Origin of the sequence: Bradyrhizobium sp. LMG 9283 (assembly GCF_045571415.1) — a bacterium.
Taxonomy (GTDB): domain Bacteria; phylum Pseudomonadota; class Alphaproteobacteria; order Rhizobiales; family Xanthobacteraceae; genus Bradyrhizobium.
This window is the reverse complement of the sequence record NZ_CP120691.1, coordinates 5,259,877-5,370,363: the sequence shown is the minus strand read 5'-3', so window position 1 is coordinate 5,370,363 and position 110,487 is coordinate 5,259,877. Positions and strand designations below refer to the sequence as shown.

108 protein-coding genes, 1 tRNA gene and 1 pseudogene (2 of these 110 cut by a window edge) are annotated in these 110,487 nt (G+C 64.2%); 73 read left to right on the top strand and 37 right to left on the bottom strand.

What is annotated here, in order from left to right; all coding sequences use genetic code 11:
- A protein-coding gene (locus tag P6U29_RS25480) for an NAD+ synthase (RefSeq protein ID WP_407112845.1) crosses the window boundary here: on the top strand, positions 1-1,595 show its 3' portion. It extends 163 nt beyond the left edge of the window; only the last 1,595 of its 1,758 coding nucleotides appear in the window; its start codon lies beyond the left edge, outside the window; its stop codon occupies positions 1,593-1,595.
- Between the two features lie 25 nt (positions 1,596-1,620).
- Here P6U29_RS25480 and P6U29_RS25475 read toward each other — a convergent pair whose 3' ends face one another.
- The 5 genes from P6U29_RS25475 to P6U29_RS25455 all read right to left on the bottom strand — a co-directional run bounded on the left by P6U29_RS25475 (position 1,621) and on the right by P6U29_RS25455 (position 6,148).
- A complete protein-coding gene (locus P6U29_RS25475; protein ID WP_407112844.1) occupies positions 1,621-2,013 on the bottom strand; it encodes a cytochrome C oxidase subunit IV family protein in 393 nt (130 codons plus the stop codon).
- A gap of 6 nt (positions 2,014-2,019) precedes the next feature.
- On the bottom strand, positions 2,020-2,742 hold the full coding sequence (locus tag P6U29_RS25470) for a heme-copper oxidase subunit III family protein (RefSeq protein WP_027571656.1): 723 nt from the start codon (positions 2,740-2,742) through the stop codon (positions 2,020-2,022).
- Positions 2,743-2,756: 14 nt separating this feature from the next.
- Positions 2,757-3,461 carry a cytochrome c oxidase subunit 3 gene (locus P6U29_RS25465; protein ID WP_407112843.1) on the bottom strand — a complete coding sequence of 235 codons (705 nt, stop codon included), beginning with the start codon at positions 3,459-3,461 and terminating at the stop codon, positions 2,757-2,759.
- A complete protein-coding gene (locus P6U29_RS25460; protein ID WP_407112842.1) occupies positions 3,458-5,236 on the bottom strand; it encodes a cbb3-type cytochrome c oxidase subunit I in 1,779 nt (592 codons plus the stop codon). Before P6U29_RS25460 ends, P6U29_RS25465 begins: the two co-directional genes overlap by 4 nt.
- A 78-nt stretch (positions 5,237-5,314) precedes the next feature.
- Complete coding sequence (locus P6U29_RS25455) at positions 5,315-6,148, bottom strand: cytochrome c oxidase subunit II (protein ID WP_407112841.1); 834 nt, start codon at positions 6,146-6,148, stop codon at positions 5,315-5,317.
- 551 nt (positions 6,149-6,699) lie between these two features.
- On the opposite strand from P6U29_RS25455, the gene P6U29_RS25450 reads away from it, so the two are divergent.
- On the top strand, positions 6,700-7,602 hold the full coding sequence (locus P6U29_RS25450; protein WP_407112840.1) for a DUF2189 domain-containing protein: 903 nt from the start codon (positions 6,700-6,702) through the stop codon (positions 7,600-7,602).
- A 103-nt stretch (positions 7,603-7,705) separates the two neighbouring features.
- On the opposite strand, the gene P6U29_RS25445 is transcribed toward P6U29_RS25450, so the two are convergent.
- Positions 7,706-8,899 carry a DUF2865 domain-containing protein gene (locus P6U29_RS25445; RefSeq protein ID WP_407112839.1) on the bottom strand — a complete coding sequence of 398 codons (1,194 nt, stop codon included), beginning with the start codon at positions 8,897-8,899 and terminating at the stop codon, positions 7,706-7,708.
- A gap of 141 nt (positions 8,900-9,040) precedes the next feature.
- A complete protein-coding gene (locus P6U29_RS25440) occupies positions 9,041-9,346 on the bottom strand; it encodes a hypothetical protein (RefSeq protein WP_407112838.1) in 306 nt (101 codons plus the stop codon).
- Positions 9,347-9,636: 290 nt separating this feature from the next.
- On the opposite strand from P6U29_RS25440, the gene cysS reads away from it, so the two are divergent.
- From cysS to P6U29_RS25420, 4 genes are all read left to right on the top strand, one after another.
- Complete coding sequence (gene cysS / locus P6U29_RS25435; protein WP_407112837.1) at positions 9,637-11,019, top strand: cysteine--tRNA ligase; 1,383 nt, start codon at positions 9,637-9,639, stop codon at positions 11,017-11,019.
- 115 nt (positions 11,020-11,134) lie between these two features.
- A complete protein-coding gene (locus tag P6U29_RS25430) occupies positions 11,135-11,626 on the top strand; it encodes a GNAT family N-acetyltransferase (RefSeq protein ID WP_407112836.1) in 492 nt (163 codons plus the stop codon).
- Positions 11,623-13,221 (top strand): citramalate synthase, encoded by a 1,599-nt coding sequence (gene cimA, locus P6U29_RS25425; RefSeq protein WP_407112835.1) that lies wholly within the window; start codon positions 11,623-11,625, stop codon positions 13,219-13,221. The genes P6U29_RS25430 and cimA overlap by 4 nt, the downstream gene beginning before the upstream one ends.
- A 116-nt stretch (positions 13,222-13,337) precedes the next feature.
- The gene (locus P6U29_RS25420) at positions 13,338-13,715 is read left to right on the top strand and encodes a VOC family protein (protein WP_407112834.1); all 378 of its coding nucleotides are present in this window, start codon (positions 13,338-13,340) and stop codon (positions 13,713-13,715) included.
- A 4-nt stretch (positions 13,716-13,719) separates the two neighbouring features.
- Here P6U29_RS25420 and P6U29_RS25415 read toward each other — a convergent pair whose 3' ends face one another.
- Positions 13,720-14,325 carry a TIGR00730 family Rossman fold protein gene (locus tag P6U29_RS25415; protein ID WP_407112833.1) on the bottom strand — a complete coding sequence of 202 codons (606 nt, stop codon included), beginning with the start codon at positions 14,323-14,325 and terminating at the stop codon, positions 13,720-13,722.
- A gap of 201 nt (positions 14,326-14,526) precedes the next feature.
- On the opposite strand from P6U29_RS25415, the gene P6U29_RS25410 reads away from it, so the two are divergent.
- The 4 genes from P6U29_RS25410 to P6U29_RS25395 all read left to right on the top strand — a co-directional run bounded on the left by P6U29_RS25410 (position 14,527) and on the right by P6U29_RS25395 (position 19,071).
- Positions 14,527-16,485 (top strand): ABCB family ABC transporter ATP-binding protein/permease, encoded by a 1,959-nt coding sequence (locus P6U29_RS25410; RefSeq protein ID WP_407112832.1) that lies wholly within the window; start codon positions 14,527-14,529, stop codon positions 16,483-16,485.
- A gap of 78 nt (positions 16,486-16,563) precedes the next feature.
- The gene (locus P6U29_RS25405) at positions 16,564-17,262 is read left to right on the top strand and encodes a phosphatidylserine decarboxylase (RefSeq protein ID WP_407112831.1); all 699 of its coding nucleotides are present in this window, start codon (positions 16,564-16,566) and stop codon (positions 17,260-17,262) included.
- An 86-nt stretch (positions 17,263-17,348) separates the two neighbouring features.
- Entirely contained in the window at positions 17,349-18,230 is an 882-nt protein-coding gene (locus P6U29_RS25400; RefSeq protein ID WP_407112830.1) for a CDP-alcohol phosphatidyltransferase family protein, read from the top strand.
- Positions 18,231-18,351: 121 nt separating this feature from the next.
- Positions 18,352-19,071: an RraA family protein gene (locus P6U29_RS25395; protein WP_407112829.1), complete on the top strand. Its 720-nt coding sequence runs from the start codon at positions 18,352-18,354 to the stop codon at positions 19,069-19,071.
- Positions 19,072-19,086: 15 nt separating this feature from the next.
- On the opposite strand, the gene P6U29_RS25390 is transcribed toward P6U29_RS25395, so the two are convergent.
- A complete protein-coding gene (locus P6U29_RS25390) occupies positions 19,087-19,380 on the bottom strand; it encodes a hypothetical protein (RefSeq protein ID WP_407112828.1) in 294 nt (97 codons plus the stop codon).
- A gap of 303 nt (positions 19,381-19,683) precedes the next feature.
- Here P6U29_RS25390 and P6U29_RS25385 point away from each other — a divergent pair, with 303 nt between their 5' ends.
- The 7 genes from P6U29_RS25385 (at position 19,684) to P6U29_RS25355 (ending at position 28,245) form a co-directional block, all read left to right on the top strand.
- Positions 19,684-20,457, top strand: coding sequence for a motility protein A (locus tag P6U29_RS25385; protein ID WP_407112827.1), 774 nt, complete (start codon positions 19,684-19,686; stop codon positions 20,455-20,457).
- A 24-nt stretch (positions 20,458-20,481) separates the two neighbouring features.
- Positions 20,482-21,312, top strand: a complete 831-nt coding sequence (locus P6U29_RS25380; protein ID WP_027571674.1) for a flagellar motor protein MotB — start codon at positions 20,482-20,484, stop codon at positions 21,310-21,312.
- Positions 21,313-21,484: 172 nt separating this feature from the next.
- Positions 21,485-23,386, top strand: coding sequence for a potassium transporter Kup (locus tag P6U29_RS25375; protein ID WP_407112826.1), 1,902 nt, complete (start codon positions 21,485-21,487; stop codon positions 23,384-23,386).
- Positions 23,387-23,525: 139 nt separating this feature from the next.
- Positions 23,526-25,454: a potassium transporter Kup gene (locus P6U29_RS25370; RefSeq protein WP_407112825.1), complete on the top strand. Its 1,929-nt coding sequence runs from the start codon at positions 23,526-23,528 to the stop codon at positions 25,452-25,454.
- A gap of 158 nt (positions 25,455-25,612) precedes the next feature.
- Positions 25,613-25,939, top strand: coding sequence for a rhodanese-like domain-containing protein (locus P6U29_RS25365; RefSeq protein ID WP_027571677.1), 327 nt, complete (start codon positions 25,613-25,615; stop codon positions 25,937-25,939).
- Positions 25,940-25,947: 8 nt separating this feature from the next.
- Positions 25,948-27,126 carry an aminotransferase gene (locus P6U29_RS25360; RefSeq protein ID WP_407112824.1) on the top strand — a complete coding sequence of 393 codons (1,179 nt, stop codon included), beginning with the start codon at positions 25,948-25,950 and terminating at the stop codon, positions 27,124-27,126.
- A gap of 6 nt (positions 27,127-27,132) precedes the next feature.
- The gene (locus P6U29_RS25355; RefSeq protein WP_407112823.1) at positions 27,133-28,245 is read left to right on the top strand and encodes a polyamine ABC transporter substrate-binding protein; all 1,113 of its coding nucleotides are present in this window, start codon (positions 27,133-27,135) and stop codon (positions 28,243-28,245) included.
- Between the two features lie 97 nt (positions 28,246-28,342).
- On the opposite strand, the gene P6U29_RS25350 is transcribed toward P6U29_RS25355, so the two are convergent.
- From P6U29_RS25350 to P6U29_RS25325, 6 genes are all read right to left on the bottom strand, one after another.
- Complete coding sequence (locus tag P6U29_RS25350; RefSeq protein WP_407112822.1) at positions 28,343-29,287, bottom strand: lipid A biosynthesis lauroyl acyltransferase; 945 nt, start codon at positions 29,285-29,287, stop codon at positions 28,343-28,345.
- A gap of 8 nt (positions 29,288-29,295) precedes the next feature.
- Positions 29,296-30,573, bottom strand: a complete 1,278-nt coding sequence (locus P6U29_RS25345; protein ID WP_407112821.1) for a beta-ketoacyl-ACP synthase — start codon at positions 30,571-30,573, stop codon at positions 29,296-29,298.
- Between the two features lie 21 nt (positions 30,574-30,594).
- Entirely contained in the window at positions 30,595-31,800 is a 1,206-nt protein-coding gene (locus tag P6U29_RS25340; protein ID WP_407112820.1) for a beta-ketoacyl-ACP synthase, read from the bottom strand.
- Positions 31,797-32,267 carry a 3-hydroxyacyl-ACP dehydratase FabZ family protein gene (locus P6U29_RS25335; protein ID WP_027571684.1) on the bottom strand — a complete coding sequence of 157 codons (471 nt, stop codon included), beginning with the start codon at positions 32,265-32,267 and terminating at the stop codon, positions 31,797-31,799. Before P6U29_RS25335 ends, P6U29_RS25340 begins: the two co-directional genes overlap by 4 nt.
- A 10-nt stretch (positions 32,268-32,277) precedes the next feature.
- Positions 32,278-32,565, bottom strand: coding sequence for an acyl carrier protein (locus P6U29_RS25330; protein WP_063700473.1), 288 nt, complete (start codon positions 32,563-32,565; stop codon positions 32,278-32,280).
- 233 nt (positions 32,566-32,798) lie between these two features.
- Positions 32,799-33,140 (bottom strand): hypothetical protein, encoded by a 342-nt coding sequence (locus P6U29_RS25325; RefSeq protein WP_407112819.1) that lies wholly within the window; start codon positions 33,138-33,140, stop codon positions 32,799-32,801.
- Between the two features lie 274 nt (positions 33,141-33,414).
- Here P6U29_RS25325 and P6U29_RS25320 point away from each other — a divergent pair, with 274 nt between their 5' ends.
- Both P6U29_RS25320 and P6U29_RS25315 read left to right on the top strand, forming a co-directional pair.
- Positions 33,415-34,038, top strand: coding sequence for a ParB-like protein (locus P6U29_RS25320; protein ID WP_407112818.1), 624 nt, complete (start codon positions 33,415-33,417; stop codon positions 34,036-34,038).
- A 152-nt stretch (positions 34,039-34,190) separates the two neighbouring features.
- Positions 34,191-34,334, top strand: coding sequence for a hypothetical protein (locus P6U29_RS25315; protein ID WP_198028207.1), 144 nt, complete (start codon positions 34,191-34,193; stop codon positions 34,332-34,334).
- 99 nt (positions 34,335-34,433) lie between these two features.
- Here the strand turns inward: P6U29_RS25315 and P6U29_RS25310 are convergent, their stop codons facing one another.
- The 3 genes from P6U29_RS25310 to P6U29_RS25300 form a co-directional block, all read right to left on the bottom strand.
- Entirely contained in the window at positions 34,434-34,937 is a 504-nt protein-coding gene (locus tag P6U29_RS25310; protein WP_407112817.1) for an MgtC/SapB family protein, read from the bottom strand.
- Between the two features lie 10 nt (positions 34,938-34,947).
- The gene (locus P6U29_RS25305) at positions 34,948-35,529 is read right to left on the bottom strand and encodes a peroxidase-related enzyme (protein WP_122403815.1); all 582 of its coding nucleotides are present in this window, start codon (positions 35,527-35,529) and stop codon (positions 34,948-34,950) included.
- 222 nt (positions 35,530-35,751) lie between these two features.
- Positions 35,752-37,491, bottom strand: a complete 1,740-nt coding sequence (locus tag P6U29_RS25300) for an ATP-binding protein (RefSeq protein WP_407112816.1) — start codon at positions 37,489-37,491, stop codon at positions 35,752-35,754.
- A 423-nt stretch (positions 37,492-37,914) separates the two neighbouring features.
- Between P6U29_RS25300 and P6U29_RS25295 the strand changes: the two genes are divergently transcribed.
- Positions 37,915-38,883 (top strand): catechol 2,3-dioxygenase, encoded by a 969-nt coding sequence (locus P6U29_RS25295; protein ID WP_027571690.1) that lies wholly within the window; start codon positions 37,915-37,917, stop codon positions 38,881-38,883.
- 212 nt (positions 38,884-39,095) lie between these two features.
- Here P6U29_RS25295 and P6U29_RS25290 read toward each other — a convergent pair whose 3' ends face one another.
- Together P6U29_RS25290 and P6U29_RS25285 are read right to left on the bottom strand one after the other, a co-directional pair.
- On the bottom strand, positions 39,096-42,626 hold the full coding sequence (locus P6U29_RS25290) for a molybdopterin cofactor-binding domain-containing protein (protein WP_407112815.1): 3,531 nt from the start codon (positions 42,624-42,626) through the stop codon (positions 39,096-39,098).
- The gene (locus tag P6U29_RS25285; protein ID WP_407112814.1) at positions 42,626-43,108 is read right to left on the bottom strand and encodes a (2Fe-2S)-binding protein; all 483 of its coding nucleotides are present in this window, start codon (positions 43,106-43,108) and stop codon (positions 42,626-42,628) included. The genes P6U29_RS25290 and P6U29_RS25285 overlap by 1 nt, the downstream gene beginning before the upstream one ends.
- Before the next feature lie 264 nt (positions 43,109-43,372).
- On the opposite strand from P6U29_RS25285, the gene P6U29_RS25280 reads away from it, so the two are divergent.
- The 8 genes from P6U29_RS25280 to P6U29_RS25245 all read left to right on the top strand — a co-directional run bounded on the left by P6U29_RS25280 (position 43,373) and on the right by P6U29_RS25245 (position 51,606).
- A complete protein-coding gene (locus P6U29_RS25280; RefSeq protein WP_407119422.1) occupies positions 43,373-44,830 on the top strand; it encodes a 6-hydroxynicotinate reductase in 1,458 nt (485 codons plus the stop codon).
- Complete coding sequence (locus P6U29_RS25275; protein WP_407112813.1) at positions 44,827-45,723, top strand: UPF0280 family protein; 897 nt, start codon at positions 44,827-44,829, stop codon at positions 45,721-45,723. The genes P6U29_RS25280 and P6U29_RS25275 overlap by 4 nt, the downstream gene beginning before the upstream one ends.
- 15 nt (positions 45,724-45,738) lie before the next feature.
- The gene (locus tag P6U29_RS25270; protein ID WP_024338309.1) at positions 45,739-46,323 is read left to right on the top strand and encodes an amino acid synthesis family protein; all 585 of its coding nucleotides are present in this window, start codon (positions 45,739-45,741) and stop codon (positions 46,321-46,323) included.
- 31 nt (positions 46,324-46,354) lie between these two features.
- The gene (locus P6U29_RS25265; protein ID WP_407112812.1) at positions 46,355-47,557 is read left to right on the top strand and encodes an ABC transporter substrate-binding protein; all 1,203 of its coding nucleotides are present in this window, start codon (positions 46,355-46,357) and stop codon (positions 47,555-47,557) included.
- Between the two features lie 201 nt (positions 47,558-47,758).
- Positions 47,759-49,648: an ABC transporter permease gene (locus P6U29_RS25260; RefSeq protein WP_407112811.1), complete on the top strand. Its 1,890-nt coding sequence runs from the start codon at positions 47,759-47,761 to the stop codon at positions 49,646-49,648.
- Positions 49,645-50,436 (top strand): ABC transporter ATP-binding protein, encoded by a 792-nt coding sequence (locus P6U29_RS25255; protein WP_407112810.1) that lies wholly within the window; start codon positions 49,645-49,647, stop codon positions 50,434-50,436. The genes P6U29_RS25260 and P6U29_RS25255 overlap by 4 nt, the downstream gene beginning before the upstream one ends.
- Complete coding sequence (locus P6U29_RS25250; protein WP_092216451.1) at positions 50,433-51,137, top strand: ABC transporter ATP-binding protein; 705 nt, start codon at positions 50,433-50,435, stop codon at positions 51,135-51,137. The genes P6U29_RS25255 and P6U29_RS25250 overlap by 4 nt, the downstream gene beginning before the upstream one ends.
- A 13-nt stretch (positions 51,138-51,150) precedes the next feature.
- A complete protein-coding gene (locus P6U29_RS25245; RefSeq protein ID WP_407112809.1) occupies positions 51,151-51,606 on the top strand; it encodes a MarR family winged helix-turn-helix transcriptional regulator in 456 nt (151 codons plus the stop codon).
- Positions 51,607-51,807: 201 nt separating this feature from the next.
- Here the strand turns inward: P6U29_RS25245 and P6U29_RS25240 are convergent, their stop codons facing one another.
- Positions 51,808-53,004, bottom strand: coding sequence for an amidohydrolase family protein (locus P6U29_RS25240; protein WP_407112808.1), 1,197 nt, complete (start codon positions 53,002-53,004; stop codon positions 51,808-51,810).
- A 156-nt stretch (positions 53,005-53,160) separates the two neighbouring features.
- Here P6U29_RS25240 and P6U29_RS25235 point away from each other — a divergent pair, with 156 nt between their 5' ends.
- From P6U29_RS25235 to P6U29_RS25190, 10 genes are all read left to right on the top strand, one after another.
- Positions 53,161-53,934 (top strand): ferredoxin--NADP reductase, encoded by a 774-nt coding sequence (locus tag P6U29_RS25235; protein ID WP_407112807.1) that lies wholly within the window; start codon positions 53,161-53,163, stop codon positions 53,932-53,934.
- 94 nt (positions 53,935-54,028) lie between these two features.
- Entirely contained in the window at positions 54,029-54,352 is a 324-nt protein-coding gene (locus tag P6U29_RS25230; protein ID WP_407112806.1) for a hypothetical protein, read from the top strand.
- Between the two features lie 97 nt (positions 54,353-54,449).
- Positions 54,450-55,688 (top strand): cytochrome P450, encoded by a 1,239-nt coding sequence (locus P6U29_RS25225; RefSeq protein WP_407112805.1) that lies wholly within the window; start codon positions 54,450-54,452, stop codon positions 55,686-55,688.
- Positions 55,689-55,818: 130 nt separating this feature from the next.
- Entirely contained in the window at positions 55,819-56,280 is a 462-nt protein-coding gene (locus P6U29_RS25220) for a DUF2267 domain-containing protein (protein WP_407112804.1), read from the top strand.
- 71 nt (positions 56,281-56,351) lie between these two features.
- Entirely contained in the window at positions 56,352-56,780 is a 429-nt protein-coding gene (locus P6U29_RS25215) for a CBS domain-containing protein (protein WP_407112803.1), read from the top strand.
- Between the two features lie 35 nt (positions 56,781-56,815).
- On the top strand, positions 56,816-57,001 hold the full coding sequence (locus P6U29_RS25210; RefSeq protein ID WP_407112802.1) for a hypothetical protein: 186 nt from the start codon (positions 56,816-56,818) through the stop codon (positions 56,999-57,001).
- Between the two features lie 14 nt (positions 57,002-57,015).
- The gene (locus P6U29_RS25205; protein ID WP_407112801.1) at positions 57,016-57,216 is read left to right on the top strand and encodes a hypothetical protein; all 201 of its coding nucleotides are present in this window, start codon (positions 57,016-57,018) and stop codon (positions 57,214-57,216) included.
- Between the two features lies 1 nt (position 57,217).
- Positions 57,218-57,445 (top strand): hypothetical protein, encoded by a 228-nt coding sequence (locus P6U29_RS25200; RefSeq protein ID WP_407112800.1) that lies wholly within the window; start codon positions 57,218-57,220, stop codon positions 57,443-57,445.
- 23 nt (positions 57,446-57,468) lie between these two features.
- The gene (locus tag P6U29_RS25195) at positions 57,469-57,732 is read left to right on the top strand and encodes a hypothetical protein (RefSeq protein ID WP_407112799.1); all 264 of its coding nucleotides are present in this window, start codon (positions 57,469-57,471) and stop codon (positions 57,730-57,732) included.
- Between the two features lie 41 nt (positions 57,733-57,773).
- Positions 57,774-58,016 (top strand): hypothetical protein, encoded by a 243-nt coding sequence (locus tag P6U29_RS25190; RefSeq protein WP_407112798.1) that lies wholly within the window; start codon positions 57,774-57,776, stop codon positions 58,014-58,016.
- 36 nt (positions 58,017-58,052) lie between these two features.
- Here P6U29_RS25190 and P6U29_RS25185 read toward each other — a convergent pair whose 3' ends face one another.
- Entirely contained in the window at positions 58,053-59,303 is a 1,251-nt protein-coding gene (locus tag P6U29_RS25185; protein WP_407112797.1) for a DUF763 domain-containing protein, read from the bottom strand.
- A gap of 125 nt (positions 59,304-59,428) precedes the next feature.
- Between P6U29_RS25185 and P6U29_RS25180 the strand changes: the two genes are divergently transcribed.
- Positions 59,429-60,571 (top strand): mechanosensitive ion channel family protein, encoded by a 1,143-nt coding sequence (locus P6U29_RS25180; protein WP_407112796.1) that lies wholly within the window; start codon positions 59,429-59,431, stop codon positions 60,569-60,571.
- Between the two features lie 68 nt (positions 60,572-60,639).
- Here P6U29_RS25180 and P6U29_RS25175 read toward each other — a convergent pair whose 3' ends face one another.
- Positions 60,640-61,617, bottom strand: a complete 978-nt coding sequence (locus tag P6U29_RS25175; protein WP_407112795.1) for a tripartite tricarboxylate transporter substrate binding protein — start codon at positions 61,615-61,617, stop codon at positions 60,640-60,642.
- A 115-nt stretch (positions 61,618-61,732) separates the two neighbouring features.
- Between P6U29_RS25175 and P6U29_RS25170 the strand changes: the two genes are divergently transcribed.
- From P6U29_RS25170 to P6U29_RS25145, 6 genes are all read left to right on the top strand, one after another.
- Positions 61,733-62,443 (top strand): TetR/AcrR family transcriptional regulator, encoded by a 711-nt coding sequence (locus tag P6U29_RS25170; RefSeq protein WP_407112794.1) that lies wholly within the window; start codon positions 61,733-61,735, stop codon positions 62,441-62,443.
- Positions 62,444-62,474: 31 nt separating this feature from the next.
- Positions 62,475-63,359, top strand: a complete 885-nt coding sequence (locus P6U29_RS25165; protein WP_407112793.1) for an amidohydrolase family protein — start codon at positions 62,475-62,477, stop codon at positions 63,357-63,359.
- Between the two features lie 74 nt (positions 63,360-63,433).
- Entirely contained in the window at positions 63,434-64,147 is a 714-nt protein-coding gene (locus P6U29_RS25160) for a PIG-L deacetylase family protein (RefSeq protein ID WP_407112792.1), read from the top strand.
- The gene (locus tag P6U29_RS25155; protein WP_407112791.1) at positions 64,144-64,827 is read left to right on the top strand and encodes a 4-carboxy-4-hydroxy-2-oxoadipate aldolase/oxaloacetate decarboxylase; all 684 of its coding nucleotides are present in this window, start codon (positions 64,144-64,146) and stop codon (positions 64,825-64,827) included. Before P6U29_RS25160 ends, P6U29_RS25155 begins: the two co-directional genes overlap by 4 nt.
- A gap of 17 nt (positions 64,828-64,844) precedes the next feature.
- Positions 64,845-65,714 (top strand): hypothetical protein, encoded by an 870-nt coding sequence (locus P6U29_RS25150; protein WP_407112790.1) that lies wholly within the window; start codon positions 64,845-64,847, stop codon positions 65,712-65,714.
- The gene (locus P6U29_RS25145; protein ID WP_407112789.1) at positions 65,714-66,637 is read left to right on the top strand and encodes a DUF1932 domain-containing protein; all 924 of its coding nucleotides are present in this window, start codon (positions 65,714-65,716) and stop codon (positions 66,635-66,637) included. Before P6U29_RS25150 ends, P6U29_RS25145 begins: the two co-directional genes overlap by 1 nt.
- Positions 66,638-66,642: 5 nt before the next feature.
- On the opposite strand, the gene P6U29_RS25140 is transcribed toward P6U29_RS25145, so the two are convergent.
- Together P6U29_RS25140 and P6U29_RS25135 are read right to left on the bottom strand one after the other, a co-directional pair.
- The gene (locus P6U29_RS25140) at positions 66,643-66,957 is read right to left on the bottom strand and encodes a hypothetical protein (protein ID WP_407112788.1); all 315 of its coding nucleotides are present in this window, start codon (positions 66,955-66,957) and stop codon (positions 66,643-66,645) included.
- Between the two features lie 232 nt (positions 66,958-67,189).
- A complete protein-coding gene (locus P6U29_RS25135; RefSeq protein ID WP_407112787.1) occupies positions 67,190-68,431 on the bottom strand; it encodes an amidohydrolase family protein in 1,242 nt (413 codons plus the stop codon).
- Between the two features lie 148 nt (positions 68,432-68,579).
- Between P6U29_RS25135 and P6U29_RS25130 the strand changes: the two genes are divergently transcribed.
- Positions 68,580-68,996, top strand: a complete 417-nt coding sequence (locus P6U29_RS25130) for a nuclear transport factor 2 family protein (protein ID WP_407112786.1) — start codon at positions 68,580-68,582, stop codon at positions 68,994-68,996.
- Here the strand turns inward: P6U29_RS25130 and P6U29_RS25125 are convergent.
- A complete protein-coding gene (locus tag P6U29_RS25125) occupies positions 68,993-69,751 on the bottom strand; it encodes a GntR family transcriptional regulator (protein WP_407112785.1) in 759 nt (252 codons plus the stop codon). The genes P6U29_RS25130 and P6U29_RS25125 overlap by 4 nt on opposite strands.
- A gap of 194 nt (positions 69,752-69,945) precedes the next feature.
- Between P6U29_RS25125 and P6U29_RS25120 the strand changes: the two genes are divergently transcribed.
- From P6U29_RS25120 to P6U29_RS25100, 5 genes are all read left to right on the top strand, one after another.
- Entirely contained in the window at positions 69,946-70,803 is an 858-nt protein-coding gene (locus tag P6U29_RS25120) for an ABC transporter ATP-binding protein (protein ID WP_407112784.1), read from the top strand.
- Between the two features lie 2 nt (positions 70,804-70,805).
- Entirely contained in the window at positions 70,806-71,582 is a 777-nt protein-coding gene (locus P6U29_RS25115; protein WP_100231806.1) for an ABC transporter permease, read from the top strand.
- A gap of 40 nt (positions 71,583-71,622) precedes the next feature.
- Positions 71,623-72,648, top strand: coding sequence for an ABC transporter substrate-binding protein (locus P6U29_RS25110; protein ID WP_407112783.1), 1,026 nt, complete (start codon positions 71,623-71,625; stop codon positions 72,646-72,648).
- Positions 72,649-72,664: 16 nt separating this feature from the next.
- On the top strand, positions 72,665-74,098 hold the full coding sequence (locus P6U29_RS25105) for an amidohydrolase family protein (RefSeq protein WP_407112782.1): 1,434 nt from the start codon (positions 72,665-72,667) through the stop codon (positions 74,096-74,098).
- A gap of 143 nt (positions 74,099-74,241) precedes the next feature.
- Positions 74,242-75,150, top strand: coding sequence for an amino acid ABC transporter substrate-binding protein (locus P6U29_RS25100; RefSeq protein WP_407112781.1), 909 nt, complete (start codon positions 74,242-74,244; stop codon positions 75,148-75,150).
- Between the two features lie 139 nt (positions 75,151-75,289).
- On the opposite strand, the gene P6U29_RS25095 is transcribed toward P6U29_RS25100, so the two are convergent.
- The 3 genes from P6U29_RS25095 to P6U29_RS25085 all read right to left on the bottom strand — a co-directional run bounded on the left by P6U29_RS25095 (position 75,290) and on the right by P6U29_RS25085 (position 79,378).
- A complete protein-coding gene (locus P6U29_RS25095) occupies positions 75,290-76,501 on the bottom strand; it encodes an acyl-CoA dehydrogenase family protein (RefSeq protein ID WP_407112780.1) in 1,212 nt (403 codons plus the stop codon).
- A 30-nt stretch (positions 76,502-76,531) separates the two neighbouring features.
- Complete coding sequence (locus P6U29_RS25090; RefSeq protein ID WP_407112779.1) at positions 76,532-77,650, bottom strand: glycoside hydrolase family 172 protein; 1,119 nt, start codon at positions 77,648-77,650, stop codon at positions 76,532-76,534.
- 102 nt (positions 77,651-77,752) lie between these two features.
- Positions 77,753-79,378, bottom strand: coding sequence for a long-chain fatty acid--CoA ligase (locus P6U29_RS25085; RefSeq protein ID WP_407112778.1), 1,626 nt, complete (start codon positions 79,376-79,378; stop codon positions 77,753-77,755).
- Positions 79,379-79,555: 177 nt separating this feature from the next.
- On the opposite strand from P6U29_RS25085, the gene P6U29_RS25080 reads away from it, so the two are divergent.
- The 5 genes from P6U29_RS25080 (at position 79,556) to P6U29_RS25060 (ending at position 83,993) form a co-directional block, all read left to right on the top strand.
- On the top strand, positions 79,556-81,409 hold the full coding sequence (locus P6U29_RS25080) for a flavin-containing monooxygenase (RefSeq protein ID WP_407112777.1): 1,854 nt from the start codon (positions 79,556-79,558) through the stop codon (positions 81,407-81,409).
- A 38-nt stretch (positions 81,410-81,447) separates the two neighbouring features.
- Positions 81,448-82,266, top strand: a complete 819-nt coding sequence (locus P6U29_RS25075) for a lytic transglycosylase domain-containing protein (RefSeq protein WP_407112776.1) — start codon at positions 81,448-81,450, stop codon at positions 82,264-82,266.
- Between the two features lie 226 nt (positions 82,267-82,492).
- Positions 82,493-82,714 carry a hypothetical protein gene (locus P6U29_RS25070; protein ID WP_200454473.1) on the top strand — a complete coding sequence of 74 codons (222 nt, stop codon included), beginning with the start codon at positions 82,493-82,495 and terminating at the stop codon, positions 82,712-82,714.
- Between the two features lie 12 nt (positions 82,715-82,726).
- On the top strand, positions 82,727-83,149 hold the full coding sequence (locus P6U29_RS25065; protein ID WP_407112775.1) for a hypothetical protein: 423 nt from the start codon (positions 82,727-82,729) through the stop codon (positions 83,147-83,149).
- Positions 83,150-83,540: 391 nt separating this feature from the next.
- Positions 83,541-83,993, top strand: a complete 453-nt coding sequence (locus P6U29_RS25060) for a MaoC family dehydratase (protein WP_407112774.1) — start codon at positions 83,541-83,543, stop codon at positions 83,991-83,993.
- A gap of 1 nt (position 83,994) precedes the next feature.
- On the opposite strand, the gene P6U29_RS25055 is transcribed toward P6U29_RS25060, so the two are convergent.
- Both P6U29_RS25055 and P6U29_RS25050 read right to left on the bottom strand, forming a co-directional pair.
- On the bottom strand, positions 83,995-87,183 hold the full coding sequence (locus P6U29_RS25055; RefSeq protein WP_407112773.1) for an efflux RND transporter permease subunit: 3,189 nt from the start codon (positions 87,181-87,183) through the stop codon (positions 83,995-83,997).
- Between the two features lie 166 nt (positions 87,184-87,349).
- Positions 87,350-88,594 (bottom strand): efflux RND transporter periplasmic adaptor subunit, encoded by a 1,245-nt coding sequence (locus P6U29_RS25050; RefSeq protein WP_407112772.1) that lies wholly within the window; start codon positions 88,592-88,594, stop codon positions 87,350-87,352.
- Positions 88,595-88,794: 200 nt separating this feature from the next.
- Here P6U29_RS25050 and P6U29_RS25045 point away from each other — a divergent pair, with 200 nt between their 5' ends.
- A complete protein-coding gene (locus P6U29_RS25045) occupies positions 88,795-89,400 on the top strand; it encodes a TetR/AcrR family transcriptional regulator (protein ID WP_407112771.1) in 606 nt (201 codons plus the stop codon).
- Positions 89,401-89,417: 17 nt separating this feature from the next.
- The gene (locus P6U29_RS25040; protein ID WP_407112770.1) at positions 89,418-89,927 is read left to right on the top strand and encodes a TetR/AcrR family transcriptional regulator; all 510 of its coding nucleotides are present in this window, start codon (positions 89,418-89,420) and stop codon (positions 89,925-89,927) included.
- On the opposite strand, the gene P6U29_RS25035 is transcribed toward P6U29_RS25040, so the two are convergent.
- The gene (locus P6U29_RS25035) at positions 89,928-91,436 is read right to left on the bottom strand and encodes an amidase (protein ID WP_407112769.1); all 1,509 of its coding nucleotides are present in this window, start codon (positions 91,434-91,436) and stop codon (positions 89,928-89,930) included.
- Between the two features lie 399 nt (positions 91,437-91,835).
- Here P6U29_RS25035 and P6U29_RS25030 point away from each other — a divergent pair, with 399 nt between their 5' ends.
- From P6U29_RS25030 to rnz, 4 genes and pseudogenes are all read left to right on the top strand, one after another.
- Positions 91,836-93,053, top strand: coding sequence for a multidrug effflux MFS transporter (locus P6U29_RS25030; RefSeq protein WP_407112768.1), 1,218 nt, complete (start codon positions 91,836-91,838; stop codon positions 93,051-93,053).
- A 15-nt stretch (positions 93,054-93,068) separates the two neighbouring features.
- Positions 93,069-94,466: a guanine deaminase gene (guaD, locus tag P6U29_RS25025; protein ID WP_407112767.1), complete on the top strand. Its 1,398-nt coding sequence runs from the start codon at positions 93,069-93,071 to the stop codon at positions 94,464-94,466.
- A gap of 15 nt (positions 94,467-94,481) precedes the next feature.
- Positions 94,482-95,465 (top strand): antibiotic biosynthesis monooxygenase, encoded by a 984-nt coding sequence (locus tag P6U29_RS25020; protein WP_407112766.1) that lies wholly within the window; start codon positions 94,482-94,484, stop codon positions 95,463-95,465.
- A gap of 48 nt (positions 95,466-95,513) precedes the next feature.
- A pseudogene (rnz, locus tag P6U29_RS25015) lies at positions 95,514-96,416 on the top strand (ribonuclease Z).
- 15 nt (positions 96,417-96,431) lie between these two features.
- Here the strand turns inward: rnz and P6U29_RS25010 are convergent.
- A complete protein-coding gene (locus P6U29_RS25010; RefSeq protein ID WP_407112765.1) occupies positions 96,432-97,265 on the bottom strand; it encodes an IclR family transcriptional regulator in 834 nt (277 codons plus the stop codon).
- A 119-nt stretch (positions 97,266-97,384) separates the two neighbouring features.
- On the opposite strand from P6U29_RS25010, the gene P6U29_RS25005 reads away from it, so the two are divergent.
- From P6U29_RS25005 to P6U29_RS24970, 8 genes are all read left to right on the top strand, one after another.
- The gene (locus tag P6U29_RS25005) at positions 97,385-98,308 is read left to right on the top strand and encodes a dihydrodipicolinate synthase family protein (protein ID WP_407112764.1); all 924 of its coding nucleotides are present in this window, start codon (positions 97,385-97,387) and stop codon (positions 98,306-98,308) included.
- Between the two features lie 28 nt (positions 98,309-98,336).
- Complete coding sequence (locus tag P6U29_RS25000; RefSeq protein ID WP_407112763.1) at positions 98,337-99,776, top strand: FAD-binding oxidoreductase; 1,440 nt, start codon at positions 98,337-98,339, stop codon at positions 99,774-99,776.
- 2 nt (positions 99,777-99,778) lie between these two features.
- Positions 99,779-100,885 carry a four-carbon acid sugar kinase family protein gene (locus tag P6U29_RS24995; RefSeq protein WP_407112762.1) on the top strand — a complete coding sequence of 369 codons (1,107 nt, stop codon included), beginning with the start codon at positions 99,779-99,781 and terminating at the stop codon, positions 100,883-100,885.
- Positions 100,882-101,919 carry a 4-hydroxythreonine-4-phosphate dehydrogenase PdxA gene (gene pdxA / locus P6U29_RS24990; protein ID WP_407112761.1) on the top strand — a complete coding sequence of 346 codons (1,038 nt, stop codon included), beginning with the start codon at positions 100,882-100,884 and terminating at the stop codon, positions 101,917-101,919. The genes P6U29_RS24995 and pdxA overlap by 4 nt, the downstream gene beginning before the upstream one ends.
- Positions 101,920-101,932: 13 nt before the next feature.
- Positions 101,933-103,063 carry an iron-containing alcohol dehydrogenase gene (locus P6U29_RS24985; protein WP_407112760.1) on the top strand — a complete coding sequence of 377 codons (1,131 nt, stop codon included), beginning with the start codon at positions 101,933-101,935 and terminating at the stop codon, positions 103,061-103,063.
- A gap of 57 nt (positions 103,064-103,120) precedes the next feature.
- Positions 103,121-104,092 carry a Bug family tripartite tricarboxylate transporter substrate binding protein gene (locus P6U29_RS24980; protein WP_407112759.1) on the top strand — a complete coding sequence of 324 codons (972 nt, stop codon included), beginning with the start codon at positions 103,121-103,123 and terminating at the stop codon, positions 104,090-104,092.
- Positions 104,093-104,292: 200 nt separating this feature from the next.
- Entirely contained in the window at positions 104,293-104,448 is a 156-nt protein-coding gene (locus tag P6U29_RS24975) for a hypothetical protein (RefSeq protein WP_407112758.1), read from the top strand.
- An 83-nt stretch (positions 104,449-104,531) separates the two neighbouring features.
- Positions 104,532-105,341 (top strand): hypothetical protein, encoded by an 810-nt coding sequence (locus tag P6U29_RS24970; RefSeq protein ID WP_407112757.1) that lies wholly within the window; start codon positions 104,532-104,534, stop codon positions 105,339-105,341.
- Between the two features lie 216 nt (positions 105,342-105,557).
- On the opposite strand, the gene P6U29_RS24965 is transcribed toward P6U29_RS24970, so the two are convergent.
- The 3 genes from P6U29_RS24965 to istA all read right to left on the bottom strand — a co-directional run bounded on the left by P6U29_RS24965 (position 105,558) and on the right by istA (position 108,396).
- Entirely contained in the window at positions 105,558-105,821 is a 264-nt protein-coding gene (locus P6U29_RS24965) for a hypothetical protein (protein WP_407112756.1), read from the bottom strand.
- A gap of 281 nt (positions 105,822-106,102) precedes the next feature.
- Entirely contained in the window at positions 106,103-106,846 is a 744-nt protein-coding gene (gene istB, locus P6U29_RS24960) for an IS21-like element helper ATPase IstB (RefSeq protein WP_407112755.1), read from the bottom strand.
- Between the two features lie 11 nt (positions 106,847-106,857).
- A complete protein-coding gene (istA, locus tag P6U29_RS24955) occupies positions 106,858-108,396 on the bottom strand; it encodes an IS21 family transposase (protein WP_407119246.1) in 1,539 nt (512 codons plus the stop codon).
- 845 nt (positions 108,397-109,241) lie between these two features.
- On the opposite strand from istA, the gene P6U29_RS24950 reads away from it, so the two are divergent.
- From P6U29_RS24950 to P6U29_RS24940, 3 genes are all read left to right on the top strand, one after another.
- The gene (locus tag P6U29_RS24950) at positions 109,242-109,394 is read left to right on the top strand and encodes a hypothetical protein (protein WP_407112754.1); all 153 of its coding nucleotides are present in this window, start codon (positions 109,242-109,244) and stop codon (positions 109,392-109,394) included.
- Positions 109,395-109,687: 293 nt separating this feature from the next.
- Positions 109,688-109,761, top strand: a tRNA-Gln gene (locus P6U29_RS24945).
- Positions 109,762-109,927: 166 nt separating this feature from the next.
- A complete protein-coding gene (locus P6U29_RS24940) occupies positions 109,928-110,290 on the top strand; it encodes a DUF1428 domain-containing protein (RefSeq protein WP_407112753.1) in 363 nt (120 codons plus the stop codon).
- 9 nt (positions 110,291-110,299) lie between these two features.
- Here P6U29_RS24940 and P6U29_RS24935 read toward each other — a convergent pair whose 3' ends face one another.
- On the bottom strand, positions 110,300-110,487 hold the final stretch of the coding sequence (locus tag P6U29_RS24935) for an invasion associated locus B family protein (protein WP_407112752.1). It continues 382 nt past the right edge of the window; the window shows 188 of its 570 coding nt (coding positions 383-570); its start codon lies off the right edge, out of view; its stop codon occupies positions 110,300-110,302.

Here is a 110,487-nt window from a genome sequence, read left to right as displayed (position 1 = left end):
CACCGGAGGACCTGGTGCAGAAGCCGGCGTTCCAGGCGGCCTGCCGCGCCGCGATTGAAAGTCTCGCGCGCGAGACCGCGGACGGCGGGCCCGCGATGCTGGTCGGCACGCCCTGGGTCGAGGAGGGCAGGCTCTACAATGCCTGCGCGCTGCTTAATGACGGCCGTATCTCCGCACTGCGGTTCAAGTGCAACCTGCCGAATTATGGCGTGTTCGACGAGAAGCGGCTGTTTTCGCGCGGCCCTGCTGCCGGTCCCGTCACCGTGCGCGGCGTTCGCATTGGCGTGCCGATCTGCGAGGACATCTGGCTGGAGGAATCCGAGGACTACGAGAACGTGGTCGAGACGCTGGCGGAGACCGGCGCCGAGATCATTCTGGTGCCGAACGGCTCGCCTTACGCCCGGGACAAGAACGACGTGCGCTTGTCGGTCGCGGTGGCGCGCGTGACCGAGAGCGGGCTGCCGCTGGTCTATCTCAACCAGGTTTGCGGCCAGGACGAGCTTGTGTTCGACGGCGCATCCTTCGCGCTCAACGGCGATCTCTCGCTTGCGGCGCAACTGCCGGCCTTCGAAGAGAGCATCGTCACGCTGCGCTTCAGCAGAAACGGCGACGACTGGCGCTGCACCGGGCCGATCGCCGAACTGCCCGAGGGCGACAAGGCCGACTACGCGGCCTGCGTGCTGGGCCTGCGCGACTATGTCGGCAAGAACGGCTTTCCCGGCGTGCTGCTCGGTATTTCCGGCGGCATCGATTCCGCACTCTGCGCGGCGATCGCGGTCGACGCGCTCGGCGCCGACCAGGTGCATGGCGTGATGCTGCCTTATCGCTATACCGCAGCACACTCGATTGCGGATGCCGGCGAGCTCGCCGGTCATCTCGGCATTCGCTACGAAGTCTTGCCGATCGCGGAAGCCGTGAACGGGTTCGAGACCATCCTGTCCGGCATCTTCAAGAACCTGCCGCCTGATATCACCGAGGAAAACCTCCAGGCCCGCACCCGCGGCACGCTGCTGATGGCGATCTCCAACAAGACCGGCCTGATGGTGGTGACGACGGGCAACAAGTCGGAGATGTCGGTCGGCTACGCCACGCTCTATGGCGACATGAATGGCGGCTTCAACCCCATCAAGGATATCTACAAGACGCAGGTGTTTCGGCTGGCGAGCTTGCGTAATCTCTGGAAGCCGGATGGCGCGCTCGGGCCCGCCGGGGAGGTCATTCCCCCCGACATCATCGCGCGCCCGCCGACCGCGGAGCTGCGCGAGAACCAGACCGATCAGGATTCATTGCCGCCTTACGACGTCCTCGATGCGATCCTCGAGCGCCTGGTCGAACGCGAGGAGCCGCTCGACCAGATCATCGCCGCCGGTTTCGACCGCGAGATCGTCGCCCGCATCGACCATCTCCTCAACGTCGCCGAATACAAGCGCCGCCAGGCCGCGCCCGGCGTAAAGGTGACAGCGAGGAACTTTGGTCGCGACCGTCGCTATCCCATCACTAACCGCTTCCGCGACAAGGGCGAGCCGCTGCCGGCGCCGGACGAGACGCTGGTCTCGAGCGGCAGCAAGGCGTCAATCGACGCGTTCGAGGGCTGAACTCCAGCTTGAGCGACGGTGGGCTCTATGACGGGGCTGCGAAAAACAGCAGTCGCAGGAAGTGCGTGTATTCGGATTCGAGCACCATGATCGCCACAAATACCAATACCGCGATCGGCGGCAGCAGGATGGCATAGGTCAAGGCCAGCCGCTCCCAGGCCATGTGCATGAAGACGGCGACGATCAGGCCGGCCTTCAACACCATGAACAACAGGATCAGCGACCACCTCAGATAGCCGTGCAGGCCAAAGTAGTCGACGAGGTAGGAGCACGTGCTGAGGACGAACAGCCAGCCCCAGACCACCAGGTAGAGCTTGATCGGGTGCTGTTGGCCCTTGGCGTGAACGGCTGCCGTTGCGACTGCGCCATGCGCCGGAGCGTGGAGCTGTCCTTCCATGTGTACCGCCGCGTTTGTCATGCACCCTCACCAAAGATAGAAGAATGCAAAGATGAACACCCACACGAGATCGACGAAGTGCCAGTACAGGCCCGTGATCTCGACGATCTCGTAGTACCCCTTGCGGCTCGTGAAGAAGCCGCGCCTCTCGACGTCGAAGTCGCCGCGAAAGACCTTCCGCGCAATGGCGATCAGGAAGATCACACCGATCGTCACATGGGTACCGTGGAAGCCGGTGATCATGAAGAAGCTCGCACCAAACTGCGGGGCGCCCCATGGATTGCCCCAGGGCCGAACTCCCTCCATGATCAGCTTGGTCCATTCGAAGGCCTGCATTCCGACGAAGGTTGCGCCGAAGGCTGCAGTGACCAACATCAGGATTGCGGTCCTCACGCGATCGCGGCGATAGCCGAAATTGACGGCCATCGCCATTGTTCCGCTGCTGCTGATCAGTACGAAGGTCATGATGGCGATCAGGATCAGGGGGATGTGGTTGCCCCCGATATTGAGGGCGAAGACTTCGCTGGGATTCGGCCACGGCACGGTCGTCGACATGCGCGCCGTCATGTAGGAGAGCAGGAAGCAACTGAAGATGAAGGTGTCGCTGAGGAGGAAGATCCACATCATGGCCTTGCCCCAGGACACGTTCTTGAAGGCACGCTGATCGGACGCCCAGTCGGCGGCGATGCCGCGCCAGCCTTCAAGCCTCGCAGGCGATTGGCCCGGATTTGTCAGCACGGTCTCAGCCATCTGGTCTCGCCTCCCTAGCTCAGCAATTGGCGGCAGATGTTGACGAAATCGTCGGTCCAGCCCGTGAGAAGACCGAGCAGGACGAGCCAGACCAGCAGCAGGAAGTGCCAGTAGATGGCGCACAGCTCCACGCTCAAGCGCATCTCGGCGATCTCGGCGCCGCGCCACATCTTGGCTGAGGTTCGGCCCAAGGCCACCAGACCGCCCGCCAGATGCAGCCCGTGCACTGCGGTCAACAGGTAGAAGAAGGAATTGGCCGGATTGGACGCCACGAGATATCCGGCAGCCCCGAGCCGTTGCCAGGCGAGCAGCTGTCCGGCGAGGAAGATCACAGCGGATGCTCCGCCCGCGAGCAGGCCGATCATGACGGCTTCGCTATCGTGTCGTCGCGCGGCCACGTACGACCATTGCAGTGCGACACTGCTTATGACCAGAACGCCGGTGTTGACCCACAGCAGCCGCGGTACCGGCAGCGGCCGCCAGTCCACCACGCTCATGCGCATCGAGTAGGCGCTGATGAAGAGGACGAACAATGCGCTCGCGACGGCGAGAAACACGCCAAGTCCGATCTTCGCTGCCGGCCAGACCATGGCATCGCCGCCGGGGAAGTCACCGACCGGACCTTCCTCCAGCCAGGGCTTGGCGGTCAGCCGCTGCTGCGACAGCCACCATCCGGCGATCACCGCAAGCACTGCCAGGAACAGGATAACGGCGCTCACGAAGCAGCTCCCTGAACGAGCTGCCTCGCGTGCGGCGGCTGGTTCTGCGGAATGAAGTCTTCCGCGGCGCCGGGCACACTGTAGTCATAGGCCCATCGGTACACGACCGGGAGCTCCTTGCCCCAGTTGCCGTGCCCAGGAGGCGTCTCGGGCGTCTGCCACTCCAGCGTCGTCGCCCGCCACGGATTGCCGCCTGAAGCCTCACCTTTGAACAAGCTCCAGACGAGGTTGAACAGGAACACCATCTGGCTGAAGCCGACGGTCAAGGCCACCACGGAGATGAACGCGTTCAGTGAATGGGCCGAAGACGGGATGAACGTCGCATCCCCGAGTTCGAAATACCGGCGCGGAACTCCGAGCAGTCCAAGGTAGTGCATGGGGAAGAAGATCAGGTAGGCACCCAAGAAGGTGACCCAGAAGTGAAACTTGCCCATGGCCTCGTTCAGCATCCGTCCCGTGACCTTGGGATACCAATGATAGATCGCGCCGAGCACGACCATGATCGGCGCCACCCCCATCACCATGTGGAAATGCGCGACCACGAACATGGTATCCGAGAGGGGCACATCCACGACGACGTTGCCGAGGAAGAGGCCGGTGAGCCCGCCGTTCACAAAGGTGATGATGAAGCCGAGGGCGAACAGCATCGGCACGGTCAGATGAATGTCGCCGCGCCACAAGGTCAGCACCCAATTGTAGACCTTGATCGCAGTGGGGATCGCGATGATGAGTGTCGTGGTGGCGAAGAAGTACCCGAATTGCGGGAACATGCCGCTCACATACATGTGGTGCGCCCATACGATGAAGCTGAGCGCGCCGATGGCCACGATCGCCCAGACCATCATGCGGTAACCAAAGATATTCTTGCGCGCATGCGTGCTGATGAGATCGGAGACGATGCCGAAGGCGGGCAGGGCCACGATGTAGACTTCGGGATGGCCAAAGAACCAGAACAGGTGCTGGAAGAGCAGCGGGCTGCCGCCGCCATATTTCGACAGCGTGCCCATCTCGACGAGCGAAGGCATGAAGAAGCTGGTTCCCAGGAGACGGTCGAGCAGCAGCATGACCGAGGCAACGAACAGTGCAGGGAATGCCAAGAGCGCCATGACGGTCGCCGTGAAAATGCCCCACACCGTCAGGGGCAGGCGCATCAACGTCATGCCGCGGGTACGCGCCTGCAGCACCGTGACCACATAATTCAACCCGCCCATGGTGAAGCCGATGATGAACAGGATCAGCGACGACATCATGAGAATGATGCCCCAATCCTGCCCTGGCGTTCCGGAGAGGATTGCTTGCGGCGGGTATAGCGTCCAGCCGGCGCCGGTGGGGCCGCCGGGCACGAAGAATGTCGAGGCCAGCACCAGGACTGCGAGCAGGTAGACCCAATAGCTCAGCATGTTCACATAGGGAAAGACCATGTCCCGGGCGCCGACCATCAGCGGGATCAGGTAGTTGCCAAAGCCGCCCAGGAACAACGCGGTGAGCAGATAGATCACCATGATCATGCCGTGCATGGTGATGAACTGGAGGTACTGGTTGGCATCGATGAAAGAGAAGGTGCCGGGGAATCCCAGTTGCAGCCGCATAAGCCACGACAGCACCAGCGCCACCAGCCCGATGGCGGTGGCCGTCAGCGAATACTGAATGGCGATCACCTTGGCGTCCTGCGAGAAGACATACCGCGTCCACCAGCTCCTCGGATGGTAGAGCTCGACATCGGGTACTTCGGCAGGCGGGATGCCGCGGATCCCTTCATATGGAATATCGACCATAGAAACCTCCTCGGTCGTTTCCATCGGGGATGAGGCGTTGCCTCATTGGACCCGATCTATCTTCGCGGCGGCAGCTTGCTACTTGCCGCCGGATTGATACCTCGCCTTCACGATGGCTTTTGCCGGCGATAGTTCTGCGAACGTTTTTTGTTGCTCCAGCCAAGCGTGATATTCACGCTCTTCGTCGACGATGACCTTGGCCCGCATCTGATAATGAGCGGCGCCACAGAGCTCCGCACAGAGAACATCGAATGTTCCGGTTCGGATCGGCGTCATCCAGAAATAGGTCACCATGCCTGGAACCATGTCCATCTTGGCTCGGAATTCGGGCACGTAGAAATCGTGCAGGACATCAACCGAGCGGAGGAGAACCTTGACCGGCTTTCCCACCTGGAGGTGCAGGTCGCCGTTCTCGATCACGACGTCGTCCTGCGCGTGTTGGTCGTCACGATTGAGTCCCATCGGATTGTCGGAAGCGATGTTGCGGACATCGGATGTGCCCAATCGCCCATCCTTGCCGGGAAGGCGGAAGCTCCATTGCCATTGCTGGCCCATGACCTCGACCTCGGTGGCATCCGCGGGCACCGTCACGAACTGGTGCCAGACCACGAGGCCAGGCGCCAGCATGGCTGCGACGCCGACGCCGGTTCCGACGCTCAGCCACCATTCGAGCCTTTTGTTTTCCGGATTGTAGTCAGCCTGTCTTCCCTCTTTGTGGTGAAAGCGGAAGACGCAGTACGCCATGAAGGCGATCACCGCGACGAAAACAAAGCCCGTGATCCAGAACGTGATGTTGATGGTGTGGTCGATATAGGCCCAGTTAGTTGCGATCGGCGTCCACCACCACGGGCTGTAGATATGAAACAGCACCGAGCCGATCGCGACCAGAAGCAGTATCAGTGCGACAGCCATCCTGATCCATCCTTGCCATCGAAGGCTACGGATACGAATCCAGGGCGGAGCTCATGTCTGTCGCGATGGCTGGCCTTTCTTGATTGGCATCTATGCCATCGCCGGCCTCTTGCTTCGCCCATTCCACTGGTCGCGAAATCAAGAGAACTTCGCGACCATCAGTCTCATCGGAACCAAGGCGTCGACATCTAAAATGATACCAGCCTAATCCGGCGTCAATAGAGCATATCGGCGTGCCGACCTGGCTTCGGCGTTGGCTTGGGCGTTGCCGTCGCCCGGCAGGTGGACAAAGCATTAGGTGCGCTTTTCAGCGTCTTGGTGATGCAATGCACAAAATCAGGCGCGCAATTCACCCAACCGTGAGTGCAGCAGTGCCCCGCGCGCGCTAATCTCGCAAGGCAGGTCGCGACGGGTTCCGTCCGGCCAGGCTCGATCGCTGAACCTGGGTTGCCGTACTCGACCCGTCGCGTTTCCTGCTCATCCGGCGGACACGCGTGGCTGGAAAGCGCGTGTTATCGAAACCGCGATTTTCAGCACGGGAGAGTCCGTTCATGGCCACTCTGTACTCCCACGACATCAGGCGGCACGCATTCGGCGAAGCAGCCTCCTATCCCATTCGCAAGATCAGCTTGTCCGACCTGACCGAGGCCCTGCGCCTGGGCTGGGGGGATTTCCAGGCGATGCCAAGTCACGCGATCGTCGTGTGCCTGATTTATCCCGTTCTCGGTCTCGTCCTGTTCAGGATGGTGCTCGGCTATTCGGTGCTGCCGCTACTGTTTCCGCTGGCCGCCGGCTTTGCCTTGATCGGTCCTTTTGCCGCGATCGGTCTCTACGAACTCAGCCGCCGTCGCGAGCGCGGCGAGGAGGTCGAAGCCTGGGATGCGATCAAGGTGCTGCGCGCACCGTCCTTCGGTGCCATGATCGAGCTCGGCGTGCTCCTGCTGGTCCTGTTCGGGGCCTGGATCGGTGTCGCCAACGCAATTTATGTCTCAATCTTCGGTCATGCGGCGGCCGCAAGCATTCCCGACTTCGCAACGCGCGTGCTGACGACCCCGGAGGGATGGTCGCTCATCATCGTCGGTTGCGGTGTCGGCTTCCTGTTTGCGCTTGTGGCATTGTGCGTCAGCGTCGTGTCATTTCCGTTGATGCTCGACCGCCATGCGACTGCGATCGACGCGATCCGCACGTCTCTCCGAGCGGTAGCGGCGAATCCGGTTGCGATGGCCGGATGGGGCCTCATCGTGGCGGCGCTGCTCGTGATCGGCTCGCTGCCGCTCTTCGTCGGTCTCGCCGTCGTTCTGCCGGTGCTCGGTCATGCCACCTGGCACCTCTATCGGCGGGTGGTCGAGCCCAATCCGAACCCACCGGACGCACCGCCGCCGCCCCCGAAGGGCAGGCGCTACGCTGCAGACTTTCCGGCCAATCTTTTCCCGTGGAGCCGCGAGGGCGAGTAGTAGCGCCCGTTTGAGGGACCCTGCGGCGCTGCTTATGTGCACGACTGGCGTCACGGTACTGGATGCCCCGCCTTCGCGGGGCGACCAGTAAAAGGAGCGCTGCCTACTTCTGCTGCTGCGGCAAGAAGGTTGGACCGACCGAGCGGATCGGCTTGTTCTCGGAGTTGGCAGCGGGGGCCGTCTCCGCCGGCGGCGTTGCAGCCGGTGCAGTCGCCGTCGCTGGCGCGGGAGCCGCGCCCTTCTTGGCATTGGCAGGCGTGCCCTTGTTGAGCCGCTGCTGCTGCATCTTCTTGGCGCTCTCCTCGGTGACGATGATATCGCCCTGCTGCTCGGCTGCTGTCTTGTCGTCGGCTGATTTCAGAGCATCCGCCCAGGTCTGGCCCGCCGCCTTGCACGAGCAGGACGGGTTGAACTCGCTGCGGAATTTGAACGCGGTGGGCAGCGCCGTGTAGGGCTGGCCGCCGATCGAGACCGCCGAGTTCATGTCCTCGCCGGGATTGCGATGGGTGTAGAGCACGGCTTCGGCCGCCGGGCACAGCGCCTTACAGGTCTTCTCATCGTCGGCGAAGCGCGCCGGCACGGTTGCGAACGAGATCGGGAAATAGGCGCCGTCGCAGGTGCGCACGCACACGGTGCGGAAGGTGCCGGATTGCGGACCGAGATCGGAGGGCGGCAGGGCTTGCGGATTGTTCGGGTTGTTGCCGCCGCCGAACAAATTGCTCAGGAAGTTGCCGCCGCCTTGCGACTGCGCGGCATTGGCATATTGCGGGCCGCAATTGTTCTGCGCCAGCGCCATCAGGACCGAACGGCGCTGGTTGTCGCGCTCCGGGCTGAAGCCGCCGGGGCCGCCGCCGCGCAGCCGTTCGAGGTTGCCGGTGATCTGGTCCAGATTGGCGCGCATCTGTTGGATCTGGGTGTTCACCGGGCCACACTGCGCCGACTGGCCGTTGAACAGCGAAAAGAAGCCGGAGGAATCGCAGCCCATGCGCTTGGCCTGCATGGTGACGCGGTCCAGCTCGGCCTGCTGCCTGGCCTGGGAATCCTGATAGCGGCGGATCTGCTCTTCACGCGCGGGGTCGCCACCCCCGCCGCCACGATCGAGTGCAGCGAGCTGGCCTTCCAGCCGCGCGCACATCGGATTGGGGCCAAGCCCGTTCTGGCCGGGCTGAGGTGGCGGGCCGGGCGGGCCGGCCTGCGCGAAGGCGCCATTGGCGAGCACGACGGTGCTCAGGAGCACAGTGCAGGCAAGGAGGGAGCGGGCACGGGAGAGAGACAAAAATTCAGGCATATCCGCCATTCTAGCGAGGTCACGGCCCAGCGTGACTTTCCAAGTGACTTGGGGGCCGAAGTGCGCCCTCCAATAGCCGCTTCCCGCGGCATCGTCACGTCGTTTCAGGGGCCGAAGACCGGTCCTAAGGTCCGCCAGCTCCGAGCGAATTCAGCGCTGGCAGGTGATTGCGACATATTCGTCGCAACGGCCATGGGAGCAGTTTGCGCCGGATTTGGGGACGGAGCCGGTAATTTCGTCGGGATCGACCCGGCGAAAGCTCGATGCCTGGGCAAAATCTCGTGACTGGCAGTAAGTGCGCGCGGCGGATGCGCCGCATTTGTCGCCCTTGGCCAGGCACTGGTCGACGCCGTAGCCATCCGCCTGATTGCCAATGATGAAGACGCGGGTCTCGGCGCAAGCGCTGGGTGCTGCAAGGATCGCGGCGCTGAAAATGAGCGCGAGCAGGGATCGCATGAAAATACCGGGCCAAAAATGGAGGAACCGCCGGTTCCAGAATGGCCTCAAATGGTTAGGGGATGATGAACCATCAGGCGAGCCGCGCGCATTGCGGAGACAAAAACGGCATTTTCGCGGCTCTTGACGCCGGGGCCCGTGGTGGCCCATATGTCGCGCTATGAACGGTCTCCTCGCCATTTGCGCCATTTGCCGCGAGATTACGAGCTAGCGATTCGCTGGCTGGAGCCGTCTTTTCTCAAATACATTGAGAGCCTTGGACGCCCGGCCAACAGCCGACGGGTATCCATATGGAATTGCGCCTTCACGATACGCTGACGAGGGAAAAGCGGACCTTTGCACCGCTCGATCCGAAGAACGTCCGCATGTATGTCTGCGGACCGACCGTCTACGACTTCGCCCATATCGGCAATGCGCGGCCGGTGATCGTGTTCGACGTGCTGTTTCGGCTGCTGCGTCACCTCTATGGCGAGGCGCACGTCAAATATGTCCGCAACATCACCGACGTCGACGACAAGATCAACGACCGCGCCGCGCGCGATTTCCCGGGCCTGCCGCTGAACGAGGCCATTCGCAAGGTCACCGAGCAGACGGGCAAGCAGTTTCACGCCGACGTCGATGCGCTCGGCGCGCTTCGACCGACCGTGGAGCCGCGCGCGACCGAGCATATCGGCGAGATGCGCGAGATCATCGAGAAGCTGCTCGCCGGCGGTTTTGCCTATGCCGCCGAGGACCATGTGCTGTTCTCGCCCCAGGCGATGAACGCGGCCAATGTCGGCCTGCCGCGTTACGGCGCGCTGTCCAACCGCTCGTTGGACGAGATGGTCGCGGGCGCCCGCGTCGATGTCGCGCCCTACAAGAAGGGCAACACCGACTTCGTGCTGTGGAAGCCCTCCAAGCCGGGCGAGCCGTCATGGCCGTCGCCGGCCGGTATCGCCGCGCAAGGGCGCCCGGGCTGGCACATCGAGTGCTCGGCGATGGCCTGGAAGCATCTCGGCGAGCATTTCGACATCCATGGTGGCGGCATCGATCTCGTGTTTCCGCATCACGAGAACGAGGTCGCGCAGACCTGCTGCGCCTTTCACCAGCAGCGGATGGCGAACTACTGGATGCACAATGGCTTCCTGCAGGTCGAGAGCGAGAAGATGTCGAAGTCGCTCGGCAACTTCATCACGATCCACGAGCTGCTCAAGGACTGGCCGGGTGAGGTGCTGCGCCTCAACATGCTGAAGACGCAGTATCGTTCCCCAATCGACTGGACGGTGAAGTCGCTGGAGGAGAGCGCCAAGACGCTCGACGACTGGTATCGCGTCGCCGCCGATGTCGCGCCCACCGAGCCCGCCGCGTCCGTGATCGAGCCGCTGCTCGACGACCTCAACACGCCGCAGGCGATCGCGGCGCTGCACGGCCTGCGTGGCAACGATATCGCGGGTCTTGCGGGCTCGTTGCGGCTACTCGGTTTCCTCTCCGAGAGCGCTGCGCAATGGGAAAGCCGCAAGCAGCAGGCGAGCGGCATCGATGCGAAGGAAGTCGAGTGCCTGATCGCGGAGCGGACGGCTGCGCGTGCGCGCAAAGACTTTAAGGAATCCGACCGCATCCGCGATCTGCTCGCTACGATGGGTGTTGCGATCAAGGACTCCAAGGAAGGAACGACCTGGGAGATCGTGCGATGAAGCGGCCCGACACGCCTTTCCCGCGGCACTGGCTCTATTACATCGCGCTGAAGATCGCGCTGCTCGGCGCCGCGGTGGCGATCGTGCTGAAACTCTATGGCATGTGGTGAGGACGATGGGACAGACTTTGCCAAAGCCCGCACTTAGGCCCTTCCTGCCCGCGGATGTGCCGATGCTTGCAGCGATCTTCGCCGCCAGCATCGAGGAGCTGACCGGCGACGACTATAGCGAGGAGCAGCAGGAAGCCTGGATGGCGGCGGCCGAGGACGAGGAGTTCGGCAAGCGGCTCGCCGCCGACCTCACGCTGGTCGCCACGCTCGAGGGGTCGCCCGTCGGCTTCGCCTCGCTGCGCGGCAACGATCACATCCGCATGCTCTATGTCCATCCGGCCGTGGCCGGGCAGGGCATCGCGACCATGCTGGTCGACGCGCTGGAGAAGCTTGCCGGCGGCCGCGGCGCGACGAGCTTGTCGGTCGATGCCAGCGACAACGCGCAAGGCTTCTTCGCCAAGCGCGGCTACACCGCCCAGCAGCGCAACAGCGTCACGATGGGCGACGAGTGGCTCGCCAACACCACCATGAAGAAGACGCTCGGAGCGGGGCAATGAGCAAGGAGCGTCTCTATCTGTTCGACACTACGCTGCGCGATGGGGCGCAGACCAATGGCGTCGATTTCACGCTGGCCGACAAGCAGGTCATCGCGGCGATGCTCGATGATCTCGGCATCGACTATGTCGAGGGCGGCTATCCCGGCGCCAACCCGCTCGACACGGAGTTCTTTGGCTCGAAGCCGAAGCTCAATCATGCCCGCTTCACCGCCTTCGGCATGACGCGCCGGGCAGGGCGCTCGGTCTCCAACGACCCCGGCGTCGCGGGCCTTTTGGAAGCGAAGGCGGACGCGATCTGCTTCGTGGCAAAATCGTCCGCCTATCAGGTGCGCGTCGCGCTGGAGACGACGAAGGAGGAGAACCTCGCTTCGATCCGAGACAGCGTCGCCGCTGCGAAGGCAGCCGGCCGCGAGGTCATGCTCGACTGCGAGCACTTCTTCGACGGTTACAAGGAGGATCCCAGCTTTGCGCTGGCTTGCGCCAAGGCCGCTTATGAGGCCGGGGCGCGCTGGGTGGTGCTGTGCGACACCAATGGCGGCACCATGCCTGATGAGGTCGAGACCATCGTCACCGAGGTGACGAAGCACATTCCCGGCGATCATGTCGGCATCCACGCCCATAACGACACCGAGCAGGCGGTAGCGAATTCGCTGGCTGCGGTCCGCGCCGGCGCGCGGCAGATCCAGGGCACGCTGAACGGTCTCGGCGAGCGCTGCGGCAATGCCAATCTGTGCTCGCTGATCCCGACGCTGAAATTAAAGAAGGACTTTGCCGACGTTTTCGAGATCGGCGTCACGCCGGAAAAGCTGGCGACCCTGGTCAAGGTGTCGCGCACGCTCGACGACATGCTCAACCGCGTGCCGAACCGGCATGCTCCTTACGTCGGCGAGAGCGCCTTCGTCACCAAGACCGGCATCCATGCTTCCGCCGTGCTGAAAGATCCGCAGACCTACGAGCATGTGCTGCCGGAGCTGGTCGGCAATCACCGCAAGGTGCTGGTGTCGGACCAGGCCGGCCGCTCCAATGTCATGGCCGAGCTCGACCGCGCCGGCATTGCTTACGACAAGAGCGATCCCAAGCTGACGCGTCTCGTCGAGGAATTGAAGGAGCGCGAGGCGGCCGGCTACGCCTATGAATCCGCTAACGCTTCGTTCGAGCTCCTGGCGCGCCGCACGCTCGGCAAGGTGCCGCATTATTTCGAAGTCGAGCAGTTCGACGTCAATGTCGAGCAGCGCTACAACGCGCTCGGCGAGCGCGTCACGGTGGCGCTCGCCGTGGTGAAGGTCGATGTCGCCGGTGAGCATTTGATTTCGGCGGCCGAGGGCAACGGTCCCGTCAACGCGCTCGACGTCGCCTTGCGAAAAGACCTCGGCAAATACCAGAAGTACATTGAGGGATTGAAGCTGATCGACTATCGCGTGCGTATCCTCAATAGCGGCACCGGCGCAGTCACGCGCGTCCTGATCGAGAGCGAGGACGAGAACGGCGACCGCTGGACCACGGTCGGCGTCTCCCCGAACATCATCGACGCCTCGTTCCAGGCGCTGATGGATTCGGTGATCTACAAGCTCGTGAAATCGGGCGCGCCGGCGTAGCTGAGGGGTTGTAGCCCGGATGAGCGAAGCGATATCCGGGGACGGTTTAGGCCACTGAGATGGTTTTCCCGGATGTCGCTTCGCTCATCCGCGCTACGGGAGATCGAGAAGGGCACATGATCGACCACATCTCAGTCGGCGTCAGCGATCTCGAACGTGCCGCCAAATTCTACGAGGCAACGCTCGCCACCCTCGGCCTCACGCGCCTCGTCACGCGGCCGCGGACGGTTGGCTTCGGCAAGGCCTATCCGGAGTTCTGGATCAACTTGCGCGAAGGCATGCCGCCCGTAGCCCCGGAGAGCGGTGTGCACATCTGCTTGCGGGCGAAAACCACGGCTGAGGTCGATGCGTTTCACGCGGCGGCGCTGTCCGCCGGCGGCGCCTCCGATGGAGCGCCGGGCATCCGCCCGCACGATCGCGTGCGCTACTATGCAGCCTTCATCACCGATCCCGACGGCAACCGGATCGAGGCGGTGACGTTTCCGGCAGAGTAGCGCGTTACAGCTTGCGCGCCATTTCCGGAGCGAGCTGCTTTTCCGATTCGGCCACCTGTGCTGCCGCCGCTTTCAGCTTCGGCAGGATCTCCTCGACGCGATCGGCCTTGAGGATGTCGATCGAAAGGCCGGCGCGGATGAACTCGGTCTGACGCATGTGCGACAACAGCGAGAACAGCGGCTCCCAGAAATTGTCGATGTTGGCAAGCAGCACCGGCTTGGCGTGACGGCCGAGCTGCTTCCAGGTCATCTGCTCGACCAGCTCCTCCAGCGTACCGACGCCGCCCGGCAGCGCCACGAAGGCGTCGGAGCGCTCGAACATCAAGCGCTTGCGCTCGTGCATGTCAGGGGTGACGATCATCTCCTGCACACGCGTCAGCGCGTTCTCGCGCAGCCGCAGAAAGTCGGGGATGATGCCGGTCACGGTGCCGCCATGGTCGAGCACGGAGGTTGCGACCGCACCCATCAGGCCGAGCGAGCCGCCGCCATAGACCAAGCGGATTTGGTTTTCGGCGAGCGCCTTGCCGAATGCCTTGGCGCCTTCGGTGAAGCGGGGATTTGTTCCAGGGCCGGAGCCGCAATAGACACAGACGGTTTTGATCGTGCTCATTGACACCATGATGCATTGCAGCGAAGGGGCGTCAAGCCCAATCGGTGATTCGGACTGTCCGGAAATCTACCGGTAAATGACGATAAACAATCAAAGATTCGCCATCTGGCGGGGTGCGTGGGCATCGGGAAGGCTCTATATGACGGGCGAAGATCGTTAATCGCAGTTGCGCCCGCATCCGGCGGGCTTTCAGGCTTCTTGATGGACCAACCTCAATCGTTCGACGGCGCCGACGTTCCTGATCCTCCCGCCGGAGGACCGCAGGCCGGGGCCACGCTGATGGGCACGCTGGCGCATCTGTGGCCCTATATCTGGCCGGGCGATCGCTTCGATTTGAAGATGCGGGTGGTCTGGTCGCTGGTGCTGCTGCTCGCCGCCAAGCTGATCACGCTCGCGGTGCCGTTCAGCTTCAAATGGGCGACGGATGCACTGACCGGCGCCAACACCGCGCCGGTGCAGGCCGACAACTGGCACCTCTGGGTGATCGCCTCGCCGCTGTTGCTGACCGCGAGCTACGGCGCGATGCGCATCTTGATGGCGGTGCTGACGCAATGGCGCGACGGCATCTTCGCCCGCGTCGCGATGCATGCGGTGCGCAAGCTCGCCACCATCACCTTCATCCACATGCACGAGCTGTCGCTCCGCTTCCACCTGGAGCGCAAGACGGGTGGCCTGACACGCGTGCTCGAGCGCGGCCGCGAGGGCATCGAGGTCATCGTGCGCATGGTGATCCTGCAGCTGATCCCCACCATCGTCGAAGTCTCGCTGCTGCTGGCGGTGCTGCTCTGGCAATTCGACTGGCGTTACGTGGTCGCCACACTGATCACGGTCGCGCTCTACATGTACTACACCTACATCGCGACCGAGTGGCGGATCGGCATCCGCCGCAAGATGAACGATTCCGACACCGAGGCGAACACCAAGGCGATCGACTCGCTGCTCAATTACGAGACCGTCAAATATTTCAGCGCCGAGGCGCGCGAGGCGCAGCGTTACGACAAGTCGGTGGCGCGTTACGAGGAGGCGAGCGTCCGCACCTATACTTCGCTCGCGGTGCTCAACACCGGCCAGGCCGTAATCTTCACTCTGGGGCTGACCGCGACCATGCTGATGTGTGCGATCGGCGTACGCAACGGCACCAATACGGTCGGCGATTTCGTGCTGATCAACGCCATGATGATCCAGCTTTACCAGCCGTTGAATTTCATGGGCATGGTCTATCGCGAGATCAAGCAGGCGATCATCGACATCGAGAAGATGTTCAATGTGCTGGGCCGCGAGGCCGAGATCAAGGATGCGCCTGACGCGAAGCCGTTGGTCGTCTCCGCCGGAACGGTGCGCTTCGAGGACGTGCGCTTTGCCTATGAGCCGACCCGCCCGATCCTGAAAGGCATCAGCTTCGAGGTGCCGGCCGGCAATACGGTTGCGATCGTGGGACCATCTGGCGCGGGCAAGTCGACCATCTCGCGGCTCCTCTTTCGCCTCTACGATGTCTCCGGCGGCAAGATCCTGGTCGACGGCCAGGACATTCGCGACGTTACTCAGGCCAGCTTGCGCGCGTCGATCGGCATGGTGCCGCAGGACACCGTGCTGTTCAACGACACCATCCGCTACAACATCCGCTACGGCCGCTGGGACTCCAGCGATGCCGAGGTCGAGGAGGCGGCGCGGCTGGCGCAGATCGACCATTTCATCCGCATGGCGCCGAAAGGCTATGAGACCCAGGTCGGCGAGCGTGGCCTGAAACTATCGGGCGGCGAGAAGCAGCGCGTAGCGATCGCTCGCACCGTCCTGAAGGCGCCGCCGATCCTGGTGCTGGACGAGGCCACCTCGGCGCTCGACACCCATACCGAGCACGAGATCCAGGGCGCGCTCGATCGCGTGGCGAAGAACCGCACCTCGCTGGTGATTGCGCACCGGCTTTCGACCATCGTCGGCGCCGACGAGATCATCGTGCTGGACCAGGGTCGCATCGCCGAGCGCGGCACCCACGCGAGACTGCTCGCGCAGGGCGGCCTCTATGCCAGCATGTGGAACAGGCAGCGCGAGGCCGAGGCGGCGCGCGAGAAACTGGCCAAGATGGCCGACGCCAGCACGGCGCCCAACCGGGAGCCGCCGCCGGTCGATGATACCCTGACGACGCCCGCGGCAGCGGAGTGAGCTTGTCTCCGATCCCAACTCTGGCCTAAACAAGCCCGCGCGACGACCCGCGCCATTAACCCCAAGCGGCAGATAACGATGTCCATTCTCGATTCGATCCAGCGTCAGATTCCGCCGATCCACAAGGAGGGCTATCCCTTTATCGGCGGCTTTGCACTGGCAAGCCTGATCCTGTTCTGGCTGTGGTCGCCTCTGGGATGGATCGGCACGATCCTGACCGTCTGGTGCGCGCTGTTCTTCCGCGACCCCGTCCGCGTGACACCGGTGCGCGAGGGTCTCGTCGTGTCGCCGGCCGACGGCCGCGTCTCGATGATCACCATGGCGCTGCCGCCGGCCGAGCTCGGGCTCGGCGACCGGCCGCTGCCGCGCATCTCGGTGTTCATGAGCGTGTTCAACTGCCATGTGAATCGCAGCCCGATCGCGGGCAGGGTGGACCGCATCGCCTACCGGCCCGGCCTGTTCATCAACGCCGAGCTCGACAAGGCGAGCGAGGACAATGAGCGCAACTCGCTGGTGATCTCGACGCCCAATGCGCGGATCGGCGTGGTCCAGATCGCCGGTCTCGTCGCCAAGCGCATCGTCTGCTTTGTTAAGGAAGGGCAGGCGATCGGCGCCGGTGAGCGCTTCGGCCTGATCCGCTTCGGCTCCCGCCTCGACGTCTATTTGCCCGTGGGCACCAAGGCGCTGGTCTCGGAAGGGCAGACCGCGATCGCCGGCGAGACCATTTTGGCCGACCTCGCCGGCGACGACCCGAGCCGCGCCTATCGCGCCAATTAACCAATAGTCGGTGCTTGTGGGCCTTCCGCCGCAATGGCGGAGGGGGACGCGGCTTGCTATATCTCGCCTTAAGATAAGGACGAGCCATGACGCCCTACGACTTCAAGGATCCCGACGTCCGCCGCCGACGGTTCCGCCCGATTCCGGTGCGGATGCTGGTGCCCAACGTCATCACGCTGCTGGCGATCTGCGCCGGCCTGACCTCGATCCGTCTGTCGATCGAGGGGCGGATGTCGCTCGCCGTCTATGCCATCGTGTTCGCAGCCGCGCTCGACGGCATCGATGGTCGCATCGCGCGCATGATCAAGGGCCAGTCCAAGTTCGGCGCCGAGCTCGACAGCCTCGCCGACTTCGTCAATTTCGGCGTGGCGCCCGGCCTGATGCTGTATTTCTGGCAGCTGCACGAGCTCGGCAATGCCGGCTGGATCGCCGCCATGGTGTTCGCGATCTCCGGCGGCCTGCGGCTCGCGCGCTTCAACGCCACGATGGATGATCCGAACAAGCCGGCCTTCGCCGCCAATTTCTTCACCGGCGTGCCGGCGCCCGCGGGCGCGATCACGGTGCTGCTGCCGATCTACGTTGCGTTCCTCGAGCTCGGCCGGCTGCCCGCAGCGGTGACGGCGGCCTATACGCTGCTGATCGCCTTCCTGATGGTGTCGCGCCTGCCGGTGTTCTCCGGCAAGACCAAGCGCATGCGCGTTCCGCCTGAGCTGGTGCTGCCGGCCTTCGTCGCGGTGATCGTCTTCATTGCGCTGCTGATCGCCTATCCCTGGCACGTGCTCTCAATCGGCACGGTGCTGTATCTTCTCGCGTTGCCGCTCGGCTACAAATCCTATCGCGACCAGGCGCGCGCGATGGATGCGACCGTTCCGTCAGGAGGCCAAGTCCCGTCTCCGCCATCGGCGCCGACGCTGGCGAATTTGTCGGAGCCGCCGCACGACGACGAACGGCCCGGACGGCTGCACTGAGCAGCCGCGCGCGGATATCTGCCATGAGGCCTGCCTGAGTTGGGTTGAAGCCTGATCTCGGCTATATCGCCCTGTGCCGGCGGCATCGCGTCAATCAGCCGCCAATCTGGGAGAGAACGCCGTGACTGATACCGCGACCGGGCCGCTGCCCGCTTCCGTCCTCGAAGCATTGGGCCGCTATGACACCCCGACGATCTGCAACGCCATGGAGATCGTCGCGCCCGAACGGCGGCTGATCGGCTACACCACCAAGCAATTGGTCTGTCCGTTCCCAGACCTGCCGCCGATCGTCGGCTATGCCCGCACGGTCACGATCCGCTCGGTGCTGAAATCATCGCTCCCGGCCGAGGAGCAGTCCAAGCGCCGCATCGAATATTACGAATATGTCGGCACCGGTCACGGTCCGCGCATCTCGGTGATCCAGGACATCGACGGCCCCGACGTCGGCTACGGCGCGTTCTGGGGCGAGGTGCAGAGCAACGTGCACAAGGCGCTCGGCTGCCTCGGCGTGATCACCGACGGCTCGATCCGCGACATCCCGCAATGGGCGCCGGGATTCCAGGCGCTCGCCGGATCGATCGGCCCGTCGCATGCCTGGGTGCATGCGGAGAGCTTTGGCGGCGAAGTGCGCGTCGCCGGCATGACCGTGAAGTCCGATGACCTCATCCATGCCGACCGGCACGGTGCCATCGTGATCCCGCTCGACGTGGCCGCCAAGCTGCCGGAGGCCGCCGAGCTCTGCGGCCGCCGCGAGACGCCGATCCTGGAAATCGCCCGTAGCCCCGACTTCTCGCTGGAGAAGCTGAAGGCCGCGCTGAGGCGCTCGGCGGAAGTCCACTAGGTGCGGTTGAACGCCCTACGGCCGCGACGCCGGCCGTGGGACGCCTTGTTCCTCCAGAAGCAGGACCGCCTGATCCGGCTCAGCGAACACTGCGGCGGCGCATCCGATCAGGGTGAAGCCGCCGGCAAGGTCCCATAGCGTGATGTCCTCGGCATTGTCCGGGAGGTGAATCAAGCGCGCTGCGATCACCGCGAAGGCGGCTTCGACAAAGAGCAGGATGCTGAAGGCCGGCAGGACGAGTTCCGGCTCGAGCAGGTGGAACGCCAGCGCCGCGGGCAGCGCAGTGAGAAGGCTGAAGAGCGTCAACATCGCGATGGCTCCCGCGATCGAGCATGCCGCCCCGCTTCAGAATAGCAATTCATCCTTCGTACCGGATGTGGCGGAGGGCCGCAGCCAATGTGACGTCGTGGCGCGCCGGCCTATGGTTAGCGAAGTGTTGAAATTCCCATCGCTGGACGGCAATCGCAGCGGGCGCAGCGGCGGGCAGCACACTGTCCAGACTTAACCTTTACGCGGCTTTAAGGGCGGCGCTCTAAGGTTTCCGATGCGGTTCGGGGTTGGGCCGCGCCAGTGGCCAGGACGGCCGTTGTTGCGTACGCGTTGGAGTCTCCCATGGATATCATGACGAGCGTTGGGCTCACGGCCGGCACGATCGTCATCGTTGCTATGATTTTCATGGGCGGCGACCTGCACATGTTCATCTCCGAACATGCGATGATCATCATCTTCGGTGGCTCGATCTCCGCCACCATGATCCGCTTTCCGCTCTCAGCGCTCCTGCACGGCCTTCCGCTCGGCGCCAAATTCGCCTTCACCATGAGCCGGCTGTCGGCGCACGACCTCGTCGACGAGCTTGCCCGCATCGCCGAGATCGCCCGCAAGCAGGGTCCGGTGGGTCTCGAAAAGGTCGAGACCGACGAGCCGTTCCTCGCCAAGGGCATCCGCTACGTCGCCGACGGCTACGATCTCGACTTCATCCGCGACAATCTCGAGCGCGACCGCGACAACTTCCTGATGCATCTCGACGAGGGCAGCAAGATCTACCGCGCCATCGGCGACTGCGCCCCGGCCTTCGGCATGATCGGCACCCTGATCGGCATGGTGCAGATGTTCGCCAACATGACCGATCCCTCCAAGCTCGGCCCGTTCATGGCGACCGCGCTGCTCGCCACCCTCTATGGCGCGCTGGTTGCGAACCTGTTCTGTCTGCCGATCGCCGACAAGCTGCACGGCAAGCTGCTGGACGAGGAGACCAACCGCACCCTGATCATCGACGGCATCCTGATGATCCGCGACTCCAAGAGCCCGACCTTGGTGCGCGAGATGCTGCTGGCCTATCTGCCGGAGAAGCATCGTCACGCCGACGGTGAACCGGTGCCGGCGTAAGACCGCCCGCCGGGATTTTCAGCCATGGCCAAGAAGAAACGCGGCGATGCGCATGGCGGCGGTCACGGCTGGTTCGTGACTTTCGCCGACCTCATGGGCCTGATGATGAGCTTCTTCGTGATGCTCGTCGCGTTCTCCACGCAAGACGCCAACAAGCTGAAGATCGTCGCAGGGTCCATGCGCGACGCCTTCGGCGTGCAGAGCGAAGCGCGCTACGCGGGCATCGTCGAGTCTGACGGTCTGCCGACCCGTCCGCGGCTGAAGAACGTCGATCACATTCAGCCTGAAGATGCCTCGAACACGCCGACGCCGGATCAGGAGGACCGCGACCGCACGTCGGGGGCCAAGGTCAAGGTCGACCGCAATTTCGCGCTGGCGGCGGCCTCGCTGCGCCAGGCGTTGCAGGACATGCCGGAGCTGACCGAGATGTCCAAGCACATCATGTTCGAGGAGACCAAGCAGGGCCTCAACCTGGAGATCGTCGACCAGGACGGCCGCTCGATGTTCGCCGACGGCTCCAAGGTGCCCTATGACCGCACCCGGCGCCTGGTCGAGAAGCTCGCGATCCCGCTCAAGGCTACGCCGCTCCGCGTTTCCATCGCCGGTCACACCGCGGCGGGCTTCGTGCCGACCCGCAGCGACTACGGCGCCTTCGATCTGTCGGCCGACCGCGCCAATGCCGTGCGCCAGATCCTCGAACGCGAGGGCCTGCCGCCGTCGCACATCTTCGCCGTGTCCGGCAAGGCGGATACCCAGCCGCTGTTTCCGGACGATCCTTCGCTCGCCGCCAACCGGCGGGTGACCATCACCCTGATGCGCGAAGATCCGCCGCTGCCGCCGAATCTGAAGCCGTAACCCCTTGCGCTACCATCTTACCTGAGGCATGTCGTCGCGCAGGCGATGGGCGTGGCCGCGCTGTCACAGCATCGGCCTTCGCGCCTGCTAAAGTGGGGAGCCGATTGACAGGCACGCCGGAAGCGTCAAAAGGCGCCGGATCAAATTCAGGGACGAAGCGTTTTCCACCCTCATGACGGCGAGCATCACATCGACCGAGACCCAGGATGTGCAACCGGTCACATCAGGCTTTTGGGCCCTTACGCTCGGGAGCATCGGCGTCGTCTTCGGTGATATCGGCACTTCACCGCTCTATGCTTTCCACGAGGCGGTCAGGGGCGCGGCCCATGGCGCGCCGGTCTCGCGCGTCATCGTGCTCGGCGTGCTCTCGCTGATCCTGTGGGCACTGCTGATCGTCGTCACCGCGAAATATGTCCTGCTGTTGCTGCGCGCCGACAATAACGGGGAGGGCGGCACGCTCTCGCTGATGGCGCTCGGCCAGCGCGCGCTCGGGCGGCGGAGCTGGTTCCTGCTCGCGCTCGGCGTGGTCGGCGCCTCGATGTTCATCGGCGATTCCATGATCACGCCGGCGATCTCGGTGCTCTCGGCGGTCGAAGGCCTGAAGCTCGCAACTCCCGCGCTCGAGCACTATGTCGTGCCGCTCACCGTTCTAATTCTGGTGCTGCTGTTCGCGGTCCAGAGCAAGGGAACCGCACTGGTCGCCTCGGCATTCGGACCGGTAATGGTGGTCTGGTTCACTGTCATCGCCGCGATGGGGGCCGTACACATCGCTGACGACCCCACCGTGCTCGCAGCAATCAATCCCTATTATGCGGTGCAGTTCGTGCTGTCGCACGGCACGATCGGCCTCGTGACACTCGGCGCCGTATTCCTGGCGGTGACGGGGGGCGAGGCGCTGTACGCCGATCTCGGCCATTTCGGCCGCAAGCCGATCCAGTCGGCCTGGATGTTCTTCGTGCTGCCCGCGCTCCTGATCAACTATTTCGGGCAGGGTGCGCTGGTGCTGTCCGATCCCAGCGCGATCGAGCATTCCTTCTATCGCATGGTGCCCGAGAAGCTGGTGCTGCCGTTGGTGGGGCTTGCGACGGCCGCAACAGTGATCGCGAGCCAGGCGGTGATCACCGGCGCCTATTCGCTGGTCTATCAGGCCGTGCAACTCGGCCTCCTGCCGCGTTTCGAGGTGCGTTACACCTCCGAATCCCACGCCGGCCAGATCTATCTGCCGCGTGTCAACCGCCTGCTGCTGATAGGCGTGATGCTGCTGGTGCTGCTGTTCCACACCCCCAGCAATCTGGCCTCGGCCTACGGCATTGCGGTCTCGACCACCATGGTCGCCGACGGCATCATGGGCTTCGTCGTGATCTGGAAGTTGTGGAACTGGCGTGCGGCGACGGCCGCGGCCCTGATTATGCCCTTCGTCGTCGTCGATTTGAGCTTCTTCAGCGCCAATTTGCTAAAGCTGCTCGAAGGCGCCTGGGTGCCGCTGCTGTTCGGTGTCGCCATGGCGGGGATGATCTGGACCTGGCGCAAGGGCTCCGGAATCCTGATCCAGAAGACGCGACGGATCGAGGTGCCGCTGGACGATCTGATCCGGAGCCTGGAGAAGCGACCGCCGCACATCGTCAAGGGCACCGCCGTGTTCCTGACCAGCGATCCCGCTTTCGTGCCGACCGCGCTCTTGCACAATCTCAAGCACAACAAGGTGCTGCACGAGCACAACGTGATCCTGACCATCGAGACCGCGCATACGCCGCGGGTCGATCTGTCGGAGCGGTTCAGGATGGAAAAGATCAGCGAAAAATTTTCCAAGGTGCGCTTGCGCTTCGGCTTCATGGAGCAGCCGAACGTGCCCAAGGCGCTCGCAATCGCGCGCAAGCAGGGCTGGCAGTTCGACATCATGTCGACCTCGTTCTTCGTGTCGCGAAGGTCGCTGAAGGCCTCGGCGCAGTCAGGCATGCCGCTCTGGCAGGACCATTTGTTCATCGCGCTGAGCCGCTCGGCCAATGATGCCACGGACTACTTCCAGATCCCCACGGGCCGAGTCGTTGAGGTCGGAACCCAAGTCACCATCTAGAACGCAACGATGTAGCCATGCGAAATTGCATGGCTAAGCCCCGGAATCGGGCTAGGCCATGCCGGTGGCGCAGGACTATAAGCCCCGCGCTCTTCCGCCGTTGTGCAGTGAAGCATTCTAGAGGCCACTGGGCTTTCCCATGACAAGCGACGTAGCAGTTCCCGCCCCGGAAACGGTGGCGGCCAATGGGCATGGCGAGGCCCATACCACCGCCGGTTTCGGCGCGCTGACGCTCGGCAGCATCGGCGTCGTCTATGGCGATATCGGCACCAGCCCGCTCTACGCGTTCCGCGAGGCGGTGATGGCCGCCTCGGGCGCAGACGGGTTGCCGACGCCGGCGGCCGTGCTCGGCGTGCTCTCCCTGATCCTGTGGGCGCTCATCATCGTGGTGACGCTCAAATACGTCGTGATCCTGCTCCGCGCCGACAACAACGGCGAGGGCGGCACGCTGGCGCTCATGGCGCTGGCCCAGCGGGCGGTTGGCACCGGCGGGGCAACCATCGTCCTGCTTGGCATCATCTCTGGAGCCCTGTTCTACGGCGATGCCGTGATCACGCCGGCGCTCTCGGTGCTATCGGCGATCGAGGGCATGAAGGATGTCACCCTGAGCTTCGAGTCCTACATCGTTCCGCTGACCGTCGTGATCCTGGTCGCCTTGTTCGCCGTGCAATCCCGCGGCACGGCCCGCGTTGCCGCCTTTTTCGGGCCGATCATGTGCGTGTGGTTCGCGGTGCTCGCGGCCGCAGCGATCCATCCGATTATCCAGCAGCCTCAGGTGCTGTACGCGCTGAACCCGCTTTATGCCGTGTCATTCATGCTTCACCACGGCGTCATCGGCTTCGTGACGCTGGGGGCAGTGTTCCTGGCCGTCACCGGCGCCGAGGCGCTCTATGCCGATCTCGGCCATTTCGGCAAGCGGCCGATCCAGTTCGCCTGGCTCTCTATCGTGCTGCCCTCGCTAGCGCTCAATTATCTGGGACAGGGGGCGCTCGTCCTCAGCGACCCTGGCGCGATCGTGAGCCCGTTCTTCCAGCTCTTCCCCCAAGGCTTTTTCCGCGGCAGCATGGTCGTGCTGGCCACTGCCGCCACGGTCATCGCGAGCCAGGCCGTCATCACCGGCGCCTATTCGTTGACGCGGCAGGCGATCCAGCTCGGGCTGCTGCCGCGCTTTGAAATTCGCCATACGTCGGAAGCCCATTCCGGCCAGATCTTCATCCCGCGCATCAACCAGCTGCTGCTGGTCGCGGTGGTGCTGCTGGTGCTGCTGTTCCGCTCCTCGAGCGCGCTGGCGTCGGCCTACGGCATCTCCGTCACTGGCACCATGGTGGTCACGGCGATGATGGGCTTCGTCGTGGTCTGGAAGGGCTGGCGGTGGTCGCCGCTCGCCGCAGGCGCGCTGATTGCGCCGTTCTTGTTCCTCGATTTGACCTTCCTGACCGCGAACCTTTTGAAGGTGTTCGAGGGCGGCTGGGTGCCGCTGGCGCTTGGCGCGCTCATGATCATTCTGATGTACACGTGGCGGCGCGGCAGCCGTCTCTTGTTCGAGAAGTCGCGCAAGCTCGAGTTCCCGCTCGCCGACCTGGTCGCGATGCTGGAGAAGCGGCCGCCGCAGCGGGTGCCGGGTACCGCGGTGTTCCTGACCTCGGATCCGCTCAGCGCGCCGACTGCGCTGATGCATAGTCTGAAGCACTACAAGGTGCTGCACGAGAAGAACGTCATTCTCACCATCGAGACGGCGCAGACCCCACGGATCGACCCGGCCGAGCGCGTGAAGCTCGAGCAGATCTCGCCGACCTTCTCCAAGGTGACGCTGAAGTTCGGCTTCATGGAATCGCCCAACGTGCCGAAAGCGCTGGCGATCGCCCGCAAGCTGGGCTGGCAGTTCGACATCATGTCGACCTCGTTCTTCCTGTCGCGAAGGGCGCTGAAGCCGGCAGCTCATTCCGGCATGCCGCGCTGGCAGGACCGGCTGTTCATCTCGCTCAGCCGCTCCGCCAACGATGCCACCGACTATTTCCAAATCCCAAGCGGCCGCGTGGTCGAGGTCGGCACGCAGGTGACGATTTAGGATCAGGATTCAAAGCGCGCTTCAAGTCGCTGCGATTTAGCTTTAACTTGCGCCCGGCGGCTCAAGCCCTTGTGGCGCTTGATTTTCGTTTCCCGAGAGGCGAGGTTGCCGCCGGCCGGGAGCGCCCCGGCATGCGCCTTGCGACGTTGGAGGATGAAGTGGCAAACCAGGTACAGGATCTGACCCCGGACGAGGTCTCCAAGGGTGTCGCGGAAGGGCGCTATCTGCTCGTCGACGTCCGTGAGCCGAATGAGGTTCAGGCCGAAGCCTATCCCTACGGCGTCGTGGTTCCGCTCTCGACCTTCGATCCCAAGGCGATCCCCGATCCGCAAGGCAAGGAGGTCGTGTTCGCCTGCCGCTCGGGCAAGCGCTCGGTGACGGCCTCGCTCGCGGCGCAGGCGGCGGGCCTGCCTTACGACAAGCATCTGGCCGGCGGCATGCTGGGCTGGAAGGCGGCGGGTCTTCCCAGCAAGGTCGGTGGCTGATCGGCCCGATGTCCAAGAGCTCGTCCTTGAACAAGGTCTTCGCCGACCTTCCCGTCACCATTTTCGAGGCAATGTCGCAGGCCGCGCGCGACAACAATGCCATCAATCTCGGCCAGGGCTTTCCCGACGATCCAGGCCCGGAGGACATCCGCCGGGCCGCGGCCGAGGCGTCTCTGAATGGCTACAACCAGTACCCCTCGATGATGGGCCTGCCGGAGCTGCGCCAGGCCATCGCGACCCATTACGGCCACTGGCACGGCCTTAAGCTCGATCCGATAAGCGAGGTGATGGTCACCTCCGGCGGTACCGAGGCGCTGACCTCGGCGATTCTCGCGGTGGTCCAGCCCGGCGACGAGGTGGTTTGCTTCCAGCCGGTCTATGATTCCTATTTACCGATCATCCGCCAGGCCGGCGGCATTCCGCGCCTGGTCCGGCTCGAGCCGCCGCACTGGCGGCTGAATGAGGACATGCTGAAAAGCGTGTTCAATTCAAATACCAAGGCGGTGCTGTTCAACAACCCCTTGAATCCCTCCGCGGTGGTCTATCCGCGCGAGGATCTCGAGCTCTTGGCGCGCTACTGCCAGGAGTTCGATGTCATCGCGATCTGCGACGAGGTCTGGGAGCACGTCACCTTCGACGAGCACAAGCACATCCCGCTGATCACCATTCCCGGCATGCGCGAGCGCACCATCAAGGTCGGCTCGGCCGGCAAGATCTTCTCGCTGACGGGCTGGAAGATCGGCTTCGTCTGCGCTGCGCCACCGCTCTTGCGCGTCGCCGCCAAGGTGCACCAGTTCCTGACCTTCACCACCGCGCCGAACCTGCAGGCCGCCGTCGCTTATGGCCTCGGCAAGTCCGACGACTATTTCCTGTCGATGCGCAAGGATTTGACGCGGAGCAGGGACCGCCTGACCAGGGGGCTCGAAAGCCTCGGCTTCCCGGTGCTGAAGTCGCAAGGCACCTACTTCCTCACCGTCGACCTGTCGCCGCTCGGGCTGAACGAGAGCGACACCGAGTTCTGCTGGCGCATCGTCAAGGACTACAAGGTCGCTGCGATCCCGGTCTCAGCCTTCTACGAGCAGGACCCGGTGACCTCCGTGGTGCGCTTCTGCTTTGCCAAGAAGGACGAGACGCTCGACACCGCGCTGGAGCGGCTCTCCGACGCGGTGCGTGGACGCAAGAGGTAGACGGAGATGACGAACGTCAGCCGCCCCGGGTTTCGCCTCGGACTTGCAATCGCGGCAGCGCTGACGTTGATTTCCGCCCCAGCAGGGGCCGAGGAGCGGGTCGTCAACTTCTACAACTGGTCCAACTACATGGCGCCGGATGTCCTTGAGGCCTTCACCAAGGAGACCGGCATCAAGGTGGTCTACGACACCTTCGATGCCAACGAGACGCTGGAGACGCGCCTGATGGCCGGCAAGTCCGGCTACGACGTCGTGGTGCCCACGGCCTATTTCCTGCAGCGCCAGATCAAGGCGAACATCTTCCAGAAGCTCGACAAGTCGAAGCTGCCGAACCTCGCCAATGCCTGGCCCGTGGTGACTGAGCGACTTGCCACTTACGATCCCGGCAACCTCTACGCCGCCAACTACATGTGGGGCACGACGGGCATCGGCTACAACGTCGCCAAGGTGAAGCAGATCCTGGGCGCGGACGCCAAGATCGACAGTTGGGACATTGTCTTCAAGCCGGAGAACCTCGCCAAGTTCAAAGATTGTGGCGTGCACATGCTCGACTCCGCCGACGACATCTTCCCGGCGGCGCTGAACTGGCTTGGGCTCGATCCGAACTCGACCAAGCAGGCCGACCTCGAGAAGGCCGCCGAGGCCGTTGCCAAGGTTCGCTCCTCCGTGCGCAAGTTTCACTCCTCCGAATATTTGAGTGCGCTCGCCACCGGTGAGATCTGCTTCGTGGTCGGCTGGTCCGGCGACATCATGCAGGCCCGCGCCCGCGCCGCGGAAGCCAAGAGCGGCGTCGAGATCGGCTACAGCATCCCGAAGGAGGGCGCGCAGATGTTCTTCGACAACCTCGCGATCCCCGCCGATGCCAAGAACGTCAGCGAAGCCTACGAGCTGATCAATTATCTCTATCGTCCGGAAGTGGCGGCCAAGAACTCCGACTTCCTGTCCTACGCCAATGGCAATCTCGCCAGCCAGAAGCTGGTCGATCCGAAAATCCTGAACGACAAGAACATCTATCCGGACGAAGCGACGCTTTCAAAGCTGTTCGTCATCACGGCGCGCGAGCCGGCGACGCAGAGGATCATCAACCGGCTCTGGACCAAGGTGAAGACGGGAAGATAGCCGCTACGGCGTTCATTGCGAGCGAAGCAATCCAGTATCTCTGCGCGGATGCAGTCTGGATTAATTCGTTGCTTCGCTCCCCGCAATGACGGCGTAACTACCGCCACCTGCGGTGCAGCCACAGCCACTGCTCGGGATGCTCGCGCACCCAGCCTTCCACGACGCTCGTGATCGCCTGCGTCGTGCCCTGGATGTCGATCTTGCCGTCGGCGTCGCGCACTGGCTGGACTTCTTCCGTCAGCTCGCCGCGAAAGCGGCCGCCGGGCAGGCGGATGATGCGGACGCCGTGGATCGGGCATTCGACCTGACGCAAGAGGCGCGCCAGCATCGGGTTGGCGCGCGTCTTGCGGCCGAAGAAGGTGACCTCGACGCCGGCGGTGAGGTACTGGTCGATCAGCATGGCGACGTGCTTGCCGTCCTTGAGCGCCTGCGCGAGCCGCAGCGGCGCCTCGCGGCCCGCCGGGATCAGTGTGCCCATGTTGACCTGGCGCATCTCCTGGATGATGCGGTCGGCCGAGGCGATGTTGGGCCGGCGGTAGAGGATCGCAGTGTCCAGTCCATGCGCGACTCCGGCGAGCGCCGGCAGTTCCCAATTCGCAAGATGCGCGGCGAAGATCAGCGCCGGCTTGCCGTCGTCGCGGATCTGGTCGAACAGCTCGATGCTGCGTTGGGGAATCTCGATTCGACTCTTCTCCGGATGGTCGCGGTCGTAATCCCAGACATGATCGATATGGGCGAACTCGGCGCCGACGCGGCCGAGATTGTCCCAGACGCCCATCAGAATCTGTTCGATCTCCTCCGGCGATTTCTCCGGAAAGGCGGCGGTGAGATTGGCGCGGCCGATGCGGTGCTCGCGCAGGCGCGGGCCGATCAGCTTTACGGCGCGCGCGAAAAAGTCCGAGGTCTTGACCGGATCGAAATAGCGCGTGGTGCGCAGCATCGCGACGGTCGCCGCACCGATCAGGCTTCCGCTGAGCGACTTTGCAGCCTTCTTGGCAGCCTCCCGCGCGCGGGCCTTCGTGCTCGCAGTCAGCAGCGCCATGCGTCCGGTCAGGCCGGTTCGCGGGTCAGGATCAGCGAGGCGTTCTGGCCGCCGAAGCCGAAGGAGTTCGACATCACGGCGGTGACGCGGGCATCGCGCGCCTTGTTGCCGACGACGTCGAACAGGATCGTGGGATCCGGGGTCTCGTAGTTGATCGTCGGCGGAATGCGCTGATGCTCGAGCGTGAGCAGCGAGAAGATCGCCTCCACCGCGCCGGCGGCCGAGATGGTGTGGCCGACCATCGATTTGTTGGAGGTGACCGGAATCTTCTGCGCGAGCTCGCCGAACACGGCCGATGTCGTGTTGAACTCCATCTTGTCGTTTTCGGGCGTCGAGGTGCCGTGCGCGTTGATGTGGTCGATTTGGTCCGGCGTCATGCCGGCATCGGCCAGCGTCTTGTTCATGCAGCCGATGATCGGCTTCCCATCAGGAGAAGAGCGGGTGCGGTGGAAGGAATCGGTGAGCTCGCCGCAGCCGGCGATCACGCCGAGGATCTTTGCGCCGCGCGCAGTCGCCGCCTCGTAGCTTTCGAGTACCAGCGCACCGGCGCCTTCGGCCATCACAAACCCATCGCGGTTCTTGGAGAAGGGGCGGGAGGCCGCCTGCGGCGGATCGTTCTGGGTCGACAGCGCCGAGAGCAGCGAGAAGCGCACCAGCGCTTCCGGGTTCACGGTGCCGTCGGTCGCGACGCACAGCGCGGCGTCGGTCTCGCCGCGGCGGATTGCCTCGACGCCGAGCTGGATCGAGGTGGCTCCGGAGGCGCAGGCCGTGGACAGCGAGATCGGCGAGCCCTTGGTGCCGAACGTCTCGGCGAGATAGGCGGCAACCGAGCCGAACATGAAGCGATGATGATAGGCGCTGTACTTGCCGCCGCCGGAAATGCGCAGCAAATCGTCATAGGTGATGTCGAGCTGGCCGACGTCGCGGCCGAGTTCGCGACGCTGCGGCCATTCGACCTCGACCGGCGCGACCGCAAGGAAAAGGGGACCCGGGAAATCGGCCTTGGCGCCGATGCCGGCCTGCTCCAGCGCTTCCTGCGTCACCAGCTCGGCCATCCGCTCGGACAGGGCGGTGGAGGAGAACGGATCGACGCTGACGAAATCGACCGTGCCGGCCATCGTGGTCTTGAGGCCGTCGATCGGAAAGCGCGTGATGGTGCGGATGCCGGATTCGCCGGCGACGAGCTTCGCCCAATTGTCGGTCTTGCCGGCACCGAGCGAGGTCATGATGCCCATGCCGGTGACGACGACGACGGGACGCCCGAGTTTGTCGCGTGGTGCAGTCATGTCGATCCCCGCTTGAGCTAACTAAACCGCCTCGACCAGCGCCATGCCTTCGCCGCGCCAGTGTCCGGCTCCCACCACCACGATCTGGGTAGGCGCGCCCTGCATTTCAATCTCGGTCCCGGTCGAATCGTTCGGCGGGAACAGAGCACCACGCGAGATCGACAGCGCAGCGAGCGCAATTCCGAGCGGGAATTGCGTCTCCATGGCGTGGCCAAACACCGTGCCGGTCGAGCGCACCGGATAGTCGGCATGGCTCTTCAGGAAGCCGCGCTCTTCCGAGGTCGCGGGCTCGGCGCCGGTCGCTCCCGATATGATCGCGCCCTTACCCTCGCGCTTGGGCAGCTTTGCCCAAAGCTTCTCCAGCGTCGCGGCCATGTCGCCGGGCTGCTTGCGCTTGGCGAGGTCTGCGACGACGCTCGACAGTTTTGCGAACGGCTTTGCGCCGCGCGCTTCCGCATGCGCCTTCGACTCCAATACGAGGAAGGCGCCGGCCGAGCCGAGCGCAAAGCCGGGATGGTCCTTGCGCGCCCACACGGGAGCGAACTTGTCCTTCAGGTTGAAGTCGCCGAATTCATAGAGGACGAGCAAGTCCTTGCGTTCGCCATTGTGCGAGCCGCCGACCAGCGCGATGTCGCTCTCGCCCGAGGCGATGCGCGCAAGCGCAATGCGGGCGGCGTCGGCGCCGGCGACCTCCTCGCCCATGAAGGTGCGCGATGTGCCCCCCAAGCCGTGCACGATGGCGATGTTGCCGGCGAGCAGGTTGGAGAGCTGGGCCAGGAACAGCGTCGGCCGGAGATCGCTCATCAGCCGCTCGTTGAGGAAGCCGGGCGCGTTGGCGCCCTTGGCCTCGGCCGTCAGCACGCCACTGTCGACGTTGAGATCGCGCTCTCCGCCGCCGGCGGCGATCACCATGTCGATCTTCGATAGGATGTCCTTGTTGCCCTTGATGCCGGCGGAATCGAGCGCAAGACCGGCGGCATAGGTGCCGATGCGCTGCCAGGCTTCCATCTGGCGCTGGTCGCCCTTCTTCGGGATCTGGCTGTCGAAGGCAACAGGCATCAGCGGGTGCACGACGTAGGGTGCGAAGCCCTTCTCGTCGACATTGATGCGCTTCTCCTGAAGCGCGGCCCAGTTGGCGTCGAGGCCTTCGCCGAGCGAGGTGGCAAGCCCAATGCCGGTGATCCAGACTTCGGTCTGGCCCGGCTTCGAAGCGGGAGTGTCAGTCATGGCGATACGGCCTGTTGCGGAAATCCGACGCGCTTGGCGATCGCGTCCATGTGGGAGCGCATATCCGCATTGGGGAAGGGGATCAGCGTGAAGGTGAGCGCCGAATTCGCGCGCAGCTTGCCGCCGACCCTGATCTTGGCCTCGGTCATCGCGTAGCCGGAGCCTTCATGGGTAAGGCTCGCCTCGATGCTCATGAGATCGCCGGGAAAGACCGAGCCGCGGACCTTGGCTTCCTTCACGGCGGCCAGGATCGGCATGCGTTCGAACTTGAACACGCCGAGCTGAAGCCAGCCCGAGGCCTGCGCCATCGATTCGATCAGGAGCACGCCGGGCATCAAGGGATAGCCCGGGAAGTGTCCCTCGAAGATGGTGCTTTCCTTCGGGACCTGCGCTTCGACGACGATCGTCTTCTCATCGACCTTGAGGTCGACGATGCGATCGATCATGTGGAAGTATTCGAGTTGCATGACTGCGCCCTTAGGCGCTCGTGCCCTTGGCCGCAACCAGTTCGTCGATGCGAGCGCACAGATTCTTCAGCACGAAATACTGCTCGGTGGTCGCCTTGCCGTCGTTGACCTCTTGAGTCCACTTTTCCAGCGGCAGCTTGATGCCGAACTGCTTGTCGATCGCGAACGCGATATCAAGGAAATCGAGGCTGTCGATGCCGAGGTCATCGATGGCATGGCTATCGGGCGTGATCGTGTCGCGCGGGATGTCGCAGGTTTCAGCGATGATCGTGGCGACCTGATCGAATGTGGAAGACATCACTAAGCCTTTGATATATTGAGGGTATTTGTCAGATTGTCCAGAGTGGCACGGTGGGTGGGCATCGCGCCCCTGATGACGCCCTCAACCCCCCTCTGGCCGGGTCGAAAGCCCGTATATCGGAGCGCCGCCCTGAGTTCAATGGAGCCGGGCGGGGCTCAAGGGGACAGCGAGGGACAGGGTTGGGGATGCCCGCTGGGACCCTTCCGCCGAGGAGCCGGCACCGGCCGGTCCTAAATATGCGGCGTCGTGATCTTGACGCAGTCGCGGCGGCCCATCAGCACGCAATCCTGGGTCCGCCGCAGGTCGGCGATGCTGACCGCGAGCCAGATTCCGATCGCGGTCAGCGCGATGGTGAAGGCCAGCGCCGCGATGTTCGCGAGCATGCGTTGGCGGAAATTGTCGGGCTCGGCGCGCGGCTGCTCGTAGCGCGACAGGTCCAGCCGTTCAGGTGCGACGCGCAGCGGTTGCGCGGTGCCGCTGCCGCGCTGGGCCGTCTGTGAAGGCGAGGTGCGCGGCCTGAACTGGAGCACCCGGTGCTCGTCATCAGAGCTTATGGGCCGCTGCTTGTTCATGGGGCGGGGATCACTCCGAAGCAGCGATTTAGATAGCATACGTGAGGAGCGCGTTGCAGAAAATCTTCTCAATGCTCGCGTGCATTTGTGCGTTCGCACTATTTGTGCACGGCCTGGCGTGGAGCGATCGGGGAACCGGCCGTCGATACCTCGCCCCTCCGGCATCGACTTGTGATCTCCGCGTCCTTTCCGAACGGATTTTGTCCCCGCAGGGCCCATGGCATAGTCGCGGGAACCCGGACCATCAGCTGCAATATGTGAGGACCTTTCGATCATGACCAATACGCGCGAGCCGCGAGTGCATCCTGTCCCCATCCTGTCGCTCCGGCCAACGCAGATGACGGTCGGCATGCGCGAGGTCAAGGAGAAGCGCAAGCGCTGGCGCGAGCACGACAAGTCGAAGCAGGCCGACCTCCTCGGCAAGCACATGATCCCCGTCGTCTACGGCCCCGACTTGCGCTACTACGTGATCGACCATCATCATCTCGGCCGCGCGCTGCACGATGAAGGCGTCAAGGAGGTGCTGGTGACCATCGTCGGCGACCTCAGGATGGTCGAGCGCGAGGCGTTCTGGGGCGTCATGGACAACAAGCGCTGGGTCTATCCTTACGACGCCAAGGGCGAGCGGCGGTCGTTCCGCGACCTGCCGAAATCGGTCGCCGACCTCAAGGACGATCCGTTCCGCAGCCTTGCCGGCGAGTTGCGCCGCATGGGCGGCTTCGCCAAGGACACCACGCCGTTTTCCGAATTTCTGTGGGCTGACTTCCTGCGTCGACAGGTCTCGCGCAAGGCGGTGGAAGCCAATTTCGATAAGGCGCTCGAGAGGGCGATGGCCGCGGCCAGAAGCAAGAATGCGATCTATCTGCCCGGCTGGTGCGGTCCGGCGGACGATGATTAGGGCAGTGGCGCCCTGGCAGCACGAAACGCATCACATCACGGTCTCTTGAGCGAAATCATTTTCCGTCCCCGTGAAGTGGTCCTGAAACAGGGCCGTCCCATGTCTTTTGGGTCTCGAGTCCTTTGGGTCTCGAGCTCACACAGGAGGCCGGAATGCGCCGTCTGGTTTTTGCCGTTGCCTTGCTCGCCGTCGCCTCAGCAGGAATCTCGGCCTCGTTCGCCGCAGTTCACCACGCCAAGACATTGACATTTGCCGAGCGCTTTGCCCCGGCGCTCGAGTTGATGGCGAAGCGCTAGCGGCTTGGCGGCCGGACACGCTTGATCTTGCGCAATTCGCGGCGCCGATGCGCTGCCACGGCCCGAGCCGCGCACTCCGCTGCGTCGGCGGCTTCGGCTCTAGCCGCCTTCCCGGTGAGCCGTGTTCGCGGAGCCCTCCGGCCGGTGCGGATCCTCTTTTCCACCGAGAGCGCGGTGCAGCCAGCGCTCGATGCGGCGGCCGACTGTGAGCAGCACGAAGGCCAGCGCCAGGGCGATGCCGACGATCCTCCATTGCCCGGTACCGCAGATAATGCCGAGGCAGGCGGCAAGGAACGTGCAGGCCGCACTGGTCAGGCCGCTCACGCGCAAACCTCGGCTCTCGTGGACGATGACGCCGGCCCCGAGAAAGCCGATCCCGGTCAGGATACCCTGGATCACCCGGCTCGCCGCATCGTTGATTCTGCCGGGCTCAGCGAACTCGACAGCGAGCAGCACGACGGCCGCGGTGGAGAGCCCGACAATGCCGAGCGTCTTCAGGCCGATCGGCTTACCCTGCAGATCGCGATTCAGACCGATCGCGCTGCCGGCGAGCGTCGCTGTGCCGAGGCGCAGCAGGATTTCGGGCCAATCGAGCTCGGTCATGTCTTGCCCGTCACGTCTTCGGCAGTCGTCCCATCAGATAGAACTCCTCGTTTGGCCGCATGCCGGTGAAATTCGCCAGCCGGTTCGACAGCGCGAAGAAGGCGGAGATCGCGGCGATGTCCCAGATGTCGTCGTCGCTGAAGCCGTGGGGCGCGAGCGCGGCGAAGTCGTCCTCGGAAATCCGCTGCGCGTCAGCCGAGACCTTCATCGCGAAATCGAGCATTGCCTTCTGCCGCGGCGTGATGTCGGCCTTGCGGTAGTTCACCGCGACCTGGTCGGCGATGAGCGGGTTCTTGGCGCGGATGCGCAGGATCGCGCCATGCGCGATCACGCAATACTGGCACTGGTTCGCCGCCGAAGTCGCCACCACGATCATCTCGCGCTCGGCCTTGGTCAGGCCACCGTCTTTCTCCATCAGCGCATCGTGATAGGCGAAGAAGGCGCGGAACTCGTCGGGACGATAGGCCAGCGTCAAGAACACGTTCGGCACGAAGCCGCTCTTCTCCTGCACGGCGAGAAGCCGCGTGCGGATGTCGCCGGGGAGCGTGTCGAGGGCGGGAGCGGGGAAGCGTTGCGCGGCGGTTTTTGTCATGGGCGTGGATCCCGGCTTGGGCCGCAACCATAGTCGATGCGGGTGGCGGGCTCAACGTCGTGCGATATTCTGCTCTCGTGCCCCGGACGTAGCGCAGCGCCTCTTTGGCGATGCGCTGCAGAGCCGGGGCCCAGAAAGTTCGAGAGCGATGATCGCGGCGTGGGTCCCGGCTCTGCGCAGCAGCGTTGCACGCTGCTGCGCGTCCGGGACACGAGGGACTTACTACCGCAACGGCTTCTTCAACAGCGAGAAGCGGTCGGGATCGAGGCCCATCGACGGTTGCAGCATCGGTGCTTCGAGGTTGGGCATCATCTTCGCCGGAGGCGCCGAGAACACGGGATCGTTCGGCACGTCGCGCTGCGAGGTGGCGCCGCGCCAGCGTTCGAGCACCGCGCCGACGAAATGCATGTCGTGGCCGGAGGTGACCGACGGCACGCTGGAGATGGTGGCTTCGCCGCGGGGCAATTGGTGCGGCGGCACCTCCTTGAAGCGCAAGCGCGTCGGCAATGCCACGCCTTCACCGAAGGCCAGCACCTCGCGGGTGCCGAGCGAGGGCACGAAGGACAAAAGGTTCGCGGCGGCGTCCGACACCGCGGCGCGCAGCAGCGCCTGGTCGCGGTCGTTGGCAAGGCGCATCGTGAACAGCGTGTTGCATTGGGAGATGATGGTGGCGTCGAGCTCTGCGGGGCGCTGGGTGATGAGACCGAGATAGACGCCGTATTTGCGTCCCTCCTTGGCGATGCGCGACACGGCCTTGCGGGTCGGACCGAAGCCGATGTTGCGGTCGGCGGAGGCGTACCGATGCGCTTCCTCGCACACGAACAGCAGCGGCGAGACGCCGTCGCTCCACAGGCCGAAATCGAAGGCCATGCGGCACAGCACCGAGACGACGGAATCGATGACCTCGGCCGGGAAGCCGGCGAGCTGCATCACCGTCATCGGCTTGCCGTTTGCGGGCAGGCGGAACAGATGGCTGATCACCTCGGCCATGGTGTCGCCGCCGACATTGGCGTTGTCGAACATGAAGGCGTAGCGCGGGTCGTTGCGCACGGCCTCGATGCGCGAGATCAGCTTGTGATAGATGATGCGCGAGGAACGGTTCTCGAGCTTGCCCATGCGCTCGTCGATCAGCGACAGCAGGTCGACCAGGCGATAGGGCACCGGCGTGTCGACCGTGTAGCCGATCTGCTTGGGATCGATGCGCTTGAGGCCGATGCGGTCGGCGTTCTGGTACTGGGTGTAGACGCCCTTGGCGAGCGGGATCACCTCGGCGAGGATGTCGAGCTCCTCGGGCACGCCGGCGCGGCCGCCGAACAGCACGTCGACGATTTCCTCGAAGTTGAACAGCCAGAACGGCAGCTTCAGGTTCCGCGGGTTGAGCACCAGTGCGCGGTCGCCGAAACAGCGGCCATATTCGTTGTGCACGTCGAGCAGGAAGATGCGCAGGTTCGGCCGCGCCTTGAGAATCTCGTTGAGCAGGAGCGAGACGCCGGTCGATTTACCGACGCCGGTCGAGCCCAGCACCGCAAAATGCTTGGACAGCATTTCCTCGACATCGACATAGGCGATGACTGAGCGGTCCTGCTGAAGGAAACCGACATTGATCTGGTCCGAGCCGGTGGGCGCGTAGATCGTACGCAGCTCCTGGCTCGTGATCAGGTCGACGGCATCGCCGATGGTTGGATAATTGGTGACGCCGCGCTGGAATTTGGCCTTGTCCGCGGCATTGAGAATCTCGCCGAGCAAGTCGACCGAGGCGATGGCGATATAATTGTCGGAGCTGGACAGATTCTCGCAGGAGACCTCGGTGATCATGGCAACGATGACCGAGCTGGCGCAGCGAATGCTGACGAAGCGGCCGACGGTTGCCCGAACTTCCGAGATCGGCATCCGGCTTTCAGCCAGAAGCCCGACCCGGGCGAGCGATCCGCGAACCGAAATCACGCGTCCAAAGGATGTCACGATTGATGAACCTGGCAGGAGCAAGGGATTTGCCCTGACTATGCGCGGCCGTCGCTGCACAAACGGTTAAACGCCGGGCGCGCCCGCTCCGTCAAATCCGCGACAATTCAGCCAATAGATTTGTTCCTGATGCATATTTGCGGGGTGAAATTGACGAAAAATGCTGTTTTTCCAGCCTAATGGATCGAGGGGCGGCCTTAAGGAAGATTTTACCATTCGGGCAGGCTCCGGTTCGGAGCACCCGTCGGTCCGGCTGGCCCCGCCCGTCATTCCAGCTGGGGCATGGTGGCGATTTGTTGACGAGACCTAATCATTTGTACATTAGTACAAATGAACTCACTGCCCTCGGCGCCGTTGCGCGACGTTGCGCCCTGCGTCGCGCCGTCCGGTACGGCGGATCGCGCTACGTCCATGGAGGAAATCATGCAGCCCGAACCGATCCTCGATCTCGCTCATCTCGGCCATATGGAGCTGCTGACGCCCAAGCCCGATGAGAGCCTGAAATTCTTCGTCGATGTGATGGGCATGACCGTCAGCGGACAGAAGGGCGAGTCGGTCTACCTGCGCGGCTGGGACGACTACGAGCGCTATTCGCTCAAGCTCACGGCGTCGAAGACGTCGGGCATGGGCCACATGGCGCTACGCGCGCGCAGCCAGCAGGCGCTGGAACGTCGGGTCGCCGCGCTGAAGGGCTCCGGTTTCGACATCGGCTGGATCGACGGCGACATGGGGCAGGGGCCGACCTTCCGCTGCCGCGATCCCGACGGTCATATCGTGGAGCTCTATTACGAGACCGAATGGTACCAGGCGCCGCCGGAGCTCAGGCCAGCGCTGAAGAACCAGGCGCAGCGCTTTCCCGCGCGCGGCGTCAATGTCCGCCGGCTCGACCATCTCAACTGCCTTGCCGTCGACATCAAGGCCAACCGCGAGTTCTTCGAGAACTATCTCGGCTGCCGTCTCACCGAGCAGATCGTGCTCAATGACGGCCGCGAGGCGGCGATGTGGCTGACCATGTCGAACAAAAGCTACGACTTCGCCTATTCGCTCGACCATTCAGGCGTGCCGGGCCGCTTCCACCACGTCACCTACGCGCTCGACAGCCGCGAGGAGATTCTTCGCGCCGCCGACATCTTCCTGGAGAACGGCGTGCACATCGAGACCGGCCCGCACAAGCACGCGATCCAGCAGACTTTCTTCCTCTATGTCTACGAGCCCGGCGGCAACCGCGTCGAAGTCGCCAATGCCGGCGCGCGCCTGATCCTCGCGCCGGATTGGAAGCCGATCGTCTGGACCGAGGAGGAGCGCAAAAAGGGCCAGGCCTGGGGATTGAAGACGATCGAGTCGTTCCACACCCACGGCACGCCGCCGGTGGAGGTGAAGAAGCACGGCTGATTGGAGCCGGATGAAATGAGGGGATGCTCATTCTGGGTTCACCTCTCCCCAGCGGGGAGAGGTCGGATTGCGAAGCAATCCGGGTGAGGGGGCGCAACGATCAGTGAGATTGTAACCCCTCCCCCGGATCGCATCTCTCGATGCGATCCGACCTCTCCCTACGGGAGAGGTGTATGACCGGCTTCCATCGATTCAATTCAAACGTATCGCGCCTAGTGTGGAGACGATCGCACGCGCGCGATCGTCTCGCGAACGCCGGTCCATGCCGGCTTGTCCGGCGCGAACTGCCTGCGCAGGAAGGTGACGAGCTCCTCGACCTGTGCGTCGCTCAAGCTGTTCCTGAACGCCGGCATGTAGCCGAGCTCGCTCGAGACGGGCTCGGCGATGCCGTGCAGGATGATTTGCACGAGATTGTCGGATGTCGCGCTGTGCAGGTTGGTGTTGAGCGCGAGCGGAGGCCTGGTGCCGAATAACGGCAGACCGCCGACTTCGTGGCAGACGGCACAGGCGCCCTGATAGAGGCGCGCACCGGCGGAGGATGCGACGGTGACCTGGGTCGCACTCTCGAGCCTGGTGGCGAGCGCATCACGCGCCTGCTGGTCGGTCGCGGTGTCGTTGAACGAATGGAGATAGATCGCCATCGCGCGGATGTCCTCATCGGGCAGGGTCTTGAGATCCCTGACGATCGGCGCCATCGGGCCGGCGGCGACGCCGTGATAGCGTGAATGGCCGGTGCGCAAATAGGTGTAGAGCTCATCCTCGCTCCACGGGATGGGCGCGTGCGAGAGCGAGGTTAGCGCCGGCGCTTCCCAGCCCTCGGCGAAGCCGCCGGCGAGATAGGCCTCGCGCTGCTCGGCGCCGAGCGCGTTGCGCGGCGAATGGCAGGCGCTGCAATGGCCGAGGCCCTCGACGAGATAAGCGCCGCGATTCCAAGCCTCGGATCTGGCCGGATCGGGCTTGAACTCGCGCGTCTGGTGGAACAGCACGTTCCAGCCCGCGAGCAGCGGGCGCAGATTGAACGGGAAGGCGAGCGTGTTGGCGGGTGTCGCCGCGCGCACCGCAGGCTGCGCCATCAGGTAAGCGTAGAGCGCCTGCAGATCGGCCTCGCTGGTCTTTGAAAAATGCGTATAGGGGAAGGCGGGATAGAGCTGGCGGCCATCGCGATGCAAGCCGTCGCGCATCGCCCGCTCGAAGGCGGGGTAGGACCAGGCGCCGATGCCGGTCTCGACGTCGGGCGTGATATTGGTCGCGTAGATCGTGCCGAACGGCGTCTGAAGCGCGCGACCGCCGGCATTGAGCGCGCCGCCAATGTTGGTGTGACATTCCGCGCAATTGCCGAGCGCGGCGAGCTGCTCTCCGCGCGCGATCGTCGCGGCGGAATAGACCGACGCGTCTGGCCGCGCGATCGGCGCGATGGCGCGTCCCGGCAGCAGCGCCGCGCCAATGCCGATCGCGGCGGTGCAGACGGCCGTGACGGCCGCGAAGATGCCGGCGCGTTTGGCGAACGGATTCTGCCAGATGCGAGCCGGCTGCGACGTCGCGGGGGCGGGCAGCGCCTGTGGCGTCGCCGGCGCATCGCCGTGCAGGCCTTTTAGGATTCGCTCGGGCGTGAACGGCGGCTCGCGGAAGCGCACGCCGGTGGCATCGAAGATTGCATTCGCGATCGCTGCCGCGCTCGGCACCGAGGCGGATTCGCCGACGCCGAGTGGTGGCTGGTCCTGACGCGGCAGCATCAGGATATCGATCTTGGGCACGTCGGGGAACGGGATGATGGGATAGGCGCCCCATTCGCGCGCCGCCACCGCGCCGCGCTCGAACGAGACCTCCTCCATCAGCGTGCGGCTGGTGGATTGGATTACGTTGCCGTGGATCTGGTGGCGGACGCCGTCGGGGTTGATCATCAACCCGGAATCCTGTCCCGCCACGACGCGTGTCACACTGACGTCGCCAGTCGTCTTGTTCACTGCGACGTCGGCGACCCAGGCCGACCATGCCGCGCCATAGCCGGGAAACTTGCTGTGGACGTAGAGCGCATAGGCAAAGCCGCGTCCGTGCACGACCTCGCCGTCCTTCTCCTGTCGCACCGGACGCGGCGTCCAGCCGGCGCGTTCGGCGACCGCATTGACCAGGTCGACCGCGCGCTGGTCCTTCAAATAGCGAAGACGATATTCGATGGGATCGACGCCGGCTTCGGTTGCAGCCTCGTCGATATAGGATTCATGGGCGAAGGTGTTCGGCAGTGCCGAGACGCCGCGGAACCAGGAGGCGCGCACGATCGGCGGCATGTCATGGGTAACGACGCGCATGTTGTCGTAATCGTAGGGCGGGATCGCGGTGCGGTCGCCCATCTGGAGCACGACGGGATCGGGCGAGATGCGACCGGTCAACAGCAGTGCCAGCGTCGGCGCGCCGTTCGAGGGATAGCGCGTGGCGAGATCGTAGGCTGCGATGCCGCCGTTGGGATCGAGCCCGCCATTGACGTCGATGAGCTGCGCCGTGCCTTTGGGCTCCCAGGCGTGCTCCTGCTCGCGCGTCAATTGCACGCGCACGGGCCGGCCGACCGCGCGCGACAGCAGCAGCGCGTCGGCGGTGACGTCGTCGGCGCAGTTGCGGCCGTAGCAGCCGGCGGCCTCTAACCGGACCACCTCGATCTCGCTCTCGGGGCGCTCGATCAGCAGCGCCAGATCGCCGCGCAGTACGTGCGGGTTCTGCGTGCCCGACCAGACGCGGATATTGCCATTCGTGTAGTCGGCGACCGCGCAGGAGGGGCCGATCGAGGCGTGCATCTGATACGGCCAGACGTAAGTGCGCTGCATCGGCTTGGCCGCGCCTGATATCGCCTTGTCGACCTCGCCCTTGTCGATCAGCGTGCGCGGCGTCGACGGATTGGCGCGCAGCGCGGTCTCGACATCGGCAAGGTCGGTCAGGGTCGGCGTCGGCTTCCAGCTCACCTTGAGCTGCTCTGCCGCGCGGATCGCATTCTCCTCGCGCTCGGCGACGACGCCGATGAAATCGCCGATGCGCACCACGGCTACAAGGCCAGGAATGTCGCGCACCGAGGACTCGTCCACCGCAATGAGGCTAGTGCCGACGAACGGTCCGGCATCGACGCCGGCATAGGGCGGGCGCACCACGCGGCCGTGCAGCATGCCGGGCACGCGGATGTCGTGCACGAAGGTCAGCTCGCCCGTGGCCTTGGCCGGCAGGTCGACACGCGGCACCGACTGGCCGACGATGGCGTAATCGCCGACGGACTTCACCGTGACATCATTGGCAAGCTCGAGGCGAATGGTCTCAGCGCCGATCAGCTCGCCATAGCTGACGCTGCGGTTGTCGTGGCCACGCACGAGGCCGTCCTCGATCCTGAGATCGGTGGTCGGCAGCTCCAGCCGCTCGGCCGCGCGCGCGATCAGGAAGTGTCGCGCCTGCGCTGCGGCCTTCCGCAAGGGAACGGCGGTGATTTGGATGGTTTCGCTGGCGATCGTCGCGCCCTGATTCGGCACCACGGCCGTGTCGCCGAGCACCACGACGACGCGGGCAAAGGAGACGTCGAGCTCTTCGGCGACGATCTGCCCAAGCGCGGTGCGAATGCCGGTGCCGAGGTCGACATGGCTGTTATAGGCGGTGACCGAACCGTCCGCGGTGATGCGGACGAAGGTCTCGGATGTGATCTCGTCGATCGTGCGGGCGACGATGAGCGAACCCGATGGCCGCTCAGCTCCGTTCGAAACAGGGAAGGCCATCAATCTGCGGCCTCGGTGAGCCGGCCCGACGCGCGCATCACGGCGCGCAGAATCTCGACATGCGTGCCGCAGCGGCAAAGATTGTAGCGCAGTGCCGCCAGTGCCTCCTGCTCGGTCGGCCGCGGATTGATTGCGAGTAGTGCCTTGGTGGTCATGATCATGCCGTTGAGACAGTAGCCGCATTGCGCGGCTTGCTCGTCGATGAAGGCCTGCTGCACGACGTCGGGCTTGTCGCGGGTGCCGAGGCCTTCGAGCGTCACGATGTCGCGGCCGGCGCAGCCGCTCACCGGAATCACACAAGAGCGCGCCGCGGCGCCGTCGATCAGGACAGTACAGGTGCCGCATTCGCCGAGACCGCAGCCATATTTCGGGCCGTTGAGCGCGAGGTCATTGCGCAACACGTAGAGCAGCGGCGTGTCCGGCGCTGCTGTGACCTCGTGGATCCTGCCGTTCACGCTGAGGCGGATCAGTGTCTGCGTCATCCTCGTTCCCAAGCCCGAGACCAATACCAAGACCATGCAATCGCAAAATTCGACGCCGCGACGATACCGTTTGTACACAAACGTGCAAGCCGTGCATGCCGCACTGCAGCGCGATTGCCTCCTTTGTGGACAGAGCCGGTGGGCAAATGAGGTTTTATGCGGCAGTGGCATCTTTTGCGCTGCACCGCCGCTTGACAGCCCCGGGGGACCGCGCGCAACATCGTTCGTATACGAATGATAACTGCAGTGTCCGCCGGCTCCGACATGGTGACTGAAACGACGAGCGCCGTCATCGACAAGATCCGCTGCGATGCTTGCCCGGTGATGTGCTACATCAAGCCGGGCGCGGCGGGCGCCTGTGACCGCTATGCCAACCATGACGGCAAGCTCGTCCGCGTCGATCCGCACGTGATCCTGGAGCGCACCGTCTCGCATGGCGGCAAGCTCGTTCCGTTCAGCCGCACGGAAGACTGGGACGGCAAGATCGTCCACGAACCTTCAACTTTTGTGACGGCGATCGGCGCGGGCACCACCTATCCCGACTACAAGCCGGCGCCGTTCATCGTCTCCGCGGAGGTCGACGGCGTCGACATGGTGACCGTGGTCACCGAGGGCATCTTCTCCTATTGCGGCATCAAGGTGAAGATCGACACCGATCGCTATCTCGGGCCCGAAACCGCGACCGTGCGCGCGCAAGGCGAGGCGGTCGGCCACGTCACCACCAGCGAATACGGCTCGCAGATGCTGTCGCTCGGCGGCGTGCATCATCTCACCGGCGGCTCCAAGAAGGAGGGGCGGGTCACCTGCGACACGCTGATGGACCTCGCCAATTGCAAGGCGGTGGAGCTGACCATCGATGGCGGGGCGACCGTGGTGGTGCAGGCCGGGCAACCGCCGATCGTCAACGGCGTCAAGGAAGAGCGCATGCGCGTCGGCTGCGGCTCGGCGACGATCGGCATGTTCGCCAAGCAATGGCATGGCAAGGTGGACGAGGTCGTCGTGGTCGACGACCACATCACCGGCGTGCTCTCTGAGCACCAGGCTGGCAAGCTGCTCGACATTCCCGACACCGGCATCAAGATGAAGGGCCGGCGATCGACACCCGGCCGTTATTTCCAGGTCGCCGATCCCGGCACGGGCTGGGGCGGCACCAACATCTCCGATCCGCTCTCGATCATCGGGCCGTTCGACGCCAAGGAAGCAAAGCCCGGGCTGACCATGCTGATGGTCTCCACCACCGGCGAGCATTCGTCCTTTTATGTGCTCGACGAGGCCTTGAAGCCGGTCGAGACTGAAATGCCGGCCGATTTGAAATTCTCGGTCGAGCGCATCCAGGAAAATTGCGAGCCGGCGCTGTGCACGGTGCTGTTCATGGCGGGCGCGGGCGGTTCGCTGCGCGCCGGTGTCACCGACAATCCGGTGCGGCTGACGCGCTCGGTGAAGGACGCGCTGACGCGCGTCACCAGCGGCGGCGCGCCGGTTTACGTCTGGCCCGGCGGCGGCATCACCTACATGGTCGATGTGACGCAGATGCCTTCAGGTGCGTTCGGCTATGTTCCGACGCCGGCGCTGGTTGCGCCGATCGAGTTCACGATGAAGCTGTCCGACTATGCCGCGCTCGGCGGTCACATGGATTACGTGAAGCCGCTCTCGGAAGTGCAGAACGGTGACGATGTCCGGCAGTTGTCCTGGCAGAACCCGATTCCGGGGCCCCGAACATGACGAGGCGCCCGCAAATCGCATTGCTGTCTGATGGCCGGCGGCTGCATTTGCAGGATGGACCGATCGATCTGATCGTGGAGGCGAGGGGACGTACGGATGCGGTGCGGGCCGCCTATGAGGCTGCGGCGCTGCGGTTCACCGGATTGCTCGACGAGCTTTGCGCGGAGCTACCGCAATTGCGGTCCGCCGCTGAGAGGCGGACGTCGCTGAAGGGCGTCGTGGCGCGGCGGATGCACGCCGCGGTGGCGCCCTATGCCGCTGATTGCTTCATCACGCCGATGGCGGCCGTTGCCGGTAGCGTGGCGGAGGAGATTCTGGGCGCAATGCTGGGCGCTGCGACGCTGGATCGGGCTTACGTCAACAACGGTGGCGACATCGCGCTTCATCTCGGCGCCCACGAGCATTTTTCAGTCGGCTTGATGGATAGGCCTGACCGCGACGGCGTGATGCGGACGATGAGGATCGATGCGGATGACCCGGTGCGGGGCGTCGCCACCAGCGGCCGGCACGGCCGGAGCTTTTCGCTCGGCATTGCCGACGCGGTGACGGTGCTGGCGGCAACCGCTTCGCAGGCCGATGCGGCAGCGACCGTGATCGCCAATGCCGTCGATCTGCCCGGGCATCCTGCCATTGTTCGGCAGCCGGCGAACGAGCTCCAGCCCGACAGCGATCTCGGCGGCCGTCTTGTTACCCGCGACGTCGGTGAATTGTCGCCGAATGAGATCGCCGCCGCGCTGGAATCTGGCGCGGAATGTGCACGGCAATTGTTCGATCGTCGACTGATCGAGGGTGCCGTGCTGCAGCTTTGTGGTGATATGCTTGTCATCGGAACCAAGGATATAGAAGAGCAACGAACGCGCCCGCTTGTGCTGGAGAACGCGGTCTGTGCCTGAACGGGGAAGCGAAACATGAGCGCGATCATCCGCAAGATCGTCACCGTCGTCGAAGAGACGCAGATGGAGATGGGCCGGCAGGTCTCGCCGCCGACCCGGCGTGCGGCGGCGATCGCCGTCATCGAGAATCCGTTTGCCGGAAAATATGTCGAGGATCTTTCACCGCTGATCGCGATCGGTGAGGAACTCGGCGAGCTCTTGTCGAAGCGCGCGGTGGCGGCGCTCGGCATCGATGGTGCGAAGGCGCAAAGCTACGGCAAGGCTGCGGCTGTCGGCGAGAACGGTGAGCTGGAGCACGCCGCCGCGATCCTCCACCCCAAGATGGGCGCGCCGGTGCGCAAAGTGCTGGGCAAAGGCGCGGCGCTGATCCCCTCGTCGAAGAAGCGCAGCGGGCCGGGCACGACGCTCGACATCCCGCTCGGGCACAAGGACGCGGCCTTCGTGCGCAGTCATTTCGACGGCATGGAAGTGCAGATCAACGACGCGCCGCGCGCCAACGAGATCATGGTCGCGGTCGCCGTCACCGATAGCGGCCGTCCGCTGCCGCGCGTCGGCGGGCTGACGGTTGCGGAGATCAAGGGCGAAGACGGCTTGAGATAAGACACGTAAAGAGTTCAAACTGGAGATTGGGATGCGAGCAAGAAATACTATCGTCGGCGCGGCCTTCGCGCTTCTGACGAGCGGCATGGCTCATTCGGCCCTGGCGCAGGACATCAAGATCGGCGAGATCAACAGCTATTCGCTGTTGCCGGCCTTCACCGAGCCCTATCGCAAGGGATGGCAGCTCGCGGTGGAAGAGGTCAACGCGGCGGGCGGCATCAACGGCAAGAAGCTCGTCGTCATCTCCAAGGACGACGGCGGCAAGCCGGCGGACGCGCAGACCGCGGCCAACGAGCTCGTCTCGAGCGAGGGCGTTGCCATGCTCGCGGGCACGTTCCTGTCGAACATCGGCCTTGCGGTCTCGGACTTCGCCAACCAGAAGAAGGTGTTCTTCCTCGCGGCCGAGCCGCTGACGGACGCCATTACCTGGTCCAAGGGTAACAAGTACACCTTCCGCCTGCGTCCCTCCAACTACATGCAGGCGGCGATGCTGGTGGAAGCCGCCAGCAAGCTGCCGGCCAAGCGCTGGGCGACGATCGCGCCGAACTATGAATACGGCCAGTCGGCGGTTGCCGTGTTCAAGAAGCTGATGTCGGAGAAGCGCCCGGACATCCAGTGGGTCGACGAGCAATGGCCGCCGCAGGGCAAGATCGACGCCGGCCCGGTGGTGCAGGCCGTTGCCGCCGCCAATCCCGAAGCGATCCTCAACGTCACCTTCGGCGCCGACCTCGTCAAGCTCGTGCGTGAGGGTAACACCCGCGGCCTATTCAAGGGGCGCGAGGTCGTCTCCTTCCTGACCGGCGAGCCCGAATATCTCGATCCGCTCAAGGACGAGACGCCCGCGGGCTGGATCGTCACCGGCTATCCCTGGTACTCGATCAAGACGCCCGAGCATGACGCGTTCCTCAAGGCCTATCAGGCCAAGTACAACGACTATCCGCGCCTCGGCTCGATCGTTGGCTACCAGACCATCAAGTCGGCGGCCGCGATCCTCGCCAAGGCCGGCTCGACCGATCCGGAGAAGCTGATCGCCGCGGCGGAAGGGCTGTCGATGGGCTCGCCGTTCGGCGAGATCACCTTCCGCAAGATCGATCACCAATCGACGCTGGGCGCTTTCGTCGGCAAGACCGCGCTGAAGGACGGCAAGGGCGTGATGGTGGATTCATCCTACAAGAAGGGTGCGGACTACCTGCCCAGCGACGCCGAAGTCGAGAAGCTGCGTCCGAAGGATTGATGTCTTCCTTCTCCCTCGCCCCGCTTGCGGGGAGAGGGTCGGGGTGAGGGGGAGCCTCCGCGAGGGAGGTGACAGTGAGCCCCGCGGAGACTCCCCCTCACCCGAATTTGCGCGTTGCGCAAATTCGACCTCTCCCCGCAAGCGGGGAGAGGTGAACCAAGACCCGCGTGCCAGCGCACGCAATACCAACCCGGACCGCCGATGGCCTTTTATGTCGTACAGTTTCTGACCGGTCTCGCCAGCGCAGCGTCGCTGTTCCTGGTGGCGTCGGGCCTGTCGATCATCTTCGGCGTGACGCGGATCGTGAATTTCGCGCATGGCGCCTTCTACATGATCGGCGCCTACATCGCCTTCACGCTCACCGAGCGCCTTTCCGGCGCCTTTGGCTTCTGGGGCAGCATCGTGCTGGCCGCGCTCGCCGTGGCGCTGATCGGCGTCATCGTCGAGATGGTGCTGCTCCGGCGCATCTATCATGCGCCGGAATTGTTCCAGCTGCTCGCAACCTTCGGCCTGACCTTGATGGTCGAGGATCTCGTGGTCCTGATCTGGGGGCCCGACGACCTCGTCGGCCGTCGCGCGCCGGGGTTCAAGGGCGCTATCGACTTCTTCGGCCAGAACATCCCGAGCTATGACCTGTTCCTGATCGTGCTCGGTCCGGTGGTGCTCGGCATTCTCTGGCTGCTGTTCCAGCGCACGCGCTGGGGTGTACTGGTGCGCGCGGCGACGCAGGACCGCGACATGGTCGCCGCGCTCGGCGTGAACCAGAAGTGGCTGTTCACATCAGTGTTCGCGGTCGGCGTCTTCCTCGCGGCTCTTGGCGGTGCGCTCCAGATCCCGCGCGATGCCGTGCATCACGCCATGGATTTGCGCATCATCGTCGAGGTCTTCGTCGTCGTCGTGATCGGCGGTCTCGGCAGCATCGTCGGCGCCTTCGTTGCGGCGGTGCTGGTGTCCGAGCTCAACGCCTTCGGCATCCTGATCTTCCCGAAGATTTCCATCATCCTGGTCTTCCTGGTGATGGCAGTCGTGCTGATCGTCCGTCCCTGGGGCCTGTTCGGCAAGCCGGAGGCGGCCGCGCGCAAGACGCCGGGTCTCACCGTCAATCCCTGGCGGCCGCTAACGTCGAATGAGCGGCTGGCGGCGCTTGTGGCGCTGGTCATCGCGGCGACGCTGCCGCTATTCGCCGGCAACTACGCACTCACCGTCGGCTCGGAGATCGCGATCTTCGTGATCTTTGCCGTCAGCCTGCACTTCCTGATGTCGGTCGGCGGGCTCGCGTCGTTCGGTCACGCGGCCTATTTCGGGCTCGGTGCCTATGGCATCGCCTTCCTCGCCAAGATGGCGGGACTGCCGATGATCGTCTGCCTGCTGCTCGGGCCGCTGCTCGGCTGTCTGGGCGCCGCGGTGTTCGGCTTCTTCGCCGTGCAGCTCTCCGGCGTCTATTTCGCGATGCTGACGCTCGCCTTCGCGCAGATCGTGTGGTCGATCGCGTTCCAGTGGGTGAGCGTGACCGGCGGCGACAACGGCATTCTGGGTCTCTGGCCGTCGAACTGGGCGGCGAGCCCGTCGCATTTCTACTGGCTCGCGCTCGGTATCGCGGCGCTCGTCACGATCGCCTTGCGGGCCATGGTGTTCTCGCCGTTTGGCTACGCACTTCGTGCCACGCGCGACTCGCTTCTGCGCAGCGAAGCGATCGGCATCGATGCCAAGCGCATCCAGTGGACGGCCTTCGTGATCGCGGGCACGACTGCCGGCATCGGCGGCGCGCTGTTCGCCTATCTCAAGGGCAGCGTCTTCCCTGACAACCTCGGCATCTCGCTCTCCGTCGACGCGCTGGTCATGGTGCTGCTCGGCGGCGTCGAGACGGTGTCGGGCGCGGTGATCGGCGCGATCGTCTACAAGGCTTTAAACATCTGGCTGGTGAGCCAGACCGATCTGTCGAAGCTCGTGCTCGGCGGCTTCATCATGCTGATCGTTGTCGTCTTCCCCAAGGGTATCGTCGGCATGCTGGAGGTGCTGGCGCAGCGCCGCAGGAAGTCCTCGCCGCCGGGATCCCCCTTGCTTGCCAAGCCGATCGAGTCCGCCGAATGAGCGTCGCATCTCCACTTCTCGCGGTCGAAGGCCTGACCAAATCCTATGGCGGCATCCATGCGGTGCGCGGCGTGTCCTTCTCGCTGCAGGCCGGCGAGATCCTGGCGCTGATCGGGCCGAACGGCGCGGGCAAGAGCACCTGCTTCGACATGCTCAACGGCCAGAACAAGCCAGACTCAGGGCACGTCCGCCTGCTCGGCGAGGAGATCACAGGCCGGAAGCCGCGTGAGGTCTGGCGGCTCGGTGTCGGGCGCACGTTCCAGATCACTGCGACCTTCGCCACCATGACCGTGCGCGAGAACGTACAGGTCGCGTTGATCTCGCACGGGAAGCAGCTGTTCAATCTGTTCGGCTCGGCGCCGAAGTTCGACCGCGGCGAGGCTGGCCGCCTGCTCGAACTGGTCGGCATGGGCGGTTACGCAGACCGTCCCTGCGGCGAGCTTGCCTATGGCGACCTCAAGCGGCTCGAGCTCGCAGTCGCGCTCGCCAACCAACCAAAACTGCTCTTGATGGACGAGCCGACTGCGGGCATGGCACCTCGCGAGCGCGTCGATCTGATGCGGCTGACCGCGCGCATCGCGCGCGAAAAATCGATCGGCGTGCTCTTCACCGAGCACGACATGGACGTGGTGTTCGAGCATGCCGACCGTATCATCGTGCTCAACCGCGGCACGTTGATCGCCGAGGGCTCGCCGGCCGAGGTGCGCGGCAATCCGCAGGTGCAGGCGGTCTATCTCGGCGAGGGCCTGGTCTACGATGCCCGCCATCGCGAGGGAACATCGGCATGAAGCTCTCGGTGCAAGACCTCAACAGCCATTACGGTCCGGCCCATATCCTGTTCGACATCGGCTTCGAGGTCGGCGAGGGCGAGGTAGTCGCGCTACTGGGGCGTAACGGCGCCGGCAAGTCGACGACGTTCCGCTCGATCGTCGGTCTCGTGGCGCAGCGCTCCGGCCGCATCATGTTCGAAGGCAAGGACGTTTCGGCGAAGCCAACCCACGAGATCGTGCGCGAGGGCCTCGGCTACGTGCCGGAGGAGCGGCGCATCTTCACCGACCTGACGGTGGAGGAGAATCTCGAGGTCGGCCGCCAGCCGAAGCGGCCGAACGCGCCGCACTGGACGCGCGAAAAACTCTTCGCGCTGTTTCCAAATCTGGGCGAGATGAAGAACCGCCCGGGCGGCCGCATGAGCGGCGGCGAGCAGCAGATGCTCACGATCGCGCGCACGCTGATGGGCAATCCGTCGCTGGTGCTGCTGGACGAGCCGTCGGAAGGTCTGTCGCCGAAGATCGTGGAGCAGATGGTCGACGCCATCCTGACCATGAAGAAGGAAGGCGTCAGCATCGTCGTCTCCGAGCAGAATCTGCATTTCGCGCGACTGATCTCGGATCGCGCCTACATCATCGAGCGCGGCCGCATCTGCTTCGGCGGCACCATGGCCGAGCTCGACGCGCGTCCGGATATCCGCGACGCGCATCTGTCGTTGTGAGGGCGGGGAACGGATGGCGAGAAGCGTTGCGGCGAAGAAGAACGTCAAACCGTCGAAACCGCCTTACGTGCTCGACGAGCAGGTCGGCTTCATCCTGCGCCAGGTCTGGCAGCGCCACAGCTCGATCTTCGCCCGCGATATCGGCACCAACCTGACGCCGACGCAATGGGCGGCGTTGTCGAAGCTGGCCGAGACCGGGCCGTGCTCGCAGAATCAGCTCGGCCGGCTGACGGCGATGGATGTCGCGACCATCAAGGGCGTGATCGATCGTCTCACCGCGCGTGGCCTGACCGAGACCAGCCAGGATCCCGATGACGGACGGCGGCTCCTTGTCAGCTTGACGCGCGCGGGTCTGCAGCTTGCGGAGAAGTTGGCGCCGAATGCGCTGGCGATCACACGCGAGACGCTGGCGCCGCTTGATGCCAAAGAGCGCGAGCTGCTGATGGTGCTGCTCAACAAGTTGAGGTGAAGGCGCTCTCGTAGGGTGGGCAAAGGCGCAAAGCGCCGTGCCCACCATCCTTCATCGCTTTGCTGAAACGGTTGGTGGGCACGCTTTCGCTTTGCCCACCCTACGATACTGAACAAGCTGCGATACATTCAGCTCTCTCACCGTCACCCTGAGATGGCCGCTTCTTCGGCGGCTCTCGAAGAGTCTGGCGCTTGCGTTCTCTCACTTCGCCACCACCTCCGGCACCTTGCCGGCTGGCGGGGTGTTGCGGCTGCGTTGGGTGCGCACGATACCGTCGATGATGGTCATGCCGATGCCAGGGAGATCGCCGAGCTGGACGCTCTCCAGAATGTTCTTGCCGGGCGAGTGCTGCGCCTTGTCCATGATGACGAAGTCGGCGGAACGGCCGACTTCAATGAGGCCGCAATCGAGTTCGCGCATGCGCGCGGTGTTGCCGGTGGCAAGGCAGAACGCGATCTCGGCGGGCAGCTCGCCGAGCGAGGACAGCATCGAAACCATGCGCAGAATGCCGAGCGGCTGCACGCCGGAGCCGGCCGGTGCGTCTGTGCCGAGGATGACGCGGTGCAGGTCGCCCATTTCGCGCGCGGTGCGCAGCGTGAACAGCGCCGAGCGCTCGTTGCCGTTGTGCACCAGCTCGAGGCCGCGCTTGCAGCCCTCGCAGATACAGCGGATCTGGTCGTCGGGCAGCGCGGTGTGGCCGCCATTGATGTGGCCGACCACGTCGGTGTCGGCCTCCAGCACCACGTCCTTGTCGATCAGGCCGGAGCCGGGGATCGAGGGGCCGCCGGTATGGATGGTGCTCTGGATGCCGTATTTGCGCGCCCAGCCGACCATTTTTCGCGCGGTCGGGCCGTCTTTCACGCCGCCCAAGCCGACTTCGCCGAGCAGCTTGACGCCGTTGGCGGCCATCTCCTTGAAGTCTTCCTCGACCATCTCGCATTCGATCACCGGCGCGCCGGCGTGAACCTTCACGCCGCCGGGACGCAAGGTCCAGAACGCGCGCTGGGCGAACACGGCCATGGCCTTGAGGCCGACCACGTCGCGCGGACGGCCGGGCATGTGGACTTCGCCGGCGGAGATCATGGTGGTGACGCCGCCATGGAGGTAGCTGTCGATCCAATTGATCTGGTTCTGGCGCGGCGTCCAGTCACCGGCGACGGGGTGGACGTGGCTATCGATCAGGCCCGGCGCGACCGTGGTGCCGTTAGCGTCGACGATGGTGGTCGCGCCTTCGGTGTTGACGTCCTTGAAGCGGCCGATCGCAGTGACCTTGCCATTCTCGGCGACGATGGTGTCGCCGTCCAGGATCGGTTTTTCCAGGGCGCCGGACAGGATCAGGCCGATATTGCGGATCACGAGCTTCGAGGGTCCGGCGGCCTGGGGTGCGTCATGCGCCATGGAAAGGCTCCTTATTCCTAACTGCAACGCTTCCGATCTTGGGCAGCCTTGACCGCGGGATCAAGCCGGATTATTCATTAGTATACAAATGATCGTGTACAAACGACGCATAGCTGGCCGCCTCGGAACCGCACAGAAGCGAAACGGAAGGGTGAGATGAGCAATTTCAATCAGGAAAGCGTTTTGAGCGTCCACCACTGGACTGATACGCTGTTCTCCTTCAAGACCACCCGCAGCCCGACCTTCCGCTTCCGCAACGGCGAGTTCACCATGATCGGGCTCAAGGTCGGCGAGAAGCCGCTGCTGCGGGCCTACAGCGTCGCCAGTGCCAATTACGAGGACACGCTGGAGTTCTTCTCGATCAAGGTGCCGGACGGTCCGCTGACCTCGCGCCTGCAGCATCTGAAGGAAGGCGACGAGATCATCGTCAGCCGCAAGGCCACCGGCACGCTGGTCATCGATAATTTGGAGGAGGGGCGCAACCTCTATCTCATCGGGACCGGCACCGGTCTCGCGCCCTTCCTGAGCGTGATCAAGGACCCCGAGACCTACGAGCGGTTCGAGAAGGTGGTGCTGCTGCACGGCTGCCGTCACGTGAAGGAGCTCGCCTATGGCGAGATGATCACCGAGCACCTGCCGAAGGACGAGCTGCTCGGCGAGTACATCCGCCATCAGCTGATCTACTACCCGACCGTGACGCGTGATCCCTTCCGCAACCGCGGCCGCATCACCGACCTCATCACGTCAGGAAAACTGTTCACCGATATCGGCCTGCCGGTGCTGGAAGCCGCCCGGGACCGCGTCATGATCTGCGGCAGCCCGGCGCTGGTCGCGGACACCCGCGTGCTGCTTGGCGAGCGCGGCTTTGTCGAAGGCAACCACGGCGAGCCCGCGCAGTTCGTGGTCGAAAAGGCTTTCGCCGAGCGCTAAGCCCGAAATAGACCGCATTTTCGCCCCCTGGCGGGCGTTGCGGCGCCGATTCGGCGCACGATACTATATGGGAGCGAATCAGCGGAGTTCCCACATGGTTGCGGACAGCGACAGCAATATCGCCTGGCACCGGGTTCAGTTGAAGAAGAATCGCGCCGAGTTGAAGGCACTGGAGACCGCGCGCTTCACGATGGGCGAGATCGCCTCGTCGAAGCGGAACGGACAGACCCAGACGTCGATCGCGGAGCTCAAGCGGAAGATCGCGCAATCGGAGCGCGCGATCGCCGATCACGACAGGCGCACGCGCCGCCCGCTCGCAACCGACCTGCAAAGCCTCAGCAATGGCAGCTGGAGCCATTGGGATGCTTACACGCAACAGCAGCGCAAGAGCGGGCAGCGTTCACCCGGGCGCGGATAGGCGCATCTCCCCACGCCTGCGGCCGATGAGGCGCCCCCTTGCACCGGCCGCTCCGTGCACCATTTCGGTGATACGCGACCAATCGCTCGGGTGACTCATGATAGCGCGCCTCGATTTCACCAGCGAGGCCTTCTTTCGCGATCCACCCAAGGCGATCGCGACCTTGCGCATGTCCGGCCCCCTGGTGGCGACGCGATTTCCTATCGTTGGCGATGTCTGGATCACCACGACCCACGACGCCACCGCGCAGGTCCTGAAGGACAGCGCGACCTTCACATTGCGCAAGGAGGATGGCGACGTCGCGGGTTTGCGCTGGTGGATGCCGAGGTACGTCAGGACCATCGCCAACAACATGCTGACGATGGACGAGCCGGATCACACGCGGCTGCGTAGCATCGTGGACGAAGCTTTTCGCCGCCGCGCGATCGTCGCGATGGAGCCGCGAATTCGCGCCATCGCCGACGGTCTCGCCGACGAGCTGTTCGCGAAGGAACGACCGGCCGATCTCGTCCAGCGCTATGCGCGAATCCTGCCGCTGGCCGTGATCTCGGAGCTGCTGGGCCTGCCGCTGGCCGATCGCCCAAAGTTCATCGCCTGGGCCAACGCGATGTCATCGCTCACGAATGTCGTCAGCTTCTTCCGCTTGCTGTTCGCGTTCCGCAGGATGCGCGCCTACCTCGAGCAGCAGTTGCAGATCGCGCGCGTGCAGGGCGGCGAGGGCCTGATTGCCGAGCTGATCCAGGTCGAGCGCGAAGGCGGCCAGATCACGCCAGATGAAATGGTCTCGATGGTGTTTCTGCTGCTCGCGGCGGGATCTGAAACCACCACGCATCTCATCAGCGGTTCCGTCTACGAGCTGCTCGGGAATTCTAAACTGCGCGACTGGCTGGAACGGGACTGGAGCCGCGTCGGGCTTGCCGTCGAGGAGTTCCTGCGCTTCGTCTCGCCGGTGCAATTCTCCAAGCCGCGCTATGTGTGGCGCGACGTCGAGGTCGAAGGCGTGCGGCTGAAGAAGGGCGACCGCGTCATGGTGATGCTCGCCGCTGCGAACATGGATCCGGCGATCCATGATCGTCCCGAGAGCCTCGATCTCGAACGTAAGCCGAACCGCCATATCTCGTTCGGCACGGGAATCCATTTCTGTCTCGGCCATCAGCTCGCGCGCATCGAGGCGGCCTGCGCGCTGGAAGCGCTGTTCGTGCGTTGGCCGAAACTCCGGCTCGCCGTCGAGCCTTCGCAAATTCGGTGGCGTCGCAGGCCGGGACTTCGCGCGATCGAGAAGCTTCCGGTTCTGGACGACGCTATGGCAGCGATGTCGACCCGGCGGGCCGCTTGACGAGCCGCAACTCCGACATCGCGCTCGTTCCGAGTGCAAATTTCATCTGAAGTTTGTGCCTCGGTCAGGAACGGTGCGTGACCGCACCCTGTTGTGATCTAAACCCCGAAATCCGAAGCGGAGGTCCACAATGAGTTCCAGTGCGATTCCGGTATTCGACAAGACAGCACAGACTACGCATCTCTGGATCAACGAAATCAGCGAAGAAATCGGATTGGACGATCAGCAGTCGTGGCGCATAACGGCCGCCGTGCTGCACGCGGTACGTGATCGCCTGCCGGTGGAGCTTGCGGCGCATCTGGGATCACAGCTGCCGCTGCTGGTCCGCGGCGCGTACTATGATCAGTTCCGGCCATCGGCGATGCCGAGCCGGGTGCGATCGCTGGAAGAGTTTCTTCAGCTCATCGCGGAGGAACTGAAGTTCGGGCGACCGGTCGATACGGAGGATGCGGCGCGCGCCGTGTTCAATGTTCTCTCCCGGCACTTGACCGCAGGCCAGATCGAAAAGGTCCGGCAGGCCCTGCCGGAGGACGTGCGGGCGATCTGGAGCATGGAACCCGGAACGGCCGGTGAGAAGGGTATGTCGCACTAGGCCGACAGAAACCTTCCCAGCGAGGCCGGCGTTAGCAAACGGATATCCCGACAGATGACCGGAGATCCAGCATGCAAGTTCACGAGATCATGACACCATCCGTCCACGTCGCCGATCCCAACATGACCATACGGGAAGCCTCTCGCTGGATGCGCGACGACGATGTCGGAGCGTTGCCGGTGGGCGAGAATGATCGCCTGATCGGCATGATCACGGACAGGGACATCGTCACGCGCGCGGTCGCCGAGGAACGCTCGCCGGGCAACACGTCGGTACGCGAAGTCATGTCCGAGGGTGTCTGTTATTGCTTTGCAGACGACGATGTGGAGGGCGCTTCGCAGGTGATGGCCACGCGCCAGATCCGGCGTCTCCCGGTGATCAACCGCCAGAAGCGCCTGGTCGGTGTCGTTGCACTCGCAGACATCAGCAGGACAGGCGACGAATGTGCGCAAGACGCGTTGAAGGACATCTCCGCACCCGCTGCTAGGGGGCGGCACTGATCGCCTCACGACGTCACATTCCACAAGGAGGTCTCATGGCCAGCAAGATGCCACCCGTCCCAGATGCCAACCAGAGCCCGAAGGGAACTGGCGACAGCAAGGAGGTCCGCGCAGATCAGACGCCGCACGGTCAGCGGCGTGTGCAGAATCCGGACCAGCAGGGGCAGCAGGGCAACATCAAGCAGAACACGACCAATCAAGGCTATCAGCAAGATCGTTGAGGAGGATGACATTCATGTCGACATCCACCAAGACACCAAACAGCATTCGTCAGGGCGGGGCCGGCGCGTCGCATGAGAACGCCAAGGCGCCACTAGAGGTGAAGAAGCCGCCGGCGGATGATCCGCAGCGCAGCCACAGCCGGATTTCCGGCGGTGGGGGAGAGCGCGATTCCCATCATAGGCACGACGAGGCCGGAAAGGGCGGAGGCAGGTGACATGACCAACAAGCAACCCAAGCTGTACGCGCCGACCGAAAAGGACATGCGCGACAATCCCCTGATCGGCGGATCGAAGGGGACGAAGATGGCGGGCATCTCGTCTGACGATCTCGAGGACGCGTTTGGCGAGAACACGATCGAAGGCGACGTCGAGAACGACGTGAACATCGGTGGCGGTATCGACAAGGACGTCGCGCGGAGTGGTTCGCCCCGGAGAGGCCGGTAAGATTTAAAGATTGGAGGCCCAGGATGCAGGGCAAGAAGACCCACGAGCAGCAAGTGCGCATCCTCGAACGCAAGCCTGATGTTCCTGATGCGCGAGAACTTGAGCAGGCTGTCGGTCATAGCCACCGAGACACGCCCGTCCATCGTGCCAACCCGGAGGCGCGGCAAAGCGAGTTTGCGGTGAGCCGCGGCGGTCTCAATCAGGAAAGCGACCACAACAAGCACAACGACCCCGGTCAGAGCGGCCACAAGCCGCCGAAGCCGACGCCAGCGCAACAAAAGCACTGAGCCTTCAGAGCACGACCACTGCAAGACAAGAGGAGAGACCAATGCCAGGCGGGCACGGCAGCAAGACGCATTTCAGATCCGGCATGCATGGCAAGGGCGACGGTACTGGCGCCATGGCCGAAGTCCCCAAGGACAAGATCGGCGACAACATGGTCCTGTCGAACCGCGACAAAGCCCAGCATTCGGACATTCGCGGCATGGACAGCAAGTTCATTCAGACCGAGCAGTATCAGGACCACGCGGCCAATCGGCTCAAGGAGGAGCCGGAGACCGACGAGACCTGAGAGGGGCGTTCCTCCCGTTAACTTGCGGAGCGGTGTTCAGCCGGTCCGCTTTTTTGTGGGCGCAAGATCGCGCTCCCAGCCGAACACCGAGCGGCCGTCCAGATCCGGTGAGGCTGCACGTTCACCCGCGATGAAAGCCGCAACCGAGGGGCCGTGAGCGGTGCGCTCCAGCCGTCGCGCCTGGTCGTCCAGGCGCTTGATCGCCTGCATCTCCTCCTCGCGTCCGAGCTTCGCGTTCTGGATCGCGCCCTTCAGCACCCGGATGGTCTCGTCATAGACCTTGATCGGAACAGGGTAGGGATGTCGGTCCTTGCCGCCATGGGCGAGCGAGAACCGCGCGGGGTCGGTGAAGCGGTAGGGCGCGCCGTGCACCACCTCCGCGACCATCGCGAGCGAGCGCACGGTGCGCGCTCCGACGCCCGGCGTCAGCAGCAGCTCCGGAAAATCGACCGGGCCACGCTCGGCCGCGGCGGCGAGCGTGCCGTGCAGGCGGCGCGCGAACACGTCCTTGGGACGGACGTCGTGATGTGCGGGCATGACGAGATGCGGCAGCGTGCCTTGTGCCGGGGCAGGCCCGGTGCCGATAAGCTGTTCGAATTCCGAGACGATGCGATCCGGGCCGAGATCGCTCAGCAACTCGACCTGCGCAGTCCGAGAAATATCGGCGCGATGATCGGTGAGATTGACGATCTCCCCCTGCTGCGGCCCGTCGATTGCGCTATGCGGCGTATCGACAAAGCTCTTCAGCGCCTCGGAATGCCAGTGATAGCGTCGCGCCTGCCGCTGGTCGCCGTTCATGCCCTGCTGCACGACCGTCCATTTGCCGTCGGCGGCAACGAAGAAGCCGTGCAGGTAAAGGTCAAAGCCGTCCTGGACCGCGGCGCTGTCGACCTTGGCCACCAGGCGGCTGGCACGGGTCAGCTTGATGCCGTCGAATCCGACGCGGTCGCCGAGTTGCAACAACTCGTCCGGCGTCTTGCGCGAATGCTGACCTCGGCCGCCACAGACATAAATCCCGAGCTCGTCCTGAAGCGGTCCGAGCCCGCGCTTCAGTGCGCCGATCACGGAGGTGGTGATGCCGGAGGAGTGCCAGTCCATCCCCATCACGGCGCCGAACGACTGGAACCAAAATGGATGCGACAGGCGCTGAAGAAACGCATCGCGGCCGTAATGATGCACGATCGCTTGGGTGACGATCGCCCCCAGCGAGGACATGCGACTCGCCAGCCACAGCGGAACCCGTCCGGTGTGAAGAGGAAGATCAGCGCTGCCGGTGCGTCGAGTCATGGGCGGCCCAAACTACCGCATTCCGGCGACGGTTGCACCAGTGGGATGCGGCGTTGCACGAGACAGGGGAGCGAAGCGCGCCGCAACGCGTTGAGCGCTGACTGGAATGCAGCACGGGAACAGTCATGAATTGGCAGGGTCTCATGGCCGACATCGACGGGATGTTGGGTTGGATACCGTCATGGTTCATCGGTCTCAGCCTGGTTGCCGGTGCGATCATAGTTGCCCTGTTCGTCCATCGGGTCGCGGCCTGGCTGCTCAACCGCACCTTCGGAACCCGTCTTCCGCTCTTGCATGTGTTCATCGCGCGTACGGCGGGTCCGGCGCAAATGGCGCTCTGCCTTGGCGCGGTCGCGCTGGTGCTGCCGCTTGCGCCGCTCGACGACATGATCCGCACCCCGCTGACGCGCCTGTTCGTCGTGGCCTTCATTGCCCTGACCGGCTGGATCTCGATCCGGATCGTCGACATGAGCGCGGCGCGCTATCTGCAGAACTTTCGCGACGTCGCCGAGAATTTCATCGCGCGCAAGCACGTCACGCAAGTGCGCGTATTCAAGCGCGTCACCGACACCATCATCGTCATCATCACGGTGTCGACCGCGCTGATGACGTTCGATTCGGTGAAGCAATATGGCGTCAGCCTGTTCGCCTCCGCCGGCGCGGCCGGCATCATCGTCGGTCTTGCCGCGCGGCCGCTGCTGAGCAATCTGATCGCGGGCCTGCAGATCGCGATCACCCAGCCGATCCGCATCGAGGACGCCGTGATCATCGAGAACGAATGGGGCTGGGTCGAGGACATCGCCTCGACCTATGTCGTGATCCGGCTGTGGGACTGGCGGCGCATGGTGGTGCCGCTGTCCTATTTCATCGAAAAGCCGTTCCAGAACTGGACGCGCGACACCGCATCTCTCATCGGCGTGATCGCTCTCCACGTCGACTATCGTGCCGACGTCCCGCGCATCAGGAGCTGGCTGGAGCAGGCGGCGAAGCAGTCAAAGCTGTGGGACGGGGAGGTGGTCAATCTCCAGGTGATCGATGCCGATTCGCGCACCATCGAGCTTCGGGCGCTGGTCAGCGCCAGGAATGCACCGCAGTCCTGGGACCTGCGCTGCGAGATCAGGGAGAAGCTCGTGGCTTTCATTCGCGACGAGATGCCGGAAGCGCTGCCTCGCGAACGCGCGATCCTGATCCCGTCGGGCGACGATGATGCCGATTTCGTGCGACGACCCGCGCCGCCGGAGCAAATGCGGGCGCGGGTCCATAACTGAACAGCCCAGGCCCCGTTGCTGGACCGAGGCTTGCTATTCGCACGTGGCCTTCCTTGCGCCGCAGAGCCTCACTGCGCACGGATGTCGGCGGCCTTCAGCACTGGCTCCCATTTGGCCGCTTCGGCGTGCATAAAGGTGTCGAAATCCTTGGCGGAGGAGCCGACCGGGGCGGCGCCGATCTTGCCGAGCGTCGACAGCACGCCGGGGTCTTGCAACGCGGCCTTCAAATCGGCCTCGAGCTTGGCCACGATCTCCGGCGGCATCTTGGCCGGCCCAAGCACGCCCCACCAGACCGAGACGTCGTAACCGGGCACGCCGGCCTCGGCGATGGTCGGAACATCCGGCAGCGTCTTGGAGCGCTCGGCGGAGGTCACCGCGAGCGCGCGCACCGGGCCGCCTTCGAGCTGGCCGATGGCTTCCGCGAGCGGATTGATGCTGAGCGGGATCTCGCCGGCGATCACGGCCGTCAGCGCCGGCGCGCCGCCCTTGTAGGGGATTGCGACGATCTTGGTGCTGGACATGTATTTCAGCAGCTCGCCCGCGAGATGCGCCGAAGTGCCGTTGCCGGACATGCCGTAGGAGAGCTTGTCCGGCTCCTTCTTGGCGGCGGCGAGGAGATCGCCGAGTGTCTTGTATGGGCTGTCCTTTGCGACCACGATCGCGAGCGGCGAGGACGCGACTTCCGTGATTGCGGTAAAATCCCTGAACGTGTCGTAGGGCACGCTCGGATAGATGAACTGGTTGAGCGGATGACCGCTCGCGACCAGGATCAACGTGTAGCCGTCAGGTGCGGCTTGCGTCAGTGCCTGCGAGGCGACGATGCCGCCCGCGCCAGGCCGGTTTTCGATCACAGGCTGCTGCCCCCAGGTCTTGGCCAGCGCCTGGCCCAGCGTGCGCGCGAGCACGTCGACCGCGCCGCCGGCCGCATAGGGCACCAGGATGTGGACCGGCTTGCTCGGATAATTTTCCGCCTGCGCGGCGCTCCCTGCCAGCATCAGACCGGCACCCAGCATCAAACCGCCGATCTTCTTGTTCAAACGCAACATATTTCCCAGCACTCCTTCAAGGCATTCGCGTCCACCGGCGGTCTCCACGCCATCCTGCCATTGCCCATGGTTTTTGTTGACGAGACCTGATCTTTTGTACGATAGTACAAATCGCATGGTACGCAAGCCCACCAGCAAGGAAACGGCCCGCAAGCCGAACATGCGCGAGGCGATCCTCGCCGCGGCGGAGGAGCTGTTCGCCACCAACGGCTTCAACGCCGTCTCGGTGCGCGACATCGCACAGGCCGCCGGGGCCAATCCGGGCAGCGTCACCTACCACTTCAAGACCAAGGACGGCCTGCTGCTCGAGATCTATCGGCGCCATTGCGGGCCGATGAATCTGCGCCGTTCCGAGCTGCTCGCCGCCGCCAGGCGCGTGCGCGATCTTCAGGACCGGCTGGAGGCGATCGTGCGCGCCTATGTGGTGCCGGCGTTCACCTCGGGCAGCGATCTTGCCGGTGGCGGCGCGCGCTTCACGCGGCTGCGCGCGGTGATGTCCGCGGAGGGCAACGAGGTCGCGCGAAAGATCATCGCGCAGACCTTTGACGACACCAGCCATGCCTTCATCGACGCCATCCACGAGAGCCTGCCGCACATCCCGCGCGCCGACATCGTCTGGCGCAGCCATTTCCTGCTCGGCGCACTCTATTATTCGCTCGTGACGCCGGAGCGCGTCTCGCGCCTGTCGCGCGGCGAGGCCGACGGCAGTGATGCCGCAGGCGCCATCGAGCAATTGGTGCAGGCTACCGTCGCCGCATTCCAAGCGCCGGCGCTGGACCGGGCGGCGCCGGCGCGGCGGCGGCCGGCCGTCAGCAGCAAAACTTGAAGCAAGCGATCTCGCTTCGGCGGTTCTCCTGATGACGATGATGTACACGCCGACCATTCCGCCGCCCGATCCGAACACGCGCACGCCAAAGTTCAAGCTGCCAAAGCTGTCTTGCGACGCACATTGTCACATCTTCGGGCCCGGCTCGAAATATCCTTACGCGCCGGATCGCTCCTACACGCCGCCGGATGCGCCACTGGAGGATTTCCGCGCGCTGCATGCCAAGCTCGGCGTCGAGCGCGCCATCATCGTCAATGCCAGCGTGCACGGCACCGACAACAGGGTGGCGCTCGATGCCATCGCGCAGAGCAATGGCGCCTACCGGGCGGTCGCCAACATCGACGACAGCATCACCGAGCGCGCGCTTCGCGTGCTGCATGAGGGCGGCTTCCGCGGCTGCCGTTTCAACTTTGTGCGTCATCTCGGCGGCGTTCCCGACAAGCGCGTGTTCGATCGCATCATCGCGATGGTCACGCCGCTCGGCTGGCACCTCGATCTGCATTTCGATGCGATCGACCTGCCGGAATACGCCGACATGCTGACCAGGCTGCCGCTGAGCTACACCATTGACCATATGGGCCGGGTGAAGGCGTCGGAAGGGCTCGATCAATTGCCGTTCAGGATCCTGATCGAGCTGATGCAGCGCGATCAGAAGTGCTGGGTCAAGATCTGCGGCTCGGAGCGGGTGTCCTCGAGCGGTTCGCCGTTCACCGACGCGGTGCCGTTCGCGCGAAAGATCGTCGAGACGGCGCCGGATCGCGTCATCTGGGGCACGGACTGGCCGCATCCCAACGTCAAGGTGATGCCGAATGACGGGGATCTCGTCGACCTCATTCCGTTGTTCGCGCCGGAGCCGGAGTTCCAGAAGAAGATCCTCGTCGACAATCCCGCGCGCCTGTTCGAGTTCGAGGCATGACGACGTTGCTGCGATCGAGAAGCTGCGCGTCGCAGGGGGCGCCGCCCAACGGCTACGAACGAAAGGAGTGACCCATGAAAACAGGTCTCGTGATCACCGCCCATCCCGGCGATTTCGTCTGGCGCGCCGGCGGCGCCATCGCGCTGCATGCGAAGAAGGGCTATCGGATGAAGATCGTGTGCCTGTCCTTTGGCGAACGCGGCGAGAGCCAGTTCGCCTGGAAGGAGAAGGGTGCGACGCTGGAGTCGGTCAAGGCCGGCCGCAAGGACGAGGCGGAGCGGGCTGCAAAACTGCTCGGTGCGGAGATCGAGTTCTTCGACTGCGGCGACTATCCGTTGAAGCTCACCGAGACCCATTTCGACCGCATGGTCGACATTTACCGCGAGCTCAATCCAAGCTTCGTGCTGACGCACGCGCTGGAAGACCCTTATAATTTCGACCACCCGAACGCGGCGCATTTCGCTCAGGAGACGCGCGTGGTCGCACAGGCGATGGGCCATAAGCCCGGCGCGCAGTACAGATATTCGGCGCCGCCGGTGTTCCTGTTCGAACCGCACCAGCCGGAGCAGTGCAACTACAAGCCGGACACGATCCTCAAGATCGACGAGGTCTGGAAGGAGAAGTACGAGGCGTTCCAGATCCTGGCCGCCCAGAAGCACCTCTGGGGCTATTACGAACGCGTTGCGCTCAATCGCGGCATTCAGGGCAGCCGCAACACCGGCGTGCCCATGACCTATGGCGAGGCCTATCAGCGCCTGTTTCCGACGGTTGCGGAGGAACTGGCATGAAGCCGGTTGTCGTTCGCAACATCAAGCGTGCCGATCCCGCCGAAATGGCGGAGTATGGCGTGTCGACCGTGCACGAGGCTTATGGCCGCATCGGCCTGATGAAGCCGTATCTGCGCCCCGTCTGGGCGGGCGCGTCGATCGCTGGCCCCGCCATCACCGTGCTGGCGCAGCCCGGCGACAACTGGATGATCCATGTCGCGGTCGAGCAGTGCAGGAAGGGCGACATCCTCGTCGTCGGCTGCACCACCGATAATACCGACGGCATGTTCGGCGAGCTGCTTGCGACCTCGCTGCAGGCCCGCGGCGTGCAGGGGTTGATCATCGATGCCGGCTGCCGCGACGTCAAAGCGCTGCACGAGATGAAATTTCCGGTGTGGTCGCGCGCGGTCTCGGCCAAGGGCACGGTGAAGGCCACGCTCGGCTCGGTCAATGTCCCCGTGGTCTGCGCCGGCGTCAATGTAGATCCCGGTGACATCGTCGTGGCCGACGACGACGGCGTGGTGGTGGTCGCGAAACGCTATGCTCCTGAGATCGCCGAGAAGGCGAAGAGGCGCAACGCGGATGAGGGCGGCAAGCGCAAGCGGCTCGCCTCCGGCGAGCTCGGCCTCGACATGTACAACATGCGCGAGGCGCTGGCGAAGGCCGGCCTCGTCTATGTCGAGAATCCCGAGGACGTCTGAAGCGAAAGGCGGAGCGGATGGATCGTCTCAAGCTGAAGGCCGTGCTCGGTGGTCACCCTCACGTCAAGGCGGTGAAGAGCGGCGAACTCCGCTCCGACCTTTTCGAGCTCGATTTTGTCGAGTACACGCCAACCAACACGGCGTTCAAACCGATGGTGCGCGAGCAAGCCTTCGGCGTCTGCGAGATGGCGATCGTTACCTATCTGATGGCGAAAGCCCACGGCAAGCCATTGGTGCTGCTGCCGGCAACCATGCTCGGCCGCTTTCAGCATTCCTACGCGCTGTACAATCCCGCGCATGGAACGCTGGGGCCGACCGATCTCGAAGGCAAGCGCGTCGGCATCCGCTCCTTCACGACCACGACGGGGGCCTGGATCAGGGGCATCCTTGCCAACGACTACGGCGTCAATCTCGACAAGATCAAATGGGTGACGTTCGAGGATCCCCATGTCGCCGAATATGTCGACAGCACCGAGCGCGCGCCGAAGGACAAGAAGATTCTGCAGATGCTGCTCGACGGCGAGCTCGACGCCGCGCTCGGCGAGACCTCGGATAACCCCAAGCTGAAGCCGCTGTTTCCCGATCCGGCCGGGGAGGCCGCCAAATGGTATGCGCGGCGCGGCGTCGTGCCGGTCAACCATCTCGTGGTCGTGACAGAGCAACTCGCGAAATCGCGCCCCGACGTGGTTGCGGGTGTTTATGATCTGCTCAAGCGGAACAAGGCGCAGGCGGGGCCCGCGGCAACTCCCGACCTCGTTCCGTTCGGGATCGAGGCCAACAGGAAGCCGCTCGAGCTGATCGTCGACTATGCGTTTCAGCAGGCGCTGATTCCGCGGCGCTATGCGGTCGAGGAGCTGTTTGACGAGACGACACGAGGATTGAACTGATGGCGGGTGATCCCAGGCGCTGGCAGATCGGGCTGGTCGGCTATGGCGAGGTGGGCAGGATTCTGGCCGAGGATTTGCGCCAGCAGGACATCAAGGTTTCAGCCTATGACATCAAGCTCGGAGGCGAGCAGGCCGCGCCGCTGCAGGAGCATGCGGCGAAATTCGGCGTGACGCTCGCTGCATCTCATGCCGAGCTGACCGCAAGATCCGATTTCATCATCTCCGCGGTCACGGCTAGTCAGGCCGTTCCCGTCGCAGAGGCCTGTGCCAGCGCGATCAACCAGGGCACCTGGTTCCTCGATTTCAACTCGGCCTCTCCGGGCGCCAAGCAGCGCGCCGCGGCACTGATCGACAGCGCGGCCGGGCGCTATGTCGAGGGCGCGGTAATGACCTCGGTGCCGCCCTATCGCATCAAGGTGCCGCTGCTGCTCGGCGGACCCGGCGCGAGAGAGCTGGAGCCGCTTTTGAACGCGATCGGATTTGCGGCGAAGGTCGCCAGCGACAAGCTCGGCGTGTCCTCCGCCGTAAAAATGTGCCGCAGCATCATGATCAAGGGCCTGGAGGCCATGGTCATCGAGAGTTTCACCACTGCGCGCGCCTATGGTGTCGAGGATGCGGTGCTGGCCTCGCTCGCGGAAACGTTTCCCGGCATCGATTGGGACGGGCAGGGCGCCTATTTCTTCCAGCGCGTCATCGAGCACGGCCGTCGTCGCGCCGAGGAGGTGCGCGAGGTGGCCGAAACCGTGCGCGAGGCGGGACTGACGCCGTGGTCGGCGCAAGGTACGGCCGAACGGCAGGCCTGGATGGCTGATCTCGCCGATGAAGGGCTGTTCGGCGCGAGGGGCGCCAAGGAATTCGCTCGCAGCGCCGACTGGCGGACCGAGGCGGATCGGATCCTCGCCAAGATCAATCGCAACAAGTAATCAGCTCAAGATCGTGCCAAGACCCGAAAGCTCAGGACCTGGTCGCGAGCGCGTTCGATCAGGTCGATCAGATTGCGGGATTTGCGGACGAGCTGGTCCGTGGCCGGCTGTGTGCGGAATTCCGCCAGCACGGCGCGAACGCATTTGTTGGCGGCATCGAGCGTCCAGAGCGTACGGTTCACGTCGGCCTGCGTCCGGATCGCCGAGATATCGAGACCTGAGAGAACATGGCCGATCCCGTCGAGCCGCTTCACCGCCGTATCGATAGGCGTATGGGCCTGGACGGAATCATGACCGATGGTGCTGAATGCGCTGAACATACCCCTACTTCCCCACTGAACGCATATGGTCAGTGCAGGCCGTAGTTATGATCGGCGTGGCCGGGCTCGCAATGCGTGAGGCTACGGTCCGGGATTCTACCGAACCCGGGTGGGATCGAGCCGGCGGTAAAATCGAACTGTGGGGAAACGCTCCTGCGGCGTCGCGATGACCGATTCGGAATGTTTCCGCGTGCAGCGTCACGCGATCCCGGGATATCGAGCGGAACCGCTCTCAGCTCATCGGACTGAACAGGGTGGGCCGCTGGCGCGCAAATGTCTGCCGGCCGCCTTTGAAGCCCATCAGGACATCGGGCAGCTCGCCGATAGCGAAGCGGCCGTCCTTTGTATCGAGCACGATGAGATCGGCGGGATTGCCGACCTTGATGCCGTAATCGCTGAGGTTCATCAGTCGGGCCGGCAGCTCGGTCACGAGATCGAGGCAGGTGTCGAAATCGCTCACCGAGGCGTGCGCGACATTGGCGTAGAAATTTGCCATCCGCAGCAGCGAGGCGTCGCCGAACGGCGTGAAGGGGTTGAGCACGTTGTTCGTCGCGATCGAGCACACGATGCCGTCACCCGCGAGCTTGTGTGCAAGTGTCAGCCCGCGTGGCGCGTTGTAGGGAGCCTCGCGCCCCATCAGATAGAGATCGGTCGCGGGCAGCACCGTCACGGCAATGCCGGCCTTTGCCAGCTGCGCGGTGGCGGCCTTCATACGTTCCGGCGGCAGTGCGGAGAGTTTTGTCGCGTGGCCGATCGCCACACGTCCCCCGTAGTTGCGCCGCTCGGTCTGGCGGCAAACCTCATCGAGATGCCACCAGGAGGGATCGAGATCGAAATCGAGATGGAGGTCGACATCGACGTCGAACTCCTGCGCGAGATCAAAGACGCGCGCGAGATGCGCATTTGGGTCGGCGTCCATGTAGGGACAGCCGCCGATGACCTCGCCGCCATCGCGTAGGGCCTGGGTCAGCAGCTCCTCGGCTCCGGGATCGTTGGTCAGGCCTTCCTGTGGAAAGACACAGAGTTCCAGATCGATCGCCCAGGCGTAGTCGCGCTGAAGCGCCTTCACCGCTTCGAAGCCGCGCAAGCCGATGCGCGGATCGATCTCGACATGCGTGCGCATGCGCGTCGTGCCGTGCACGATGGCGCGTTCGAGCACCTTTGCGCCGCGCGCGTAGACGTCCTCGACCGTGAAATCCCTCTTCATTCCGGCAACGGCGCGGATCGCGTCCGAGAGGCTGCCGTGATCGTGCCCGCAGCGGCCGAGCAGGCAGGCCTTGTCGAGATGGATGTGGGTGTCGACGAAGCCGGGTAGGGTGAGATGCCCATCGAGGTCGACCTCGACCGCTTCGCAGGCAAGCTTTGGCGCGATCACGGCAATGCGGCCGCTCTTCACGCCGATATCGACGGGTGCGGCGGATGATCGCAACAGCGCGTTGCGAAAGATCAGGTCTGGAGCGCTCTGGGTGGTCATGGCGTGGGATTCAGGTGGGCCAGCCTAGCGGAAGCCGTGGCTGCGGGCAGCTCCAGATTGTGTGCAGTCGGGGCATCGGAATGTTCAAAAAATGTGCATGCACTTTGAGGGCTGAATTGTAGAATGGCGGCGCTCTGGAGAACTCGCCATGTCCGCCCCAGCCAAAGCCGAACGTCCGATGACCGACGCCGAAATCGTGGAGGCCTATCTCACGGCTTCGATGATACCCGATCCCGACGCAGCGGCGGCTTACATGAAGCCAGGCACGGTGATCACGTTCACCGGCGGGCGCGAGTTCGATCATCCGCGCGGGCCGACCGGCTTCAACGCCAGGCGCTATCGCTGGGTCAAGAAGAAGATGGACCGGTTCGACGTCTGCCCGGGTGCGGACGAGACCGTCGTCTACAGCGTCGGCACGCTCTATGGCGAGTGGATGGACGGCACGCCATTCGAGGGCAACCGCTATGTCGATCGCTTCGTCGTCCGGGGCGGGCAGATCGTCAAGATGGATGTCTGGAATGACAGCGCCGAGCGCATCCTTGTTCAGCGCGGTATCGAGGCTTAGCCCCTACGCGCGATTTTCGGCAGCTTGACGACGCGATCGCTCGTCACCTCGTCGGCATAGGGCGCAAGAATATCGAGCAGATCACGGCCGCGCTGCGGAGTGGGAGCGACCAGCGCGCGATTGGCCACGGAATCGAGGTGATGATGCATCAGTTCCATCACTTTGGCCGCGTCGCCTTTGGCCAGCGCTGATATGATGGCGCGATGCTCGTTGATGGCGCATTCGGTCGAATGCGGCCGGCTGTAGAGCGACAGCGTCAGGCAGCAGCGATAGGCGACCTCGCTGACATAGCGCACCAGGATCGGGCTGTTCGTCATGTGGGCGAGCAGGATATGGAATTCGGTCGCCAGCCGGATCGAGACCGCATCCGTGCCGCCGCGGGCGCGATCCTCGGCGTCGACATGGGCGTTCAGCTCGGCGATCTGCGCCTTGGTCAGCTTGCCCGCGAGCTGGCGCACGACAAGCCGTTCGAGCTCGATGCGAATGTCGAAGGCGTCGCGCGCCTCCTGCCAGCTCGGCGTCGCCACCACCGCGATCCGGTTGCGGCGGAGCTCGACGAGACCTTCGGCGGCGAGTTGGCCCAGCGCGTGGCGGGCAATGGTGCGACTGACGCCGAAACGCTCGCCGAGCGCGTCCTCGGGCAGCTTTGCGCCGGGCTCCAGCGCCTGCTCGATGATCGCGCGGCGGAGCGCGCGGCAGATCACGCTGACCTTGTCCGATGATTCAGAAGTCTTGCTGCTCGCGCGCGCCGGCATCGGCGAATCCTATACGAGATGAGATCTCTCTTTATCACAGGCTCGCGTCAATTCAGCGCTCCAATTGCATGCAGTTTGGGTCCCAGGCTGCCTAAATCGAATCCGGCAATTTGGCGCGGGTTTTGGCTAGATCATTGATTTTGCGAGGACCGATCGCTGGCATCTAGCTTGCATACACTTTGGCTGTGATGCGCATGCAACCCCACGCCCAGTTTGACGGCCAGCCCGTTCCCAAAGAGCCTGCTGCGACCGCCATCGAGCTGTCCGAGGCCTCCGTGACTTTCGGGCGCGGCGACCGCGCCGTGCCGGCCCTGTCGAAGACCACGCTGAAAATCGCCAACGGCGAGTTTGTCGCGTTGGTCGGCCCGTCCGGATGCGGCAAATCGACCATTCTGCGTCTGGTCAGCGGCCTGGTGCAGCCGACCAGCGGCGTCATCATCGTCGGCGGCCGCGAGGTGGCGGCCCGGGCGATGCGAATCGGCATGGCCTTCCAGAACCCGACCATGCTGCCGTGGATGACGATAGAGCGGAACATCATGCTGCCGCTGAAGATCGTCGAGCCGTTCCGCTCGAACTTCCGCAGGCTGCGCAAGACCGAGTTTCGCGACAAGGCCAATGCACTGTTGGAGCAGGTCGGCCTCAAGGGGTTCGGCAACCGCTATCCCTGGCAGCTCTCCGGCGGCATGCTCCAGCGCGCCAATCTCTGCCGCGCGCTGATCCACGAGCCGCGCATGCTGCTGCTCGATGAGCCCTTCGGCGCGCTCGACCAATTCACCCGCGAGGAGCTGTGGGCGATCCTCCAGAACCTCTGGATGACGCACAAGCCGACCGTGCTGCTGGTGACGCACGATCTGCGCGAGGCCGGTTTCCTCGCGAGCCGCATCTGCGTGATGAGCGCGCGCCCCGGCCGCATCCTCGACGACAGCCGCGTCGCGTTTGCGCGGCCGCGCACGGTTGCGATGACCTTCGAGCCGGATTTCGTCGCGCTGAACCAGAAGCTGCGCGCTTTCATCGAGGATGCGCGCAGCGCGGCTGAGCAGGGGACAGGCTGATGATGTTCGGGATCGATGTCAGGCAGAAGGCGTGGTCGGCGGGGCTGATCGTGCTGTTCTTCGTCGCCTGGGAGCTGTTCTGCCTGATGACCGGCATGTCCGACCTGGTGTTGCCGCGGCCCTCGCAGGTGTTCGTGACGCTAGTCGAGCGTTTCCCGGTGCTGTGGCCGCACATCGTGCAGACGCTCGCCACCACCATGTTCGGCTTCGTCCTTGGTGTCGCGCTCGGTGTCGCCCTTGGCGCGATCATCGGCGTCTCCAAGACGGCCTATGACACCTGCTATCCGCTGCTGATCGGCTTCTCCTCGATCCCCAAGGTCGCGGTGGTGCCGATCTTCGTACTGTGGTTCGGCTCCGGCACGGTGCCGGCAGTACTGACCGCGCTGTCGATCTGCTTCTTCCCGATCGTCGTCAACATCGCGACGGGCTTAGCTACCACCGAGCCCGAGCTCGAGGACGTCTTGAAGGCGCTCGGCGCCAGCAAGCTCGACATCCTCTGGAATGTCGGCCTGCCCCGGACCATGCCGTTCTTCTTTGCTTCGCTCAAGGTCGCGATCTCCTATGCCTTCGTCGGCGCGGTGCTGTCGGAGACGGTCGCCTCCAACCGCGGCATCGGCAACGTCATGATGACCGCGTCCTCCAATTTCAATGTGCCGCTGGTGTTCGCCGGCCTGTTCGTGCTCGCTGGCCTGGGCGTCGCGCTCTACGTCGTGTTCTCGCTGATCGAAGGGCAGGTCACTGGCTGGGCCACGCGCAAGAACGACGTGATTGCCACCTGAATTCTTGAACCGTCACGCAACGAAGCTTGAGGAGGTCTCGATGTTGAGAAACGTAACTGCCACGCTGCTGGGATTGGCCCTGTCCACGGGGGTCGCAATGGCCCAGGAGACCACGATCAAGTTCACGCTGGGCTGGAAGACGCAAGGCAGCGATGCAGCGTTCTTCTATGCCAAGGACAACGGCTATTTCAAAGAGGAAGGTCTCAACGTCGTCATCGACCAGGGCGAGGGCTCGGGCGCCACTGTCACGCGTGTCATGTCCGGCGCCTATGACGCCGGCTTCGGCGATGTCAACGCCATCATCCAGAACGCCTCGACCAAGCCGCAGGAGGCGCCCGTCATGGTTTACATGATGTGGAACCAGCCGCCGTTCGCGATCGTCGCCAAGAAGACCAGCGGCATCAACACGATCAAGGATTTCGAAGGTCACACCCTCGGCGGCGCGCAGGGCACGCCGACGACGCGCCTGTTGCCGGTGTTCACGCGCAAGAACGGTCTCGACGGTGAGAAGATCAAGATCTCCAACATGGCGCCAAATCTGCAGGAGCCGATGCTGATCAAGGGCGACATCGATGCGGCGCTGGTCTTCAATATCACCAGCTATTTCAATTTGGTGCTCAACCGCCAGGATCCGGACAAGGACTTCAAATGGTTCTCGTTCGGTGAGTACGGTCTCGATCTCTATTCCAACGGCGTGATGGTCTCCCGCAAGCTGATCGCCTCGAACCCGAAGGCCGTCGCGGGCCTGGTGCGCGCCATCAACAAGGGTGCGATCGCGGTTGCCAAGGACCAGAACGCCGGCATGAAGGCGGCGCTGAACTACGACAACCTCATCAATGCCGATGTCGAGAAGCGCCGGCTGCAATATTCCTTCGAGAAGCTGATCGTCTCGCCGGAGATGAAGGAGATCGGCATCGGCGACATCAAGGACGACCGCATGACCCGCGCCATCGGCATCGTGGTCGAAGGCTATCAGCTCGCCCGCGCGCCGACGCCGGCAGAAGTGTTCTCACGCGAATTCCTGCCACCGCGCGCGGAGCGGGAGCTGGTGTATACTGCCAACTGATTGCGGAGGGACAGCCATGGCCACGGAGATTGCGGCAACCAGCCTGTTCCGTGGCCCTGACCGCGGCGTCAGCGACAACGTCGTGCTGCGGCACGACGGGGGCGTCATCACCGATATCTCGGAAGGAGCGGGGCCGGGGCCTCGCTCGTTCGTCATCCCGGCCTTCGTCAACGCCCATGATCATGCCCGCGCCACAGTGTCGTCCTTCGGCGCCGTCGGCATGCCACTGGAAAGCTGGATCCTGCGCACCGCGCTCGGCACACCGGTCGATCCCTATCTGACCGCGGCCTCCGCGTTCGCTCGTTCCGCCAAGGCCGGTTGCGCGGCGATGATGGTCCACTACACCCGTCCGAGCGGGACGATGCCGTTGATCGACGAGGCCAGGGCCATCGCGAAGGCTGCATCCGATGTCGGCATCCGCATCGCGTTTGCGATGGCCGTGCGTGACCAGAATCCGATCGTCTACGGGGATGCCGAGCCGGTGCTTTCGGGACTTCCCAGGGAGGATCGCAAGACCATCGAGGATCTCTTCGTTCGCACACCGATATCGCCCAAGGCGTATATCGAGCTGACCGACGCCATTGCCGCGGCCATCGCCGGCCCGATGGTGGACGTGCAACTCGGGCCGGCCGGCGTGCAATGGTGCTCCAAGCCGCTGCTGGAGGCGGTGGCGGAGAACTCCGCGCGGACCGGCCGCCGCATTCACATGCATCTCCTGGAGACCGTCTACCAGCGCGCCTGGGCCGACCAGCATTTTCCCGATATGGTGCGCTGGCTGCGCGACGTTGGCTTCCTCTCCGAGCGGCTGACGCTGGCGCATTGCATCCACGCCCGCCCGGACGAGCTGGAGATGATCGCAGCCTCCGGCGCACGCATCGTCACTAACTTCAGCTCGAATATGCATCTGCGCTCGGGTCTCGCCCCGATCGCGGCCGCCCACAAATGCGGCTGCGGCATCACTGTCGGCGTCGACGGGCTGGCGCTGGATGAGGATGACGACATCCTGCGCGAGATGCGGCTGGTGCAGATGGTCCATGGCGGCCTCGGCTTCACGCCGACGTGGGCTCCCGCTGAAATGTTTGCACTGGCCATCCGCAACGGACGTCTCGCCACCGGCGCGCCGGGTAGCGGCGAGCTCGTCGCCGGCAACCCTGCCGATTACGTCGTGATCGATCTCGACCGGCTCGATCGCGACCAGATCATGCCGGTCGATCCCATGGCGCTGCTATTTGCACGAGGTAATGGGTCCCTTGTGAAGGAGGTCGTTGTCGCCGGCAACACCATCGCGCGGCACGGAGTCTGCGTGGGCGTCGATCTGCCGGCCATCGAGCAGGAGTTGCGGGCCATGTACCGCGCCAATGCCGGCAAGCTCGACAGCTTCCAGCGTCTGTGGCCGCCGCTATCACAACGACTGGAGGGCTGGTTCGAGCAGCAGCTGACCTGTCAATGAGGTGCCCGTCCTCGACCCGGATGTATATAAAAAGGCGATAGCTGGTAAGCCGTGCCTCGTCTGGCGCCGGATGCATCTATGCGCTATCAGCTCCGCAATTGCGTATCGACACCAGTCGATGCCCCCCTTTAAGGAGCCCTTCGATGCGTCTTCCCACTATTCTTCTGGCCGTGACATGTCTTGCTGGCGCAGCTTCAGCCGAAGATCTCACGGGCACGCTCCAGAAGGTCAAGGAGACCAAGAAGATCACGCTGGGCTATCAGGAAGCCTCGGTCCCGTTCAGCTATCTCGACGGCAACCAGAAGCCGGTCGGGTTCGCAATGGACATCTGCCTCAGGATCGTCGATGCCGTGAAGAAGCAGCTCGGCATGCCCGACATCGCCGTCGATTATCTCGCCGTGACCTCGTCGAACCGGATCCCCTTAATGGTCAACGGCACGCTCGACCTGCATTGCTCGGCGACCACCAACAACGCCGATCGTCAGAAGCAGGTCGCCTTCACCAACACGCATTTCCTCAGCGCGACGCGGTTTGCGGCGAAAAAGGCCGCCAAGATCAACACCATCGACGATCTCAAGGGCAGGGCGGTCACGGCGGTCGCGGGATCTGTGAACCTGACGCAGCTCGCCAAGGTCAACACCGACCGCAACCTCGGCATCAACATCATGCCGGCCAAGGACCAGGCCGAGGCCTTCCTGTTGCTGGAGACCGACCGCGCCCAGGCCTACGCACTCGACGACGTCCAGCTTGCGGTCGCGATCGCGCGGTCGAAGGAGCCGCAAGCATTCATGATCAGCGAGGAGGCGTTCTCCAAACCGGAGCCCTACGGCATCATGCTGCGGCGGGAGGACGCTCCATTCAAGGCGCTCGCCGATCGCGCAACCGCGGAGCTTTATGCCAGCCCGGAGATCGAGGTTCTCTACAAGAAATGGCTGCAATCGCCGACACCGCCGAACGGCCTCAACTACAACGTCCCGATGTCCCCGGCCTTGCGCAACGCCTTCAAGAAGCCGAGCTCGAGCGCCGATCCTGATGTGTATGTGGTGAACTGAGGCGAGGCGGTCTGGGCGCTGACTGCAGCCGTGCGCGATACGAGGCCAAGACGATCAAGCTGCGCATTGCCACCTTCTTCCACAAGGGGAGAAGGGAAGACGCGCGCCGCCGCTGGTTAGCGAAACAGACAATGCGCAGCTACGCGTTCGAATATTTCTTCAGCTCGAACCGCGCGATCTGGTTCCGGTGGACCTCATCGGGGCCGTCGGCGAGCCGCAGCAGCCTTGCGGTCGCATAGGCTTGCGTCAGGCCGAAATCGTTCGAGGTCCCGCCGCCGCCGTGGGCCTGAATGGCCCAGTCGATGATCTGGCAGGCCATGTTGGGAACGGCGACCTTGATCATGGCGATCTCGGCCTTCGCGACCTTGTTGCCGACCGTGTCCATCGCATGGGCCGCATTCAGCGTGAGCAGCCGCGCCTGCTCGATCATGATGCGGGCTTCCGCGATGCGCTCTTGCGTCACCGTCTGCTCCGAGACCGGCCTGCCGAAGGCAACCCGGCTGCGCACGCGTCGGCACATCTTCTCCAGCGTGCGTTCGGCAAGGCCGATCAGGCGCATGCAATGATGGATGCGGCCGGGCCCGAGGCGGCCCTGCGCGATCTCGAAGCCGCGGCCCTCGCCGAGCAGCATGTTCTCCTTGGGCACGCGAACATTGGTGAATACGACTTCGGAGGCGCGGTCCGGCACGCCGTAGAAGCCGAACACGGGCAGGGGGCGCTTTACCTCGATGCCGGGCGTGTCCATCGGCACCAGGATCATCGATTGCTGCTTGTGCCGGTCCGGATTGTCTGGATCGGTCTTGCCCATGAAGATGCAGATCTTGCAGCGCGGGTCGGTCGCATTGGTCGTGTACCATTTGCGGCCGTTGATGACGTAATCGTCGCCGTTGCGCACGATCGAGCTTTCGATGTTGGTCGCATCGGATGATGCGACCGCCGGCTCGGTCATGGCGAAGCAGGAGCGGATCTCGCCCGCGAGCAGCGGCTTCAGCCAACGCTCCTTGTCCTTCTCCGAGCCGTAGCGCTCCAGTACTTCCATGTTGCCCGTGTCGGGCGCCGAGCAGTTGAACACCTCCGGCGCGAGATGCGAGCGGCCCATCACCTCGCAGAGCGGAGCATAGTCGAGATTGGAAAGACCCGCGCCATGGTTGCTCTCGGGCAGGAACAAATTCCAGAGCCCCTCGGCGCGCGCCAGCGGCTTCAGCTCCTCGACGATTGGATAGACCTTCCACGGCCCGAGCTCTTCGGCCTCGCGATAGAACCGCTCCTCGTTCGGATAGATGTGCCGGTCCATGAAACTTTCGAGCTTGCGCTTCAGCTCGACCACTTTGGGCGACATCGGATAGAGCATCTCGGGTCCTCCTTGATCGATGGACGGCAACTAGCCAATTTCGAGATAGTCCGGATCAGGCAGCTTGGGGAATGGTGCGGTCGGCAGCGTCTGGTACCAGAACGCGACGGAGGCGATGTCGTCCTGCAACGGAAGATACTTGGCTTCCTTGACGCCCGGCAGCCAGCCGAGCGCCTGGATCGTCACGCGCAGATCGGAGCGGAAACGCACGGGATCGGGGATGTGCCAGCGGTACAGGCTGAAGCGTTGCTGCGATCTGTAGACACCATCAGGTCGGATCACCTGCGGCAGGCCGGCATAGGGCGTGGTGAATTCCTGGTAGCGCGATTGCTTCACCTCGGCCTGGCCAGAATGGGCGACATAAGGATCGAAATTATAGGCGCCGCAAAAATAGTCTTCAGTGCCGGTGCCGCAGATCGTCGGGAATGCGCCGTCGCCGTCGATGAAGAACTTGATCTCGCCTTCGCCCCACCAGCCATTGTTGTTGACACCCCAGGCCATGTAGGTGCCGACGTAATGGCCGGCGCCGCTGATGCCGTCCAGGATGGTGTAAACCTCCTTGTACGGCAGCGGATTGGTGCGGCGGAATTGCGCATGGAAATAGACGCAATCTTCCGGCACGTCGGTCAGTGTGTAGTTGATCTGGTAGTAGACCGTGAGCTGTTCCTCGCTGCGGTTCTCCAGCGTGAAGCGCGCGCGCTTGCGGAACGGCATCTCCCAATAGCAGTTGAAGGCGCGGCCGGGATTGACGCAGACCGCGAGCGAGGACACTTGCGCATACTCTTCCCACCCGCAGGCGAAGAAGTCGCCGGCCGGACATTCCACGCTCGGCTGTTCCTGATCGTCCCAATAGACGCGCAGGATCGCGTGACGCAGCCGCCCGCGCGCCAGCGTCATCCAGACCTGCTGGACCGCGCCTTGGCCCTGGATGTCGGCGAGCGTGAAGATCGCGCCGGGCTCGATGACGACGTAAGGAGAGACCTTCCAGCCCTGGCCGAGATCGCGCGCCTGACGCGCGGCGGGGCCGTCGACGGACATGCCGCCTTTGCCCTTCTCTCCGGTGAAATTCTCCGGGCTGATCGAGCGCGTCAGCGCGTTCGACAGGCGCGACAGATTGCCGAGATGCATGCCCAATCCGGAAAACGTCATGATGTCCTCGATCCAAGGTGAGCGAGGTCTCGATATATCGCTCCTGAATCTACCAAAAGATGAAGAGCACGCACGGAATTGTCCGCACGCGATCGGGTGTCGTCATGCGACGCGATACTCCCTGAATCTCTCGCGCAGCGCGGATTTCAGCACCTTGCCGGTGCCGGTCATCGGGAATTCGTCGAGGAATTCGACGGCGTCCGGCAACCACCAGCTCGCGATCTTCGGACGCATGTGGTCGAGTAGCGTCTTGCCGTCGACGGTCGCTCCCTTCTTGCGAACGACGAGGAGGAGCGGGCGCTCCTGCCATTTCTCGTGTGTGATCGCGACCACAGCGGCCTGCAGCACGTCGGGATGGGATAACGCGATGTCCTCGAGCTGGATCGAGGAGATCCACTCGCCGCCGGACTTGATCACGTCCTTGGAGCGGTCGGTCAGCGTGACGTGGCCTTGCGGGTCGATCACGGCCATGTCGCCGGTGATCAGCCAGCCGTCGCGATCGAGGCCCTCGTCGAGCTTCATGTAGCCGGAGGCGACCCAGGGCCCACGGGCCCGCAGATGTCCAACGGTCTTGCCGTCGCGCGGCAGCTCAACGCCGGCGTCGTCGACGATGCGAAGAGATGTACCGAAACAGGCGCGCCCCGAGACCTGTCGCCGATCGAATTTTTCCTTCTCGCTGAGGTGCTCGGAGCCCGGCCGCAGGCCCGGCATCGAGCAGCCCAGGGCCTCGGTCATGCCCCAGGCCTGGATATAATCGATGCCGTACTCGCGCTTGAGCTTCTCGACCATCGCGCGCGGCGGGGCCGAGCCGGACGACAGCGTCGCGCGCAGCGTAGAGAACTTGTTGCCGGTGCGGCCGAGCCAGTCGAGCAGGATCAGCCAGAAGCTCGGCACGCCCGCCGACAGCGTCACCTTCTCGCCCTCGAGCAATTCGTAGAGCTTGTCGGGCTCGTAGTTGCGGCCGGGCAGCACCAGCTTGGAGCCGGTATAGGGCGCGGTGAACGGCATGTTCCAGCCGTTGCCGTGGAACAGCGGCGCCATCGGCATCATCACCTCGCGCACGCCTTCGACATGGCCCGGCAGGAAGTCGAAACTGCAGCAGGTCATGGTCTGCAGGATCGCGGCGCGGTGCGAGTAGATCACGCCCTTGGGATTGCCGGTTGTGCCCGAGGTGTAGCAGATCGTCGAGGCGGACTTCTCGTCGAACTCCGGCCAAACAAAGCCGGTGTCGTTCTCCTTCTCCAGAAGCTCCTCGTAACAATGCACGTTCGCAAGCTTGGTCTCGGGCATCCGCTCGCGCGAGGACATCACGACATAGGCCTCGATCGTCTTGAGCTGCGGCGCGATGGCCTCGACAATCGGCAGCGTGGCACGGTCGATGAACAGCAGGCGATCTTCGGCGTGATTGATGATGTAGACGAGCTGCTCGGGAAACAGCCGCGGATTGATGGTATGTAGCACATAGCTCATGCCCGGCGCGGCGTAGAACATCTCGAAATGGCGATGGGTGTTCCAGGCCAGCGTGCCGACGCGGTCGCCGGAATTCATGCCAAGCCGCTTCAATGCGAGCGCCATGCGCTTGATCCGCGGATGCGCGTCCGCGTAGGTGTAGCGATGGATGTCACCCTCGATCTCGCGCGCGACGATCTCCGCTTCGCCGTGATAGTCGGCCGCATATTGGATTAGGCCGCTGATCAGAAGCGGCATGTCCATCATCAATCCCTGCATGGTCTCCTCCAGATGCCGCGTCGTTGCGTGGCGCCGATTTTTGATTTGCGAAGAAGGTTAGCGGAAGGTCGCGGAGCCTTCACGCAAAAAACAGCGAGCGTGATTGCATGCAGCGCTTTTTCGAGGCTAACGTGAGGTGAGCTGTCGGCGAAGCAGCCTTTGCGGTGGAGGAGATGGATGTCAGCGGAAAGACACAAGATCGGTACAACCGACGCATCTATGGTCGATGTTTCCGCTCTCCGTGCCCGCTATCGCGACGAACGCGATCGTCGCCTGCGCGCCGAGGGCAAGGCGCAGTATGTCGAGGCCACAGGCGAGTTCAGCCGCTATCTCGACGATCCCTGGGCCGATCCCGGACTTGCGCGGCCAGTCATCAGCGAAGCGACCGAAGTGCTCATCGTCGGGGGCGGCTTCGGCGGTCTGTTGTGTGGCGCGCGGTTGCGCGAGGCCGGCATCGAGGATTTTCGTATCGTGGAAAAGGCCGCCGACTTCGGCGGCACCTGGTACTGGAATCGTTACCCCGGTGCCGCTTGCGATACCGAGAGCTATATCTATCTGCCGCTCCTGGAAGAGACCGGCTACATGCCGGTGCGCAAATACGCCCGGGCGCCGGAGATCTACGAGCACTCGCGCCGCATCGGCCGTCATTTCGGGCTCTACGAGCGTGCGCTGTTTCAGACCGTCATCTCGCGGATGACATGGCAGGAGCGGGAGGCGCGTTGGCTGGTCGAGACCGATCGGGGCGACCAGATCCGCGCGCGCTTCGTCATTCTTGCCGGAGGGCCGCTGAGCCGTCCGAAGCTGCCGGGCATTCCCGGCATCGAGACGTTCAAAGGCCGTAGCTTTCATACCAGCCGCTGCGACTACGGCTACACCGGCGGCAATGCGGACGGCGGTCTGACGGGTCTTGCCGACAAGCGCGTCGGCATCATCGGTACCGGCGCCACCGCCGTGCAATGCGTGCCGCATCTCGGCCGTTCGGCGAAGGAGCTCTATGTCTTCCAGCGCACGCCGTCCGCGATCGGCGTTCGCGACGACCGGCCAACGGATCCGGCCTGGGCGCAGAGCCTCAAGCCTGGCTGGCAGCGCGAACGCATGGACAATTTTACGTCGGTGATTTCAGGCGAGCCGTTCGAAGAGGATCTGGTGCAGGACGGCTGGACCGGCCTGCTCGGCGAGATCCTGCTGGCGCCGCGCCGCCAGAAGCAGCCGGTGAGCTCGATGGAGGAGGCGCTGCAGGTCATCGAGCAGGCGGACTACCGCAAGATGGAGGAGATTCGCGCCCGTGTGGATGCCGTGGTGACGGACGAGGCGACCGCTTCCGCGCTCAAGCCCTGGTACAAGGCATTCTGCAAGCGACCGTGCTTCCACGACGAATATCTCGACACGTTCAATCGTCCCAACGTGCATCTTGTGGATACCAGAGGGCAGGGCGTCGAGCGCATCACGGAGAACGGTGTCGTGGTCGACGGCAAGACCTATGAGCTCGACTGCCTGATCTACGCCAGCGGTTTTGAGGTCGGCACCGATTACGCGCGGCGCATGGGCTTCGAGGTCTATGGCCGCGACGGCATGAGCCTGTCCCAGCGCTGGCGCGACGGCGTCAAGACGCTGCACGGTTTCTACAGCCGCGGCTTCCCGAACTGCTTCCTGATCGTCACTGTGCAAGCCGGCCAGAGCGCCAATTTTCCGCACATCATCGACGAGCAATCGCGGCACATCGCCTACGTCATCAAGCAGGCCCGCGAGCGCAAGGCGCGCACCCTGGAGCCGACGCTTGCCGCCGAGAACGCCTGGGTCGACGAGGTCGTCAAGGCCGCACTCGGCCGGCAGACCTATCTCGCCGAATGTACACCGGGCTACTACAACAACGAAGGCGTATTCGATCCGATCGCGGCAAGAAACAGCCAATATTGGCGCGGGCCGGTGGCATTCCTGCGGCTGCTCGACAAATGGCGCAAGGAAGACAATCTGGAAGGCCTCGAATTGTCCTATGATCAGGCCATGGAGTCGGCGCGTTCCACCGGTTAAGATTGTGCCGCCGAACGGTACAGGACGGGAGATTGGGTATGACGAGGGGCAGGAAGGTTGCAGGCGCGGTTTTGGGCGCAATGACGCTGCTCGGCTGCCTGGCATCCTCCGCCGAAGCGGCGCAATGCGGCAGCTCGCCGGCCGGCTTCGAGGCCTGGAAGCGCGAGTTCAGCGCTGAGGCGCAGGGCAAGGGCATCGGTCCCACCGCACTGTCGGCGCTGATGCAGACCAATTACGCCAGCGCCACCATTGCGGCCGACCGCGGCCAGCGCAGCTTTTCGCTGACGCTCGACCAGTTCCTGGCCAAGCGCGGCGCCACCACCATCGTCGCCAAGGGCCGGCAGCTCAAGCAGTCGCAAGCCGCCTTGTTCGCCTCGATCCAGCAGCGCTATGGCGTCCCGCCCGGACCCTTGATCGCGATCTGGGGCATGGAGACGGGCTTCGGCAGCCAGCGCGGCAACCAGAACATGCTGTCGTCGATCGCGACCCTCGCCTATGACTGCCGCCGTCCCGAATTCTTCACCGACCAGCTCTATGCCGCCTTGAAGCTGATCGACCGCGGCACGCTGTCAGGATCGACCCGCGGCTCCATGCACGGCGAGGTCGGCCAGACCCAGTTCATGCCCAAGAATATTCTGGCCTACGGCACCGGCAATCTCGAAGTTGCTGCCAATGCGCTAAACTCGACGGCGAATTTCCTCAAAGCCCATGGTTGGCGCGCAGGAGCGGGATACCAGCCGGGCGAGCCGAATTTCGCTGCCATCGAGGCTTGGAATGCCGCTGGCGTCTATCAGAAGGCAATCGCGCTGATGGGCCGGCAGATCGACGAGGGCGGCGCCGCCGCAGCCTCGCGCTAGCTGGAGCATGATCCGGACCCGAAGGGCCGCGTTAGCGAAAAGTGTGCCGCGGTTTTTCGAAAAGATCATGCTGAAACAACAGCCTAAAGCGCGATGAGGATCTCATCGCGCTCGAGGTTGCTCAGCAAGGCGTGATGCGCCGACGCGAGAAAGTTGTTGCCATTGGGAACCGACGGCATGAGGTTTGCTTTGATCAAGTTCAGGGCTGGGCATGAGGAGACTCAACATGGCTACCCAGATCGTGATGGACCAGACGGGCGATACGCGCCACGAGTTTGATCCTGGCAACGCCGAAGCGCTGGCGCGAGCCGAACGGCGCTTTCGGGAGCTGACCGGAGCCGGCTTCACCGCCGCTCTTCGAACCGGGCCCGGCGAAGTCACCCGGATCCGATCGTTCGATCCGACCGCGCACGAAACGCTATTCTATCCCCGCCTGGTCGGCGGCTGATCTGAGCTGCTCATGATCGCGGCAGTTTGGCTCCGCGCGCCGGCGCGTGCGCGTCTGCATGCGCTGCGTGAACTCTATCGCCGCTTCTTCGGCGAGAACACGCCGGATGCCCGCGGCCGCCGGCTTCTGGCCGAATGGCTGACGCCGGCGCAGCGCGCGCAGTTCGAGCAGCACCGGTATTTCGACGTCGTCGGCTGCGACACCGGCAGGACCTATCGCATCCATTACGGCACGGCCGCCAATGTCCATGAGATCGACGGCGAAGGGCACGCGACGATGGGATGGTGCTTCGTCCCGTCAGGCTTCCTGGTGCCGGGCGACGTGATGCTGGCGCAGAAGATCGCGCTCGAGACGGACGAGAAGGGAGCGCTTGCGCTCGCCAACCGGTTTCCACCGGCGACGCATTCCGAGCACTTCTACCGGCGGCCTTTCTAGCGCCGGAGGAGCGAGGCGGTCAGGAGTGCGTGGTGCGGTAGGCGTCCAGCGCATGCGCCGCGAAGACGCCAATGCTGCAAAGCGCGAGCAGGGCTGAGATCAGCTCAATCATAGCTCGTCCCCCAGTAGCGGCTGGGCAACGAGGTTTTGGCAGCAGGAATATTCGTAGATCAGGTCCAGGATGAATTGCATGGTGGCCGTCCCTGTATTTGTTTTGACAACCACTTAACTGACCATCTGTTTCAGGCGTGTTTCGTCGCACCGGGAAAGGGGTTTCGCGCGGAACCCTGCGCTGGCTTGTGCGCTGCGGGCCCGCTATATCCCGCTATCGCTCACGGCATTTTAAGCCCTCTCTTCGGGGGACCGGCACATCATATTGCGAGGCAAAATCATGGCGCAGGTCGAGTGGTTCGACGATCTGACCGTCGGAATGCGGTTCAAGTCCCCCGAAGTTCTGGTCACCGAGGCCGACATCAAGCGCTTCGCCGCCGAGTTCGATCCGCAGCCGATGCATCTCGACCATGAGGCCGCCAAGACGACCCTGTTCAAGGGGCTTGCCGCCTCGGGATGGCACACGGCCGCGATCGCCATGAAGCTCGCGATCCAGACCCGCCCGTTCGGCCCGCATCCGCTGATTGGCGCCGGTGTCGATGGCCTACGCTGGACGGTCCCTGTGCGGCCCAATGACCGTCTGCATCTGGTCGGCGATGTCATGAGCCTGACGCCGTCCAAGTCGAAGCCGCAGGGTATCGCGCTGGTCAAATGGACCATGCTCAACCAGAACGGCGAGGAAGTTTACACCTTTACTCCCATCGCCATCGTACCGCGGCGGGACTCGCGTTGAATCATTCGGCGAGCCCCTGAACCGGCGCCGCGCTGATGTCGCTGCCGTGATGCGTCAGCGGCTTCATGCCGGTGACGGTTCTGAGCAGCACATAGAACACCGGCGTCAGGAACAGGCCGAACACGGTGACGCCGATCATGCCGGAGAACACCGCGACGCCCATGGCGCGCCGCATCTCCGAGCCTGCGCCCGTCGAGAGCACCAGCGGCAGCACGCCCATGATGAACGCCATCGACGTCATCAGGATCGGACGCAGCCGCAACCGGCTGGCTTCGATCGCAGCCCGGATCGGCGTACGCCCCGCAAATTCGAGCTCGCGCGCGAATTCGACGATCAGGATCGCGTTCTTGGCGGAGAGGCCGACGAGCACGATGAGGCCGATCTGGGTGAAGACGTTGTTGTCGCCCTTGGAGATCCAGACGCCGAACATCGCAGCGAGCAGGCCCATCGGCACGATCATGATGATCGAGAGCGGTAGGGTCAGGCTCTCATAGAGTGCGGCGAGCACCAGGAACACCAGCAGGATTGCCAGCGGGAATACCCAGATGCCTGAATTGCCGGCGATGAACTCCTGATAGGTCAGGTCGGTCCATTCGAAGGCAAAGCCGGGCGGCAGCACCTCCGCCGCGATCCGCGTCGCCGCCTCCTGCGCCTGGCCCGAGGAGAAGCCGGGCGCAGCCGCCGCGTTGATGTCGGACGACAGGAAACCGTTGTAGCGAATCGCGCGCTCCGGCCCCGCGCTCTGGCGGATCTTGAGCAGTGCCGACAGCGGCACCATGTCGCCGGAGGACGAGCGCACTTTCAACTGCCTGATGTCGTCGGCGCGCGCGCGGAACGGCGCGTCGGCTTGCACCCGGACGGAATAGGTGCGGCCGAACTTGTTGAAGTCGTTGACGTAGTAGGAGCCGAGGTAGATCTGCAGTGTGTTGAATACTTCAGTCACGGGCACGCCAAGCTGGAGCGCCTTGGTGCGGTCGATGTCGGCGAAGAGCTGGGGCACGTTGACCTGGAAGCTCGAGAACACGCCGGCGATCTCCGGTGCCTTCTGCATCGCCGCCATGAACGCCTTGGTCGCCTCGTTCAGCGCGTCATAGCCGAGGCCGGCGCGATCCTCGATCTGCAGCTTGAAGCCGCCGATGGTACCGAGGCCGTTGACCGGCGGCGGCGGGAACATGGCGATGAAGGCTTCCTGGATGCCGGCATATTTCTTGTTCAGCTCGGCTGCGATGGCGGGACCGCTGAGCGAGGAATCCTTGCGCTCGTCGAACGGCTTCAGCGTCGAGAACACGATGCCGGCATTGGAGGAGTTGGTGAAGCCGGAGATCGAGAGGCCTGGGAAGGCGACCGAGCTCTCGACACCGGGCTGGGTCAGCGCGATGTCGCTCATCTTGCGGATGACTTCTTCGGTCCGGTCGAGCGTTGCGCCATCGGGCAGGCGGGCGAAGCCGACCAGATATTGCTTGTCCTGGCCCGGCACGAAGCCGCTCGGCACCTGCTGGAACAGCAGAGCAGTGAGGCCGACCAGCGCCACATAGAGGCCCATCACCGCGGCCTTGCCCGAGATCACCTTGGTGACGGTGCCGCTGTAGCTCTCCGACGAGTAGGTGAACGCCCGATTGAAGCGGCGGAAGAACCAGCCAAGGCTCTTTTCCATGACGATCGTCAGCTTGTCCTTCGGTTCGTCATGGCCCTTGAGCAGCAGCGCCGAGAGCGCCGGCGACAGCGTCAACGAGTTGATGGCGGAGATGACCGTCGAAATCGCGATCGTCAGCGCGAACTGCTTGTAGAACTGTCCGGTCAGGCCGGAGATGAAGGCGAGCGGCACGAACACCGCGATCAGCACCAGCGCGATCGCTATGATCGGACCCGACACCTCTCGCATGGCCTGATAGGTGGCATCCCGCGGCGACAGCCCGGCCTCGATATTGCGCTCGACATTTTCGACCACGACGATGGCGTCGTCGACGACGATGCCGATCGCGAGCACGAGGCCGAACAGGCTGAGCGCGTTGATGGAGAAGCCGAATATGTGCATCACCGCAAAGGTGCCGACGATCGAGACCGGCACCGCCAGCAGCGGGATGATCGAGGCCCGCCAGGTCTGCAGGAACAGGATCACCACCAGCACGACCAGCGCGATCGCTTCCAGCAGCGTGTGGATCACCGCCTCGATCGAGGAGCGCACGAACTGGGTGGGATCGTAGACGATCTGGTAGGACACACCTTCCGGCATGTTCTTCTTGATCTCGGCCATGGTGGCGCGGACGTGATCGGAAATCTGCAGCGCGTTGGAGCCGGGCGCCTGGAAGATCGGGATTGCCACCGCCTGCTTGTTGTCGAGCAGCGAGCGCAGGCCGTATTCGGACGCGCCAAGCTCGATGCGTGCGACGTCGCGCAGCCGCACCACTTCGCCGCGTGCGCCGGTCTTGACCACGATGTCGCCGAACTGCTCCTCGTTTGCGAGCCGGCCTTCCGCATTGACCGAGAGCTGGAGATCGATGCCTTTGACGTTCGGGGAGGAGCCGACCACGCCGGCGGCGGCCTCGACGTTCTGCGCCTGGATCGCCTTGACGATGTCACTGGCGGTGAGCCCATGCTCGGCCGCCTTCTGCGGATCGACCCAGACCCGCATCGAATAGTCGCCGGCGCCATAGAGCTGGACGTCGCCGACGCCGTCGATCCGCGCCAGCCGGTCCTTGACGTTGAGCACGGCATAGTTGCGCAAATACGTCATGTCGTAGCGGCCGTTCGGCGACAAGAGATGCACGACCATGGTGAGGTCGGGCGACGATTTCTTGGTGATGATGCCGAGCTGGCGCACCACGGCCGGCAGGCGCGGCTCGGCCTGCTGCACGCGGTTCTGCACCAGCTGCGTCGCCTTGTCGGGGTCGGTGCCGAGACGGAACGTCACCGTCAGCGTCATGGCGCCATCGGTGGTCGCCTGGCTCGACATGTAGAGCATGTTCTCGACGCCGTTGATCTGCTCCTCGATCGGCGTCGCCACCGTCTCCGCGATGACCTTGGGGTTGGCGCCGGGATAGGTCGCGCGCACCACGACGGAGGGCGGCACCACGTCCGGGTATTCCGAGATCGGCATCGCGAACAGCGAGATCAGGCCGGCCAGGAAGATTAGGACCGACAACACGCCGGCGAAAATCGGACGGTCGATGAAGAACTTTGAGAGATTCATGGCTCTGCCCCTGGGCAATATCCTGCGCGCCTCCAGACAGCTCCACCGTCATTCCCGGGCGTGGGCGAAGCCCACGAACCCCGGAATCTGGAGGTGAAGCGAGCGGAGTTTCGTAACTGCTCGATCCCGGGTTCGCGCGATGCGCGCCCCGGGATGACGGAAAGCACTAACGTTGCACCACGTCCTGGTTGCTGTGGTTGGACGCCTGCTGCGGGCCTCGCGCGCCCATCTGTGCGATCTCCGTCTTGAGGAGGGCACCGGGACGCACGCGCTGCAGGCCGTTGACGACGATGCGGTCGCCGGACTTCAGGCCCGAGGTGACGATGCGAAGCCCGTCGACGGCGCCACCGAGGGTAACCGGCCGGTAGACGGCGCGATTGTCATCGCCGACCGCCATCACGAACTTCTTGTCCTGGTCGGTGCCGATCGCGCGCTCGTCGATCATCACCAGCGCCTGTTGCTTCGGCTGGCCCATGCGCACGCGGGCGAACTGGCCGGCGATGAGGCGCCCATCATCGTTGCCGAATACGGCGCGGACACGGATGGTGCCGCTCTGGCCGTTGACCTGGTTGTCGATGAGCTGGATGTGGCCTTTCGCCGACAGGCCGCCCGACGTCGTCATCTCGACCGGGATCTGGTCGAGCTTGCCGCGTTGGCCGGTGGCATCCGCGATCGAGTTCAGCGCGCGCAGCACCACCTCTTCATCCGCGTCGAACGAGGCGTAGATCGGATTGACCGAGACCAGCGAAGTCAGGACCGGGGACGCGGTGCCGGCGGCGACGAGATTGCCGACGGTGACCTCGATCTTGCCGACGCGGCCGTCCACGGGCGCGCGCACCTCGGTGTAGTCGAGATTGAGCTTTGCGGTCTGGAGCGTCGCCTCGGCCGCCTTGACGTTGGCGATGGCTTCACGATGGGCATTGTCGCGCTGATCGTAGTCGCGTCGGGTGACGACGGCGTTGCCGACGAGCTGCGCGCCGCGCTCGAGCTCGCTCTGGGTGAAAACGACGCGGGCTTTCGCGGCCTCGAGCTGGGCCGCAGCCTTGTCGACCTCGGCCGCATAAGGTGCCGGATCAATCTTGAACAGCACGTCGCCGGCCTTCACCAGCGCGCCTTCGGTGAAATTCGCCGACAGGATCGCACCCGCGACGCGCGGGCGGAGCTCGATGCGGTTGATGGCCTCGAGCCGGCCGGAGAAATCGTCCCACAACACGGTCTGCCGTGGCTCGATCATCGCGACGGTGACGGAGACAGCCTGTTCAGCCGCGGCCGCCGGTGCGGTCGCTTGCGCGGCATGAAAATAGCGGCCGGTCGCGATCGAGCCGGCCGCGGCGAGGGTGCCCACGATGGCAACGCCGCCCAGAAGGCGGCGGAAACGGCCGGTGCGGGAGGTATTTTGGGAGGGGTGCATTTGCGCGCTCCAGATATGTAGTGTTCGCTACAGATGTGGAGCTGGATACCGCAGCGCAAGATACTTATGTACCGTTCGCTAAGAAAATTGTAGCTGCATACCGCAAGAATTGGAAGACACTAGGAAAGTAGAATTAGAACAAATAGTTAGGATTCGGCGTTAAGCCTCAGGCAGAACGCGAATTCCGAGGAGGTAGCTACATGGGCATGGGACGCCCCCGCGAATTCGACGCCGACGTGGCGTTGGATCAGGCGATGGAAGTGTTTTGGCGCCATGGCTATGAGGGCGCGACGATCGCCCAGCTCACGGAGGCCATGGGCATCAATCCGCCCAGTCTCTACGCCTGCTTCGGCAACAAGGAAGGCCTGCTGAAGGCCGCGCTCGACCGCTACACCAAGCTGCGCGGCGCCTGGATGGACGAGGTGGTGGCAGCGCCGACCGCCCGCGCCGTCGCCGAGCGCATGCTGATGGGTATCGCCGACAAGCAGACCGATCCCGCCAATCCGCCGGGCTGCCTGCTCGTGCAAGGCGGCATCGCCTGCGGCACCGGCTCCGAGAACGTCCCCTTCGAGCTCGCCGCCCGCCGCGCCCAGAACGAGGACCAGCTCCGCGACCGTTTCATCCGCGCCAAGGCCGAGGGCGATCTGAAGGAGAGTTCGGATCCTGCCGCGCTCGCGCGCTATGTCTCGGCCGTGTCAGTCGGTATGGGCGTGATGGCGTCCTCAGGTGCGGATCGCGAAGCACTGCGGCAGGTCGCGAGCGTCGCCGTGCAGGCGGTCGAGGCACAGTCGGCTGACGGAACGTAGCTATCTCGCAGATTGCATTGCAGACAGCGCCGGCGGCGGGACGAAGCCGCCGAACTCGCGCCTGCTTCGGCAACAAGGAAGGCCTGCTGAAGGCCGCGCTCGACCGCTACACCAAGCTGCGCGGCGCCTGGATGGACGAGGTGGTGGCAGCGCCGACCGCCCGCGCCGTCGCCGAGCGCATGCTGATGGGTATCGCCGACAAGCAGACCGATCCCGCCAATCCGCCGCCGGGCTGCCTGCTCGTGCAAGGCGGCATCGCCTGCGGCACCGGCTCCGAGAACGTCCCCTTCGAGCTCGCCGCCCGCCGCGCCCAGAACGAGGACCAGCTCCGCGACCGTTTCATCCGCGCCAAGGCCGAGGGCGATCTGAAGGAGAGTTCGGATCCTGCCGCGCTCGCGCGCTATGTCTCGGCCGTGTCAGTCGGTATGGGCGTGATGGCGTCCTCAGGTGCGGATCGCGAAGCACTGCGGCAGGTCGCGAGCGTCGCCGTGCAGGCGGTCGAGGCACAGTCGGCTGACGGAACGTAGCTATCTCGCAGATTGCATTGCAGACAGCGCCGGCGGCGGGACGAAGCCGCCGAACTCGCGCTCGAGCAGTTCGGCCAGCGCGATCGTCGTGCGGTCCTCCAGATACGGCCCGATGATCTGCACGCCGATCGGCAGGCCCGAAGGCGCGCGCTCGATTGGCACGGCGGTCGCCGGGAGTCCGCAGGTCGAGGCGGGGTCTGCCCAGATGAAGCAGGCATCGGCGTAGTTGTAGAGCGTTCCATCGATATCGAGTTGCCTCGCGTCGAACGGCTCGGATTGATCGTGTGGAAAGGCCGGCACAGCAGCGGCCGGGTAGATCACCGCGTCGAAGTCGCGGAACAGCTCGTACCAGCGTTGCTGAAGCTGTAGGCGTGCCGCGTCGGTCGCGAGCCACTCGCGATGGATCATGCCCCAGCCGCGGGTGCGCTCGGCCTCCAGGCTGCGATCGTCGGGCGAGAGCACCGCGGCAACGCCTTGCGCCTCTGCGAGTGCGGCCGGTATCAGGCGCGGACTTCGCGCGGCGTTCAACAGCTTCATGTAGAGCCGCGCGGATTCGGCGAGGTCGGGCAGCGACGAACTTGAGCGCGCGACCCGTGCACCAAATCGCTCGAGCCGTTCCGCCAGTCGTCCGATGGCGGAACGCACGGCGTCACCCGTCGGCATCAGGGGGTGCGTATCGATCACGAGGATCCTGAAATCCCTGAGCTGCTCATGTCGAGCAGCCGGCAGCAAAAGGCGATAGCCGACGCCGTCGCGCATCTCGTCGGGGCCGGCAATCACGTCAAGCGACAATGCGAGGTCCGAGGCGGTGCGCGTCATCGGCCCGATGACGGCGAGATCGCCCTGGCCGGGGACGGGCGGTGCCGGTGGCAAGCTGTATCCGCGCAGCGGGACCAGGCCGAGGCTCGGCTTGTGTCCAAACACGCCGCAGAAATGCGCAGGGACCCGGATCGAGCCCCCGATGTCCGAGCCGATCGAGAGCGGACCGAAGCCCGCGGCCAGCGCGGCGCCCGATCCGCCCGAGGAGCCACCGGGCGAGCGGCCGAGATCCCATGGGTTGTTCGTCGTCCCGTGGATCTGGTTGTAGCTCTGGAAATCCCTGAGGCCGATCGGGATGTTGGTCTTGCCGATGATGACGGCGCCCGCCGCCTTCAACCGCGAGACGATAAGGGCGTCCTCCGCCGGTTGAAAATCCCTGAAATGCGGAAAGCCCCATGTCGTCGGCAGGCCGGCGACGTTGAACGGTTCTTTCAAGGTCGTGGGGATGCCGAGCAGCGGCCGCCGCTCGCCGCGGCCAAGCGCGGCATCGGCAGCGCGGGCGGCGTCTCTGGCGCGATCGAAATCGCGAACGATGATCGCGTTGATCTGCGGATCGAGCGCCTCGATGCGCGCGATGGTGTGCTCGAGCAACTCTGATGCCGATATCTTGCGAGCGTGCAGCGCGCTCAGAAGCGCGCTGATCGAGCCGTAATCCAAGTCAGCGACACCTGCGGCCGGTCCTCGCTGCATCACGATCTCCCTGTATTTCGCGGCCGGGATTCGAAACAGCGATGCCTTCCGAACGGTTAATGACGGCGGCTCGACGACGAATTCACAACTGGTGATCCCGCAATCCTGCGCCTGTTTTGCCCGACGTGTCAAACGTCCGCGCTGACAAGGTTCGCGCGGCGGCGGGATGGAAATTTTTCAATGATTTGTACTTTGCATGGGGTTGTTTTCGCATTTTTTTGTTGGCGCGCTCCCCAGCCATAGCATCAGCTGTCGGATTACGTATCACCACGGCACCTCCTAAGAGTTTCTACACACAGTTCTGGCACGCTCCGCGCGTCAATATCCGCAACCTGCATCGTCGCCTCTCATTGCGCGCACGAAAAGACGGAGCCTGCGGACATCGAGGGGGCGTAAGCCATGACTGCACTTGCTTCGGACGCCGGTCGCGCCAGGGGTGGGATCGTGCCGATCCTGTTGTGCGTCGTGCCCTTCAGCCAGATTCCGCTCGATGCCTATACGCCTGGCCTGCCGCAGATGGTGGTGGATCTCGCTGCCGACGCGGCGTCGATGCAGAACACTGTCACCGCCTACATGCTCGGGATGAGTCTGGCGCTGGTGCCGGTCGGCATCGCCTCCGATACGCTCGGCCGCCGCAACGTCCTGCTCGTAGGGCTGTCGGTGCTGATCGCGATGAGCATTGCCTGCGCGCTCGCCACCAGCGCCTCGCTGTTGCTGGGCTTGCGCTTCCTGCAAGGCATCGGCGGCTGCACTTGTCTCGTCGTCGCCTATGCGGTCGCCGCTGATTGCTTCCGCGGCCGCGAGCTCACCGCCATCTCCGGTCTGCTTGGCGCAGCATGGGGGCTTGCGCCGGTGCTGGCGCCGGCAGCCGGTGGCTTCATCGTCGAGCTGACCTCGTGGCGCGGCGTCTTCGTCGTCATCGCCATCGCCGCTGCGATCGTCGCCACGATCGTCGTATTTCTTCTGCCCGAAACCTTGCCGGCCGAGCGGCGCGCGCCGTTCGATCCGCGCCGCACCGCCGGCATTCTTCGTGAAACGCTTGTCCGTCCGGGCTTCCTCGCCTTTGTGCTGGTGTTTGCCGCAGCCGCCAGCGCGCAACTGGCGTTCGGCGTCGTCGCGCCGTTCTTCTACCAGACCGGTCTCGGCTATTCGGCGGCCATCTACGGCCTCGTCGCGCTCGGCCTTGGCGGCGTCAATCTCGCCGGCGAACTCGGCTGCGCGCATTTCGCGCGCTTCATGCCGGCCCGCATGTTGGGATTCGGTGCCTTCGCGCTGTTTCTTGCTGGTGCGGCGGTGTTGACCGTAACAGGCATGACCCTCGGACTCGATTTCATGTCGATCGCGATCGGCGGCGCGCTGGTGCTCGGCGGCTGCGGCGTTCTTTGCCCGATGATGTACGGCATGGCGCTCGGCCTGTTCGAGCGCGACCACGGCCTGATCGGCGGCCTCATCAGCGCGCTCTGCTATCTCGCGGTGAGCGGTGCCATGGCGATCGCGGCGGTGCTGCCCGAGGCGACGCAGGCGCCGATTGGATGGCTCTATCTCGGCCTCTGCACTGTTGCCGGCACGTTGCTTGCGATCTCGCTGCCCGCTGCGCGGCAGGCCACACAATCTTAAGGAAGGAAACAGTTCATGACCACCGTCGGCATTCGCGGCACGTTCTTCGACTTCGTCGACGATCCCTGGAAGCACATCGGCAACGAGCAGGCCTCCGCGCGCTTTCACCAGGATGGCCTCATGGTCGTCACTGACGGCGTGATCAAGGCGTTCGGCCCTTATGACAAGGTCTCCGCCGCGCATCCGGGTGTCGCGATCACCCATATCAAAGACCGCATCATCGTCCCCGGCTTCATCGACGGCCACATCCATCTGCCGCAGACCCGCGTGTTAGGAGCCTATGGCGAGCAGCTCCTGCCGTGGCTCCAGAAGTGGGTCTATCCGGAAGAGCTCAAATACCGGGATCGCAACTACGCGCGCGAGGGCGTGAAGCGTTTCCTCGACGCGCTGCTCGCGTCCGGCACCACTACCTGCCAAGCCTTCACGAGTTCCTCGCCTGTTTCAACCGAGGAATTGTTCGAGGAAGCGGCCCGCCGCAACATGCGCGTCATCGCGGGCCTCACCGGCATCGATCGCAACGCGCCGGCCGATTTCATCGATACCCCCGATAATTTCTATCGCGACAGCAAGCGGCTGATTGCGCAGTACCACAACAAGGGCCGCAACCTCTACGCCATCACGCCGCGCTTTGCCTTCGGCGCCTCACCGGAATTGCTGAGAGCGTGCCAGCGCCTCAAGCACGAGCACCCGGACTGCTGGGTCAACACCCACATCTCCGAAAACCCGGCCGAATGCAGCGGCGTGCTGGTCGAGCATCCGGACTGCCAGGACTATCTCGGCGTCTACGAGAAGTTTGATCTGGTCGGTCCAAAGTTCTCCGGCGGCCACGGCGTCTATCTCTCGAACAACGAGTTCCGTCGCATGTCGAAGAAGGGCGCGGCGGTGGTGTTCTGCCCGTGCTCGAACCTGTTCCTCGGCAGCGGCCTGTTCCGGCTTGGCCGCGCCACCGATCCTGAGCATCGCGTCAAGATGTCGTTCGGCACCGACGTCGGTGGCGGCAATCGCTTCTCCATGATCTCTGTGCTGGATGACGCCTACAAGGTCGGCATGTGCAACAACACGCTGCTCGACGGCAGCATCGATCCGGCGCGCAAGGACCTCGCCGAAGCCGAGCGCAACAAGCTCTCGCCCTATCGCGGCTTCTGGTCGATCACGCTCGGCGGGGCCGAAGGCCTCTACATCGACGACAAGCTCGGAAATTTCGAGCCTGGCAAAGAGGCCGATTTCGTGGCACTCGATCCGAACGGCGGGCAGGTCGCACAAGCGTGGCATCAGTCGCTGATCGCCGACGGCGCTGGCCCGCGCACGATGGATGAGGCCGCGAGCATGCTGTTTGCCGTCATGATGGTCGGCGACGATCGCTGCGTCGACGAGACCTGGGTGATGGGCAAGCGTCTCTACAAGAAGGGCTGAGGCGGACGTCTGCCAATGAGTGCATCTCCTGACACAGCCGGCCAGCCGGTCGCTCTCGTCATCCAGCGCCGCATTGCCGACGACGGCTTTGTTGCGTTCGCACGGTGGAACGGTGAGGTTGGCGAGGTGCTCAAGGCCTGGCCCGGCTTTCTCGGCCAGGAGGTGGTGCCGCCGCAGCCGCCCGCGCATGTGGATTGGGTGACGATCCTGCGCTTTGCGAGCCCAGCCGCCGCGCGCGCCTGGCTGCAGAGCGAGGTGCGGGCGAAGCTGATCGCCGAGGTTCAGCGCTTCTTTGTCGGTTCGGAGGACGTTCACATCCTGCCCGACACCGGCGTCCAGCGCGACAATGCGGTGTCCGCCGTCATCTCCTTCAAGGTCCCCGACGGGCTGGAGGACGCGTTCCTGAAATGGCAGCAGCGCATCCAGGCCGCCGAGGCCGAGTTCAAGGGATTTTTGCGTCACAAGATCGAGCGGCCGATTCCGGGACTGCATGACGAATGGATCATCATCCTGTCGTTCAACAGCGATGCCAATCTCAATGCGTGGCTCGACTCGCCCTTGCGACAAACGCTGCTCAAGGAGGGCGCGCGCTTCAACGCCGGCATGAACGTGAAGCGGGCGAGTTACGGCTTCAATTTCTGGTTCCCGGCCGGTAAAGCGCCGGCTCCGGAACAAGGGTCGGGCTTTATCTGGAAGAGCAACCTGATCGTTCTCCTGGTGCTCTATCCCGTGGTCTACCTCTGGGGTTATTTCATCAGCAGGCCGCTGATCGACAGCCATGGCGTGCCGATCTGGCTGTCGCTGTTCGTCGGCAATCTCGTCAGCACCCAGCTGCTCGGCTGGTGGCTCGTGCCGGCCGCCTTCAAGGCGCTCGACTGGTGGATGGCGCCGAAGGCGGCGATCAGTCGCCAGATCGCAGGCTACGCGCTGCTTGCCGCGCTCTACGCCGCGTCGATGGCCCTGTACGCGCTGCTGCTCACGTGGCATTGGGGGCGGTGAGGCCGGCCGGATGAGAGGCCTCGGCCAACTTCCGGATTCGTGACGACCATGTTCGCCCTGACATTTCTCGGGACATCGGCGAGCGTTCCCTCAGCGGAGCGCAACCATCCGGCGCTCCTCGTGGAAGCCGCAGGCAAGCGTGTCCTGATTGATTGCGGCGAGGGCACGCAGCGCCAGTTGCTGCGCAGCGGCGTCGGCTTTCGGCGGCTCGATCGCATCCTGCTGACGCACGCCCATCTCGACCACGTGCTCGGCATCCCCGGCCTGTTCTCGACCCTGGGCCTACGGCAGACCTCCGACGTGATGACAATTCACGGTGGGAAAGGCACGCTCGACATCGTCATCCGCATGCTCGCAGGCCTGTGGGGCGTGGGCAGGGCGCCGATCGCGGTGGAATTCGTAGCTCTGACCGAAGGGCAGGTCATCGACGCCGGCGACTTCACCATCGACTGCTTTCCGGTCCGCCACCGCGACACCGATAGCTTTGGTTTCGTCTTCAAGAGTCCCGCGCGGCGCCATCTTCGGGCCGATCGTCTCGCGGCGCTCGGTGTCCCGGACGGACCGATGCGCGGCGAGTTGGCTGCGGGCCGACCGATCGTGCTTGCCAACCGAACCATCGATCCGGAAGACGTCCTCAGCCCACCGAGCGGCGGCAGCAAGCTCGTCGTGATCGGCGACACCGAGACCACCGAGGGGCTGTCGCAATAGTTAGCCGACGCCGACATGATGGTGATCGAGGCGACCTTCCTCGATCGCGACGCGCCGACCGCGCGGAGTTACGGCCACCTTACCGCGGCAGAGGCGGCTTCCTTCGCGGCCGCGAATAACGTCGGGCAGCTCGTGCTGACCCATATGTCAGGGCGTTACGAAGACGAGGAGATCCTGGCGGAGGCGACAAGGATCTTTCCGAACAGCCGGATCGCCGCCGACTTCGACCGTCTCGTGATCTAGTCGCCGCGAGCGCGCTCAGCTCGACAATCCTGACTTGATTGCGATCTCCTGCGCCTGGCTCGTCACCTGCACCAGCCGCGGCAGCGCCTGATCGCGGAAGGCCGCCATGTCCATCCGCATCGCATCGACGGTGACGCTCAATCCGGCGATCACCAGACCCTGCGCGTCGAAGATCGGCGTTGCCAGCGTGCGCAGGCCATAGGCGTTCTCGCCGTCGGAGACGGCATGGCCCTTCTTCTTCACCTGATCGAGCCGGGCGAGCAGGGCGTCGAGGTCGGTGAGCGTTCGCTCCGACAGTTTTACACGGGGGCGCAACTCAAGCCGCGCGATCTGCTCATCGCGCGCCAGATGCGCCAGCATGACGTGGCCGAGCGCAGCGCTGTAGGCCGGGATGCGCGTTCCTGGCCGGCGATCCATCTTGTGGCGATCGAGGCCGGCACCGACGCGGGCAAGATAGATAACGTCGCCGCCGTCGAGGATGCCGAGCGAGGCAGCATCGCCTACCGCAGGCACGAGCTCGCGTAGCAGCGGCTCAACGATGGTCCGGAGCGATCCGTGCGACAGCACGGTGTAGCCGAGATCGAGGCAGGCAACGCCGAGGCGGAACCGGCGGCTCTGCGGAACCGCCTGGAGATATCCGAGCTCGATCAGGGTCTGGATCAGCCGGAATGCGGTCCCGCGATCGAGATCGGCCCGTGCGGCAATCTCACTCAGGGTGAGCTCGAAGGCCTCGTTGGTGAAACTCTTGAGCACGGCAAACGCCTTGCCGACGGAAGCGACGTAATTCTTTGGATTTTTCGGTGTGGCTTCAGGTTTACGCTTTGCGGCCCTGTTCTCAGCCTTTGCCATCCTCGAATGCCCGCCATGACAGCTGCCCTTGACGCGGCGGCAGCCTGATCTTACCAACGAGACAGATCATAACAAATGTTCGCATTCCGAACAATATCGATTTGACGATCGGAGGAAGTTTGTCGAAATCATCGCTGCACCCTCATGGCGTGTTCTCCGCCGCGTTGACGCCCCTCGACGCAGAGCTCGCCCCCGATCATGCGCGCTTCGTCGCGCATTGCCGTGACCTGCTGGACGAAGGCTGCGACGGCATCGCGCTGCTGGGCACCACCGGCGAGGCGAACTCCTTCTCCGCAGCCGAGCGCATGGCGCTGCTCGAGGCAGTGGTAGCCGCGGGCATCGCACCGCAGCGGCTTCTCCCCGGAACGGGCGTTGCCGCGCTCACCGAGACCATAGCGCTGACGCGTCACGCGCTCTCGGTCGGCGTGGACACCGCGGTGATGCTGCCGCCGTTCTACTACAAGGGCGTCAGCGACGACGGAATCTACGCGTCCTACAGCGAAGTCGTGCAGCGCATCGGCGATGCCAGGCTCAAGGTCGTGCTTTATCACATCCCGCAGATGTCAGCGCAGCCGATCTCGCATGCGCTGATCGAGCGGCTGCGCAAGGCCTATCCGGCGACCTTCACTGGTATCAAGGACTCCTCCGGCGACTTCGCCAACATGACCGCGATGGTCGAGCGTTTCCCCGGCTTTTCGGTACTCGTCGGGGCCGATCCACTGCTCTTGCCGCTGTTGCGCAAGGGCGGAGCAGGCTGCATCACGGCAACCTCCAATCTCGTCGCGCGCGACCTTGCCTATGTCTACAAGCATTTTCGCGACAGCGACGATGATGCGGCGCTCAAGGCGGCGCAGGCGCGCATCGTGAAGGCGCGCGAGCTGGTCTCGCGTTTCCCGCAGATGGCCTCGCTGAAGACGATCGTTGCCAAGCGAACCGGACATGCCGGATGGCAGCGCCTGCGGCCGCCGCTGGAATCCCTGCCGCCGGCCCAAGTGAAAGAGCTGCTTGCGGATGCTGCGGCATTCGGCGCCGCCACCGTCTAGATTCGGCCCCGGACGACGAGACGAACCGATGTCCGATTCTTTCCAGGATGCGTTGGCCGGGCTCGCCGCGATCGTCGGCGACAAGCATATCATCGCGTCCGGACCCGACCAGGAGCCTTATGTGGTGGATTGGCGCGGGCGCTATCACGGCCGTGCGGTCGCGGTGGTAAAGCCGGGCTCGACCGCCGAGGTCGTCGCCGTCGTGAAATTCTGCGCCACAAATCGGCTCGCGATCGTGCCGCAGGGCGGCAACACCGGCATGTGCGGGGCGGCGACGCCCGACGATCGCGCGGGCAATGTCGTGATCCGGCTCGACCGCATGCGGGCCGTGCGTGACGTCAGCCCGCTCGCCAACACGATCACGGTGGAAGCTGGCTGCATTCTCGCGGAGGTTCAGAACGCGGCGCGCGACGTCGATCGCTATTTTCCCCTGAGCCTCGGCGCCGAGGGCTCCTGCCAGATCGGCGGCAATATCTCGACCAATGCCGGCGGTACCGCCGTGCTGCGTTACGGTCCGACGCGCGATCTCGTGCTCGGGCTGGAGGTCGTCTTGCCTGATGGCCGCGTCTTCAATGGCCTGCGCGCACTGCGCAAGGACAATACGGGTTATGCGCTCAAGCAGCTCTTCATCGGCGCGGAGGGCACGCTCGGCATCGTCACCGCGGCAGTGCTGAAGCTGTTCGCGCCGCCGCGCAGCTCGGCCCTGGCGTTGTTGAAGCTGCAAGGCGTGGAGCAGGCGCTCGAGGTCATGCAGCGCCTGCGCGGCGCGGTCGGCGACCGGCTCGGCAGCCTCGAGATCATGTCGCGCTCGCAGATCGAGGCGATTGCCGCGACGGCGCCGCATGTTACCATTCCGTTCGAGCTGACGACACCGTGGTATCTGATCGTCGAGCTGACCGACACGCTCGCGGGCGTTGACCTCAATGAGCCGCTGGCCACGGTGCTCGCGGATGCCATGGAAGCCGGGCTCGCTGACGACGCCATATTGGCTTCCAATCTGACCCAGGCGAAGGCGATCTGGGCCGTTAGGCACAGCGTGTCCGAAGGCAACAAGCGCAGCGGCTATGTGGTGTCGCATGACAGCGTGGTGCCGCTGGAGCGCCAGGCGGCGTTCGTCAACAATGTTGAAGCCCGGATCAAGGCCGCTGTCCCGCATGCGAACGTCGTGATGCATGGCCATATCGGTGACGGCAACATCCACGTCGTGGCCCTGATTGATCGCGTGCATTGCCGGGATCCGGATGCGACGGCTAGGCTCGTGGCGCAAATCAACGAGATCGTCGACGACGAGACCGCGGCGCAGGGCGGGGCGATCAGTGCAGAGCACGGCATCGGCATCACCAATCGCGGCAGGCTTGCGCGGGTTGCCGATCCCCTCGATATCGAGCTGATGCGCGACATCAAACAATTGCTCGATCCGCATGGCCTGATGAATCCCGGCAAGATCTTTTCCGCGGGAGCGAGATGACGATGACGAGCGTCCGGCTGCTTGCTGACGATCTGACCGGTGCGCTCGACACCGCGGCGGAGTTCGTCGGCCTGTGCGGGCCGTTCGACGTCACTTGGCCGGAGGCACCCGGGACGTCCGGCTCCGGTAGCCTCGCAATCGACAGCGGTACCCGCGAGCGGTCGAAGGCCGAGAGCGTCCAGATCGTGGAACGGTTGGCGCCGCAGCTTGCGGGAGCGACGGTCGCCTACAAGAAGGTCGACAGCCTCCTGCGTGGTGCCTGGGCAGCCGAGCTCGGCGCCTGCCTGCGCAGCGGTCATTGGGCCTCCTGCGTGGTCGCGCCCGCCTTCGATTATCAGGGACGCCGCACCTCAGGCGGCCAGCAATTCGCACGCACGGTGCAAGGCGAGTGGCATCGGGTCGGCGACAATTTGCTGGATCAATTGAGACAGGACGGCATCGAAGCGCGGCGGGGACAGGCTGATACGCTGTCGCAAGGCGGTGTCCAGGTATTCGATGCCGAGAGCGACATTGACCTCGATCGTGTCGTCGAGATGGCACGGCGCATGCCCGGGCCCGTGCTGTGGTGCGGAAGCGGTGGATTGGCCGGCGCGCTGGCGCGCAGCCACCGTGCCGATGCGCCGAGCCAACTGAAGTTGCCGGTGCTGGGGCTGTTCGGCTCCGACCAACCGGCGACCGCCTCTCAGCTGGCTGAGTGCAGCGCAGCGACGATTGAGCTTGCGGAAGCTGAGGGCGCGACGCGCGTCCAGCGCAAGCTGGGCAACGATCGCGTCGCGATGGTCAAATTCTCTCTCGCCGAAGGCCTGTCACGCACTGAAGCGGCGCGGCGGATCGCGCACGAAATGGCGTCGCTGATCGCGGCGCTCGATCCGCCCGGCACGCTGATCGTCGCCGGCGGTGAGACCTTGAAGGCTGCATGCGTTGCCCTTGGCGCGCATGCCCTCCAGGTGACGGGACGTATCGTTCCCGGATTGCCGTGCTCGATCCTGCAAGGCGGGCGCTGGGCCGGCGTCGACGTCATCTCGAAATCCGGCGCATTCGGTCCCAGCGGGCTGTGGCGTGACCTGCTCCGGGACAATCATCTGCTCAGCATGGAGAGTCCGACATGACCTCTCGTCATCTTGCCATCACCATGGGCGATCCCGCCGGGATCGGGCCGGAGATCATCATCAAGGCGTGCGTCGGGCTGAAGGAGCGGATCGCGAAGGGCGATCTGCGCCTGCTCGTCATCGGCAGCGGCGCGGCGCTGGAAGGCACCAAGGCCGCGCTTGGCGCAGACCTTGCGATCCCGGAGGTGACGGCCGACGATCGCGAATGGCCCAATCTCTGCTACCTGCAAGCCGACGTTGAAGGCGATCCGATCAAGCCCGGCGTGCTCAGTGCGGATGGCGGTCGCTTTGCCTACAAGGCGATCGAGCAGGGCGTGCGCCTGACGCAGGCCGGCCGGACCGCGGCCATCGTCACCGCTCCGCTCAACAAGGAGGCCCTCAACAAGGCCGGCTATCATTTCCCTGGCCATACCGAGATGCTGGCGCATCTCACCGGTGTGCGCGGCTCGGTGATGCTGCTTGCTCATGGCAACATGCGCGTCAGCCATGTCTCGACCCATGTCGCGCTGGAGGACGTGCCGAAGCGCCTGACGCCGGAGCGGCTGCGCATGGTGATCGATCTCACCAACGACGCCTTGCGCCGGCTCGGCATTGCCAAGCCGAAGATCGCAATCGCCGCGCTCAATCCGCATGCCGGCGAGGGCGGCCTGTTCGGCAGACAAGATATCGACGTATCGGCCCCGACGATCGCGAAAGCGGTCGCCGATGGCCTCGACGTCGTCGGCCCGGTGCCGGGCGACACCATTTTCGTCAAGCTGCGTGCCGGCCAGTTCGATGCCGCGGTCGCGATGTATCACGACCAGGGGCACATCCCCGTCAAGCTGCTCGGCTTCCAGGTCGATCCGGCGACGGGCCGCTGGCAGGAGCTTTCCGGCGTCAACATCACGCTGGGCCTGCCGATCATCCGCACCTCGGTCGATCACGGCACCGCCTTCGACATCGCCGGCAAGGGCATTGCCAACGAGCACAGCCTGATCGAGGCCATCGATTACGCCGAGCAGCTCGCCGCGGGCGCCTCCGCCGCCAAATCATGAGATCGAGCGCACGATGACCAACGCCTTCACACCTATCGAAATCCAACGTCCCACCATCCTGGAATTTGGCAACGGCACGATTAGTGCCGCGGCGCGCTTCGCCGAGCGGATCGGCGCCAGGCGGCCGCTGGTGATCGCGGACCCGTTCAACGCGCGCCGTGTCGACACGCTGGCGCTGCCGGGGACGGTGAAAGTGTTCGGCGAGGTCAAGCCTGAGCCGGATCTGCCCAATCTCGAGAAGGCGGTGGCGATGGCGAAAGACGCCCAGCCCGATCTCGTCGTCGGCTTCGGCGGCGGCAGTGCGATGGATTTGGCCAAGCTGGTCGCGGTGATGTGCACGAACGAGGTGGCATTCGCCGACATCGTCGGGCCCGAAAAGGTGGCCGGACGCAACGTGGCACTGATGCAGATCCCGACCACATCGGGCACCGGCAGCGAGGCCGGCACCCGCGCACTGGTCACCGATCCCGTCAGCCAGAACAAGCAGGCAGTGCAGAGCCGCTTCATGCTGGCCGACATCGCCATCGTCGATCCGGACCTGACGATGACCGTGCCGAAGGAGGTGACTGCGGCGACCGGCGTCGACGCCTTGGCGCATTGCGTCGAGGCCTACACAAGCCGCAAGTCGCATCCGACGATCGACCTCTATGCGCTCGAAGGCGCACGGCTGGTCGGACGCTATCTCAAGCGCGCGGTCACCGATGGCAGCGACCGCGAGGCACGCGCCGGCCTGTCACTGGCCTCGCTTTATGGCGGCTATTGCCTCGGGCCGGTGAATACGACGGCGGGCCACGCCGTGGCCTATCCGCTCGGCACGCGCCATCACGTTGCGCACGGCCTCGCCTGCGCGGTGATCTTCCCGCACACGCTCGCTTTCAACATGCCGGCGGTGGAAGAGAAGACAGTCGCCGTGCTGGGTGCACTGGGGCTGCCGGAACGCAATGATCCCGAGCTTGCATTCGATGCCAGCTATGAGTTCTGCAAGGATCTCGGCATCGAGATGCAGCTGTCCGCGCTCGGCGTGCCCAGAAACGATCTCGGCGTGATGGCGGACGAGGCGCACGCGATTCGCCGCCTGCTCGACAACAGTCCGCGCGATTTGAGCCGGGATGCGATCCTCAACATGTACGAGGTCGCGTTCTAGTCGTCTCCCGCGGTCCGCGGCACCAATCAACAACACAGTGAAACAGAGGAAACTTCGATGAGATCGATGTGGCTTGCTCTTGCCTCAGTCATGCTGCTGGCGACGTCGCCGGCGAAAGCGCAGGATGGCTATCCGTCCAAGCAGGTGACGGTGATCGTCCCCTTCGCCGCCGGCGGCACGGCCGATATCTTCGCGCGTATGGTCTCGAACCATTTGCAGACGAAATTCGGCAAGCCCTTCGTGGTCGAGAATGTGGGCGGCGCGGGCTCGATCCTCGGCGTCACGCGGCTGGCGAAGTCGGCGCCTGACGGCATCACGCTCGGCCTTGCCAGCACCTCCGCGCTCGCGATCAATCCGTCGCTCTACGGCCCGAAGCTGGGTTACCAGCCGGACAACGATCTGGTACCGGTCGCCCAGATCAGCGTCGTGCCCAATGTGCTCGTGGTGAACCCCAACAAGATCAAGGCGCGCACCGTGCCGGAACTGATCGCCTATCTGAAGGCGAACCCCGACAAGGTCTCGTTCGGCTCCGCCGGCGTCGGCACCTCGCAGCATCTGGCCGGCGAACTGTTCCAGCAGATGACCGGCACCAAAATGGTGCACGTGCCCTACAAGGGGTCGAGCCAGATGCTGACGGACCTGCTCAGCGGCCAGATCGATCTCGCCTTCGACAATGTGCCGCTGCTGCTGCCGCAGGTGAAGACCGGCCAGCTCGCGATGCTGGCGACCGCAACGCCCAAGCGCGCCGACTTCGATCGCGAAGCCCCCGCGGTTGCCGAGTTCCTACCGGGCTTCGAGGCCGTGGCCTGGCACGGCTTCTTCGTCCCCGCGGGCACGCCGAAGTCGATCGTCGAAAAGCTCTCGGCCGAAATCCGCGCCTTCATGCGGCAGCCGGAGACGGTGCAGAAGATGGCCGAGCTTGGTGCGACCGCGGTCGCGGTGGATTCCGAGCCGTTCTCCGCCTACATCGTCTCCGAGACGGCGCGCTGGAAGAAGGTGATCGAGGCGGCGAACATCAAGCTGGATTAGGGAGCGAGGTCGTCTACAGAGCTTGGAATGCGACCGGGGCGGATCGCGGCTCGGCGTGGCCGCGATCCTACGTGTAACAACCATAGCGTGCGTATTAAGTGTGCGTCGATTGATTCAACCTGAAATTGACTTGTTCTTGAGCGGCCCGTATAACTCGGAAGTCGCCACTTTTGGGCGACGTTCTCAGACAGGAGCACGCAATGGGAAAACGTTCTGAACGGAAGCCCTCTAATCCGATGAGAGCTGCGGTCGGTATGGGCTACGGCGGAAATATGCCCGTCAAGATCGCCAAGCACCTGAAGAAGGGCGCGACAACGAACCGGCAGAAACCGGCGTCGAGTGTGGCGGCCAAGTAAGTCAAGCGCCGTGGGACGCAGCCTGGGTCATCCCAACATGTCTTAGCTGGGCTGCGTCGCGCTCGTGAGCGAGAGCGAAGAAGATGGAAACTGAAGCGGCGACCAGAACGCCTATCGTGGTCTTCCGGAAGGCACTGCTGAGTTCACCCGGGCCGCTTCGCGCCGACGCGTCCGCTTTGGGAACGCTGCCCACGGCCGCATTCCAGTACTGCGAAGCAATTCGGACGGCATCCTCCTTCGGCTGGTACATCTTTCCCCCGTGCGATATCCGGGCGTTATGGGACGGGACCCAGATCTTGCTGGCGAGGAACGGAGAATGGTGTCCGCTGGATGCGGTCCCCTATGATGTCGTGAGCGATGTTGACCCGACATTCATCGACTACTGGGGCAAGTTCGCGCCTCCGGATATGAAGAAGAATTGGCCCCCGCTCGTCACCGGGTTGTTTCATCCGGGCGTTTTGCAAATATGGTCGGGATTGCTGGTTACGACGGCAAAGGGTTGGGGGCTGAGTGTGGGCCCAACGTGCAATTTGCGCAGCTCCAGTGACTACGTCCCATATGAAGCAATCGTCGAGGCGAATAATTGTCGGCCTCTTTTCATCAACGTGCAGCTGATCACGACCGGCAGAGAGATCTTCATTTCCAGGAGCCGGCCATTGTTTCAAGTCAAGCCGGTGCATGAACGGTGCTTCTCGGACGAGACAATGCGCTGCGAAGAGCTGGACGGTATCGCATCCGTTGGGGATGCTGAAATGGGGATGAAGGAAGCGGACTGGAACGGATATCGTGCATCAGTCAGCTTGTTGTATGAGCCCGAGGCATTTTCGCCGGGGCGCTACGCGGTCGAACGACGGAAAAGCCGGAAACGAGAACAACCCAAGGTTGCCCGCTGATCGATGGCTGATGGTTAACTCGACCATGTGGCCGCGGGCTCACAACCCGCGGACCGATCAACTCGGGCCGCCGGGCCTGGAAGCCGCCGCTGCGAGGGTTGAAGGGCGACACCGTCAACAGGGATGTCTGCCTGATCGGGGAATCCTGCATCGGGGAAGGGGTCGAGTATTTCTCGCAATTCGAGACCTCGCTTGATCGTCTCCGGCAGGGCCTGATCAAGGACGGGCTTGCCGCCTTTGATCCCGCACCTCCGGCCCCCCGCCGTAGATCGTATGCAGCTTCAACCGGTAGGCTCGGTCATTGCGTACGGCGGTCGCGGTATTTTCGAGCTCCGATATCGGGAATGACGTCTGCACGAGGTCGTGTGCCACGAGCTGCAGGAGGTAGGTATACCCGGCCGGAATGTCGGAATTTTCCAGCGGGCCCTGGCCGCTCTCCCACACCGGCGCGACGCGCATGCGCCGGGCAAGGCGCTCCATCAAGCCGCGTAGCCGCGTCCTGTGCTGATTCCGATGATCTCGCCCGGGTGTACCGATTTGATCTCGCCCAGGATTCCGAGATGATCTCGCCCACCATTCCGATTTGATGTCGCCCGGGGCGCGAGGCGTTCTGGCTGTCTGGTTTCTGGCATCGGCGAAGCCGCGTGGTCAATCTTGAATCGCGGCTCGACGGGTTGGTTTTTCTGTTGCTCCTGCTGTGGGCATGTGGGCGACGCTCTTGCGTTGTCCAAGCGTAGCGGCATGTCCACAGCGCCACAGGCTCAAGCCTTTCGGTCGGGTTTGCGGGTTCGCCGCATGCTTTCGCCGTTGAGATCGATCCGGTGGGCGTTATGGACCAGGCGGTCGAGGACGGCGTCGGCGTAGGTGGGATCGCCGATCAGCGCGTGCCATTGATCGACCGGGAGCTGGCTGGTGACGATGGTGGAGCGGCGGCCGTAGCGGTCCTCGAGGATCTCCAGGAGGTCGTGGCGGGCGGCGGCGTCGAGCGGCTCGAGGCCCCAGTCGTCGAAGATGAGGAGATCGACGCGGCCAAGCGCGCGCAGCAGGCGGGAGTGGCGGCCGTCGCCGCGCGCCAAAGCGAGATCGGTGAACAGCCGCGGGACGCGCTGGTAGAGCACGGAGCGATTGTCACGGCAGGCCTTGTTGCCGAGCGCTGAGGCGAGCCAGCTCTTACCGACGCCGGAGGGCCCGCAGATCAGCAGGTTAGCGTGGTCATCGATCCAGCGGCCTTCGACCAGCTTCGTCAGCAGGCTGCGGTCGAGGCCGCGTGGAGTGCGGTAGTCGATGTCTTCGACGCAGGCCTCCTGGCGCAGCTTGGCGTATTGCAGCCGCTTCGACAGCCGCTTGTCGCGTCGTAATGACGCTTCGCGTTCGAGCAGCAGCGCAAGCCATTCGGCGTGGCCGAGGCTTGCGGCCTCGCCGCCGGCTTCGATGTCGGCGAAGGCCTTGGCCATGCCATGCAGGCCGAGCGCGTAGAGTTGATCGAGGGTCGGATGCGTGAGCAAGATGTGATCTCCTAATTGTAGTAGCGCGGCCCGCGGATGTTGGGATGAAGGATCGGCGCGTCGTCCGCGGAGCGCTTGGGTGAAGGACGCCGATCGAGATTGTTGGCAAGGATCGATTTGACCGAGCCGTACGTGCGCGCGCCAATATCGATCGCCCGCATGGCGGCGGCATCGAGCCGCTCGTGCCCGTAGGATCGGGCGAGCCGGATGATGCCGAGACAGGCGCGGAAGCCCTGTTCCGGATGCGCCCGCTCGTCGAGGATCAGGTCGCACAGCGCCGCGGTGGCCGGCCCGATCGAGGCGGCGTCCTTACGGATGCGCTCGATGGTCCAGCCAGCGTAGCGCCGATGACTGGAGGCCATATGCTCCGGCACGGTCGTGTGCTTGTGGTTGCCGCTCATGCGCTGATGCGCGGCGATCCGCTCACCCTTGTGGAAGATCTCGACGGTGCGAGCCGTGAAGCGCACCTCCACCTCGGCGCGGACGAAGCGATGCGGAACGCTGTAATAATGCGCCTCGACCTCGACGTGATAATCGATGCTGACCCGGCAGATCCGCCACTCGGCGAACTCGTAAGGGTTCTCCGGCAGGGCCTTCAGCGCTGGCCGGTCGATCTCCTCCAGCAGCTTGCGGCGGGTGACACCGAGCCGCCTAATCGGTCGCTCCTCGTTGAGCCGGATCATCAACTCGGCGATCGCCGCGTTGACGTCGGCGAGGCTGTGGAAGGTGCGGTGGCGCAGCCGCCCGAGCAGCCAGCGTTCGACCATCAGGACCGCCTGCTCGACCTTGGCCTTGTCCCGCGGCCGTCGCGGCCTGGCCGGCAGAATGGCGGTGCCGTAATGCGCCGCCATGTCGGCATAGCTGCGATTGATCCTGGGATCGTAGAGACAGGCTTTGATCACAGCGACTTTGGTGTTGTCCGGCACCAGCAGCGCCGGTACGCCGCCGATCGCCTCGAAGGCGCCGACGTGGCCGCTGATCCAATCGGCGAGCCCCTGCGTCCAGGTCGCCTGCGCGTAGGTGAAGCTCGATGCGCCGAGCACCGCGACGAAAATCTGCGCACTGCGCCGCTCGCCGGTGCGCCGGTCGATCACCACCGGGACGCCGTCGCCGGCATAGTCAACGAACAGCTTGTCGCCGGCCGCATGCGACTGGCGCATCGTCACCGACAGCCGGCCTTCCCAGGCGCGGTAGAGCTCGCAGAAACGCGAATAGCGATACCCGCCGGGCTCGCCCGCGATGTACTCCTCCCACAGGATCGACAGCGTCACGTGCTTGCGCCGGAGCTCGCGGTGCACCGCCGCCCAGTCCGGCTCGGCCTGCCGGCGATGGCCCCGCCGGGTGCCGGGACCGGCTCCCGCGCTGGCGAACAGCCGGGCTTCCAGCACAGCGTCGGTGATGGCGTCGGGCAATGGCCAGGTCAGCCCCGCCGCCTCGAACCGGTGGATCGTCAACCGCACCGTCGAAGGGGCTGTCCCCACCCGCCGCGCAATCTCGCGGGTCGGCATCCCGGCCGACTTCAATCTGATCACATCGCGCACATGGCGCATCGCAAACCTCTCCGTCGGCATCCAGGTCCCCCTTCGCAAAGCCGAAAGGCGGACCGTATCGGAGCCAGAAGAGGCCTCGTCACCCCGGGCGACATCATCCCGGAATGGTGGGCGAGATCATCTCGGAATGGCGGGCGAGATCAAATCGGAACGGTGGGCGAGATCATTCCGGAATGGTGGGCGACATCGAGCGGAATCAGCAGCGTCCTGCTCTCGTCCGATTTGAGCGGATCGCCGCCGTCGACCTTGAACCGCTGCTTTAGCGGCGGTGTATCCAGGTCGGACAGGAAATGCCGGAAGCCCGAAATGCCTTGGCAGAGTGGTTCGGGGGCGTCGGACGCCGTCGATCCCGCGTCTCGGATCGTGTCGCCGAGTTGCTCTCGCGCAATGGAGAAGCCGCTACCATGTCTGCCCCTCGTTGACCTCCAAAGTCACGAGCGATCCCATTTGCGGCAACGTGATTTGAACGTGAATCGGTTCCAGCACGAACGACGAGCTCCGATCCGTCGCCGGATCGGCCGGTGGTGAATGGCGCAAGCATGAGGGCAGGGCCGCCGGCCCCCGTGGCGTCAGATCCTTTCGGATTCACGCACTGTTCACGTTTCGCTTCGCTTCGCCCGCCCATGTTTCGTTCGTGACCGAAGGGTCGCGTAACTTGGCAAGGGAGAGGCGTATCATGACTGTCCTGCTGAGAAACACCTTCAAAGCCTGGATCGATCGCGCGCCCGGCGCGCCGCCCAAGCTGATCATGACGGGGGACGTGCGGGTGCCGACCAACGGCTGGCAAGCCCGGCTGACAAAGCGTTCGCCGCAGGGGATCAATCCGAAGGATCCTGATCCTCGACGTGAATGCACAGGAGCCGAGCGGCGAGCCCCAGCAGGAGATCACGACGATCCCGCTTCGCTACGAGGAAAGTCCGCCGCAGGACGAATACGGCCAGGTGATGATTGCGAACGGCAAAGGCGAGATCGTCGTCCATATCGGCCGCACGCATTGATGGTGTGCTCGGGCCGGGAATGGTCATATCCAATCCCGTGCACCGCTGAGATCACCGAGGTGAGCTTCCAGGCGCGGTGCCGCCACACGCGCTCCGCGCGTATTCCCGAAAAGGAGCAGCAAGACGTTTCGCTCGGGCGTGAACGCAGCGAGAACAAGCAACGATGTTCACAGAAGGGCTGGACCGCGAAGATCAGCGCGGCTATATGAGCGGCCTGCGAGCCGCTGATTTGCAAAATTTTCAGCCAGCCTTGCAAAGCTCCGAAGAAAGCTTAGCGATTTCAAGCACTTCGGTGGGGAATGGTGTAACGGTAGCACAACAGACTCTGACTCTGTTTGTCTTGGTTCGAATCCAGGTTCCCCAGCCAGAAACGGCACTTCTCCAAGATGCGGTTCCAAGTCCCTGAGCAGGATGGCGGGCTCATCGGCCGCCTCGCTGCTCGCGACGGTTTGCCTCACCTTACATTCGCATTTTCGGGTCGGATCGCAGCGCGGTGTATCGTCCTTGGGCCGCACAACCCAGGAGATCCCCTAATGCCCTATGTCGATGGTTTCGTTCTCGCCGTACCGAAGGACAAGATCGAGGCGTACAAGACGCTGGCGACGACCGCCTGCGCGATCTGGATGGAGCACGGCGCGCTCGATTATGTCGAATGCATCGGTGACGACGTTCCCTATGGAGAACTCACCTCGTTTCCGCGCGCGGTGATAGCGAAGGAGGATGAGGTCGTGGTGTTCTCCTGGATCGTGTACCGCGACCGAGAGACCCGCGATGCCGTCAACAAGAAGGTGATGGCGGACCCGCGCCTGAAGATGGAGGGCATGCCGTTCGACGGCAAGCGCATGATCTATGGCGGCTTCACGACGCTGCTCCGGGCGGGCGACATCGCGACCTGACGGTAGCCGTCACTTGATCTTGTCGTAAGCTGCCGCGAAATCGCCGAGCGGCATCGGGATCGCGATCGTCTCCTTGGCCATGTTCTGGAAGGAGACCTTCAGCTGCTTGCCCGACCGCAAGGCGGCGAGCAGATCCGCTGCGACCGGGGTCGAGGCGTAGCAGCCGCGGTTCTCGCAAGTCTGGATCTGGAGGTCGA

What these genes read in the sequence shown, in the direction of transcription:
- P6U29_RS25475 (WP_407112844.1), bottom strand. Translation starts at nt 2,013, where the DNA reads ATGACAAACGCGGCGGTACACATGGAAGGACAGCTCCACGCTCCGGCG.
- P6U29_RS25470 (WP_027571656.1), bottom strand. Translation starts at nt 2,742, where the DNA reads ATGGCTGAGACCGTGCTGACAAATCCGGGCCAATCGCCTGCGAGGCTT.
- P6U29_RS25460 (WP_407112842.1), bottom strand. Translation starts at nt 5,236, where the DNA reads ATGGTCGATATTCCATATGAAGGGATCCGCGGCATCCCGCCTGCCGAA.
- P6U29_RS25455 (WP_407112841.1), bottom strand. Translation starts at nt 6,148, where the DNA reads ATGGCTGTCGCACTGATACTGCTTCTGGTCGCGATCGGCTCGGTGCTG.
- P6U29_RS25450 (WP_407112840.1), top strand. Translation starts at nt 6,700, where the DNA reads ATGGCCACTCTGTACTCCCACGACATCAGGCGGCACGCATTCGGCGAA.
- P6U29_RS25445 (WP_407112839.1), bottom strand. Translation starts at nt 8,899, where the DNA reads ATGGCGGATATGCCTGAATTTTTGTCTCTCTCCCGTGCCCGCTCCCTC.
- P6U29_RS25440 (WP_407112838.1), bottom strand. Translation starts at nt 9,346, where the DNA reads ATGCGATCCCTGCTCGCGCTCATTTTCAGCGCCGCGATCCTTGCAGCA.
- cysS (WP_407112837.1), top strand. Translation starts at nt 9,637, where the DNA reads ATGGAATTGCGCCTTCACGATACGCTGACGAGGGAAAAGCGGACCTTT.
- P6U29_RS25430 (WP_407112836.1), top strand. Translation starts at nt 11,135, where the DNA reads ATGGGACAGACTTTGCCAAAGCCCGCACTTAGGCCCTTCCTGCCCGCG.
- cimA (WP_407112835.1), top strand. Translation starts at nt 11,623, where the DNA reads ATGAGCAAGGAGCGTCTCTATCTGTTCGACACTACGCTGCGCGATGGG.
- P6U29_RS25420 (WP_407112834.1), top strand. Translation starts at nt 13,338, where the DNA reads ATGATCGACCACATCTCAGTCGGCGTCAGCGATCTCGAACGTGCCGCC.
- P6U29_RS25415 (WP_407112833.1), bottom strand. Translation starts at nt 14,325, where the DNA reads ATGAGCACGATCAAAACCGTCTGTGTCTATTGCGGCTCCGGCCCTGGA.
- P6U29_RS25410 (WP_407112832.1), top strand. Translation starts at nt 14,527, where the DNA reads ATGGACCAACCTCAATCGTTCGACGGCGCCGACGTTCCTGATCCTCCC.
- P6U29_RS25405 (WP_407112831.1), top strand. Translation starts at nt 16,564, where the DNA reads ATGTCCATTCTCGATTCGATCCAGCGTCAGATTCCGCCGATCCACAAG.
- P6U29_RS25400 (WP_407112830.1), top strand. Translation starts at nt 17,349, where the DNA reads ATGACGCCCTACGACTTCAAGGATCCCGACGTCCGCCGCCGACGGTTC.
- P6U29_RS25390 (WP_407112828.1), bottom strand. Translation starts at nt 19,380, where the DNA reads ATGTTGACGCTCTTCAGCCTTCTCACTGCGCTGCCCGCGGCGCTGGCG.
- P6U29_RS25385 (WP_407112827.1), top strand. Translation starts at nt 19,684, where the DNA reads ATGGATATCATGACGAGCGTTGGGCTCACGGCCGGCACGATCGTCATC.
- P6U29_RS25380 (WP_027571674.1), top strand. Translation starts at nt 20,482, where the DNA reads ATGGCCAAGAAGAAACGCGGCGATGCGCATGGCGGCGGTCACGGCTGG.
- P6U29_RS25375 (WP_407112826.1), top strand. Translation starts at nt 21,485, where the DNA reads ATGACGGCGAGCATCACATCGACCGAGACCCAGGATGTGCAACCGGTC.
- P6U29_RS25370 (WP_407112825.1), top strand. Translation starts at nt 23,526, where the DNA reads ATGACAAGCGACGTAGCAGTTCCCGCCCCGGAAACGGTGGCGGCCAAT.
- P6U29_RS25360 (WP_407112824.1), top strand. Translation starts at nt 25,948, where the DNA reads ATGTCCAAGAGCTCGTCCTTGAACAAGGTCTTCGCCGACCTTCCCGTC.
- P6U29_RS25355 (WP_407112823.1), top strand. Translation starts at nt 27,133, where the DNA reads ATGACGAACGTCAGCCGCCCCGGGTTTCGCCTCGGACTTGCAATCGCG.
- P6U29_RS25350 (WP_407112822.1), bottom strand. Translation starts at nt 29,287, where the DNA reads ATGGCGCTGCTGACTGCGAGCACGAAGGCCCGCGCGCGGGAGGCTGCC.
- P6U29_RS25345 (WP_407112821.1), bottom strand. Translation starts at nt 30,573, where the DNA reads ATGACTGCACCACGCGACAAACTCGGGCGTCCCGTCGTCGTCGTCACC.
- P6U29_RS25340 (WP_407112820.1), bottom strand. Translation starts at nt 31,800, where the DNA reads ATGACTGACACTCCCGCTTCGAAGCCGGGCCAGACCGAAGTCTGGATC.
- P6U29_RS25335 (WP_027571684.1), bottom strand. Translation starts at nt 32,267, where the DNA reads ATGCAACTCGAATACTTCCACATGATCGATCGCATCGTCGACCTCAAG.
- P6U29_RS25330 (WP_063700473.1), bottom strand. Translation starts at nt 32,565, where the DNA reads ATGTCTTCCACATTCGATCAGGTCGCCACGATCATCGCTGAAACCTGC.
- P6U29_RS25325 (WP_407112819.1), bottom strand. Translation starts at nt 33,140, where the DNA reads ATGAACAAGCAGCGGCCCATAAGCTCTGATGACGAGCACCGGGTGCTC.
- P6U29_RS25320 (WP_407112818.1), top strand. Translation starts at nt 33,415, where the DNA reads ATGACCAATACGCGCGAGCCGCGAGTGCATCCTGTCCCCATCCTGTCG.
- P6U29_RS25315 (WP_198028207.1), top strand. Translation starts at nt 34,191, where the DNA reads ATGCGCCGTCTGGTTTTTGCCGTTGCCTTGCTCGCCGTCGCCTCAGCA.
- P6U29_RS25310 (WP_407112817.1), bottom strand. Translation starts at nt 34,937, where the DNA reads ATGACCGAGCTCGATTGGCCCGAAATCCTGCTGCGCCTCGGCACAGCG.
- P6U29_RS25305 (WP_122403815.1), bottom strand. Translation starts at nt 35,529, where the DNA reads ATGACAAAAACCGCCGCGCAACGCTTCCCCGCTCCCGCCCTCGACACG.
- P6U29_RS25295 (WP_027571690.1), top strand. Translation starts at nt 37,915, where the DNA reads ATGCAGCCCGAACCGATCCTCGATCTCGCTCATCTCGGCCATATGGAG.
- P6U29_RS25290 (WP_407112815.1), bottom strand. Translation starts at nt 42,626, where the DNA reads ATGGCCTTCCCTGTTTCGAACGGAGCTGAGCGGCCATCGGGTTCGCTC.
- P6U29_RS25285 (WP_407112814.1), bottom strand. Translation starts at nt 43,108, where the DNA reads ATGACGCAGACACTGATCCGCCTCAGCGTGAACGGCAGGATCCACGAG.
- P6U29_RS25280 (WP_407119422.1), top strand. Translation starts at nt 43,373, where the DNA reads ATGGTGACTGAAACGACGAGCGCCGTCATCGACAAGATCCGCTGCGAT.
- P6U29_RS25275 (WP_407112813.1), top strand. Translation starts at nt 44,827, where the DNA reads ATGACGAGGCGCCCGCAAATCGCATTGCTGTCTGATGGCCGGCGGCTG.
- P6U29_RS25270 (WP_024338309.1), top strand. Translation starts at nt 45,739, where the DNA reads ATGAGCGCGATCATCCGCAAGATCGTCACCGTCGTCGAAGAGACGCAG.
- P6U29_RS25265 (WP_407112812.1), top strand. Translation starts at nt 46,355, where the DNA reads ATGCGAGCAAGAAATACTATCGTCGGCGCGGCCTTCGCGCTTCTGACG.
- P6U29_RS25260 (WP_407112811.1), top strand. Translation starts at nt 47,759, where the DNA reads ATGGCCTTTTATGTCGTACAGTTTCTGACCGGTCTCGCCAGCGCAGCG.
- P6U29_RS25255 (WP_407112810.1), top strand. Translation starts at nt 49,645, where the DNA reads ATGAGCGTCGCATCTCCACTTCTCGCGGTCGAAGGCCTGACCAAATCC.
- P6U29_RS25250 (WP_092216451.1), top strand. Translation starts at nt 50,433, where the DNA reads ATGAAGCTCTCGGTGCAAGACCTCAACAGCCATTACGGTCCGGCCCAT.
- P6U29_RS25245 (WP_407112809.1), top strand. Translation starts at nt 51,151, where the DNA reads ATGGCGAGAAGCGTTGCGGCGAAGAAGAACGTCAAACCGTCGAAACCG.
- P6U29_RS25240 (WP_407112808.1), bottom strand. Translation starts at nt 53,004, where the DNA reads ATGGCGCATGACGCACCCCAGGCCGCCGGACCCTCGAAGCTCGTGATC.
- P6U29_RS25235 (WP_407112807.1), top strand. Translation starts at nt 53,161, where the DNA reads ATGAGCAATTTCAATCAGGAAAGCGTTTTGAGCGTCCACCACTGGACT.
- P6U29_RS25230 (WP_407112806.1), top strand. Translation starts at nt 54,029, where the DNA reads ATGGTTGCGGACAGCGACAGCAATATCGCCTGGCACCGGGTTCAGTTG.
- P6U29_RS25225 (WP_407112805.1), top strand. Translation starts at nt 54,450, where the DNA reads ATGATAGCGCGCCTCGATTTCACCAGCGAGGCCTTCTTTCGCGATCCA.
- P6U29_RS25220 (WP_407112804.1), top strand. Translation starts at nt 55,819, where the DNA reads ATGAGTTCCAGTGCGATTCCGGTATTCGACAAGACAGCACAGACTACG.
- P6U29_RS25215 (WP_407112803.1), top strand. Translation starts at nt 56,352, where the DNA reads ATGCAAGTTCACGAGATCATGACACCATCCGTCCACGTCGCCGATCCC.
- P6U29_RS25210 (WP_407112802.1), top strand. Translation starts at nt 56,816, where the DNA reads ATGGCCAGCAAGATGCCACCCGTCCCAGATGCCAACCAGAGCCCGAAG.
- P6U29_RS25205 (WP_407112801.1), top strand. Translation starts at nt 57,016, where the DNA reads ATGTCGACATCCACCAAGACACCAAACAGCATTCGTCAGGGCGGGGCC.
- P6U29_RS25200 (WP_407112800.1), top strand. Translation starts at nt 57,218, where the DNA reads ATGACCAACAAGCAACCCAAGCTGTACGCGCCGACCGAAAAGGACATG.
- P6U29_RS25195 (WP_407112799.1), top strand. Translation starts at nt 57,469, where the DNA reads ATGCAGGGCAAGAAGACCCACGAGCAGCAAGTGCGCATCCTCGAACGC.
- P6U29_RS25190 (WP_407112798.1), top strand. Translation starts at nt 57,774, where the DNA reads ATGCCAGGCGGGCACGGCAGCAAGACGCATTTCAGATCCGGCATGCAT.
- P6U29_RS25185 (WP_407112797.1), bottom strand. Translation starts at nt 59,303, where the DNA reads ATGACTCGACGCACCGGCAGCGCTGATCTTCCTCTTCACACCGGACGG.
- P6U29_RS25180 (WP_407112796.1), top strand. Translation starts at nt 59,429, where the DNA reads ATGAATTGGCAGGGTCTCATGGCCGACATCGACGGGATGTTGGGTTGG.
- P6U29_RS25175 (WP_407112795.1), bottom strand. Translation starts at nt 61,617, where the DNA reads ATGTTGCGTTTGAACAAGAAGATCGGCGGTTTGATGCTGGGTGCCGGT.
- P6U29_RS25170 (WP_407112794.1), top strand. Translation starts at nt 61,733, where the DNA reads ATGGTACGCAAGCCCACCAGCAAGGAAACGGCCCGCAAGCCGAACATG.
- P6U29_RS25165 (WP_407112793.1), top strand. Translation starts at nt 62,475, where the DNA reads ATGACGATGATGTACACGCCGACCATTCCGCCGCCCGATCCGAACACG.
- P6U29_RS25160 (WP_407112792.1), top strand. Translation starts at nt 63,434, where the DNA reads ATGAAAACAGGTCTCGTGATCACCGCCCATCCCGGCGATTTCGTCTGG.
- P6U29_RS25155 (WP_407112791.1), top strand. Translation starts at nt 64,144, where the DNA reads ATGAAGCCGGTTGTCGTTCGCAACATCAAGCGTGCCGATCCCGCCGAA.
- P6U29_RS25150 (WP_407112790.1), top strand. Translation starts at nt 64,845, where the DNA reads ATGGATCGTCTCAAGCTGAAGGCCGTGCTCGGTGGTCACCCTCACGTC.
- P6U29_RS25145 (WP_407112789.1), top strand. Translation starts at nt 65,714, where the DNA reads ATGGCGGGTGATCCCAGGCGCTGGCAGATCGGGCTGGTCGGCTATGGC.
- P6U29_RS25140 (WP_407112788.1), bottom strand. Translation starts at nt 66,957, where the DNA reads ATGTTCAGCGCATTCAGCACCATCGGTCATGATTCCGTCCAGGCCCAT.
- P6U29_RS25135 (WP_407112787.1), bottom strand. Translation starts at nt 68,431, where the DNA reads ATGACCACCCAGAGCGCTCCAGACCTGATCTTTCGCAACGCGCTGTTG.
- P6U29_RS25130 (WP_407112786.1), top strand. Translation starts at nt 68,580, where the DNA reads ATGTCCGCCCCAGCCAAAGCCGAACGTCCGATGACCGACGCCGAAATC.
- P6U29_RS25125 (WP_407112785.1), bottom strand. Translation starts at nt 69,751, where the DNA reads ATGCCGGCGCGCGCGAGCAGCAAGACTTCTGAATCATCGGACAAGGTC.
- P6U29_RS25120 (WP_407112784.1), top strand. Translation starts at nt 69,946, where the DNA reads ATGCAACCCCACGCCCAGTTTGACGGCCAGCCCGTTCCCAAAGAGCCT.
- P6U29_RS25115 (WP_100231806.1), top strand. Translation starts at nt 70,806, where the DNA reads ATGTTCGGGATCGATGTCAGGCAGAAGGCGTGGTCGGCGGGGCTGATC.
- P6U29_RS25110 (WP_407112783.1), top strand. Translation starts at nt 71,623, where the DNA reads ATGTTGAGAAACGTAACTGCCACGCTGCTGGGATTGGCCCTGTCCACG.
- P6U29_RS25105 (WP_407112782.1), top strand. Translation starts at nt 72,665, where the DNA reads ATGGCCACGGAGATTGCGGCAACCAGCCTGTTCCGTGGCCCTGACCGC.
- P6U29_RS25100 (WP_407112781.1), top strand. Translation starts at nt 74,242, where the DNA reads ATGCGTCTTCCCACTATTCTTCTGGCCGTGACATGTCTTGCTGGCGCA.
- P6U29_RS25095 (WP_407112780.1), bottom strand. Translation starts at nt 76,501, where the DNA reads ATGCTCTATCCGATGTCGCCCAAAGTGGTCGAGCTGAAGCGCAAGCTC.
- P6U29_RS25090 (WP_407112779.1), bottom strand. Translation starts at nt 77,650, where the DNA reads ATGACGTTTTCCGGATTGGGCATGCATCTCGGCAATCTGTCGCGCCTG.
- P6U29_RS25085 (WP_407112778.1), bottom strand. Translation starts at nt 79,378, where the DNA reads ATGCAGGGATTGATGATGGACATGCCGCTTCTGATCAGCGGCCTAATC.
- P6U29_RS25080 (WP_407112777.1), top strand. Translation starts at nt 79,556, where the DNA reads ATGTCAGCGGAAAGACACAAGATCGGTACAACCGACGCATCTATGGTC.
- P6U29_RS25075 (WP_407112776.1), top strand. Translation starts at nt 81,448, where the DNA reads ATGACGAGGGGCAGGAAGGTTGCAGGCGCGGTTTTGGGCGCAATGACG.
- P6U29_RS25070 (WP_200454473.1), top strand. Translation starts at nt 82,493, where the DNA reads ATGGCTACCCAGATCGTGATGGACCAGACGGGCGATACGCGCCACGAG.
- P6U29_RS25065 (WP_407112775.1), top strand. Translation starts at nt 82,727, where the DNA reads ATGATCGCGGCAGTTTGGCTCCGCGCGCCGGCGCGTGCGCGTCTGCAT.
- P6U29_RS25060 (WP_407112774.1), top strand. Translation starts at nt 83,541, where the DNA reads ATGGCGCAGGTCGAGTGGTTCGACGATCTGACCGTCGGAATGCGGTTC.
- P6U29_RS25055 (WP_407112773.1), bottom strand. Translation starts at nt 87,183, where the DNA reads ATGAATCTCTCAAAGTTCTTCATCGACCGTCCGATTTTCGCCGGCGTG.
- P6U29_RS25050 (WP_407112772.1), bottom strand. Translation starts at nt 88,594, where the DNA reads ATGCACCCCTCCCAAAATACCTCCCGCACCGGCCGTTTCCGCCGCCTT.
- P6U29_RS25045 (WP_407112771.1), top strand. Translation starts at nt 88,795, where the DNA reads ATGGGCATGGGACGCCCCCGCGAATTCGACGCCGACGTGGCGTTGGAT.
- P6U29_RS25035 (WP_407112769.1), bottom strand. Translation starts at nt 91,436, where the DNA reads ATGCAGCGAGGACCGGCCGCAGGTGTCGCTGACTTGGATTACGGCTCG.
- P6U29_RS25030 (WP_407112768.1), top strand. Translation starts at nt 91,836, where the DNA reads ATGACTGCACTTGCTTCGGACGCCGGTCGCGCCAGGGGTGGGATCGTG.
- guaD (WP_407112767.1), top strand. Translation starts at nt 93,069, where the DNA reads ATGACCACCGTCGGCATTCGCGGCACGTTCTTCGACTTCGTCGACGAT.
- P6U29_RS25020 (WP_407112766.1), top strand. Translation starts at nt 94,482, where the DNA reads ATGAGTGCATCTCCTGACACAGCCGGCCAGCCGGTCGCTCTCGTCATC.
- P6U29_RS25010 (WP_407112765.1), bottom strand. Translation starts at nt 97,265, where the DNA reads ATGGCAAAGGCTGAGAACAGGGCCGCAAAGCGTAAACCTGAAGCCACA.
- P6U29_RS25000 (WP_407112763.1), top strand. Translation starts at nt 98,337, where the DNA reads ATGTCCGATTCTTTCCAGGATGCGTTGGCCGGGCTCGCCGCGATCGTC.
- P6U29_RS24995 (WP_407112762.1), top strand. Translation starts at nt 99,779, where the DNA reads ATGACGAGCGTCCGGCTGCTTGCTGACGATCTGACCGGTGCGCTCGAC.
- pdxA (WP_407112761.1), top strand. Translation starts at nt 100,882, where the DNA reads ATGACCTCTCGTCATCTTGCCATCACCATGGGCGATCCCGCCGGGATC.
- P6U29_RS24985 (WP_407112760.1), top strand. Translation starts at nt 101,933, where the DNA reads ATGACCAACGCCTTCACACCTATCGAAATCCAACGTCCCACCATCCTG.
- P6U29_RS24980 (WP_407112759.1), top strand. Translation starts at nt 103,121, where the DNA reads ATGAGATCGATGTGGCTTGCTCTTGCCTCAGTCATGCTGCTGGCGACG.
- P6U29_RS24975 (WP_407112758.1), top strand. Translation starts at nt 104,293, where the DNA reads ATGGGAAAACGTTCTGAACGGAAGCCCTCTAATCCGATGAGAGCTGCG.
- P6U29_RS24970 (WP_407112757.1), top strand. Translation starts at nt 104,532, where the DNA reads ATGGAAACTGAAGCGGCGACCAGAACGCCTATCGTGGTCTTCCGGAAG.
- P6U29_RS24965 (WP_407112756.1), bottom strand. Translation starts at nt 105,821, where the DNA reads ATGGAGCGCCTTGCCCGGCGCATGCGCGTCGCGCCGGTGTGGGAGAGC.
- istA (WP_407119246.1), bottom strand. Translation starts at nt 108,396, where the DNA reads ATGCGCCATGTGCGCGATGTGATCAGATTGAAGTCGGCCGGGATGCCG.
- P6U29_RS24940 (WP_407112753.1), top strand. Translation starts at nt 109,928, where the DNA reads ATGCCCTATGTCGATGGTTTCGTTCTCGCCGTACCGAAGGACAAGATC.